This is a genomic window from Rubricella aquisinus, from assembly GCF_014199445.1.
In the GTDB taxonomy this organism is placed as follows: Bacteria; Pseudomonadota; Alphaproteobacteria; order Rhodobacterales; family Rhodobacteraceae; genus Rubricella; species Rubricella aquisinus.
The window spans coordinates 110,227-223,087 of the sequence record NZ_JACIJS010000007.1 but is presented as its reverse complement, the minus strand read 5'-3'; the positions used below and the strand labels follow the sequence as shown (position 1 = coordinate 223,087).

Genomic DNA, 112,861 nt, shown 5'->3' with positions numbered 1-112,861 from the left:
AGCAGCCACCCGGATGGACGATGGGCCAGCGGTCTCTCATGCGCGCGAGATACGGCGCGCGGGCTGGCCCGCGCCGCTTTGGCTGCGGCGTAAGCACAGATGACTTGCTCTCCGGGTATGCTCGCCACTACAAAGCGGCAACTTTCGTGCCCGGAGACACCTCATGATCCAAGAGCCCGCCCTCACCGATGACCTGATCGCCGCCCATGGGCTGAAGCCTGATGAATACGCGCGCATCCTCGAAATCATAGGGCGGGAGCCGACCTTTACGGAGCTTGGGATATTCTCCGCGATGTGGAACGAGCATTGCTCCTACAAATCCTCCAAGAAGTGGCTGCGCACCCTGCCGACCGAAGGCCCGCAAGTGATCTGCGGCCCCGGTGAGAACGCGGGCATCGTCGATATCGGGGACGGTCAGGCCGTGGTGTTCAAGATGGAAAGCCACAACCACCCCTCCTATATCGAGCCCTATCAGGGCGCTGCGACCGGCGTCGGCGGCATCCTGCGCGATGTGTTCACCATGGGCGCGCGCCCGATTGCCACGATGAATGCGCTGAGCTTCGGCGCGCCTGATCACCCCAAGACGAAACGCCTGCTCGCTGGTGTGGTCGAGGGCATTGGCGGCTATGGCAATTGTTTCGGGGTGCCAAATGTGGGCGGCGAGTTGCGCTTTCATTCCGCCTACAATGGCAACTGCCTCGTGAATGCGTTTGCCGCGGGCCTCGCTGACACGGACAAGATTTTCTATTCCGCCGCATCCGGCGTCGGTATGCCGGTTGTCTATCTCGGGGCCAAGACCGGGCGTGACGGTGTGGGCGGGGCCACCATGGCCTCCGCCGAGTTTGACGACACGATTGAGGATAAGCGCCCCACCGTGCAGGTCGGCGATCCCTTCACCGAAAAGCGCCTGATGGAAGCCACGCTTGAATTGATGGCCACGGGGGCGGTGATCTCCATTCAGGATATGGGGGCCGCTGGCCTCACCTGCTCCGCCGTCGAGATGGGCGATAAGGGCGATCTGGGCGTGCGGCTTGACCTTGAAAACGTGCCCGTGCGGGAAGAGGGCATGACCGCCTATGAGATGATGCTCTCCGAATCTCAGGAACGCATGCTCATGGTCTTGCGTCCCGAAAAAGAGGCGGAGGCGAAAGCGGTATTCGACAAATGGGACCTTGATTTCGCGATCGTCGGGGAGACGATTGCCGAGGACCGCTTCCTCATCATGCATCATGGGGAGGTGAAGGCCGATCTGCCGCTCAAGGCACTTTCTGGCACCGCACCTGAATATGACCGCCCATGGGTGGAAACACCCGCAGCCGCGCCGCTGGGCGACGTGGCGGAGGTGGATGCAGGTGCCGCCCTTTTGACCCTCCTTGCCTCCCCCAACTACGGCTCCCGCGCATGGGTGTGGGAGCAGTATGACACCATGGTCATGGCCGATACGGTCGTGCGCCCTGGCTCTGACGCGGGTGTGGTGCGGGTGCATGGCACCGACAAGGCACTCGCTTTCACCGCTGATGTGACCCCGCGCTATTGCTTTGCCAATCCGGTTGAGGGTGGCAAACAGGCCGTGGCCGAAGCGTACCGGAACCTCATTGCCACTGGCGCAAAGCCGCTGGCGACCACGGATAACCTCAATTTCGGCAATCCTGAAAAGCCGGAGATCATGGGCCAGCTTGTCGGCTGTATCAAAGGGATCGGGGCGGCCTGCTCCGCGCTCGACATGCCGATCGTGTCGGGCAATGTCAGCCTTTATAATGAGACCGATGGCAGCGGCATCCTGCCCACCCCGACCATCGGTGCTGTAGGTCTCCTTGAGGACGTGAGCGACCGGATCACGATGCGCGCGCAAGCGGGGCAAACGCTTGTCCTGATCGGCGGGGCGGGCACCCATTTGGGCCAGTCCGCGCTGCTCGCTGAAGTGCTGGGCCGAGCGGAGGGCGACGCGCCTGCCGTGGACCTTGAGACAGAGCGGCGCAATGGCGCCTTCGTGCTGGCCGCGCGCGACGCGGGCCTTGTGGCGGCGTGTCACGATCTGGGCGATGGCGGGTTGGCGCTGGGATTGGCGGAGATGCTGATTGCAGCGGATGCAGGCCTTGCGCTGGACATCACGGGGACAGCGGCGCTGTTTGGGGAGGATCAGGGGCGGTATCTGGTCGCCACGCAAGACGCAGCCCTCCTGTGCGCCCGCGCGGCGGAGCATGGCATTACCGCCGAAGTGCTTGGCGTTGTGGAGGGCGACGCGCTGTCCATTGGCGGCGCATCTCTCCCGGTCTCTGCCATGCGCGAGGCATACCAAACGGCCCTGCCCCGGCTGATGGCCTGATCGCAAAGGGGGCAGCACTGCCCCCTTTCCACCGCTTGCCCTTGCAGCCCGGGCCGCGCCGCTCTATTTCTGAGTCAATGACTTTGGTAAGGAGCGCACCCGATGGCAATGCAGGCAGCCGAGATTGAAACCCTGATCCGCGAATCCTTTCCGGGCGCGGTGGTGGAAATCCGCGACCTTGCCGGGGACGGAAACCATTACGCGGCCACCGTGGTTGCCGAAGAGTTTCGCGGCCTGAGCCGGGTCAAGCAACACCAGATGGTCTATGCCGCCCTCAAGGGCCGGATGGACGGCTCGCACGGCGAACTTCACGCGCTGGCACTGACCACACGGGTGCCGGGATGAGCACCCTTTGGATCGTGCTCCTGACGATTGGCGCGCTTTTTGCTGCTGGCATCACCGTGGAGATGGTCCTCAAACGCAACGCGCCGCGCAAAACACTCGGGCAGCAGTTCGGCGGCGACAATGGCCGCGATGCGACCGATCAGAACCTGTCTGACGAAATGCAGGAAGCAATGGAGCGGCAGATGCGCGCCACCGCACAGGGCGGCGTTCAGGGCATGATGCATGGTGTGGGTGGCCGCTGGCAGGTGATCCCCTCACGCATCACCCGCGACCGTGACGCCTATAACAAGCTGTTCGTACCCAAAAACAGCCAGAAATAACGCCGGGCCATCGCCCGATACGAAAAGGATAGAACCAATGACCAATCCCGCATTTGACGCGATCAAATCCGACATCACCAATAACGACGTCGTGCTGTTCATGAAGGGCACGTCCTCCATGCCGCAATGCGGCTTTTCCTCCCGCGTGGCGGGTGTGCTCAACTATATGGGTGTGGAGTATAAGGACGTGAACGTGCTGGCCGATGAGGCGATCCGCAACGGGATCAAGGAATTCTCCGACTGGCCGACCATCCCGCAGCTTTATGTGAAGGGGGAGTTCGTGGGCGGCTGCGATATCATCACGGAAATGACGCTCTCGGGTGAGCTTGACACGCTGCTTGAAGAAAACGGCGTGGCGTTCAGCAAGGAAGCTGCAGACAAAATCCGTGAGTCGAACAAGTAAGCCGTGACCCCGGTCGGAACCAAAAAGGCAGGGCCATGGCCCTGCCTTTTTACGTCGTGCACGATGTTTGCCTTGAACGCTTAATCCACCGCTTCCAGATCGTCGGCCAGCGCTTCAAGCTCCAGCACCATCTGCTCCAATAGCTCGCGCGCGCTGCGCTCCCCTTCCTCGTCAAACAGGGCAGATTGCGGCTCCGGCTCTGAGGGTGCGGCGGCGGCCGGGGTAATTTTCGCGGCTTCGGCTTCGGCCCGTTCGGCGCGCAATTCGGTGGCGCGGATTTTCTCCTCCAGCGCCTTCATCTCTTTGGCGTGTTCGAGCATCTGATCGGCCAGCATCAGCCCCGACATCAGGAGCATCCGGCTTTCAGGAATTTGCCCGACCGCGGCCAAAAGCGTGCGGGCCTGACCGTCGAGATATCCAGCCGCCGTATCAAGCGCGGCCTCTTGCCCATCGTCAAACGCCACACGATAGCCGCGCCCGCCGATTGTGATTTCCTTCTCAGGCATGTTCGCCCTCCTCGACCAATGGGCGCAATTGCGAAATCAGATCGTCGAGCTGTGCGACATCGGCCTCGCGCTTGCGCTCGGCCTCTTTCAAGCGATTGCGAAGCGCCTCATTGATCCGCTCGGCCCGGCGCAGGGCGGCTGGGTCTTCTTTCGGGGCCGCGCGGGCCTCATCCACGGCGGCCTTGATCCGGCCCATGGCCGCACCGATCCGCTCTTCCAATGCGTCGAGATCACTCATGCCTGTTATCCCCTTCTCATACAGTCGGGTTGCCTCGTTTTGTCGGGTTGTGCGTCTGTGGCACGCGGGATTTTCCCCTCACCCTCTGCTCCGGCGCAGTGTCGCCCGAGAAGAGGTGCTAATCAAGCCACATATGCTTGACGAGCGGTCCTGAGCGGGTATTGAGGGCGCAAATGGCCGCAAACGGGCATCTCACCGCCTCACAAAGGGACGTCTTCATGAATATCGCCGATCTCCGCACCCGTCATCCTGACCATTTCCGCAAAGCGACCGCCCTGCGCGTGCTCGCCCTTGATGCGGTGAAGGCGGCAAATTCCGGGCATTCGGGCATGCCGATGGGCATGGCGGATGTGGCGACGGTGCTGTTTGAAAAGCATCTCAAATTCGATGCAAGCACCCCCGATTGGGCCGATCGCGACCGGTTCATCCTGAGTGCCGGTCACGGCTCCATGCTGATCTATGGCCTTTTGCACCTTACGGGCTATCAGGACATGACGATGGATCAGATCCGCAACTTCCGCCAGCTTGGCGCGAAAACGGCGGGTCACCCTGAATTCGGCCACGCCAAAGGGATCGAGACGACCACCGGCCCGCTTGGTCAGGGCATCGCCAACGCGGTCGGCTTTGCGATGGCGGAGCAGTCCTTGCAGGCGCGGTTCGGCAAGAAGGTCGTGGATCACCACACCTATGTCATCGCGGGCGATGGCTGCCTGATGGAAGGCGTGAGCCAAGAGGCCATCGGACTTGCCGGCAAACAGCAGTTGGGCAAGCTGATCGTCCTGTGGGACAATAACGGCATCACCATCGACGGGAAGGTCAGCATCTCCGACGTGACCGATCAGATGGCGCGGTTCGAGGCATCTGGCTGGTCCGTGTTCTCCTGCGACGGGCATGACCCGGAGGCGGTTGACGCGGCGATCACGGCGGCAAAGAAATCTCCGCTGCCCTCGATGATCGCCTGCTCCACCCATATCGCAATCGGTTCCAGCGCGCAGGACACGTCCAAAGGTCATGGTGCGCTGACGGATGATCAACTGATCGCGGATACCCGCGCGGCCTATGGCTGGGAGAATGGTCCGTTCGACATCCCCGCCGACATCGTGGAGAGCTGGCGCGCCACTGGTGCGCGCGGCGCGGCGGAGCGTGAAGCATGGGAAGCACGCCTTGCCACCCTTTCGGGCGCAAAGCAGGCCGAATTTGCCCGTCAGATCGCCGGAGACGCCCCGAAGAAGCTTTCCGCCACGATCAAGGCGCTGAAGAAATCCATCTCCGAAGCCGCGCCGAGCGTGGCCACGCGCAAAGCGTCCGAGAACACGCTCGCCGTGATCAATCCGATCATGCCAGAAACGCTGGGTGGGTCTGCCGATCTGACCGGGTCCAACAACACGCTGACCAAGGATTTGGGCACGTTTGACGCGGACAATCGCGCGGGCCGCCACGTCTCTTACGGTATTCGTGAGCATGGCATGGCCTCCGCGATGAACGGCATGGCGCTGCATGGCGGTGTGCTGCCCTATGGTGGGACGTTCATGGTGTTCACCGATTACGCGCGCCCGGCGATCCGCCTGTCTGCGCTGATGAACCAGCGGGTTGTGTATGTGATGACCCACGATTCCATCGGGCTTGGCGAAGATGGCCCGACCCACCAGCCCGTCGAGCATCTGGCCGCGCTGCGCGCGATCCCGAACCTGCGCGTCATCCGCCCCGCTGATGCGGTGGAGACGGCAGAAGCCTGGGAAATCGCGGTGACGTCGGAGGGGCCGACGGTATTGGCGCTGACCCGGCAAAACCTCGCCACCGTGCGGACCGAGCATAAGACGAAGAACCTCTGCGAACAGGGGGCTTATGTGCTGGCCGATGCGGATGGCAAGCGCCGCGCGATCCTGATCGCCACTGGCTCCGAAGTTGAAATCGCGATGGCCGCGAAAGCCCTCTTGGAAGCCGAAGGGATCGGCACCCGCGTCGTGTCCATGCCGTCGATGGAGTTGTTTGCCGCCCAAGACGAAGCCTATCGCCGCCGCGTGCTGCCCGCAGGGCCGGTGCGTGTGGGCGTTGAAGCCGCCGTGCAGCAGGGCTGGGATCGCTGGCTTTGCGCGGAGCGGGGCAACTGGAAAAAGGCCGGGTTCGTGGGCATGGACAGCTTCGGCGCGTCCGCCCCCTATCAGGAACTCTACCAGCATTTTGGCATCACGGCAGAAGCCGTCGCGGCCAAGGTCAAGAGCCTGCTCTGACGCCTGATCTATCCCGAACACCAGACCGCGCCCGCCTGATCCGCGGGCGCGTTTTGTTTGAGGCGCCCCATGCGGCTCACGCGGAAATGAGTGAATAAAACCATGCCCTGACCCGTTATTGCCCTACATTCCTTCGAAAGGGGCACGACATGACACGGCTATTCACGGCACTTCTCTTTCTGCTGACCACCCTGCCCACGACGGCAGCCGAATGGCGGCTTGACCCTGCGCGCAGCACGATCACTTTTACCTACACGGAGAACAACGTGCCGTTTGACGGGCATTTCCCGGATATTACTGGCCGCGCGTTTTTCGATCCCGCAAGCCCCGAGGACGGCTCCGATGTGGAAGTAGCGGTTCGCACCGAAACCGTTGTGTTGCAGGATTTCGTGCGCACGGCCTTTGCCAAGACCGAGGATTGGTTCCACACGCAGGCCCATCCGCAGGCCACCTTCACGCTCAACGCGCTGCGCGTGATCGACGGGCAGACCATGCAGGCCGATGGTATCCTCACGATCAAGGGCAACGCATTTGCCTTCACCCCTGAATTCACGCTGGAGCAGACCGGCACCTGCCTGCGCGCCATTGGGCAGATGGAAATGGCGTTCAAGGAATTCGGCATTGGTCAGGGCGGGGTGTCGCGCCTGATCGCCGTGGGCGACACGGTGACGCTCAGCTATGACCTGATCGGTCACCTTGCCGATCTGCCGCCGGACTGCTGATCCGCGCTACCAAAACCCGGCAAGCCCCGTTATAGACGGGCTGAGTTTTGGATCGCAGGAGCCATCATGAACACCTCAGCCGCGCTTTGGATCGGAGGGATCATCCTCGCCGTTCTCGCGGCGGATCATTTCTATTTCGAATGGGATTTGGTCATCTGGTTCATGAAGCAACTCATCCTTCTGATGAACTGGCTCGCCTTTTGGCGGTAACCGAAAAAGGATAAGCGCATGAGCTGGAAAACCCTGAGCGATATGGATCTGGCGGGAAAGGTCGTATTGACCCGGCTTGATCTGAACGTGCCCACTGATGGCGATCGGATCACCGATGAGACGCGGATCATTCGCGCCGCCCCCACGGTAAAGGCGATCGTCGCGGCAGGCGGGAAGCCCGTGATCCTGTCCCATTTCGGGCGGCCCAAGGGCAAGGTCGTACCGGAGATGTCGCTGCGCTTTCTGGTGCCCGCACTGGAGCGGCACACGGGCCACTCCGTCACCTTCATGGAGCGGCCAAGCCGCGACGCGATTGACGCGACACCCGACGGCACCGTCATCCTCGTTGAAAACACCCGGTTTTCCGCGATGGAAGAGGCGAATGATCCGCAGATGGCGGGCTTTCTCGCCTCTCTTGGGGATGTGTTTTGCAATGATGCATTCTCCGCCGCGCATCGGGCCCACGCCTCCACCGAAGGGGTCGGCCACCACCTGCCCTCTTTCGCCGGTCTCTTGATGGCGGAGGAGTTGGGCGCGCTTGAAGCTGTGCTCGCCAACCCGACCCCGCCCGTTTGCGCCGTGGTCGGCGGGGCCAAGGTTTCGACCAAGCTTGATCTTTTGGGCAATCTCATCACCCGGATGGATCACATCGTGATCGGGGGCGGCATGGCCAACACGTTCCTTGCCGCGCAGGGCATCGGGGTTGGCAAATCGCTTTGTGAATACGACATGCTCGACACCGCGCGGGATGTGATGGCAAAGGCTGAAGGTGCGGGATGCACCCTGCATCTGCCGAAAGACGTGGTCATCGCGGCGGAGTTCAAGGCGGGCGCTGAAAACCGTGTGGTGCCTGCCGATGCCTGCCCCGAGGATATGATGATCCTTGACGCGGGGCCGGAGGCTGTCGCCCATATCGAGGCTCTGTTTGGCACATGCAAGGCGCTGGTCTGGAACGGCCCCCTTGGCGCGTTCGAGATCGAACCCTTTGGCACCGCGACCTTCGCGGCGGCGCGGGCAGCAGGCAAGCTGACCGAAGCGGGCAAGCTCACATCCGTTGCGGGGGGCGGCGATACGGTGTCTGCGCTCAACATGGCCGGGGTGGCGGATCAGTTCAGCTATATCAGTTCCGCCGGGGGCGCGTTCCTTGAATGGCTGGAAGGCAAAACCCTGCCCGGTGTGGCAGTCCTGACCCGGTGATCGAAACCCAGATTTCTGCAACGCGCCGCGCACCCTCGCGGCGCGTTTTGCGTTTTTGCGGCAAATCCTTGCCTGCGACGCTTTTTCCTGCGCTTCCAAACCGGTTGCATTCCGTCAGGTGGGTTGACCGCTCACAAGCCCACACGGTACCCCAACGGCACTTATCCCTTTTTGGCCCAAAGGACATAAAACCATGAAAGCGACCCGTACCGTTCGCAATATCCTTGCGAATTACGAAGGCGAAACACCCGGCGTGAAAGCACAGCTTTGCCGCATGATGATGCAAGGCAAGCTGGCTGGCACTGGCAAGATGATCATCCTCCCCGTCGATCAGGGGTTCGAGCACGGACCCGCGCGCAGCTTTGCCCCCAATCCGGCAGCGTATGATCCGCATTACCACTACCAGATGGCGATTGATGCGGGACTGAATGCCTATGCCGCACCGCTTGGGCCGCTTGAAGCGGGCGCTGACACCTTCGCCGGGCAGATCCCGACGATCCTGAAGGTCAACTCCGCCAACTCGCTGATGTCCGGCACGGCTGGAAAGAACCAGGCCGTGACCGCATCGGTGGACGATGCGCTGCGCCTTGGCTGCTCGGCCATCGGCTTCACGATCTATCCCGGCTCCGACATGGCCGTCGATATGATGGAAGAGATTGTCGAGATGCGCAAAGAAGCCGCATCGAAGGGTGTGGCCACCGTAATGTGGTCCTATCCGCGCGGTGAAGGCGTGACGAAAGATGGCGAAACCGCCATCGACGTGGCCGCCTATGCCGCTCACATGGCCGCGCTTCTCGGTGCGCATATCATCAAGATCAAGCTTGGCACCGATCACCTGATGCTGCCCGAGGCGAAGAAGGTCTATGAGGAGCAGGAGATCGACATCGCAACGCAAGCTGCGCGCGTGAAGCATTGCGTGCAATCCGCGTTCGACGGCAAGCGCCTGATCGTGTTCTCCGGCGGGGCGAAGAAAGGGGCCGACAGCGTCTATGACGATGCGCGCGCGATCCGTGACGGAGGCGGCAACGGCTCCATCATCGGGCGCAACACCTTCCAGCGGTCGCGTGAGGATGCGCTCGATATGCTGGGCAAGCTCGTGGATATCTACAAAGGTAAAGCCTGATCCATAACTCAGGTTAAGCTGTTGAAACGCCTCGAAGTTCAGCTTCGGGGCGTTTTTCATATCGAAGGGGGATTCCCATGGCGAATCACTTATGGCACACTGCCCGCGCACGGCACCCCGCGAGAGGGTCCGGCTTTTGAGGCAAAAGAGATGAGTGTGCGCAGCCGTTTTTCCGGCCATGTGGTGATTCAAACGCTCTTCGCGCTTGGCGCGTTGGCGTTAATCCTGTCCTTTGCCTATGCCGCGCTGCGTGGCCCGTTCGGCGTGACCCGGATGCTGGCCGCTGAGGAGCGGGAAATCGTCCTGAAACAAGACCTTGCACTGCTTGTGACGGAGCGGGAGCGGCTTGAAAACCTGACCATGCGGCTTTCGGATCAATACCTTGATCTGGACCTTTTGGATGAGCAGGCGCGCGAAACGCTTGGCCTGATCCGCCCCGATGAGATCATCATCCGCTAACCCTGCGACCATTGCGGCATATGGCAGGGGCTAGCATTGCGTCTGACGTTACGTTAAACTCACATTGTTTGATGTCAAACTATTGTGAGGAAACACCATGGCAACCGCGAAGCGGGCCGCAAAGCCCAACGCCTCGAAAGAGGAGCTTTTGCATTATTACCGCGAAATGCTCCTGATCCGCCGATTTGAAGAGAAAGCCGGCCAGTTGTACGGCATGGGCCTGATCAACGGCTTCTGTCACTTGTATATCGGTCAGGAAGCGGTTGTCGTCGGGCTGGAAGCCTCCGCGAAAGAGGGCGATCAGCGCGTCACCTCCTATCGCGACCACGGACACATGCTCGCCTGCGGGATGGACCCGAAAGGCGTGATGGCAGAACTGACCGGTCGCGAGGGCGGATATTCCCGCGGCAAGGGCGGCTCCATGCACATGTTCTCCAAGGAAAAGGAATTCTACGGCGGCCACGGGATCGTCGGTGCGCAGGTGCCCATCGGCGCGGGCCTTGCTTTCGCGAACAAGTATCGCGGCAATGACAACGTGTCCTTCGCCTATTTCGGGGACGGTGCGGCAAACCAGGGCCAGGTCTATGAGACCTACAACATGGCGGAGATCTGGAACCTGCCCGTCGTGTTTGTGATTGAGAACAACCAATACGCCATGGGCACCAGCGTGAAACGCTCCACCCATTCCAAATCCTTCTGGGAGCGTGGTGCTGCCTACGGGATCAAGGGCGAAGCGGTGGACGGGATGGACGTGCTCGCCGTCAAGGCTGCTGGTCAGAAAGCGGTCGAAATCTGCCGCGCGGGCGATGGCCCCTATATCCTCGAAGTGAACACCTACCGCTATCGCGGCCACTCCATGTCGGACCCGGCGAAATACCGGACCCGTGAGGAAGTGCAGAAAATGCGCGAAGAGCGTGATCCGATTGAGGCCGTCAAGGCGATCCTGACCACAGGCAAGCACGCCTCTGACGAGGAACTCAAAGAGATCGACAAGGAAATCAAGGCGATCATCAACGACGCCGCGAAATTCGCGCAAGAGAGCCCCGAGCCATCGGTGGACGAACTCTTCACCGATATCTACGCGTGAATTGGAGATATAAATCATGACAATTCAACTGCTTATGCCCGCTCTTTCCCCGACGATGGAGGAAGGCACTCTCGCGAAATGGAACGTGAAAGAGGGTGACGAGATCAAATCCGGTGACGTGATCGCTGAGATCGAAACCGACAAAGCCACGATGGAATTCGAGGCCGTCGATGAAGGCGTGATGGGCAAGATCCTCATTCCCGAAGGCACCGAAAACGTGAAGGTGAACGAGCCAATCGCGATCCTTCTGGAGGAGGGAGAAGATGCCTCCGCCGCCGATGCCGCGCCAGAAGCCGCCGCGCCCGCAGAGGACAACGATGCGGAAGAAAAGCCGGATCACTCTGCAGCGCCGGTGGTGGCTAAGCCCGCCGCGCCAGTGGCGGACGAACCGGAAGAGCCTGAATACCCCGAAGGCACCACCTTCAAAACCCAAACCATCCGCGAAGCCCTGCGCGACGCAATGGCCGAGGAAATGCGCCGCGATGGCGACGTGTTCCTGATGGGGGAGGAAGTGGGCGAATATCAGGGCGCTTATAAAATCTCTCAAGGGCTTCTGGATGAATTCGGCGACAAGCGCGTCGTGGACACCCCGATCACCGAGCACGGCTTTGCCGGGCTGGCAACGGGTGCGGCCTTCGCTGGCTTGCGCCCGATTGTGGAATTCATGACCTTCAACTTCTCCATGCAGGCGATTGACCACATCATCAACTCTGCGGCCAAGACGCTCTATATGTCTGGCGGTCAGATGGGCTGTCCGATCGTGTTCCGTGGCCCGAACGGGGCTGCGTCCCGCGTCGGCGCGCAGCATTCGCAATGTTACGCCGCGTGGTACAGCCATGTGCCGGGCCTCAAGGTCGTGATGCCCTACTCTGCCGCAGACGCGAAGGGCCTTTTGAAAACCGCCGTGCGCGATCCGAACCCGGTCGTGTTCCTTGAGAACGAAATGATGTACGGCAAATCCTTCGACGTGCCGGAGATCGACGATTTCACCGTGCCATTTGGCAAGGCGCGCACATGGCGCAAGGGCGAGGATGTCACCATCGTGTCCTTCGGCATCGGTATGACCTATGCCCTTGAAGCGGCGGAGAAACTGGCGGCGGACGGCATCTCGGCAGAGGTGATCGACCTGCGCACGATCCGCCCGATGGACACGGATGCGATCCTGCGTTCTGTGATGAAGACCAACCGTCTGATCACCGTCGAGGAAGGCTTCCCGCAATCCTCCGTCGGCAACTACATCACCTCCGTCGTGATGGAGCGCGCGTTCGATTACCTTGATGCACCGGTGATCAACCTGTGCGGTAAGGACGTGCCCATGCCCTATGCCGCAAATCTCGAAAAGCTCGCACTTGTCACGACGGATGAGGTGGTCGAGGCCGCCAAATCCGTGTGCTACCGTTAAGGAGGGAATAAAATGCCCATCAACATTCTGATGCCAGCGCTCTCCCCCACGATGGAGGAAGGCACGCTCGCCAAGTGGAACGTCAAAGAGGGCGACACCGTTGCCTCCGGCGACGTGATCGCAGAGATCGAGACGGACAAGGCCACGATGGAATTCGAGGCCGTGGACGAAGGCACCATCGGTAAGATCGTGATCCCCGAAGGCACCGAAGGGGTGAAGGTCAACGACCTGATCGCCGTGCTTCTTGAAGATGGCGAAACTGCCGATGATATGGACGCGGCCCCGGCGGCAGACACGCCTGCCCCGTCCGCTGATGCTCCGAAAGCTGAGGAAACCGCAGCGCCTGCGCAGGCCGAAGCCTCCTCCGCCCCCGCAGCCCCGAAAGCCGCCGATGGCAACCGCATTTTCGCCTCCCCGCTCGCGCGGCGGATCGCAAAGGACAAGGGGCTTGATCTGTCCGGGATCAAAGGCTCCGGCCCCCATGGCCGGATCGTCAAGGCCGACGTGGAGAATGCGACCGCAGCACCGAAAGCCGCCGCCGCGCCCGCAGCAGAAGCACCCAAGGCCGCGGCCCCTGCCGCTGCCGCTCCGGCACAGGGCATGTCCGCCGATCAGGTCGCCAAGATGTATGCAGACCGCGAGTATGAAGAGATTAAACTCGACGGAATGCGCAAAACCATCGCGGCCCGCCTCACGGAAGCCAAGCAGACCATTCCGCATTTCTACCTGCGGCGTGAAATCCGCCTTGATGCGCTGCTGAAATTCCGCGGCACGTTGAACAAGAGCTTGGCTGCCAGCGGCAAAAAGCTCTCGGTCAATGATTTCATCATCAAGGCCTGCGCCAACGCTCTGCAAGAGGTGCCCGATTGCAACGCGGTTTGGGCCGGGGATCGTGTGCTGAAGCTGAAACCGTCCGACGTGGCTGTCGCCGTGGCGATCGAGGGTGGCCTGTTTACCCCCGTGATCCGCGACGCGCATCACAAGACGCTCAGCACCCTGTCGGCAGAGATGAAAGACCTCGCGGGCCGCGCCCGTGATCGCAAACTCGCCCCCCATGAGTATCAGGGCGGCAGCTTTGCCATCTCCAACCTCGGCATGTTCGGGATTGAGAATTTTGACGCGGTAATCAACCCGCCCCATGCCTCGATCCTCGCCGTCGGCGCCGGGATCAAAAAGCCCATCGTGAACGATGAAGGGGAAATGGAAGTCGCGACAATGATGTCTGTCACCCTCTCTGTCGATCACCGGGTGATTGATGGCGCGCTTGGCGCGCAATTCCTCGCCGCGATGGCCGCGCAATTGGAAGACCCGATTGCAATGCTGGCCTAACGGGCTGATCAGAAACGAAAAAAATGGGCGCCCGATTGGGCGCCCGTTTGCGTTTCAGCGGGTCGGATCGTGTCACCGGGTGACGGTCACGCCCTCGACCTCAATATCTTCTTCCAGCCCCGCCTCGATAAGGATCAGCGCACCCGCGCCGTCATCCTCCTGCACGATCTCAAGGCTGGTATCCCCGTCATCATTGCCAGAGGTGGCACCGCCGCGCATCTCCACCCGCACGTCACCAGCATCCTCTTCCTCGAACACGATACCGACGCCGCCATTGTCCCGCGCGACCGCGTTAATCATCAGGCCCATGACATCGCCCGCATCTTCTTCCGACGATTTAAAGCCGTCATCCGTGTTGCCTCGCGCGATGGTGGACAGCGCCATAAGGTGAATGCCGCCCGGCCCCTCCTCATCGAAATCGAGCCCTTCATCGAGGTTCCGCGCAATCACGCTGCCGGATATCGTTCCACGGATATCGCCCGCGCCTGCCTCATCAATGTCAAAGCCGTCATCCACATCAATGGCGAATTCATATGCCTCAACACTGCCATCGTCATAAAGATCGACTTCGCGCTCAAAGCACCGATCATCCGGCGATCCGGTAATTGCCCCCGGAATGGCGTTCGCCGCCATGACCCCTTCGGCAAATTCGCCCTCGGGTTCCGCAGGCGGGAACGCGCTGAGCATCACCGGGTCACAATAGCCGCCATTGTTGTTGAACACGGATGAGGACACGCGCAGCACGACCGATCCGTCCTGCCCTTCGTCAAGTTCGACACCATCCGCACCCACGCGCGAAAAGATGGAGCCATTGGCGGTGAAGTGGATATCCCCAGCCCCGCGCTCGTCCACGCGCAGGCCATCCGCATCGAAACGGCCATAGCCGACCCGATCCACAATCACATCCGACAGCCTGACAGAGATGGACGCGGACGAGCCTTCGCCAGCCCCGCCGCCACCGCCGCCGCACTCATCGGCAAGCGTACAATCGGAGATGTGAATTCCATGCCCAGCCACGTCCCGCACGCTGACATTCGTCAGATCCAGCGCGACCACCCCGGTTTGATCGTCCCGCACATCGACAAAAAGACCTTTGCCCGCCGGGCCGTCCACATCCCCACGCGCAGTGATGTCAAATCCACCCGGCCCCACAAGCGATAGGTCGGACATGGTGAGGTCCGCACCGTTGCGCATCGCCAAAACGGTCTCGTTCACGCCCATCCGGATCGTTTGGCCCGCGCCGATGATCGTCAAGGGTGCTGTGCCTTCATAGACAAAGCCGGCGCCCGCGATGATATCGCCCTCCGTGGCAATTACGACCGTGCCGCCGGTCGCGGCCAGATCGGCAAGGGCGGCGCGCAGGCTGCCATCGCCCGCGTCCGCAGGGTTTGTCACGATCCGTGTTTCCTGCGCGGACGCTTGGGCGGCTGCAATCAGCGCAATCGCGCTTACCATCATCTTGTACTGCATGGATGTCCTCCTGATGAAATATCAGGAAGAGCGGTACGACGTCACCGTGACGGTTCAGCCAAACTACGGTGACACTTAAGTGTCAGTTGCAAGGCCAAAAAGCTGATCCATGCTTTGCGAAGGCTGATCGCACCCAGCCTCCCCCACGATCCGCGCGGGCACACCTGCCACGGTCTTGCAGGGAGGGACGTCCTCCAACACGACCGATCCAGCGGCGATCCGGCTGCAATGGCCGACCCGGATATCCCCCAGCACTTTCGCGCCAGCCCCGATCAACACACCGTTTTCAATCTTTGGGTGCCGGTCGCCATGCTCTTTTCCGGTGCCACCCAGAGTGACGGAATGGAGCATCGACACATTGTCCCCCACCACGGCCGTCTCACCGATGACAATGGAATGGGCGTGATCCATCATGATGCCTTTGCCGATCCGCGCGCCGGGGTGGATATCCACGCCAAACACCTCGGATGTGCGCATCTGAAGGAAATAGGCCATGTTGTGCCGCCCCGTTGCCCAATAATGATGGGCAACACGGTAGCTTTGAATGGCCTGATATCCTTTGAAGAACATCAGCGGCTGAATGATCCGGTGGCAGGCAGGGTCGCGCTCCAGCGTGGCCACAGCATCCGCACGGGCCGCCGCGCCAATGCTCGGGTCTGCCTCATGGGCCGATTGGATGACTTCGCGCAGCAGGCCATCGGTCATTTCCCCCGAAGCCAGCTTGTGCGCCAGCCGGTAGCCCAGCGCATCCTCGAAACTCTTGCGGTTGATGACAGAGGCATAGATCAGCCCGGCAAGCATCGGCTCTTCGCGCACGATATCGTCGGCTTCCGTCTGGATCCGCGTCCAGACCGGATCAACCGGCGCGACATAGGGGGATTTTTGCTGGGCCATGGGGCACCTCCGCGTGTCAGTCTCCCCTTACATCGGAATAAGCCGCACGAGTTTCAAGCAAAATCTGACCCGACCCGGTGATCAAGAAACGCAGACACCGCTCCATAAGCCACGGCGAGCGCATGGGCATACTCCACATCATCGCAGCTTGGCTCCTGCCCCAATGCCTGCGCACGCGCGGCATGCCCGAGCGTTCCGTCGCCCTGAAATGATGCCTCGCCGCCCTGCATCCGCGCTTGATCCGCCGCGTCAGCCGTTCGGATTAACACTGCCATCTGCCCCCGGCGCTCAGCGCGCGGGTAGCGCAACAGCCACCGCGCGGCGGCTGTCACGTCTTGATGGATCAAGGGTTGCATCCCGCGTCACACTGCACGCGGCGGGGTGAATTCGGTCAGGTGGATTGCGATGCGCACCGATCCGGCGGTGAAATCGCCTCCTTCTGCCGTCAAAAGCAAGGGCGTGTCCGACCAATAGGTCACCGGCTGCCCCGTGACGCCCGCCGCATAGGAATTCAGCGCCAGCCCCAACCCGGTTCCATGCCGATCCGGCGATCCACTGACGCCAAGCTGCCATCCGGTCGTGCCGGTCCCGGTGATCGCTCCGATCACCCGCGCCGTGACCGCGTGAACCACACCACGCGCCGGGATCACGCCCAGAGTGGCATTGCTCGCACCCGCTGTGATGACGTGATCAAACTCGATCACACGGGCCACGGTCGCGGCGCCGCCTGCGCTTGGCGCGGCCATGGTATCGGCCCAATCCGTGCCGTCAAAAACAAGCCCCCGGTCCAAGGCGACGTCCCACGCCGCCCATCCCCGCTTCGGGACGACAAACCGCCAACCACCATTGACGGCGATGGCCAGCATCCCGTCCTCGCCCGCCCATGCTCCGGTCGCACCACTGCCCACGGCATAGACCGTGCCCTCCTCTGGCGTGACGGGCGGCGTCGTCAGGCCCCGCGCTTCGATCACCAGTCGGGACACCGCATCAAGCCGGGCAAAGGCTTCGTTCACCGTTACATGCTTTTGCGCCTATGCCCCACCGGGCGGAGATTTGGCCGACTTCCACGTCAAACGGGAAACCGGGCGAGCTGGCTGTATCGAAACTGGCCGACGGGGCGGTTGTCTCGACCTCGGCATGCACCGCACCGTCCTTGCGCAGACGCGCGATGTAGCGTTCCTGCTCTTCAGCGAGCGGCACATCGCCCAAATCCCACAAATCGCCCTCAACCCGCGTGCGCCGCACCCACGCCAGATCAAGCGTGGCGCCGCTATTACGGGCGGTCAGATGGACCGGCGCGTAGGGCCGCAGCCCAACCCCGAGAGAGGCTTCGACGACAGTGGAAAAGACATCCTCGTCATAGGTCCGCGTCGCGGGGCCAACTCGGTAATACCGCTCCAGCCCGCGTGCCGATTGCGGAATATCAATCTGCACGGCGGCCGCATCCAGAAACACGAATTGCGCCCCCTCCGGGACCGCCGCGTCATGCACGAATTCCGTGCCAAGCTGGCCCCGCAACAACCCGTCGAGCCGCCATGTGTTCTTGCCGATCAGCTCAGCGGTCTGGAACTGGAACACTTCCCAATCCGTGCCACCCGCCGCCCGGATCGCGGCCACGTTCGCACCGTCCAGCACATCGCGCGGCGTCCGGCTTTCAAGCGCGCCACGCACGACCTCCACCTCCAGCCCGGATGCCCATTGCCATAGCCCGGCTTTGGCAGGCTTGAGCGGCGTCTTTGTGTGTCCCATCACCGCCGCGCGGAAAACATCGGTATTCGGCGCGTACCCGCTATTATCGGTGGAGGAATAGACCCGCACCGGCCCCGGCCACGGATCGGAGGTCGCAACCACATGCGGCGCATGGGGCACCTCATCGCCCCGCAACAATGGCAGGTCCAGAAAGCGAGACACGACCGGCCCCGCAATCGGCGGCACCGATTGTGCCCCCAGATCTTCGGGGAAATAGCGGCTGACATAGACACTGGGATCAACCCGCGCCCCCTCGATCCGGCGCGCATCGGCATCCTCGATCCGGTCCACACGATACCGCTGCCCATCGAATTCCAGAATGTCACCGGCTTCGATCTGCAAAAAGGTTGGCGGCACGGTAACGCTGATCCGGTCGCCCGACACCTGCGCCTCCGCGAGGAACCGCGCGGCGACGCTGCGCGCGGCGGCGGCGGTCATGGCCATGGGCATGGTGGAGCGGTCGCCATCCTGCCGATCCGCATCGGGCAAAGCGGCCTCCACCGCCCCCCGCTGATAGTCGCGATCCGCATCGTAATGCTCGATCTGGACCCGGTGGATCGCCTCACCATCCGCCGCGCGACTGCGCTCCAGCGCGGCCAAGGGGCCATTCGCGACAATCTCTTGCCTGTCGAGCACAAAATTGCGCGCACCATCCCGCATCCGGAACCGAAGCGCCCCCTCCTGCTCCATCACGTCAAAGCCGAAGCCGAGCATCAGGGGTTGAAGGGCTGCACGCGCACTCGTCCGATCACGCAACTCAAACCCCGGCACGCCCCCATGCAGCCCAGTGGCCTCCAGCGCACCGATCCCCGCCACGCCGCACAATTCCGCCACCACTTCGCCCAGCACGGCCATTTGCAACCGGCCAGAGATCCAATGCCCCCGCGCGTAATTCGGCCCGTCTGACCATTCCCCGATCCGGTTCGGAAAGTCCGGCCAGGGCCGCGCATCCCATGCCCAGACATGCGCACGGCTCATCTCGATCATCGGCGCGTCATAGACCTTGGAGCGCGGATTGTTCTCCTCTGCCGACCAATGGCTGATCATCGCCTCCAGATAGCGATACTGGATGAAATCATCCCGCGCGCCGGTGCTGAAATAGGGCATCGCGCTTTCGCTTGAGATCGCATCGACAAACACATTCGGCTGGTTCGTGCCCTTGTCGATCGCCGGGCAGCCATATTCGGTGAACCAGATCGGCTTTCCTTCGGCCTCCCATTCGGTTGGTTGCGCGGACCGCACGCCACCGGGGCGATCATAATGCGGTCTGCCCCACCAGTTCCGCAGGTCTTTGGGCCGGAAGATGTGATCTTCCCCATGGGCCGCATCGGTGATCGGCGTACGCTCTTGTGCTGCTCGGTCCTCTGGGGTTGCGTAATACCAGTCAAACCCCTCGCCGCCTTCGACATTCGCGCGCAGATAATCGGGGTTATAGAGCGATCCCCACGCGGCATCCGCATGATCCTCCCCATCCCGCCAATCCGACAACGGCATGTAATTGTCGATGCCGACGAAATCGATATTCGCGTCCGCCCATAACGGATCAAGATGATAGAGCACATCGCCCGACCCATCCTTCGGATGATGCCCGAAATATTCGGACCAATCCGCCGCATAGCCGATCTTCACCTCTGGGCCGAGGATCGCACGCACATCCGCTGCCAGCGCCCGCAGCGCGGTCACAAATGGATAGCTCGACGCCCCATCGCGGATCTGCGTCAGACCGCGCAGCTCCGATCCGATGCAAAACGCATCGACCCCGCCCGCCGCGACGCACAGATGCGCATAATGCAGGATCATGCGCCGAAACCCCCAATCGCCGGATGGCCCGGCATAGGTGACGCTGCCATCTGCCACGATGGTGAAATCCGTGATCTGCGCGGCCCCCATGAAGGACGCGACCTCAGCCGCTGCTGCCGGGGTCTTGTCCGCCGTGCCTGCGCGCCCCGGCGCATCATTCGTGGTGATCCGGCCCCGCCACGGAAAGGCGGCTTGCGTGCCGTCGCTCCACGGATCGGGCAAGGAAGTGTCGCCGGGAATATCCATCAACAAGAACGGATAGAAGGTGACGGCGATGCCCTCGTCCCGCATCCGGTTGATCGCCTGAACGACCGCGCCATCGGCACTTGTGCCCCCAAAATTCACGCGACCTTCCGTTTGGGAAACGGTCTCTGCCATCGCCCGTGTGATCCCGCCCGCGCGCCATGGCATCGGCGCGCCGTCAAATTCGGTTTGCTCCACCTTGGGTTTGACCGTGCAATGCCCCGCGCGCAGGTCGTCACCAAACCATGATACGACAAGCACACTGGATTGCACCGCGGGCAATTCGGATTTCAACGCCCCGAGGGAGGCCACGAAATCCGGCTCCCCCAACTCGTTATTGACATTCATCATCCGGTAAGAGCCGGGACCAAAGATCAGCCGTTGAGCTGCATCGGAGAGCGTATATTCCCCGGTGCCGGGGATCATGCACACCCCCGCGATCTGCTCGACCGGGGAGGTGCTGAAGAACCGATCCGTCTCCGGCAGGCGCGATTGCGGGCGGCGCACGACCTCTGCCGTGATCTGCGGGATGCGATTGCCGTAAGGGCCAAGCTCCAGATCCTCGAACACCAGATAGGCCGTACCGCGATAGCTCGGCGCGTCCTCCAGCCCTTCGACCGCCGCGATCAATGGGTCTGCGTCCTGCTTTTCACTGCCAGGATGCATCCGCCAGGTGATGCGGCTCAGGTCCACGCGCTTGCCATCCGCCCAGACCCGCCCGATCCGGGTGATCTCCCCGGAACAAAGCGCCACGGCAAAGCTCAGCGAATAGGAATAGGTCGTGGTGGTCGTTGTGGCGGAACTGCCCCCGCCACCGCCTTTACCCCCTTGGGTGGAGGTTGTGGTGGAACTGCTGGTTGTCGCGGTTTCCTTGAACCGGGTGGACCAGATCAACTGCCCCGGCAGGCGCATCCGACCGGCCACATAGGGCAATGCCGTGCCCTCCGACGCCCCTTGCATCCGGAAGGTTTCAACCCGCCCACGCTCCGTCGCATAAGAGCCGCCTGCCCCGCCCGTCAGCCGCTGATCAATACCTGCCCCAATAGTGGCACCGATGGCTTGCCCGATCGCGGCACTGCTCAGGCCGAGGAAGGCACCACCCACCGCGCTGCCCGCCGCAGCACCTGCCGCCGCCAGAATTACTGTCGCCATTACGAAATCCTTTCAGGAAACCGGAACACACCGGCGATCCGCCGCCGCCATGCAGCACCAAGGGGGACTTCCACGACGCCATGCCCCGAATAGGCATGGATCAGCCGCTCCGACCCGCCCTCTTGCACAAAAAGGCCCATATGCTTGGCCACGCCCTTGTCGCGCATACGAAACACCAGAACATCGGCATTGTGTGGCTGGCCGTCGATGGGTTGGAAATGCGCCATGGCCGCCCGCAACAACCGCTCCTTGCGGTCCACTTCGGACCAGTCGGCGGTATAGGCGGGTAAGGGTTCTGGCTCCGCGCCGATCACCTCCCGCCAGATACCCCGGATCAGGCCCAGGCAATCGGCCCCGGCACCGCGACAACTGGCCTGATGCACATAGGGCGTGCCGATCCAGCGACGCGCGCTGCGGATTATGTCATGCTCATCCATTGCGCAGGCTCCCTCCATCCATCACATCCCCCGAAACGGGATAACTGATCGCGAAATCTTCTCCCGGCACATGCGGGAAGCCCCGGAAATTGGCGAAATTCTGGAATTTCGCCTTGCAGGTCGACGCGCGGCGATCACAGCCCACGGTCACCTCCGCGGTGTCTCCCGCCGAAATCGCCGTTGAGGGAGCAGCCCAAAGACCAATCAGGTGGAGCCCGTCCACGATCTCATGCCGTTTGACCATGTGGCGCTGCCCGTCATTGGCCCCGCCCGTCCAACGATAGCTGCCATGCTCGAACCAGCCTGCGTCGAACGCACCGAGGCCAGAGACGACCATCAACCCATCCCCCCGGACCGAAACGACTGTCGCCACTGCCCGCTTGTCTGATGTATCGAGGGTCACGCCACAGCGCGCATCCCCCAACACCGCATCGCATTGGCGCAGGATCGCGCGCCCCATCGGCCGGTTCAGCCTTTCGGAGAGGCCGCGCAATTCCGCTTCAAATCCGACGGTGCCGCGCCGGATTTCCCCAATGCTGCCGGTAAACAGGGTTACGACCTGCGAGGGATTGGCCCAATTCACGATCCAATGGGTGACATCCGCCCCGTCAAACCGGCCTGCGGCGATATCTGCCTCGTTCAGCGCCGCATCATCCAGCGCGCCCAGCGCCACCGCGTTGTCAACGGAAAGCCCGGTGGAATGGTCAATCGCCCCTGCCGACAATCCGGTCGCCGCGCGACAGAGTTGGCCGTCCACCACCAGATCCCGGTCATGATCGGTAAAACCGAACCGCACACCATCCCTGCGCACGATCCGCCAGCAGCGGGCAAGCGTCGTCACACCACTGTCGAGCATCGCCTGAAAAGCTTCGTCAAATGCGCGCATCAGATCCGCACCTCCACCACGGGGATGGACGGCACTTCACCCGCTTCAAATCCGGTCACGCTGGTGGTGATCGCATCCGTGTCAAACCGGACTGGCACATCAAACGCGTAGCCCGCTGTGACCTCTGCGCCTTCCTGCGGCGCGGAGGCGAGCGTCAGCAGCCCTGTTGCCGGGTCGACGCTGAAATCCGGCGCGAAAAGCTCTGTGCCATCCACTGCCACACGGACACTGCCCGCCACGGGCTTCACAATCGGGCGGATATAGGTCTGCTCGCCCGAGCGGTAATTCTTGACCAGCGGGAAGGACGTTGCCGCCCCATCACCCGTCGCAATCACCTGATCCATCGGATCGATGACCTGCGATGCGGGGCAGGATTTGAAATCCGTCCAATCCTTCCACCGAAACCCATGGAGCTGCCCCGCGCGCGCCTCGAAAAACGCGATCACGACCTCCAGATCATCGAGGGAGCGCATGCCCATTCCCGCGTCATAGCGCCGCCGCGCATGCGCCCATGGGGCGTTGCGCACCTCATGGCCATTCGCCAGCGTGACGATCTCGGTGCGGCGCTCCGGTCCGCCACTTGCCCCAAAGGAGAGGTCGGTCGGGAATCGTACTTCGTGAAAGCTCATCGCGGTTGCTCCGATCCTTAGAGGTTGCGTTGGCCAGCGCGCATCGCCCGGCTCATTTCAGCGGCAATCTGGCTGCGCGAGCGGCGAAACCCCTCCACATCCGGTGTCGTGATGTTGATGTTCACGACCGTGGTGGCGTTGCCCTGTGCCTTGACCCCAAGGCTGCCATCTGGCCCGCGCGACAGGGGCATGATCGCCTCTGGTCCGGCCTCTCCCATCAGGCCGGTCTGTCCGCCCCGCATCGGAAATGTGGTTGGCCCCGCGACGATGCCGCCATCGGCAAAAGCCCGCACGCGGCCCCCCGCAAATCCCGCGCCATCGGCAAACGGCACCACGCCCCCGGTGATCGCCCCTAGGCCTGATCGCACCAGCCCGCCAATGCCCGCGCCCAGCGCGTTCTGAACTGGCGTCAGCGCCTGATTGAGCACGGAGGAGGACATGCTGCGTGCCATCGCCTTCAGCGCGTCCGACGCGCGCCCTCCCTCGAACACGATCTCATCAAAGGCCCCCCGCAGGCCCTTCCCGATCGACCGGTCAAAGCCGCTGACCCGGCGGGATGCGTCCTCGGTGCTGCGCGACGTGCGCTCCATCTCCCGGCGAAAAGCGCCTATGACGGCCTCTGTCGAGGCAATGGAACTGTCCACTTCGGCAAACAACTCCTCGATTTCATCTGATCGTCTGTCAGTCATCGGTTTGCTCTCCTTTCGGGGCATCGGGGTAAAGCGCGCTGAGCCGCTCCAGCGCGGAGCGGCTCATGCGCAGGGCCTCTGGAGCATCAAGCCCGGCCATCAGCAGGAATTCGGCAGGGGTGAGCGCCCAGAACACATCCGGGACAAGGCCCATCCGGCCCAGCCCGAGCCGCATCAGCGGCCCCCAGGCGATGCGGTTCATGTCTGCGCGGTCTGGGGCAGGCTGAACGCGAGATGCAAAAGCCGCGCTGCGGCCCGTGCGGCCTCCAACGGGCCACCCGCGATGTCGGCGTGGGCAAGCTCCGCCGGGCTGATCTCGACGCCGCCACCCCACAGCCCTGCACGCAACAGCGCAAGGATATCGCCTGCCCCCACGCTTTCGCTCTCGTAGCGGCTGACGATCTCCGTGAGGGAGGACGCACCGACCTCCCCCTCCAGCATGGCGAGCGCCCCCAGCGAGAGCCGCATCACATGCCGCTCACCATTCACGGTCAGCGCAACCTCGCCGCGCATCTCATTCACGCTCATGCAGGTGCAAAGGACAACGCCCCGGCGGAGGCCATGGACATTTCATAGGTCGCCTCGCCGTCGAACTCCCCGGCATATTCAATCGCCGTGATCTGGAACGGTCCGGTCACGGTCCCGAAATCGGGAATGACCACCTGAAAATCGGGCACGTCTCCCGCAAAAAAGAGCGCGCGTGCCTTCTCATCCGTCTCGGCGTCCTTGAACACACCCGATCCGCTCAGTTGAGCGGATCGCACACCCGCGCCCCCCAACAATTCCCGCCAGCCGCCTGCACTTTCCAGTGTGGTCACATCGACCGTTTGCGCGTTGAATGCGATGCGCGTCGCGCGCAGCCCTGCGACCGTCTCAAACCCGCCGGAGCCGGTCATATCCAGTTTGATCAGCAGATCTTTTCCGCTTTGTACCGCCATGGTGTCATTCCTTATGTGAGGTTAGCCATCTGCCGCGATCAACGCGTGATAGGTCAGAGTGATGCGACGGCGCTCCATGCCGCGTCCGCGTGCGGCCCGCGCCCGCTCAAACCGCAAATTCAGGAGCCGCGCACCCGCAATAACCAAGGGCGCGGCATCAAGCGCGCTGGTCACTGCCGCCGCGATCGCTTTCGCCCGTGCAAATCCGGGCGCGGGCGAATGGACGACGATGTCAAACCGAACGGAGCAAATCTCTCCCTCCGGGCGCATCTTCGCGTCCTCGGTGCCCAAGGTGATGTAATCGACATCAACCGCGACGGAGGATGGCACGGCGTCAAAGACCTGCGCCTGCGTGGTCACTGCGCTCTCCGTGCTCAGTCGGTCAAAAACCGCCTGTTGCAACGGCCATGAATAGGCAAGCCCCGTCATGGTCGGCCCTCCTGTGCTGTGATCTCCAGATACCAGCCCGCTGCGTCCCATTCGGTGACAGCCAGAACGGCGTAGTTGCGCAGACCATCCCGCAGCCGCTGCCCCGGTTCTGGGCGCCGGGGCGAGCCGATCGGGGCGCCGCGTGTGATCAGCCGCACGGCCTGCACCGGGATATCCCGCCCCGCTTGTGTTTGTGTGCGCCCCCGGGCGGTTTCCACAGCGACCCAGAGCGTGCCAAGCGCCGTCCATCCACCGGACAGGCCACCGCCTGCATCCGTGCTCTCGTCCAGGGCTTCCAACACCATGGGCCGGTTCAGCTTTGGAATCTGACGGCGGCTCATAGGCGCACCCGCCGATAGGGTTGCAACAGGTTCAGCACGTCATAGCCAATCGGAACCGACTTGTAGTCGTTGAGCGCCCGGTTTTCGTAATATGTCGCCGCAAGCAGCGTGACCGCGTGCCTCAGGTCCATGGGCACATTGTCCGGCTCTGGGCCAAAACCAGCGGTAAAGATCACCTCAACCCGATCAGTCTCCACGATGGATGGAAGCGGGCTATTGCGCTGACCGCTCAGCCATGCCTCGGTGGTGGTGGATGTCAGTTCCCAATCATGCCAAAGCCAGCCTGACCGGACGAAATTGACATCAATTTTCGTGACGGAGGCGACATAAGATACGGGTGCCAAAGGCAGCTTGTGGCGGTCTTCATTGGTCCAACCATCGGTCACCAACATCATGGACCGACTGATCAACGCCAGACCGGTCCGCCCTTCGATGACAGAGGCGGCGGTTTGCAACAAACGGTTGAGCAGGTCGGTCTGGGCCGCATCATCCGCGAACCCTGAGCCCAGCCGCAGATGATCGGCGAAATCCGCCACACGCACCGGTGGCTGCGCTGGCGGCGAAAGCACTGTAATGCGCTCGGTCATGTCAATTATCCCCCGAAACAGTGATCGCGAATGACTGACGCACGCGCCGTCCGGTGCTGGTTCCTGCATGGGCCGTGACGACATACACCTGTCCCGGTGCGCCACCTTCCAGCGTGACATGCGATGTGGAGCCAGTGATGCCCTGCACGGCGACGGTCAGGTCGCGCGTGGCATCGCTTGTCGGATAGATGCACCATCCCAGATCGGCTTCGATCCCTTCGCCCTCTTCCAGATGATTGCGTGACCAGTCGATCACATGATCCATCTGAGACCCGGCGGCCTTGACGAATACGTCACTCATGTTTTGCTGTTCCTCATGCCGTCGGGGCGCTGCCCCTTGTCGTTCTGCTGCACCGATCCACGACCGGTGCAGCACGCTCATGACACTGCCAACCAGCGTTAGCTGACGGAGAATTTCAGCAGCTTGAGTGCGGCAAAATCCGTCACGTCCCCGCCCACACGCTTGGTGGCAAAGAACAGCACATGCGGCTTGGCGGAGAACGGATCGCGCAGGATGCGCAGCTCGGGCCGTTCTGCGATGGTGTAGGCGGCATGGAAGTCGCCAAAGGCAATCGCGGTCGAGTCTGCCGCGATATCCTCCATGTCCTCCGCGATCAGCACCGGATAGCCCATCAGGCGCGCAGGCTCGCCCGCGTTCATGCTGTCAGACCACAGGAAGCGCCCATCGGCGTCCTTCATCTTGCGCACCGCACCGGCGGTTTTGGAATTCATCACGAAGGACGCGTTGTGGCGGTATCGTGCGCCCAGCGCGAAAACCAGATCCACAATCGCATCCGCCGGGTTGGAGGACGCGAAGTCACCCGACGCACCTGTCGCGACATAGCCGATATTGCCCCAACTCCAGGCGGCATTGTCCACTTCGGTATAGGTCAGGATACCGCGCGGCTTGTTCACACCATCACCAGAGATGAAAGAGACGGCCTCGGCGCGCGAAAACTTGTCCGCGATCCGCTCCGCGAGCCATGCTTCCACGTCGAAGGCCGCGTCATCCAAAAGCCGCTGGGACGCTTTCGGCAGCGCCGACAACTCATGCAACGGGATGCTGATCCGGTCGAGCTGCGGCGTGCTTGTCTCGCTGCTGGCGGTGGTCTCATCCGCCCAGCCCGCACCCATGTCCGCATGGTCAATGAGCACGTCATAGGCGCTCGCATCCACCGTCACGACATTGGCGATGGACCGCAAGGAGGAGGTGGAGCGCAGCACGCTCTGCACAGATTCCGCCGTGGCCGGGTCCACCAGATAGCCGCCATCGGCTGCCACAGCGGTGCTCATCCCTTTGTATTCGATCTCAAGGCCACGCAGCCCGTCATCGTCGCCCGACCGCAGATAGGCGGAGAACGCCTTTGCATGGGGTACTTCGATCTCCGCCGCATGGGAAAGCGCGGGGCGGTGAGCCGTCATGGATTTCTTGTCCAGCATGGTGAGGCGATGCTCCTGTTCGTTGAGTTTGGATTTCAGTTCCGCTTGGCGCTCGGCCACGTCTTTCAGGAAACCTGTCAGCGCGGATTTCAACTCCGTCACAGGCGCCTGACCGCGTTCGGGCGCGCCCGACACGGATTTGCGTTCGCAATGTCCCATCAAATGGTCCTTCAAGTTTTGGGTTCACAATGGTCAGGCGTGGTCACGCCAACAGCGCCCGCGCATCGGCCAATGCCTCTGCGAGGCTTTCCACAACATCGCGTGTGTCCTCTCCGGTCTCCGGAGTGGCCGTTTCAACACGCGCATCGGGAAGCATCGGGAAGGTCACGAGCGACACTTCCCACAAATCAATCTCTTTCAGCAGGCGACCCTGACCGGATTTCTCCGACTGAATGGTGCGATAGCCGATGGACAATCCGTCAATCGCCCCCGCATCCAACAGCGCCAGCGCCTCGCGACCGACCTGCACGTCGCGCAGCACGCGGCCTTTCACGAACAGGCCGCGCGCGTCCTCGCGCACCTCGTCCCACACCCCGATAGGGCGCAACGGATCATGCTGCCAGAGCATCTTGACCTGACGGCCCTGCGCTTTCAGCCGATCAAGCGAGCGGGCATAGGCGCCCCGCTCCACAATATCGCCGCCCCGATCCGCCAGCCCGAAAACGGACGCATAGCCGGAAATCTCGTACCCGTCCTTTAGCCCCGGACGTTCGTTGAGGCCGCAAAACTTCGTTTCCAGCCCAGAGGCCGGTCCCTGATGGGTCATACCATCCATCCTTTCTGGTTAATTCGTCTGCTGCAAAATCAGGAACACGCCTTCGACGATGAGGAAGGTCGCAATCCCGTACAGCGCCGTCCACATCCGCCGCTCCATGCGGTCGAGGATCTGTTCCAACCCGGCCAGCCGCCGTTCAAGCGCGACCCAGCGTTCCTCCACAATTGCCTCAAGCGTATCTACACGCGCGCTTGCGGCACTGAATGGCTCATAGAGGTATCGTGAGCCTCCCGACGCCCGCCGCTGCCCCAGATCGCTCATGGATCAACCCGTGGCGGCAGGCCCAGAAGGCTGCGCTTCTCGTCCTCGCTCAGGAAGTCGGCACTCGCCACCCGCCGCCATTGTGCTTCCCGCTCGGTGGCCAACGCCGGGATCGCGTCAAGGTCGGTTTTCAGCACCGCCTCCGTGCCACTCATGGCATGAAACCAGCAACTCATCGCGTCGCTGACCTTACTCAGCAGCGGCAACACGGTCAGCCGGTAAAAGGCGCGGTTTGCCTCCTGATAATTGGCATAGGAATTGTCCCCCGGCAGACCCAGCAGCATGGGCGGCACACCAAAGGCCAGCGCGATTTCGCGCGCGGCACTTTCCTTGGTTTTCTGAAATTCCATGTCCGACGGGGAGAAGCCCATCGGCTTCCAATCCAGCCCCCCTTCAAGGAGCATCGGCCGCCCGGCATTCACTGCACCCGAATGATACCCCTCCAACTCTCCGCGCAGACGGTCAAACTGATCATCCGTCAGCCCGCCCAGCCCATCCGTGCCGCGATAGACCAGCGCGCCGGAGGGGCGCGCGGCGTTGTCGAGCAGCGATTTCGACCAGCGCGATGCGGCATTGTGCACGTCCACCGCACTTGCTGCCGATTGCATGGCCGACAGACCGTAATGGTCATCTTGGGGGTGGAATGCCTTGATGTGACAGATCGAATCCACCTTCAGCCGATGCTTTTTCGCACCGACCGAGTATTCAAACGCGATCGGCCAGCCCGTGGCTCCCGGAACCACCCGCACCCGATCCGAGCGCAGCACATGCAACTCCGCTGGCAGGCCGTCCTGCCCCTCGCCCACGGCCTCCAGAAAGGCGTCGCCTGACAACAGGAATTGCCCGATCAGGTTTTCCATCAGGTCGGTCGTGCCCTGCGCCCCGTTCGGACGCGCAAGAAGGGAGAGGATCGGATGGTCCGCATAGCGCCGCGCGCCGTCCTGCAAGGCAAAGGGAACCGCAGAGGCGGCCTCTGCAATCAGCTTCACACAGCGAAACCCAACCGGGTTGCCCGCGAACCCGGCCCGAACGAGGCTTGGCGTGTCGCGCGCCGTCCACGCGGCGCGCCCGCTGCCATGAAACGCGATCACCGGTCGATTGGCATGCGCCTTCGCTTCGGGCGCCCGCACCGGGGCCCGTTTGAACAGTTCCAAAACCATGGATTTCTCCCTTAGCGGGTTAAGATCGCGATATCCCTCAGAGGATTCGCATTTGCGGCGCGCGGAAACCGTGCGCCGGAACAATCATCAATTCAGTGAGCGCCCAAACCAGCGCATCCAGCCGGTCCGGGCTGCCTTTGCCGGTGTATCCGTGGCGGGCCATCGCGCACATCTGGTCTTCGAGATGCAGCATCGGTGCGGCATGAAATGCCCGCCCCTGTTCATAAAGTGCGGCAACCGGTTCCGCCCGGGTCGCTTTGCCCCGGCTGGCGTTGACGGCGCGATAGGGCATCAACGGATCGACCTGCCGCAACAGGGTTTCGATCAATTCGCCGCCCTGGTTGACCTCCGCAATGATCCGGTCCGCTCCCCAATGCCGCGCCCGCGCCACGGCATGTTTGATCCATGCGGTCGGCGTCGCCCCTGTGAGGCTGGCATCCTCCAGAACATAGACCTTCCAGTCCTGTGGCGGCCCATCACAGACGACGCCCGCCACGACGATCCCGCAAGCATCCGCGTCCGATCCGCTTGTGACAGGCGGGTCAATCGCGACGACGATCCGCTCAAGGGGGGGCACGTCATCGACCCGCGCCGCCTCAATCGCGGCCCGGCTCCACATCGCACCCGGCAAATCACGGACAAGCTCGCCCTCAAGCTCCTGCCGCCCCAGGGCGGTACCATCATAGCGCGCCATCACCTGCTCCAGAAAAACCGGGCTGAGATTGCGTGCGTTGGCCCGCGTCGGCGCGGAGGTTACTGCCGTGCGCGGGGCTTCGAGGATGCTCTCCAGCAACGCATTCGCGCGTGGCGTGGTGGTGACCACCTGCCGTGGCGTCTCCCCCAGCCGGAGGGCGAATTGCAGCATGTCCCATGCCTCCTGTCCTTTCTTCCACTTCGCAAGTTCATCGCACCACGCACAATCAAATTGAGGCCCGCGAAGGGCCTCTGGATCGGATGCTGAAAAGATTTGCGCCTGCGCCCCGTTGGGCCAGACGAGCCGCCGTCGGCTGGCCTGCCAGTCCGGGCGTCGGTCCGGCGGGGAGCAGGCAAGAATACCCGACGCCCCAAACACCATCACGTCACGCGCCTGATCGAGCGTCTCTCCAATAAGTGCGACCCGTGTGCACCGCCCGGGATCCGTAGGCCGCGCGCCTTCCACCTGTTCGCGCACCCATTCCGCCCCGGCACGCGTCTTGCCCGCGCCGCGCCCGCCAAGGATCACCCATGTCAGCCAGTCAGTCTGCGGCTCCAGCTGATGCCCCTCCAGCCCCCACAACTCAAAAAGGTATGGCATCGCGACCAGCGCATTCGGGCTGAGCGTATTCAGGAGCGCGTCAATCTCATCGTTCGTCGCGGAGGAGAGCACATCGCGCACGGAGTTCGGCGCGTGCAGCGTCAAAATCGATTTCGTTTCCGATGAGTTCGGCGTCGGAGGAAGCTTTTTTCGCAAGGTTGGCCTCACATTCAATCAGTTGAGACAGAGTTTTCTGATGCGCCCGAAGTTCTGCCTGCACGGCGTTTGCCTTTTCCTTATCCCCTTTAGGAACGATATCGGATTCAAGCGAAGCATCGACAGCTTCAATATATCGGGCGATTGATTTTGACAGGCTTCTATACAGTATTTGAGCCTGTTTTATGTAGTGTTCGGCGGCATACTCCTGAGACTTCGTATGATCATTCATGTTTTGTTAACCCATGGATAGATTTCCGAAACGAAAAACGCCGCAGCGAATGCTACGGCGTCGGTTCAGTTCTTCCAGCTTGCAACAAGGTATACTTTGGAGCGCGCGTTTAGTCAAGACATTTACGTCAGACCACCGCGCGCTACTGCCGACTGCGCTCGATCTCCCGCCAGCGCGCCACGTTGCGCTGATGCTCCGCATAGGTGACGGAGAAGGCATGCCCCCCCGTGCCATCCGCCACGAAAAAGATGTAGGGCGCTTCACTCGGATTGGCGGTTGCCTCAATCGCCGCACGCCCCGGATTGGCAATGGGCGTTGGAGGAAGACCGTCGATCTGGTAGGTGTTATAGGGTGTCGCGCGGTCAAGTTCCGACCGGCGCAACCCGCGCCCGAGCGGCCCCTGACCCAAGGTGATCCCGTAGATGACCGTCGGATCGGTCTGCAATCTCATCCCCTGATTCAGCCGGTTGACGAACACGGCCGCCACGTCAAACCGCTCCTCAGGGACGCTGGTTTCTTTCTCGATGATCGACGCCAGAATCAGCAATTCTTCCGGCGAATCGAGGGGCAATCCGTCCTGACGATTCGCCCAAGCCTCCGCCAGAATCGTCTCCTGAGCGGCCTGCATCCGATCAATGATGCTCGCCCGCGTCGCATTCCGCTCGAACGAGTATGTATCTGGCGCAAGGGAACCTTCGGGCGGAATTTCCGTAATCTCACCCGTCAACAGCGCCGTGTCGTTGATGATTTGCACCGCCTCCCATGAGGTCAAACCCTCTGGAATCGTGACGAAATACTGGATGCTGCGGCCTGAGGCGAACAATGCGAGGATCTCACGCATGGACGCGCCAGCTGGTACTTCATACTCGCCAAACCGCAACCGCCGGTCATATCCGTCATAGCGCGCGCCAAGCCGAAAGATCGTGTCATTCCCGATCGCGCCCGCCTCCAGCAGCGTTTCGGTCACGTCATCCAGCCGCGCGCCCCGCTCCACCGTGATCACTGTCGGCTCCGCCAACGGACCGGGCGCTGTGTATTGAGACTGCCCCCAATAAATCACCCCACTGATCGCCACCATCGCGACGATCAGCACAGTGAGGACATTCGCCGCCAGATGGCGCAGCATCCGCGCTACTCCACCTTGCCAAACACGACTGAGGCGTTAGTGCCGCCAAAGCCAAAGGAATTGGAGATTGCCACGTCAACTTTACGCTTCTGCGCCACGTTCGCCACCAGATCCAACTCGGACTCGACCGCCGGATTGTCCAGATTGATCGTTGGCGGCACGATCTGATCGCGGATCGCCAGAACGCTGAAAATCGCCTCAATAGCACCCGCCGCACCCAACAGATGCCCCGTGGCCGACTTCGTTGAGGACATGCAGGCGGTTTTCGCTGCATCGCCCAAAAGCCGCGTCACCGCGCCCAACTCAATCGTATCGGCCATGGTCGACGTGCCATGCGCGTTCACATAATCCACCGCCGATGGCTCCAGACCCGCCCGTTTCAGCGCAGCCGCCATGGCGCGATAGCCGCCATCGCCATCCTCTGCCGGGGCAGTGATGTGATAGGCATCGCCCGACAGGCCATAGCCCAGCACCTCGGCATAGATCTTCGCACCACGCGCCTTCGCGTGCTCATATTCCTCCAGCACAACGATCCCCGCGCCCTCGCCCATGACGAACCCATCGCGGTCCTTGTCATAAGGCCGCGATGCTTTCTCTGGCGTGTCGTTATAGGCGGTGGACAGCGCCTTGCAGGCGTTAAAGCCCGCGATGCCCAGTTCACAGATCGAGCTTTCAGCCCCGCCCGCAACCATCACATCCGCATCATCGAGCGCGATCAGACGCGCCGCATCGCCAATCGCGTGCGCCCCGGTCGAGCACGCCGTGACAACCGCGTGGTTCGGCCCTTTAAAGCCATATTTGATCGACACCTGACCGGAACACAGGTTGATCAACGAGCCGGGGATAAAGAATGGCGACACCCGCCGCGGCCCCTTCTCCGCCAGTAAAAGCGTGGTCTCCGCGATTGATTCCAACCCGCCAATGCCTGAGCCGATCATCACGCCGGTGCGCAGGCGCGCTTCTTCATCCTCTGGGGTCCAGCCCGCATCATTCACGGCCATCTGAGAGGCCGCCATGGCATACAGGATGAACGTATCCACCTTCCGCGCGTCTTTCGGCGCCATCCAGTCATCGGGGTTGAACGTCCCGTTGGTCCCATCCCCGCGCGGCACTTCGCAGGCGATCTTCGTCGCCACACGCTCAGGATCGAACCGGGTGATTGGCCCCGCTCCGGACTGCCCGTCCAACAGCCGCGACCATGTTTCCTCAACCCCGCTCGCAAGCGGCGTTACCATTCCAAGACCAGTCACAACGACGCGGCGCATCGGCATCTCCCAGGGTGGTGCAATTCGTGTTCTGTTCTACCTGAGCCTGTCACGGATCGGCAAGGTCAGGCGGGCGGGAAATTCGCGCCCCTCGAAAACCAAAACGGCGCCCCGAAGGACGCCGCATGGATAAGTCATTGGCTGCGTCTTACGACTGCGCGCCAGAGATGAAGGTCACAGCGTCGCCGACCGTCTGAATGGTCTCTGCCGCGTCATCTGGAATCTCGATGCCGAACTCTTCTTCAAACGCCATAACCAGTTCAACGGTATCAAGGCTGTCTGCGCCCAGATCATCAATGAAAGAAGCGGTCTTGGTGACCTTCTCTTCGTCCACGCTCAGGTGCTCAACAACGATCTTCTTTACGCGCTCTTCGACGTCGCTCATATTCCGGTCCTCATATCAATGGCGCGCTTGAGGGGCGCTCCGTTTCGGTTTCAGTCTTCGGGTTTTCCCGAAATCGCGCCTCCCCTAACGTCAATCTCACGAAAGGGCAAGCAGCGCATGGCGCGCGCTTTACCACAGAAATGGCTCAGGGCAAGCGATTTTGTTTTGAAACCGCCCGCGCGCCCGTCTCTTAAATCATGGCCATTCCGCCATTCACGTGCAAGGTCTGCCCGGTGATATAACTTGCCTCCTTGGACGCGAGGAACATCACGGCAGCCGCGATTTCGTCCGCATCGCCCATCCGCCCGGCAGGAATGGCACCCAGAATGCCCTCTTTCTGCTTATCGTTGAGCTTGTCGGTCATCGCCGTCGCGATAAAGCCAGGTGCGACGCAGTTTGCGGTGACACCCCGGCTCGCCACTTCCTGCGCCACCGATTTCGTCATCCCGATCATCCCGGCCTTTGATGCTGCATAATTGGCCTGCCCCGGATTGCCCGTCACACCGACCACCGAGGTGACAGAGATGATCCGCCCCCAGCGCGCCTTCATCATGCCGCGCATCACACCCCGCATCAGCCGCATGGAGGCTGTGAGGTTCACATCCAGAACTGTCTGCCAATCCTCATCCGACATGCGCATAAAGAGGTTGTCACGGGTGATCCCCGCATTGTTAACGAGGATATCCACCGCGCCCATCGCCTCTGCCGCCTGTTTTGGCAGCGCATCGACCGCATCTGCGTCCGACAGGTTGCAGGGCAGCACATGCGCCCGCTCGCCCAACGTGGCGGCCAATTCCTCAAGCGGCCCCGTGCGAGTGCCGCTCAGGCCCACTGTCGCACCGGCGTTGTGGAGTGCGGTGGCAACTGCCCCGCCAATGCCACCAGACGCGCCCGTCACCAGGGCGGCTTTTCCGCTCAGATCAAACATGCTCATGCTCCCTCTGCCGTGGCCGCTGTCACGTCCTCCGGCCCGTTGATTGCTTTTGTCGCGATGTTCCGGTCGATCCGCCGGATCATGCCGGACAGCGCCTTGCCCGCGCCGATCTCCCAAGTCTCGGTCACACCTTGCGCGCCCATCCACGCAACACTCTCCCGCCAGCGGACAGAGCCTGTGACCTGCTCCACCAGAAGGGAGCGGATCACGGCCGGATTGTTCACGGCCTCCGCCCGCACATTGGCCACAAGCGGCACCGCAGGCGCGCTGATATCCACATGGCTCAGCGCTTCCGCCATGGCATCGGCTGCGGGCTGCATCAATGCGCAATGAAACGGCGCGCTGACGGGCAGCATCACTGCCCGTTTGGCACCCTTGGCCTTCGCGATCTCTACCGCGCGTTCCACTGCGTGCAAGTGACCGGACACCACGACCTGCCCCGGATCATTGTCATTCGCCGCCTGACAGACAGCCCCTTGCCCGGCCTCCTTCGCGACGGCCTTGGCCGTCTCGAAATCGAGGCCCAGAAGCGCAGCCATGGCCCCGTCACCCACGGGCACCGCTTCTTGCATCGCCTTGCCACGGATGCGCAGCAACCGTGCGGTATCGGCCACACTGATCGCGCCCGCTGCCGCCAGCGCCGAATACTCGCCCAGCGAATGCCCCGCCACAAAGGCCGCATCGGTGATGCTTACCCCTTCCGCCTCCAACGCGCGCATCGCGGCGAGCGACGTTGCCATCAGCGCGGGCTGCGCGTTGGCGGTGAGTTGCAACTCCTCTGCCGATCCCTCCCAGATCAGCGCCGACAGATGCTCCCCCAACGCTTCATCAACCTCCGCAAAAATGGCCGCCGCCGCCGGATAAGCGTCAGCGAGCGCCTTGCCCATCCCGATGGTCTGCGCCCCTTGTCCGGGGAATACGAATGCCTTGCTCATGGCTGCCCTCACGTCATTTATGGTTGCCCTAGCAATAGACGCCCCAATTCCGCCTGTGAAGCCTTAAGGGCGGCACGCGCAGAAATGCGCCTCGACCAAACGGGATCATCTGCCTCTGCGCGGTGTTTCTCGCTCTGCCCTCTTGCCATCGCGGTCAAATTCAGTACAACGCGCCATCCCTTCACCCGTTTTGACCGGCGAAGCCTCTCGTACATGCCCGAAGGGACCTTGGCATGTTTTGAAGTTCGCCCGACATAAAGGATACGCGCATGCCGCTCTATGAGCATGTTTTCATCGCGCGCCAGGATCTGTCGAACGCACAGGCAGAAGGGCTTATCGAGCACTTCTCCGGTGTTCTGACCGAAAATGGCGGTAGCGTTGTTGATACCGAATACTGGGGCCTCAAGACGATGGCCTACAAGATCAACAAAAACCGCAAGGGGCACTACGCCTTCGTCAAATCCGATGCACCGTCCGATGCCGTGCAGGAAATGGAGCGTCTTATGCGCCTTCATGAGGATGTGATGCGCGTTCTGACCATCAAGGTTGACGAGCATGAAGAGGGCCCTTCCGCTGTTGTTCAGGCAAAGAACGCACGCGACGAGCGCCCCCGCCGCACTGACCGTGGTGACCGCCCCGAGCGTGGTGACCGTCCTGACCGTGGCGACCGCCCCGATCGCGGCCCCCGGCGCTAAGCGGATAGAGGAGACACATAATGCGTAAACCATTCTTCCGCCGTCGTAAGACCTGCCCGTTCTCTGGTGAGAACGCGCCGAAGATCGACTATAAAGATGTGAAGCTCTTGCAGCGCTACATCTCCGAGCGTGGCAAGATCGTGCCGTCCCGCATCACTGCCGTTTCTGCAAAGAAACAGCGTGAGCTGGCCAAGGCGATCAAGCGTGCGCGTTTCGTGGCCCTGCTGCCCTATGTTGTGAAATAAGGAGAACGACCCATGGAAGTTATCCTTCTTGAGCGTGTGGCAAAGCTTGGCCAAATGGGCGAAGTCGTGAATGTGAAGCCGGGTTATGCCCGCAACTTCCTTCTGCCGTCCGGCAAAGCACTGCGCGCCAACAAAGCAAACCTTGCCCGTTTTGAAGCGGAAAAGGCACAGCTTGAAGCCCGCAACCTTGAGACGAAGAAAGAAGCCGAAGCACTGGGCGAAAAGCTCGACGGCCAGACCTTCGTCATCATCCGTTCCGCATCCGACAGCGGCGCGCTCTACGGTTCTGTCACCACACGTGACGCTGCCGATGCCGCGACCGAGGCTGGCTTCACCGTCGCGCGGTCCCAGATCACCCTTGATAAACCGATCAAGGAACTGGGCCTGCACGACATGGAAGTCGTTCTTCACCCGGAAGTGTCCATCACCATCACGGTGAACGTGGCACGCTCCGCTGAGGAAGCCGAAATTCAGGCATCCGGCAAATCCATCGCCGACATGCGCGCCGAGGCAGACGCCGAAGCAGATTTCGACATCGCAGAGCTGTTTGACGATGTGGGTTCGGCTGCACTCGATCTTGATGACGAGGACGCACCGGCACCTGCCGCATCCGACGATGAGGATGCGGATGAGGACGACAAGGCGTAAGCCTGTCGCCTGAGACCCTTAGAAAACCCGCATGGTGCGCCATGCGGGTTTTTTCGTGCCCTCTCCCCCGCTACGCTTGTCTCATGATCATTTCGCCCAGTCGGAAATTTGCTTTTGTGCATATCCCCAAAACCGGGGGCACTGCGTTCACCCTCGCCTATGAGGCAAAGGCCCGCGCGGATGATCTGTTGTTTGGCGACACGCCAAAGGCCAAGCGCAGGCAGGCGAAATTCAACCGCACCGCCCCGCGAAGACTGCGCAAACACGCAGCCCTTTCCGACGCGCAAGCAGCCCTACCCACACTTGCCTGGTCAGAATTTACCGTCGCCACGATCGTCCGCAATCCGTGGGATCGGCTTGTGTCGCTCTACGCCTGGTCGCGTGCACAGACTTTCGACCACCCGATGATCGCAGCGGCCCGAACACAGGATTTTGCGGCCTATCTTGCCGATCCAAGGGTCGAAGCCCCCCTGCGCCACAACACGCCAGAGACATATCTGGCTGGCGCCGCGCACCGCCATATCCTGCGCTATGAGACCCTTGCCGACGATGTGGCCACCTTGGCACGCACGCTCGACATACGTTTGCCGCCGCTTGAACGGGTCAACGCGTCGGACCGGCCAGCCGATTACCGCGCGGCCTATGACACGGCGACCATCGCCCGCGTCGCTGACCTTTGCTCCTATGAGGTTGCCGTTCTGGGCTACAGATTTTCTGACGAGTAGAAGTTATCCCCATCCTTCACAGCATGGGGGTGAGCCATTTTTCTGCTATGGTCCCCGCAAGCAACCGAAAGCGAGTCGCAATGGCAGACGGATCAGGCATCAAACAGGACGATCACAGCCCCCTTCCCCATAACGTGGAGGCGGAACAGGCCCTGCTTGGCGCGATCCTTGTGAACAATGACGTGTTCGACAAGGTCAACGCGCTCGTTCAGGCCGAACACTTCTTCGATCCCGTGCATCGCCGGATTTTTGAGGTCGCCGCCACCCGCATCCAGAAAAACACGCTGGCAAGCCCTGTGACGCTCAAAGCGTTCCTTGATGATGACGAAGGGCTCAAGGCCTTAGGCGGGCCATCCTACCTCGTCCGGCTCGCGGATGCCGCGATCTCCATCTTTGCCGCGCGCGATTACGCGCAGATGATTTACGACCTCGCCATCCGCCGCCAGTTGATCGGCATCGGGGAGGAGATCACGGATAACGCCCAGCGCGTCGATGTGGCCGACGATCCGAAAGACCAGATCGTGCAGGCCGAACAGCGCCTTTACCAACTGGCAGAGCAGGGCCGCGTCGAGGGCGGGTTTCAGACCTTCTTGCGCGCGCTGACCAATGCCGTGCAGGTCGCCAGCGCTGCCTATCACCGTGATGGCGGGCTTGCCGGGATTTCGACGGGCATTCACGACCTTGATAAGACCCTCGGCGGTCTGCACAATTCCGACCTTCTGATCCTCGCCGGGCGCCCGTCCATGGGCAAGACTGCACTCGCAACCAATGTCGCCTTCAACATCGCGCGCGCGTGGAAACAGGGCAAAAAGCCCGATGGCACCACCGGCACCATCAATGGCGGCGCGGTCGGCTTTTTCTCGCTTGAGATGTCAGCAGAACAGCTTGCCACCCGTATCCTCGCGCAGGAGGCGCAGGTGTCCAGCCACAAACTCCGCGAAGGCTCCCTGACGGAGGACGAATTCCGCCGCTTTGTCGAAGCGTCCAAGGCACTGCAATCCGTGCCGCTCTATATCGACGACACGCCCGCCGTGCCGATCAGCCAGCTTGCCGCGCGCGCCCGTCGTCTGAAACGCCAGCACGGGTTGGACGTGCTGTTCATCGACTACCTGCAGCTTGTCCGCCCCGCATCCGCCAAGGACAGCCGGGTCAATGAGGTGTCCGAAATCACCCAAGGGCTAAAGGCCATCGCGAAGGAGTTGGACATCCCCGTGATCGCCCTCTCACAGCTGTCCCGTCAGGTCGAAAGCCGAGAGGACAAACGCCCGCAACTCTCTGACTTGCGCGAATCCGGCTCGATTGAGCAGGACGCGGATGCCGTGATGTTCGTCTATCGCGAAGAATACTACGCCGAGCGTGAAAAACCCTCCGAAGACAAGCTTGAGGCGATGGACGCATGGCAACAGCGCATGGATCGCTGCGCGGGCAAGGCCGAAGTCATCATCGGCAAACAGCGTCACGGCCCCGTCGGCTCCGTCGAACTTGGGTTTGAGGGACAATTCACCAAGTTCTCCGACCTCGTAAAACCCTATCAAAGCGGCGCGGAAGACCGGTTTTAAACCGGCGTGACACCGGCTCAAATCCGGTGCAGATTGCGCCCATGGGAACCGGAATACTCACAATCGACCTTGACGCGATCGCTGCCAATTGGCGCGCGCTTGACGCAATGAGCAGCGCCAGGGTTGAGACCGCCGCCGTGGTCAAGGCCGATGCCTATGGCCTCGGCATCGCCCCCGTGGCCCGCGCGCTGCAAAAAGCCGGGGCGCGCAGCTTTTTCGTCGCCACCGCCGAAGAGACCCCCGCCCTGCGACAGGCCGTCGGAAATGGCGCGGACCTCTACGTCTTTTCCGGCTTCATGCCCACAGATGCAGAGATTTATCGCGCAACCGGCGCCATTCCATGCCTGAACTCCGCCGCGCAAGTCTCTCATTTCTCTCAACAAACGGGTATGGGTCGGTGTGCGATCCAGATCGACAGCGGCATGAACCGTCTTGGGATGGAGCCTGAGGAATACGCGGCCCTGTCAGAGCGGATTGCGGGCCTCAATCCGGTGCTCACCCTCTCTCACCTTGCCTGCGCGGATGAGCCGGAGCATCCGCAAAACACCGCGCAGCTTGAGGTTTTCTCCGCCACGGCTGAGGGGCGCAGATCCCTTGCCGCGACCGGTGGCACGCTGTTGGGTGCGCCTTACCATTTCGATATGACCCGCCCTGGCATCGGCCTTTACGGTGGCCTGCCTTTTGCGGATGCGCGGCCCGTCGTGCGGCTGTCCCTGCCCGTAATCCAGACGCGCGAGGTCATGCCGGGCGAGGCCGTCGGCTATGGCGCGGCGTGGACCGCGAAAACGCCCTGCCGCATCGCGACCGTCTCTGCCGGATATGCCGATGGGTTGATCCGGGCGATGGGCAACCGCGCGCGGCTTTGGGCAGGGGATACGCCCTGCCCTCTGGCTGGGCGCGTGTCCATGGATTTGCTGACCGTCGATGTGTCCCATCTGGAGCATGATCCCGATACGCTTGATATCCTTGGGCCCCATCAGAGCGTCGATGATCTGGCAGACGCGGCGGGCACAATCGGATATGAAATCCTGACAAGCCTTGGCGCGCGCTATCATCGCCGCTACATAGGCGGCTAACCAGAACCAAAGAAGGCTCCCCATGCTCCTTGCTGTTCAAGGTTTTCTTGCCTCCATCGGGGCTGCCGTGCTTGGCCTGTGCCGCGCGACGGGCAGTGTCGTGCTGTTTGCCGTGTCGGGCGTCAGCCACATTTTCCGCCCGCCCTTCTATTTTGGCGAGCTTGGGCGGCAATTGCTGCGCATCGGGTTTTTCTCCCTGCCTGTGGTGGGTCTCACGGCGCTGTTCACGGGCGGAGCGCTTGCCTTGCAAATCTTTGCGGGCGGCAGCCGGTTCAATGCCGAGTCTGTCGTGCCGTCCATCGTTGCCATCGGCATGGTGCGCGAATTGGGGCCTGTCCTTGGCGGATTGATGGTGGCGGGCCGGGTGTCTGCCTCCATCGCTGCAGAGCTTGGCACGATGCGCGTGACCGAGCAGATTGACGCGCTGACGACCCTGTCCACCAATCCGATGAAATTCCTTGTCGCCCCGCGCCTGCTGGCGGCGACCATCGCGCTGCCCCTGTTGGTGTTGGTGGGTGATATTATCGGGATCATGGGTGGATTTTTGGTTGGCGTCGGGCGACTCGAATTCAACCCGGCGACCTATATCAACACCACCGTTGATTTTCTGGAGGTTGGAGACGTCACCTCTGGCCTCGTGAAAGCCGCCGTGTTCGGCTTCATCGTGGCGCTCATGGGCTGCTATCAGGGCTATAATTCGGGCCGGGGCGCACAGGGCGTGGGCCGTGCGACGACAAACGCGGTCGTGTCCGCGTCCGTCCTGATCCTTGCCGCGAACTATATGCTGACGGAGGTGTTTTTCACCGCATGACACCTCGTATCGAAATGAAGGATGTTCAGAAATCCTTTGGCGCAAAGCATGTGCTGCGCGGCGTGAACCTGTCCATCGCACCGGGCGAAAGCATGGTCATCATTGGCGGCTCCGGCACTGGAAAATCGGTCGCCCTGAAATGCGTTCTGGGGCTGATCCAACCGGATGCCGGGCAAATCCTCGTGGATGGAAAGCCGAACACATCCGGGAACCGCGATGAGTTTCTTGCTCGCTTCGGAATGCTGTTTCAGGGCGCGGCCCTGTTCGATTCCGTGTCCGTCTGGGAAAACGTCGCCTTCCGCCTGCGGCGCGGCAAACAGAAACTGCCCAAGGCAGATGCCCGCGAAATCGCGATTGAAAAGCTGCGGCGCGTCGGGCTGACCCCCGATGTCGCGGACCTGTTCCCGGCAGAGCTTTCGGGCGGGATGCAGAAACGGGTGGGCCTTGCCCGCGCCATCGCGTCAGAGCCGGAGATCATCTTTTTCGATGAGCCAACGACTGGCCTTGATCCCATCATGTCCGGTGTGATCAACGAGTTGGTCCGCGAACTGGTGACGGAGATTGGGGCGACCGCCATGACAATCACCCATGACATGACCAGCGTGCGCGCCATCGCGGATACGGTTGCGATGATCCATGACGGCAAAATCCGCTGGACCGGGCCGATTGGCGATCTCGATACCTCACCCGATCCTTATGTCGATCAATTCATCCATGGCCGCGCGACAGGCCCCATTGAGGCAGTCCGATGACCCCAGCGCTTTTCTTTGGCATCCTCGGATTTGCCACGCTCCCCATCCCGCTTTTGGCCGTCGGCGTGTTTCGGATGCTCAAGCGCGAAGGCCCGGTAAAGCTCTTGGGTCAGGTGCAAATCGCCGCTGGTGTCATAGCACTGATCGGCGCGTTCCTCTATTTCACTGGCATTTTGCCCAACGCATTCCTTTTGATGTCCTTCGCGATCAGCTTTGGCCTCGGGGCCTATACGCTCTCCGCGATCATGGACAAATCACCCGACCGCCGGATTGATTGGGTGATGTGGATCTGGCTTGCGATGGTCATCACTGCGGTTGCCGTGCGCAGCGTATGATCCTGATCCAAGCAGCCATCGGGATCATCATCGGGGCGGCGGTGTTTGGAGCCGCAATCTGGTCGGCCGCGCAAAGCTATCTCAAAACAGGGCGGCTCAGATATGCCCATATGGTGCTCTTGGTCCTCACGCTCGCGGGCATGGCCAGTGTGAGCCTGATGTGGCCCGTCATCGCGACCGTGATCGGCATCGCGCTGATCATCGCGGGGCTTTACGGCGTGCTGATTGAGGAGCGCTGGAACAAGCTTCTGCCTTTGGCGCAAGCCATCCTTGGCCTTGCGCTTGTCGCGGGCCTGCCGTTTAGCTGAGGGGATCATGGCAAAACAAAGCGCATCCTTTTCCTGCAATGCCTGCGGCGCCGTTCACCGCAAATGGGCTGGGCAATGCGATGCCTGTGGCGCGTGGAATTCGATCCATGAGGACACGCCGCTCTCCACCGGTCCCGCCTCCAAAAGCCTCGGAAAGGCCAAGGGCCGCACGGTGGCGCTCTCCTCCCTCACGGAGACGGACAAGCCCCTGACGCGCAGCCTCTCGGGGATCGCGGAATTTGACCGCGTGTTGGGCGGCGGACTGGTGCCTGCCTCGGCCACGCTGGTCGGCGGCGATCCCGGCATCGGGAAATCGACGCTTCTGTTACAAGCCGCCGCCGCCTTTGCCCGGCGCGGGCAATCGGCGCTCTATATCTCCGGAGAGGAAGCGGCGAGCCAGATCAGGATGCGCGCGCAGCGCCTTGGCCTTTCGGATGCCGCCGTGCAACTCGGGGCGGAGACGAACCTGCGCGATATCCTCACCACGCTGGAGGCGGAACGCCCCGCACTTGCCATCATCGACTCGATCCAGACCATGTGGGCGGATCATGTGGACAGCGCGCCCGGCTCCGTTTCTCAGGTGCGGGCGGCGGCGCATGAGTTGACGGCCTTTGCCAAGAAACGCGGGATCGCGATCATCCTTGTCGGCCATGTTACAAAAGACGGGCAGATCGCGGGCCCCCGCGTGGTGGAGCATATGGTCGATACCGTCCTCTATTTCGAAGGCGAACGCGGGCATCAATTCCGCATCCTGCGCGCAGTGAAAAACCGCTTCGGCCCCGCAGATGAGATCGGCGTGTTCGAGATGACGGGCATGGGCCTGTCTGAGGTCTCGAACCCCTCCGCCCTATTTTTGGGGGAGCGGGACCGGCCCGCCTCCGGCTCTGTCGTGTTTGCGGGGATCGAAGGAACGCGCCCCCTGCTCGTTGAAATTCAAGCGCTGGTCGCGCCCTCCCCGCTCGCCACCCCCCGGCGTACTGTCGTGGGCTGGGACAGCAGCCGCCTTGCGATGATCCTTGCCGTGCTTGAGGCGCGCGCGGGCATCACCTTCACCGGCAATGACGTCTATCTCAACATCGCGGGTGGGATGCGGATCAGCGAGCCTGCGGCTGATCTTGCCGTGGCGGCAGCACTCCTGTCCGCGCGCGAAGATATCGCGCTGCCCGCCGATGCTGTTCTTTTTGGGGAAATCAGCCTGTCCGGGGCGCTGCGACCCGTCGCGCAACCCGATGCACGGCTCAAGGAATCGGCCAAGCTCGGCTTTACCCGCGCATGGGCGCCCCGCCTGCCCGGTTCACGCGATACGGGCGGAATTTCCGTGGAAAACCTTGACGATCTGCCCTCCTTCGTGGAAAGCGTCTTTGGAAGCCCATCGCTGAATAAAGACTAAACAGGACGGAAGGATCACCCATGGACGGGTTTACACTGATCGACGCAGGTGTGGTCCTCATTATCCTCGTGTCGGGGCTGTTGGCCTATTCCCGTGGCTTGGTGCGCGAAGTCTTGGCGATTGCGGGGTGGGTGATTGCGGGCATTGCTGCCTTTACCTTTGCCCCCACGGTCGATCCGATCATCCGCGAATTGCCCGTGCTGCGCGATATCATCGGCACGTCCTGTCAGTTGTCGATCCTCGCGGCATTCTCCGCAGTGTTCGCGGTGGCGCTGATCCTGATGTCCTTTTTCACGCCCCTGTTTGCGCAGGCGGTGCAAAGCTCGGCCATCGGGCCAATCGACAGCGGCTTTGGCTTTCTCTTTGGGATTGTCCGCGGTGTTTTGATCGTGGCGGTTGGGTTCATCATCTACGATCAGGTCACGGGCGGCGAAGGTGTCATCATGGTGGATGACGCGGCCTCCCGCGTGTTCCTTGCCGATGCGACGCAGGCGATCCGCGACATGATCCCGACGGAGATCCCCAGCGGCATCACCGACCGGTATGAGCAACTCACCGGCCGTTGCGCTCAGTGAGCTGCACGGTGGCAATTTCGCCGCACTCACGCGCTTGCGACATGACAAGCTAATGACAGACCGGGCTGCCCTGCGTATAAGGCAGCGCATCACCGCATATATCGCCCATGGGAGATTCTGATGGACCGTGAGCCGACTTTTCTGAGCCACCCATTCGACGACGATAAACTGCGGGAGGAATGCGGCATTTTTGGTGCCATTGGCATGCCGGATGCAGCCAATTTCGTGGCCCTTGGGCTTCACGCACTCCAGCATCGCGGGCAGGAAGCGGGCGGGATCGTGTCCTACCAGCCGGAGCCGGGCTTCAGCTCTGTCCGCCGTTTTGGCTATGTCCGCGATAATTTCACCAACCCGTCGGTGATGGCGCAGTTACCCGGTAAGATCGCCTGCGGCCATGTCCGCTATTCCACCTCGGGCAGCAAAGGTGCCGCGATCCGCGACGTGCAGCCCCTGTTTGCGGAGTTTGCCATGGGCGGCTGCGCGATTGCGCATAACGGCAACTTGACCAACGCTGATGCGCTCAAGGAGAGCCTGATCGAGCGTGGGTCGATCTTTCAGTCCTCCTCCGACACCGAATGCATCATCCATCTGATGGCCCGCTCCATGGCCCGCTCCATCCCCGAGCGGATGAAGGACGCGCTGCGCCTTGTTGAAGGCGCGTTCTCCGTCATCGCGATGACCCGGACCAAGCTGATCGGCGTGCGTGATCCGCGCGGCGTGCGCCCGCTGATGCTGGGCAAGGTCGGGGAAAAAGGCTGGGTGCTCGCCTCGGAAACCTGTGCGCTCGACATTATCGGCGCGGAATACGTGCGGGAGATTGAGCCGGGCGAAATGGTCATCTGTACCGAAGGCGGCATCGAATCCTCCCATCCCTTCGACAAGGCAAAGCCGAAATTCTGCGTGTTCGAGCATGTGTATTTCTCTCGCCCCGACAGCATGATCGGTGGCCGCTCCGTCTATGAAACCCGCCGCCAGATCGGTGTGGAACTGGCGCGGGAAGCGCCCGTTGACGCGGATCTTGTCTGCCCCGTGCCCGACAGCGGCACTCCGGCGGCCATTGGCTACAGCCAGGAAAGCGGCATTCCCTACGCCATGGGCATCATCCGCAACCAATATATGGGCCGCACCTTCATCGAGCCGACGACAGAAATCCGCAACATGGGTGTCCGGCTCAAGCTCAACGTGAACCGCGCCCTGATCCGGGGCAAGCGGGTGATCCTTGTGGACGATTCGGTCGTGCGCGGCACCACCTCCCGCAAGATCAAGGAAATGATCCTTGATGCCGGGGCGGCGGAGGTGCATTTCCGCATCGCCTCTCCGCCGACGCAATGGCCCTGTTTTTACGGTGTCGATACGCCCGACCGCGAAAACCTGCTCGCCGCCACCATGACCGAGGATCAGATGTGCGCGCATCTGGGCGTTGATAGCCTCAAATTCATCTCGTTGGATGGGCTTTACCGTGCCACGGGCGAGAAGGGTCGCGCGAAAGAGCCGCAATATTGCGACGCCTGCTTCTCTGGCGATTATCCCGTCAAACCCTCCGATATGGTCGCCAAGGGCCGCATCAAACTGCGCGAGAATGCCTGACCCGATCCGATACCGACCGCATCATTTCCTTTGCTCTCTCGGCTTTGAGGGGAAGGGATATTCCGATGCCTTCACCGCCAATATGTCCGCCATCGTCATGGGGCGGCTGCGCGCTGAGGGTGGCGCGGATCAGGTGATCGAGGTCGTCGCCGCAACGGACGATATCTGCACCCCCTGCCCCAAACGGATCGGCAGTCTGTGCGTGTCACAGCCCAAGATAACCGCGCTCGACACGGCGCATGCAGCGGCTCTGTCATTGCATGCTGGGGATCGATTGACATGGGGGGAGGCGCAGGACCGCATCCGCGCCAATGTGCCGCCCGGAAGCCTCAAAACACTCTGCCAGGGCTGCCAATGGGAGCCTTTTGGCATGTGCGAGGACGCGCTCGCCCGTCTGCACGCCCAATAGAAAACGCCGCCCCCTTCTCAGGCGGCGGCGCTCTCATTTCAGTCGTTGGTCCGATCAGGTACGACGCGCCTTGATCGCTGCCCATGCACCGGACACGAGAAGTGCTGCGAGCACCGCCTTGATCGCATCGCCCATCAGGAAGGGTGCCACGAACCCGGCCCAGACAGAGCTTGCCGACAGGCCGACCCAGCCCGCTTCAATCCCTGCCGCACCGGCCACGGCCATCGGCCATGCAACACCGGGGATATAGAGCAGGGCAGAGATCACGAGCGCGGAAATCGCCGTGCCGATCATGCCCTTCGCTAGCCCACGCTCAGCCGCAAGGCCCGCAAGCCACGCCATGCCAACGAAGCCAACGAGGAAACCCGCCGTCGGGCCAAAGAAGGCAATGCCGTTCATCCCGTTCGCGAACACCGGCAGGCCCATCGCCCCCTGTGCGAGATACGCGATCAGCGCTGCAGCACCGAGGCGGCTGCCAAGCGTGAAACCAACCATCAGGATCGCCAATGTCTGAAGAGACAGCGGCACCGGCTGAAGCGGAATGCTGACTTGCGCCGCAATCGCAACGACCCACGATCCCGCCAGCACCAGCGCAACCTTGCGCAGCACGCTTTCAGACCGCCAAACCGCCTGAGAAACTGTCATTTCATGTGTCATAGGGCATTCCTCGCCTTCGTTTTGAAACTCGCTCCGTTGTGCCGTGCCGCAGTGCAATATGTCAAGCGGGACAGACATTCCCCTTGCGTGGCGCGCGCTCTATTGTCAAAAGACGGCCCATGGAAAATACGTTCAAAGATCAGATTGCCATCGTGACCGGCGCATCGCGCGGGTTCGGTCATGCCGTCGCTGTCGAATTGGCCTCACGCGGGGCGCATGTGGTCGCCGTGGCGCGCACGGTGGGTGGGCTTGAGGAGCTGGCCGATAAGGTGGACAGCCTTCCGGGATCCTGCACGTTGGTGCCGCTCGACATCACCGACGATGAGGGGCTGGCGCGGATGGGCCGCGCGATCTTTGACCGCTGGGGCAAGGCTGACCTTTGGGTCCATACGGCTGTGCACACGCCACCGCTGACCCCCGCCGCCCATGTCCAGAAGAAAGACCTGACCAAGGGCACCGCGATCAATTACGTCGCCCTTCAGCGCGCGATCACGATGATCGAGCCTTTGCTGCGCGCGGCCCCCAATGGCCGCGCTGTGTTCATCGACGAGGATGTCGCGGGCAAGCCGCTTCAGGCGGGCTTTGGCGCGATGAAAGCGGCCCAGCGCGCGATGATGCAATCCTGGCAGGCTGAGAGCATCAATACCGGGCCGGAGGTTATCCTCCACACCCCGCCGCCGTTGCCCACCGCGCACCGCGCCCGTTTCTTCCCCGGTGAGGATCGTGAAACCCTGACGCCCCTGCCCGTTGCGGCAAAGGCGCTGGTGGATCGCCTCTCCTAAATCCGGCGCGCCCCGTCGCGGAATACCTGCACCCATTCCAGCACCCGAACCGATTTGCGCAGGCCCGTCGGCCAGAACGGGTCGGATTCGACAAGCTGTTGCACGGCAGCGGCTGTCTTCGCCTCCACCAGCCACAGGCCGCCGGCCCCCGCACCCTGCGCCTTGAGCGGGCCTGCGGCCTCAATCCGGTCCGCATTCGCCTCCAGAAACGCCAGATGCGCCTGCATATGCTGCGCGCGCTGATTGGCATGGGCCTCGTTATCCTCAAATAGCACCGCGAATTTCATCACTCTCTCCCGATTTGGTTCGACCTGAGCCAGTTTACCCTGCAAAATCACCTAACCGATCCGGCAATAACGCAGGAGGTTCTGGTGGAAATGCGGGACATGAATTGGAGCGATCTTCCAGCCCTCCTCGCTGTGGAGCGCGCGGGCAGTTTTTCGGGCGCGGCGGCGCAGTTGGGCGTCAACGAAACAACCGTCGCGCGCCGGATCGCGCGCCTGTCCGATCACCTTGGCGCGCCAGTATTCGCGCGCATCGACGGACGGTTGCGTCTGTGCGACGCCGCAGCACCGCTTTTGACATGCGCGATGGAGGCGGAGGCGGCGATCACACGCGCGTCCTCGTCGGTTGCGGCCACGCGGCATGGGCCCGTTTCGCTCACAGCCGTTTCGGCGCTGATCACTGGCCTGATCCTGCCAGCCTTGCCAGAGTTTCTGGCCGCGCATCCCGGCCTTGAGATCAGCCTGCTGCCCGGCGCGCGGGATTTCGCGTTGATGCGGGGAGAGGCTGATATCGCGCTGCGCCTTGCCCGCCCCCGGGTCGAACCGGATGTGAAGGCGCGGCGCATCGGCGTGCTGCGCTATTCGGTCTATGGCCCGAAGGCCGCGCCATGGATCAGATATGGCCCGGCGCAATCCGCACTCCCGCAGGCGCGATGGCTGGCAGATCAGGCCGGGCCGTCCGCACCCGTGCGGGTGACAGACGCAGCATCGCTGTCGGCGGCGATCTCCGCCGGGCTGGGCCGGAGCATTTTGCCCGACATCCTGGCACCCAACGGGATGCAGCCAAGCGCCCCGTGCCCTGTGACGCGGGATGTTTGGCTTCTGATGCATCCTGACCTTGCGCAACTTGAGCGGATGCGCGCGGTTGCCGATTGGCTGGCCGCCTTGATGCTAAAATGATCAGTCGCGCGGCGGGCCGGGCCGCTTGCGCAGCTTGGTCGCGCGATGGGTCTTGCGATCCGCGAAGGGGTTTTCCCGCTTGCGCAGTTCCAGCCGGATCGGCACGCCGGGCATGTCGAAATCACGCCGCAAACCATTGACCAAAAAGCGGGAATAGCTTGTCGGCATATCCTCTGGCTTGGAACAGAACACGATGAAGGTCGGCGGCCGCGCCTTGGCCTGCGTCATATAGCGGAGCCGGATACGCCGCCCTCCCGGTGCGGGCGGTGGGTGCTGCTGGACCTGTTCAATCAGCCAGTCATTGAGACGGGAGGTCGACACCCGCTTGTTCCAGATCTCATAGGTGGTGACGATCGCCTCGCGCAGCCGCTCCAGCCCCCGGCCCGTCAGTGCGGACACGGTCACAAGCGGCGCGCCCGCCAGTTGCGGCAGCAGACGGTCCCGCATTTCCTTGAGCGCGGCGAGCGTCTGGTTCTTGTCCTCCGCCAGATCCCATTTGTTCACGGCAAAAATCACGGCGCGGCCTTCCCGCTCCGCCAGATCGGCCAGCCGTAAATCCTGCGTCTCAAACGGGATCGTCACATCCAAGAGGATGATAACCACTTCGGCAAATCGTACCGCGCGCAAACCGTCGGACACAGACAGCTTTTCGAGCTTTTCCTGCACTTTCGCCTTTTTGCGGATACCAGCAGTGTCAAAGAGCTTAAATGGCCTGTCGCCCCATGTGACATTCAGCCCGATGGAATCGCGGGTAATGCCCGCCTCCGGCCCGGTGAGGAGGCGATCCTCCCCCAAAATGGCGTTGATCAGCGTGGATTTCCCGGCATTCGGGCGGCCCATCACGGCGATCTGCATCGGCTTGGTCGGGTCGTGCTCTTCCGGCGCGCCTTCGGCATCGAGCGCCACTTGCCGCTCCGCCGCCCGCCGCTCTGCCGCGAAACGGTCATGCCACGGCATCAGCGCGTGGCGCAACTCGTCCAACCCTTCGCCATGCTCGGCAGAGAGCGCAATCGGCTCCCCCAGGCCAAGGCTGAACGCCTCATAATAGCCCGCATCGCCCGCGTTTCCTTCGGCCTTGTTGGCGGCCAAAAGCACACGACCATCGGCCTTACGCCGCAAAATCTCCGCGAAAACAAGGTCATCCGCCGTGACGCCGACACGCGCGTCAATGATGAACAGGCACAGATCGGCCATCTGGACCGCGCGCTCCGTCAGGGCGCGCATCCGGCCCTGGAGGCTCTCATCGGTGGCTTGCTCCAGACCCGCCGTGTCGATCACCGTAAAGCGCAGATCGGCGAGCCGTGCATCGCCTTCGCGCAGGTCACGGGTCACACCCGGCTGGTCATCGACCAGCGCGAGCTTTTTGCCCACGAGGCGGTTGAACAGCGTCGATTTACCCACATTGGGGCGTCCGACAATGGCAAGCGTGAACGACATCAGACCGATCCCTCACGGGGCATGCGGCCCCGATGTGTTACTCAAAGGCGTGCAATACGCCCGCATTCGACAGAATGTAAAGCCTGCCATTCGCAATCGCGGGGGATGACGCAGCGCCGTCTGGAATCGTGAGTGCAGTGCTCAGCGTTCCATCCTCGGCGGAGACAGACAGGACAGGCCCGTGTTCAGTCGCCACCAGCAGGCGCCCACCGGCAATAACCGGCCCATGATACACCACCCGCGTCTCCCCATCAGGGAGCAATTCGTCCAGCGGGCGCGACCAGATGATGCGCCCGGTCTGCGCATCCATCCGCAGCAACACCGCGCGATCCGTGATCACATAGACCGAGCCGCCGAGCACCGCCGCACGGTCCATCGCGCCATCGGCCTGACGCCAGCTTTCGCGGCCCCCTGCCCCTTCGATGGCGACGATGCTGCCGGTCTGGTTGCCCAGATACACGCGTGCATCCTGTACCACGGGCGCTCCCGTGATCTCCCCGATGCTGCCGCGCGCCAATCCCCGCCGCCCATCGCTGACCGCAAAGGACCACAACCGCCGCCCATTGCGCGCCACGATCGCCAGAACTTCCCCAGCGGAGAAGGGCACAAGCGCAATCCCATCGCTCAGCACGGGTGCCGCACTTGATGCGATACCTTCGGCGCCTTTGGAGCCTTGGAATTGCCACACCGTCCGGCCAGTGCCCGCATCAAGGGCCACGGCAAGGTCGGTGCGCGTTACCACAACCACCCGGTTGCGATCCGCAACCGGTGCTGCGCGGAAGGGAGAATCGAACTGCTCCTGCCACAAGATGCCGCCATTGGCGGGATCAAGTGCAGTCACCTGTCCAAATCCGGTCGTCACGAATACCCGGTTGTCGGAATAGGCAAGGCCACCGCCAAAACCGGCCTCGGCCTCTTCGCCCTCCGGCACGAGGGAGATTGACCAAAGCAGGCCGCCAGTCTCTGCGGTCGCGGCGACGGTGCCATTGGCATCCAGCGTAAATACGCGGCCCCCCGCGACGATCGGTTCTGCGGTGATCGACAGGTCTTCCACCGGGCGGCTTCCCACCTGCACGGCCCAAACTTGCGTAAGCACCGCGTCAAGTGCCGGATGCCCGCCCATACCATCAGCCGCGCCGCCGGAATGGGTCCATTGGGTGTTTTGCGTGCTAGGACCAAACCCGGACGGAGCGGCGCCATTGACGGCTGCGGTTTGTGCGGCGCTGATGCGGATCGGTTCGCGCTCTCCCGGCAGGCGCTCTTCCTCATCGGAACAGGCGGTAAGCACCGCCGTGGCGATCAGGGCGATTGCGGCAATGCGCGCGACGGTCATTCCGTCGCTCCGGTCACAAGGCGGGGCTGGCCGGGCGCGTCCGCACCCAGCGCCTGCAACAGCATCTGCGCCCGCTCGCGCAGGGTTTCGGTGGCCTCACTGCTGGCGTCGATCTGCGACAGATCGGCGATCGCGCCGTCCCGGTCGCCCTGCTCCACCCGTGCGATGGCGCGCTGCTCAAGCGCCAGAAGGGTAAAGGCGCTCTGGTTCGCGATCAGCGCCTCTGCAATCGGCAGACGCTCCGTGGCGGGCGCGTCCCGCTCTGCCATTAGGCCCAACAGCTTGAGCCGCGCCAGATCGGCAAGCACCGGGTCCGAATGGGTCAGCGCAGGCTCCAAAAGCGCCTCGGCCTCCACCACATTTCCCGCCTCTGCCGTCGCATCGACTTGCAGGAACAGCGCAACGATGGCCGCATCGGCCTCCTGCTGCGTCAAGGGGGCAAGTGCGTCTGCCCGCGCTTCGGGCGTATCGAGTTGCAATGCGGCCTCAATCGCTCCACCGCGCGCCTGCGCTTCTGCCTTGGTCTGTGCCTTGAGGTATTCGTTGACGGCAGCGCCGCCCACGGCCAACAGGATCACCACCCCCACGATCCAGCCATACCGACGTGCCAGCGCATAAAGTTGATCCTTACGGACCTCCTCTGCGACCTCATCAAGAAAGGAATCGGGATTGCTCACCGGGGGGCCTCATTCGTTTGACTGAATTTCGCGCGAAACTACCTCGCACGTCAGGGAAATGCCAACCCGATTTCACTTTTTGCGTCGGGGGGTGACTTTGCCTCGCAATAAGTGAACTAAACTGTACATTATTTTTGAGATGTGGCATGAATGTTATGGCGCTTAACATTGAAACCGCCTAGCGTCCCGCCCAAATGACGTTTCACGCCTGTGTGATGTAGAACCTCTGAAGTGAGCCATTCCGATGAAGATCGTACCGATCCTGTCCGCCCTCCTCGTCCTTGCCGGGATCTATGTCTTTATTTTTGAGAGGGACCGGTTCATGCCCGCCGCGCCTCCCACCGAAATGGCGGAGGCTGACATCGCCCCCGCCGCCGCGCCGGATGCCACCCCGATGGAGCGGGCCGTTCCCGTCGTTATACAGCCTTCCACCGCGCAAACGGTGGCAAGCGGCGTGATCCTGCGTGGCCGGACGGAAGCGACGCGCCGTGTCGATGTGCGGGCAGAGACGACCGGCACCGTGATATCGGAGCCATTGGCCAGCGGCACGATGGTCAGCGCAGGCCAGCTTTTGTGCGAACTTGACCCCGGCACGCGCAATGCCCAATTGGCGCAGGCCCGCGCGGCCCTTGAGGAAGCGCGGCTGAACGATCAGGCCTCCTCCACGCTGGCCGAGCGGGGATTTGGCTCCGAAACCACTGCAGCGGCCCGGCGCGCGCAACTGGGTGCAGCCCTTGCCGCCGTGGAGCAGGCGGAGAAAGAGATTGAGCGGTTGCGCATCACCGCCCCCTTCGCTGGCACGCTGGAGACGGAAACGGCAGAGCTTGGCGCGCTTCTTCAACCCGGCAGCGCCTGTGCGACCGTCATGTCCCTCGACCGGATCCGCTTTGTCGGCTTCGTGCCGGAACTCGAGGTGGCGCGTATCGCAATCGGCAGCCCCGTCGAGGTGCGCATGATCGACGGCACGACGGTCAGCGGCGACGTGACCTTTGTGGCGAATTCCGCCGATCCGGCGACCCGCACCTTCCGCATCGAGGCCGAAGTGGACAATACCGACCGCCGCATCCGCGATGGGGCCACGGCAGAAATTTCAATCGCGATCTCCGCTGGCGAGGCGCATTTCCTGCCGCAGGCCGCCCTGACGCTGGACGATGCGGGCCAGATTGGCGTGCGCATCGTCCGCGATGGTGCGGCTTATTTCGTGCCGACCACGGTGATCCGGGACGAGATGAATGGTGTCTGGCTTGGCGGACTGCCCGATCAGGCCGATGTCATCATCGTCGGACAGGAATTCGTCAACGATGGGCGCAGCGTGCGCCCGGTGCGCGCGGATGAGGTGCTGCAATGACCGGCATGATTGATTGGGCAACGACCCGGGCGCGGATGATCTTCGCCTTTGTGCTGTTGTCACTGACCGCGGGCGCGCTGGCCTATACCAACCTTCCGAAAGAGGGCGAGCCGGATATCGACGTGCCCGTGCTCGTCGTGCGCGCCCCCCTGCCCGGTGTCGCAGCCGAGGACGCGGAAAAGCTCCTTGTCCGCCCGCTAGAGCAGCAATTGCGCGAATTGGAGGGGCTAAAGAACCTCAACGCCACAGCCGCCGAAGGCATGGCGATTGTCGTGCTGGAATTTGAATTCGGCTGGGACAAGGCCGCCACCATCGCGGAAACCCGCGACAAGGTCGACCGCGCCAAGGCCGATTTTCCCAGTGCCGCCCAAGAGCCCGTGATTTCTGAGATCAACTTCTCCGAATTTCCGATCCTCGTCGTTTCCCTGTCAGGCAATGTGCCGGAACGCACCCTGTTCCGCATCGCGGACGCGTTGCAGGCGGAGGTCGAAGGGCTGCCGCAAGTGCTTGAAGCCGGGCTTGCCGGTTACCGCGAAGAGATGCTGGAAGTGCTGATCGACCCGCTGATGCTGGAGGCGTATAACGTCACCGCACAGGAGCTTTTGGCGGTTGTGACCAACAACAACCAGCTTGTGGCCGCAGGCGAGGTCACCAATGGCTCCGGCGCCTATTCGGTCAAAATCCCGTCCTCCTTTGACGACCCGCAGGATGTCTACAATCTGCCGGTGAAGGTGAATGGCGACCGGGTCATCACCTTGGGCGATCTGGCTGAGATCCGCCTGACCTTCGAGGATGCCGCTGGCACGGCCCGCTATAACGGGGAGCCGACAGTGGCGCTTCAGGTCGTCAAGCGAAAGGGCGTGAACCTCATCGACACGGTGGCGCTGGTCCGCGATACGGTGAACGCGCAGGTCGCGACATGGCCCGCTGAGATGCAGGAGGCCGTCGAGGTCAACTTCTCCATGGACGAGTCGACCAATGTGGCAGACATGGTTAGCCAGTTGGAAGCCTCCGTCCTGACGGCGATTGCGCTCGTGATGATCGTCGTTCTTGCCACGCTCGGGATGCGCTCTGCGCTGCTCGTCGGCTTCGCGATCCCAACCTCATTCCTTTTGACCTTCGCGGTGTTTGGCGCGCTGAATTTCCCGGTGTCCAATATCGTGATGTTCGGTCTGATCCTTGCCGTGGGGATGCTCGTGGATGGCGCGATCGTGGTGGTGGAATATGCGGACAAACGCATCAGCGAAGGCGTCGGCCCGATGCAGGCTTATGGTGCTGCGGCCAAGCGGATGTTCTGGCCCATCGTCAGTTCCACCGCGACGACGCTCTGCGCGTTTCTGCCGATGCTGTTCTGGCCCGGCATTCCTGGTGAATTCATGGGAATGCTGCCGGTCACGCTGATTTTCGTGCTGTCTGCCTCGCTCGTTGTGGCGCTCCTCTACCTGCCGGTCGTGGGCGGCGTCGCGGGCCGCTTGTCCCGGTTCTTTGAGGCGACTGGCGCGCAGTTGCGCAACGCCGTGCCGAAATGGGTGCGTCTCCTCGCGCTCGTGCTGCTTGGGGTGGTCCTGTTTGTCGGCTTCAGCCTGTTGATGGGCGGGCAATCTGTCCCCGGCCTGATGCTGATGGTCGTGGCGATGATGGCCCTGTCTGTCATCGGGGCATCGCTAAAACAGGCGCGGGTAGCAGAGGTTGAAACCGCAGGCTATCACCGCAGGCCAGCAGGCCGGGTCATCCAGTTCATCGTGGGCAATCCGGTCATGCCGCTGGTCACGATCCTTGGCGTGGTAGGCTTTGCGTTTATGGTGACATTCGTCATCTTCCCCCAAAATTCCAACGGCGTGGAATTCTTCGTCGAAACGGAGCCAGAGCGCGCCGTCGCCCAAATCCGCGCGCGCGGCAATCTCAGCCTTGAGGAGAAAGACCGCCTCGTCCGGCAGGCCGAGCAGGCCATGCAGGGTGTGGAAGGGGTCGAGTCGATATTTGCCTTTGCAGGCGATGGTGGCCTTAACCAAAACGGCGGTGGTGCGGCCGTGCCGCAAGACACGATCGGCCAGATCCAAATCGAATTGGAAAGCTGGCGCGTGCGCGGCGATGGCAACGATATCCTTGACGCGTTGCAGGCCCGGTTCGATCAGATCCCCGGCATCATCGTGGAACTCAACGAACAGGCCCAAGGCCCCGCTGATGGCAAACCGGTCCATCTGCGGATCAAGGGCGACAATTGGGAGGAGTTGCTGGTCGCCGCCGGGCAGGCGCGCGCGAAATTCGATGCGACCCCCGGTCTGACCAGCATTGAGGACAGCCGCCCCCTGCCCGGCATCGACTGGCAGATCAATGTGGATGTGGAGGCCGCGGGCCGCTACGGAGCGGATGTGGCAACGGTGGGCGCGATGGTCCAGCTTGTCACGCGCGGCATCCTTTTGGACACGATGCGCACCGAAACATCGGATGAGGAGGTCGAAATCCGCGTCCGCTTCCCCGAGGAGGCGCGGCTTCTCTCCACGCTCGACACGCTGCGCGTGCGCACGCCCGACGGGCTCGTGCCATTGTCGAATTTCATTACCCGTGAGCCGGTCCCCAAACTGGCGGAGATCAACCGCATCAACACCGAGCGCTATTTCGACGTGCTGGCCGATGTGGAGCCGGGCAAGACCCTGATCGAGCTTGTTTATCCGCTCCCCGATGACGCGGACCCTGACGCATCGCCCGAAACACGTGCGCTTGCCTTTGGCGATGTGGCAGACGACGAGGCGCGGTCTGACCTGACGATTGCCGCAGACGTCCCCCGCTTTTTCGGTCTTTTTACGTCGGAAGTAGTGACCAGCTACCGTGTTGATACATGGCTGGACGGGATGACCCAATCGGCCATCCAATCGGCGGTGGATGATGGAGCAAAAGTGCATGTTACCCCCCTCAACGCGAATGTGCTGATTGACCAGCTCACCACTTGGCTGGAGGAGGAGGCAAACCTGCCCCCAACCCTCACCACCGAGTGGACGGGTGATCGGGAGGAGCAGGAGGAATCCGGTGCGTTCCTCATGCAGGCCATGCTCGGCGCGTTGGGGCTGATGTTCGTGATCCTGCTGGCGCAGTTCAACTCGCTCTATAATTCCATCGCCGTGTTGCTCGCCGTGATTTTTTCGGTGGTGGGTGTGCTCATCGGGATGATGGTCATGGGGCAGCCGTTCTCCATCATCATGACAGGGACCGGGATCGTGGCGCTTGCGGGGATCGTGGTGAACAACAACATCGTGCTGATCGACACCTATCAGGAATACAGCCGGTTCATGCCCAAGCTTGAAGCCATCGTCCGCACGGTGGAGGCCCGCTTGCGGCCTGTGTTCCTGACCACGGTGACGACCATGGCCGGGCTTGCGCCGATGATGTTTGCCGTGTCGATTGATTTCGCGAATGGCGGCTATTCCATCGGCGCGCCCACTGCCCTGTGGTGGACACAGCTTGCCACGGCGGTGGTGTTTGGTCTGGGCACCGCGACCGTGCTGACGCTGGTGTTCACCCCGGCGGTACTGGCGCTGCGGGTCTGGATCGGCTTCTTGGTGTTTGGACGGACCACGTTTGACAAGGCATCCGACACAAAAACCCGCCGAAACGACCGTGATCTCGTGAGAGCCGCGCGCAAACGGCGCAACAAGGGCGATATCGTCTGGACCGATATTGACCTGCGGCCCGATCTTGAGATCCCACATCAGCCCGCTGGCCCACATCTGAGCGCGGCGGAGTAACCCAAAGCCCCGGAGCATCGCTCCGGGGCTTCTTCATTGTGGCGGGGTTACCTCCAGTCGGGTCGCAAAAGCCCCGGCTCAGTATGCCGCCACATCAACAGCTGGGATCACACTTGCTGACATACAGAAGCGATCTGCGTCCGACCCATCGGCTACGCCGGTGCGCGGGTCAGATGATCGCGTGCAGGATCAGGCCGGCTGAACTCGCGCCCAGCACCACGAGGGAGGCCAAGGCCCCGAAACTGCGCTGCCAACCCGGTGCATCCGCCTGCATGAAATGCCATCCATGCACCAGCCGCCCGACAAACAGCGTGCCGCCCAACAGATGCATGGCCAGAACCGGCGCGCCCAAGAGCGCGATCAGCACCAAAAGCCCAAGCGTCAGCGGCACGAATTCCACGAAATTGGCCATGCCCCGCATCGCGCGGATCATCGCCTTGTTGCCGCCATCGCCCATGAGGACACCCTCACGGACGCGCACCCGCACCACATTAACCGCCAGCGCGATGAGCACCAGCCCAAGCCCCCCGGCATATAGCGCAAGCGCGTTCATGGCCTCGTTCATCTCAGTCTCTCCCCGGTATCGGTGCCGCGATCAGGCATCCTGTTCTTCGTCTTCTTCTTCGGCGGCCTGACGGGCCCACATGCGGGAATAGCGACCATGAAGCTGCAATAGCTCCTCATGCGTCCCACTCTCCGTCACGACGCCCGCCTCCAGCACCACGATCCGGTCGGCATGGACGATGGTGGACAGGCGGTGCGCGATGGTGATCACGGTGCGGCCCTGCCCCATCTCTGTCAGGCTGTCCTGAATGCTTTTTTCAGTTTCGGTATCCAGCGCCGAGGTCGCCTCATCAAGCAACAGGATCGGCGGGTTTTTCAGGATCGTGCGGGCGATACCAACGCGTTGCTTCTCCCCACCAGAAAGTTTCAGCCCCCGCTCCCCAACCATGGTGTCATAGCCCTGCGGCAGGTTCATGATGAAGTCATGGCATTGTGCCGCTTTCGCCGCTTCGATCACCTCATTCATCGTGGCCTCGGGCCGCCCATAAGCGATGTTATAGCCGATGCTGTCATTGAAAAGGACCGTATCCTGCGGCACCACGCCAATGGCGCCGCGCAGGCTCTCTTGTGTCACATCGCGCAAATCTTGCCCATCAATCCGAATGGCCCCGGCGGTCACATCGTAGAAGCGGAACAACAGCCGCCCGATGGTCGATTTGCCGGAGCCAGACGGGCCAACCACGGCCACCGTTTGGCCTGCGCCAATCTCCAGATCAATGCCTTTGAGGATTTCCCGGTCCGGGTCATAGGAAAACGCGACCCCCTCAAAACTGATCGCGCCATGGGGCACGTTCAGCTTTGGCGCGCCGGGTTTGTCGGTCACTTCGGCGGGTTGCTCAAGCAGGCCGAACATTTCGCGCATATCCGTCAGCGCCTGCCGGATTTCACGATAGACCGTGCCGAGGAAATTGAGCGGCATGGTGATCTGCATCATATACATGTTCACCACCGTGAATTCGCCCACGGTCAGCTTGCCCGCCTGCACATCAAGTGCGGCCATGATCAGCACGCCCATCAGACCCGCAGTAATGATCACCGATTGCCCGAAATTGAGGGCGGCGAGGGAATAATTCGTCGCCAGCGCTTCTTTCTCATAGCCCGCCATCGACTCGTCATATCGCTCAGCCTCGCGCCGTTCGGAGCCGAAATACTTAACCGTTTCAAAATTCAGCAGACTGTCGATAGCCTTTTGATTGGCGTCGGTGTCGCGCTCATTCATCCGCTTGCGGATCGCGACCCGCATCTCTGTCACACGAAAGGTAAAAACGATGTAGATGCCAATCGTGACAATCACGATCACCATATAAAGGAACCCGAACAGCACCCAGAACACCACGGCCATCATCAACAATTCAATGATCAGCGGCCCCACGGAAAACAGCATGAAGCGCAACAGAAAATCGACGCCCTTCACTCCACGCTCGATGATCCGGCTCAACCCGCCTGTTTTGCGTGTCAGGTGATAGCGCAGCGACAGCGCATGGATATGCTGAAACGTCTCAAGCGCCAGCTTGCGCAGCGCGCGCTGACCCACCTTGGAAAACACCGCGTCGCGCAATTGTGCAAAGCCGACCTGCGCCAGCCGCGTGAAGCCAAACCCAAGCACCAGCGCCACTGGCCCCGCGAGCATCAGAAAGGTGACGGCCTCTCCGTTTTCGGGCGCGAGCGAGTCCACCGTTTTACCAAAAAACAGCGGTGTCAGCAGGGTAACGACCTTGGCCAGCACCAGCGCCAACAGAGCCAGTACCACCCGCGCCTTTAGCGCAGGCTCTCCCTTGGGCCACAGATACGGGATGACCTTGACGATCACACTGCGTTCAGAGCCGTCCTCAAGGGGCGAAGGGGTGTCAGTCATTGGGTGGCTCCGTCATCGTCATGAAGGGCTTACATAAACCCTCCCGACCCGGCATTCCACCCGTGATCACTGCTCCCGCGGGATCGCGAAAATCTGACCGGGGAAAATCAGGTCCGGATCGCGGATCTGATCGGAATTCGCCTCAAATATCTGGGTGTAGCGAATGCCCTCACCATATTCGACCCGCGCGATGGTCCAAAGGTTGTTGCCGGGCTGCACGACGATCTGGGTTGGGCGCGTCGCGGGCACGTCGGCAACCACGGCAGCAGCAACTGCGGGGGTGGGTGCAGGCGCGGTGTTGCTGTCAGGTGCGGCGGGAGCGGTGCCGGTGGCTTCCGCAGGCGCGGTGGCCACATCCTCGACGGTCGCGGCGGCAGCGGCCTCGGTTTGGGTGGCCAGCATCGCCGCCGCATCGGCGAGCGACATGGACGCAGCGCCCTCTTCACTCGTCTCGGCAGGTGCGGCTTCGGCCACGGGCACTTCGGGGAAAACGCGCTGGAATGGTGTCTCCGCCCGACTGGTCACGTCACCGATATCGTTGATCTGGTCGATCCGCAGCAGATAAAGCCCTTCTTCAACATCCCCAAGGATCACGCGCCAGCGGCCATCGGGCCGCACGCGGCCCCGGCCCACGGCATCGCCATCGGCATAGATGACCAATTGCTGCTCGCCCGCGCCACGCCCGGTCAAAACCACATCGCCCGTGATGGAATAGCTGATCGTGTCGATCGTGACCTGCTCCTCTGGCAGGGTCTCGGCACTTTGCACCACTTCGACGCCATCGTCCGTGGCGCGCACGATGACGGGCCGTGTGTCTGTCTCGGTCGGAGTGTCCGCGGCAGGCGCGTCCGTTGGTGCATCGGTTGTGTCTGCGGCGGCAGCGGGTGTTTCCTCCGGCTCCTCCACAAGCACGATGATGGTTTCGGTCGATGTCACCTCTTGCGCGTTTTCATCGACGCTGGAGAGCCGCATCTCCTGATTTTGGCCCGTGGCGGGTGTGTCCATCAGCGCCACGAAATCGCCCCGCGCATCAGCGGTCGCGGTCGCGGCTGTTTGCCCGTCAAGCGTGACGTTGACCTCTGCCCCCGGTGCCGCGCGTCCGGCAACGATGGTGGCCCCGTCGGTTTCGACGCGCACGATCTCAAAGCTGGGAGTGGTGGTGGCCTCGTCTGCGGCCGCGTCCGCTGTCGGTTCCGCCGGGGTCGCATCCAGCACAGGAAGGGCGGCGACGGGATCGGCGGCAGGTGCTTCTGTTGCCACAGATGCGTCGGCAGCGGGCGCGGCTTCCGCGACCACCTCCGCCTCAGGTTCGGCGACCGGGCTTGTCTCTTGCGCGACCTCTTCGGTCGGCAGCGCCTCCGCCGGGGCGGCCTCAGTTGTTTCCGTCACGGGTGCCGGGTCGGCCTGCGGGGGCGTGACCACCGGTTCAGCGACGGGCTGGCTTTGCTCCGCCGGGGTGGGGGCGGGGTCTTCGGCGGGGGCGGTCGGCTCAGGCGTGGGAATGGCGGCTGGCTCAGGCTCAGCCACCGGTGCTGCCGTCGCAACCTCTTCGGTCGCGGGTGCAGGTGCAGGCGCAGGAGCCTGCGTCACCTCCGTGACCTCTTCGGCGGCGGGGGCGGTGTCCTCACCCCCTCCCATACCGGTGAACCAGACAGCCCCAAGGATCACGAGGATGGCGGCAATCGCGCCCGACAGATAAGTTTTTTGCATGTGTTTCTTGCTGCCCCAGCGCGTGTGTTGCGGTGCATTGTCCGCCTCTTCTCCTTTTTACCTATACTGGTATAAGGCTTGCAGTTCCAAGCCCTTCCTGCATCCGTCACGCGGGGCGAACCTGGTTAAGAGAGTATTTCATGCCCCAACTCATCCCCAAAAGCGTCTGTGTGTTCTGTGGATCGCGGCTTGGCACCTCGCCTGCCTTTCTGTCCGATGCGCAAGAGGTTGGCCGCGCCTTGGCCCAAGCGGGGCTGCGGCTGGTCTATGGCGCGGGCGATATTGGCATTATGGGAGCGGTCGCATCGGCGGCCAAAGAGGCGGGCGGCGACGTGTTTGGCGTCATCCCGCAACACCTTGTTGACCGTGAGGTCGGCAAAACGGATATCCAAACCTATGTCATCACCGAAAACATGCATGAGCGCAAAAAGGTGATGTTCGCCAATTCCGACGCGATCCTTGCGCTGCCCGGTGGCCCCGGAACGCTTGATGAGTTGTTCGAAGTGCTGACATGGCGGCAATTGGGGCTGCATGACAAACCGGTGCTACTGCTGAACACCGACGGGTATTGGGACGGATTGCTCGCCCTTCTGGATCAGATCATCGCAGCGAAATTCGCGGATGCGAGCTTTCGCGACTTTCTAGAGGTCTATGACAGCCCTGCCGCGGTGATGGAGCGTTTGCGCGCGGCCCTGACCTGACGCCGTGCCGCGATCACATAAAGCAGCACCGCGACCCAGATCATCGGCAGGGCAATGCCGTGCCAAACCGTGATCACCTCAAGGAAGATGAAGGCACCAACGCAGAATTGCAGCGTCGGGTTCCAGAATTGGAGCACGCCAACGGTGGCATAATCAAGCCGCTGGGTCGCGTAGGCAAACAGGATCAAGGGCCCGCCAGTCATCGGCCCTGAGAGCATCAGCACGACCATATCCCGCGTACCCTGCCCCAGCGGCGCTCCGCCCTGAAGGGCAACCCATGACAACCAGCCAAGCGCGAGCGGCGACAGGATCAACACCTCCACAGTGACCGAGGTGATCGGCCCCGTCGCCAGCCGCTTTTTGATCAACCCGTATAGCCCGAATGTGCTGGCCAGTGTCAGCGCGATCCACGGCGCGGCACCAAGTCCGACGGTCAGCGTGACCACGGCCATCATGGCCAGCGCAATCGCAGCCCATTGCAGCTTTCCCGGTCGCTCGCCCAGGAAAATCACGCCAAGCAGGATCGCGACAAACGGAAAGATGTAATAGCCAAGGCTCGCCTCCACCGCGAACCCCGCCCCGATGGAGAAGATGAATACGCCCCAATTGCAGGACACAAGCACGGCGGCCAGCCCCAGCCGCAGCCGTGTCGGCGTATCGCCCAGCGCCGCTTTCAACCGCGCCAGTCGTCCGGTCACCACCACGACGCCAAGGAAAAAGACCAATGACCAAAGCGTGCGATGGGCAAGCACATCAACCACCGGGACATGCGCCACCAGCTTATAAAACAGCCCCGACAATCCCCAGATGGTGCAACATGCAAGCATCGCAATGATGCCTTTGGTCGTGTCGGTCATGCGCGATATTCCAAACAAAAACAGCCCCGTAGCAGTGCCACGGGGCCGTCCGATTGTCTATCGCAAATGGGATCAGAGGCGCGATGCCACGTTTTCCCAGTTCACCAGCTTGTCGAGGAAGTTCGACAGGTAGGCCGGGCGTTTGTTGCGGAAATCAATGTAGTAGGAATGCTCCCACACGTCGCAGCCGAGCAGCGCCGTCTGGCCAAAGCAGACCGGGTTCACGCCGTTCTCCGTCTTGGTCACTTTCAGCGTGCCGTCCTGATCAACGACGAGCCATGCCCAGCCAGAGCCGAACTGGCCCGCGCCCGCGGCGGCAAAGTCATCCTTGAACTTCTGCACAGAGCCGAACGCATCGACGATGCGGCTTTCCAGCTCGGACGGCATGGTGTCGCCACCCGGCCCCATCATCTCCCAGAACTGCATGTGGTTCCAATGCTGGGACGCGTTGTTGAAGATGCCGTTTTGCGCGACCGCGCCCGCCTGATAGGTGCCCTTGATGATCTCTTCGAGGGACTTGTCCGCCCACTCGGTGCCTTCAATGAGCTTGTTGCCGTTGTCGACATATGCCTTGTGGTGGATGTCGTGGTGATACTCGAACGTTTCAGCGGACATGCCCCGATCGGCAAGCGCGTCATGTGCATAGGGAAGGTCGGGAAGTGTAAATGCCATTGGTAAACCCCTTTGTTACGTCTCACTCATGCAACGCGCGAAAGCGCCCTGCGTTCCGTTCTGGATATATCCCGCCTTCCGCTGGATGAAAGGGTGTTCCGCGAAAAAGACGGGAAATCTCAGTCCACCGGGATCAGCGCCGCGCCGATCCGGCGGCCTTCTCCCAACAGCACGTTATAGGTCCGGCAGGCAGAGGGGGAGGACATAACCTCAACCCCGACGCCCGCAGCCTCGATCGTTTCGATAAAGCCATCGGGCGCAGCCGCGATATCGGCCCCCATGCCCAAAAGCAGCACGTCGATATCCTTCGCAGCCGCCACCACCTGCGCGGTTTCGCCCGCCATCCAGTCCGCAGGGCCGGTGGGCAACAGCAGAACAGCACCTTTGCGCACCTCGCCCCCCAATCGGAAAAAGCCGGGGCCGTAGCCGTCTATCGGCACGGATTTGTCATAGGTAACTTCGTTCAGGCGCATGATGTTTCCCCTCTCAGTCGAACAGCGGCAGGCCGATCAGCGCCGCCGCTCCCATCACGATATATGCAAGCGGGCGGAAAAGCCCACCACCCCAGCGGCGAAAGGCAAGGCTTCCAAGCCAATTCGTCAGCAAATAGGGCGCGATCAGCGCCGCCCCGGTGACAAGGCTCCATATCTCCAAAGCGCCCCGGAGGTGAAGCGCGATCAGCACCACCAGCACCTCCGCCGCGAGGAATAGCGTGATGCCCGCGCGGATCTGATCGGGCGGTTGCGGGCCACCGAGATACATCAGGATCACCGGCGGCCCCGGCAGACCCATAAAACCGCCCATGACACCGCCAGTGCCACCGATCCCGGCGGTCAATGCGGCCCCCGGCTTGCGCGAATACCGCCACCCGCTCGCAATCGCGATCAGCGCGGCAAGCACCGATGCGGACACGATCCAGCGGAATGTCTCAGGTTCCACGCTTGTCAGCAGCCATACGCCCAGCGGCGTGCCGATCAACATACCCCCGATCAGGAACGCAAGGCTGCGGCGGTCCAGGACCTTCCACGCCTCGGGGATCATGCGCATCCCGCCAAAGCCGTCCATCACGCTGAGGATCACCAGCGCCGCGACAGGCGGCAGCAGCATCGCCGCAATCGGCATGAACACCAGCCCCGTGCCAAACCCGGCAAAGCCGCGCACGGCCCCCGCAAGGGCCGCGAGCATCAGTAAAGGAACCAGAACCGTCAGGTCAGGCAGCAGGCTCACGCGTCGATATTCGCGAACTGCGTGCCGCCCTTGCTGTCATCCTTGGACCAATCGCGCTTCACATCCAGACGCAGCAGAACGGCACTTGCCACAAAGATGGACGAATAAGTGCCGACGATCACGCCCCAGATCATCGCGAAGGTAAATCCGCGGATCACCTCCCCGCCCAAGACGTACAGGGAGATCAGCGCGATCAGCGTCGTGACGGATGTCATCAGGGTCCGGCTGAGCGTCTCGTTGATCGACAGGTTCAACACGTCCTTGAGCGGTTTCGTCTTATACCGGCGCAGGTTTTCGCGCACCCGGTCAAACACCACGACCGTATCGTTGAGCGAATAACCCACGATGGTCAGGATGGCCGCCACAATCGCCAGATTGAATTCCAGTCCCACCAGCGCAAACACCCCGATGGTCAGGATCACATCATGGATCAGGGCGGCGACAGCACCGACGGAGAACTGCCACTCGAACCGCAGCCAGATGTAGAACAGCACGGCCCCAATCGCCAAAACCACGGCCAAAATCCCGGCCTGCACCAATTCGCCGGAGACTTTCGCACCGACACTCTCGGTCGATAGGAACAGGATGCCGGGGAACGCTTCGCTGAGGGTCTGTTGCACCTCCACGATCACGACGTTCTGGCTTGCCGGGTCATCGCCCTGCTGCTCAATCCGGATCAGGGCTGAGAATTGCTCATCCCCGGTCAATTGCGCCGCCGGGTCGGAGATTTCGGTAACCGCGATATCGCCTAGATCAAGCGTGCCGAGGATGTCGCGATACTCACCAATCGGCACTTCTTCCTCGGTTTCGGTCATGATGACCGTCCCGCCCCGGAAATCGATGCCGTAATTCAGACCAACGAGGAAAAACAGCACGATGGAGGCAACCGCCGCCACGGCGGAGATGCCAAAAGTGATCGGCACAAAGCGGAAAAAATCGATATTCGTTGTCTCAGGAACCAGTTTCAAACGCATGTCATGTTCCTCAGATGGTCACGGTTTTGGGGCGACGGATATTGTACCACGTCGCCACGATCAGGCGGGTCACGAACACAGCCGTAAACACCGAGGTGATGATCCCGATCCCCAGCGTGACGGAGAAGCCGCGCACCGGGCCGGACCCGATGGCAAACAGGATCACTGCCGCGATAAAGGTGGTGATGTTGGCATCAATGATGGCGGAGAACGCCTTTTCATAGCCAAGCTCAATGGCGCGCGCTGGCCCTTTGGCGCGTTTAAGTTCCTCGCGGATGCGCTCGAACACCAGCACGTTGGCATCAACCGCCATGCCGACGGTCAGAACAATCCCCGCGATCCCCGGCAGCGTCAGCGTCGCACCAATGGCCGACAACAGGCCCATGATCAGCGCCACGTTCAGGATCAGCGCGACATTCGCGAACAGGCCAAACGTGCCATAGGCAAGGAACATGAACACAAGCACGGCGGCAAAGGCGATCATCGTCGCCAGACGCCCCGCCTCGATACTGTCAGCGCCAAGCTCTGGCCCGATGGTGCGCTGTTCGAGCACCACGAGTTCAGCAGGCAACGCGCCCGCGCGCAACAGGATGGCAAGCCGCGTCGTCTCCGCCGGATCGAAGCGGCCCGTGATGATACCTGCACCACCCGAAATATGGCTCTGGATCACGGGGGCGGAGATTACCTCTTCATCCAACACGATCGCGAAGGGGGAGCCGATATTCTGCGCGGTGTATTCGCTGAACGCGCGGCCCCCTGCCCCATTGAAGCGGAACGACACGACGGGGCGGTTTTCCTGAAAGGTCGGCTGCGCATCGACAAGCTGCTCACCGCTGACCACCGGGCGCCGTTCGAGCACATAGAACACGCCCGGCTCGTCCACAGAGGGATAGATCACATTGCCCACCCCGGCCCGCTCTGTCGCGTCCGTGGTGCGGCGTACGACCGGGTTGAAGGTCAGCTTTGCGGTGGTGCCGATGAGGTCGATCACCTCCTGCGCGCTGCTGGCACCCGGCACCTGGATCAGGATGCGTTCCTGCCCCTGCCGCTGGATCGTCGGCTCCCGTGTGCCGCTTTCATCCACGCGGCGGCGGACGATTTCCAGCGATTGCTGCATCGTGCGGTCATCGGTGGCCTGCTTTTCAACATCAGACAGGGTGATCACGATATCCGTATCACCCGCCTGGCTCACCACATAATCCGTGGTGCCGACACCCGTGAGGCTCGCCACCGGCCGCGTCAGGTCGCGCAATGCAGTGAGCGCCGTGTCCATCGCCGCCGGATTGCCGATCCGCACCACCAATTCATCCGGGTTTGAGGCCTGCCGCCGGATCGTGCCGATCTCCTCCCGCAACGGGCGCAGGGTGCTGAGCACTTCGGGCCAGAACCCTTCGAGCCGCTCGGCATACACATCCTCTAGCTGCACCTCGACCAACAGATGCGCCCCACCCCGCAGATCAAGCCCGAGATTCATCAACCGCGATGGCATGAACTCGGGCCAGAGGGCCGCATCGGCGCCCGGCTCCGCCCCGGTCTCTTCTGCCAGAACGCGTGCGTCATTTGCCCGCTCCACCTGCGCATACCACATATTCGGCATGGCCATCACCACGCCCAGCGCGCAGACAAGCCAGATGAGCGTTTTCTTCCAGAGCGGGAAATGCAGCATGGGTCAGATCAGTCCTTGGCCGGCTCGGTTTTGGAGATCACCTGAGCGATGGTGGATTTGATCACACGGACCTTCACACCTTCGGCAATCTCAACCTCGGCTTCGCCGTCTTCCTTGACCTTGATGACCTTACCGACAAGCCCACCTTGGGTGATCACCTGATCGCCACGGCGCAGCGCATCGACCATCGCCTTATGCTCTTTCACCCGTTTTTGCTGCGGGCGGATCAGGAAGAAATACATGATCACGAAAATCAGGATCAGCGGCACAAAGCTCGCCAACCCACCCGCAGCACCACCTGCGGCTTGTGCATAGGCCGGAGTTACTAACATCAGACGTCCCCTGTATTGGATATGTTCAAGTCGCGCGGACCCTAGCCAAGCGCCACGATGGGCGCAAGCGACGAGCCATGGCTTTCCATGCGAAATGGGCGCTCTTGCGCGCGATACAAGCGCACATGCCGGATTTCCCGACATCGCAGGTCAGAGCGTATCGGTTTCCTTTTGCAAAAACGCGGGCCGGTCGGGGTTGATCCCGCGCCGCCGCGCCTCCTGCTCCACCACCTTGTAGAACGCGGGCAGATGGGCAATCGGGTCAAGAAGCGGATGCAAGGCGGGCAATTGCGGCGGCATCGCGAGCACATCCGCGCCCTGAGCCGTAAGCCGCGCGCCAGTGTCCACGATGGAGGCCGCGCCCGTTTTCTCTGTCGCATAAAGCATCACACGCGCCCCGTCCCGCAACAGGGCCGATGGGCCATGCAGCACCTCCGCCGCCGAAAAGGCCTGCGCCGCAATTCCGCATGTTTCCATAAGCTTGAGCGCCATTTCCTGCGCCACGGACAGGCCCGCGCCACGCGACAGGAGGGTCATCCGCTCTGCCCCCTCCAGATGCGCGGCCATCGCGGACCAATCAAGGCGCAGCGCCCCGTCCAACGCATCCGGCAGCCGCTGAAGGGCCGCTTGCAATGCCCCGTCCTGCGCCCAATGGGCCACCAGCATCAGCCCCGCCACGACGGAGCAGACGTAGCTTTTGGTCGCGGCAACCGCCTGCTCCGGCCCGGCGGCAATGTCGATCATATGATCAACGCCATGGGCCAGTGGGCTGTCGGCGCGGTTGGTCAGGGCGACCGTCAGCCCCCCGGTATCGCCCAGCATCTCCGTCAGGTGGCGGATGTCGCGGCTTTGCCCTGATTGGGACACCGCAAGAACCAGCGCCCCCTCCGCCGCGATTCGCGCGCCATAGACCGAAGAGATCGACGGCCCGACCGACGCTACCGCCAGCCCAAGCCGTTGGCTGATCGCCTGCCCCACATAATGCGCCGCATGATCCGACGAGCCGCGCGCGACCGTGATCACATGGCCCGGCGCATCGCGGCGCAGCATCTCGCCCAGCGCGGCCATCGCCCCCTCATTCCGGGTCAGACAGTGCTGCACGGCGGGGGCGATCTCCGCGATTTCAGCGGCCATCAGGCTTGTGTCGGTCATCCGCCCTGAACCGCGACCGCCTGTTGATGTGTCACGATACCTCGCAGATCAGGAACCCCCGCAGCCCCGCCGGGCAGGGTCACAGCCACCGCGCCCGCGGCTGCACCTGCCTGCATCGCCGCCTTGATCGGCGCGCCCGCGAGCCATGCGGCAAGGAAACCGGCATTGAACGCGTCCCCCGCGCCAGTCGTGTCCACGGGCGTGACCGCGCGCGCAGGCACCCGCAACGCGCCGCAATAGGCCCCCGCAGCCCCGTCTTTGACCACGATGATGGTGTTCGGCAGTTTCGCGGGATCAAGGGTCAGCGCCCGCCGCTCCTCCGCATTGGGAAGGAACAGGTCCACCCGCGCGATCAGGTCGGTCAGGTCGGTGCGCGCGAGCGTGTCCTTGTCCCACGCGCAATCAAGCGAAATGGTCAGCCCCCGCGCCCGCGCCATGTCGATCAGTTCCGGGTGTTCCAGAAGGGTGGTCAATTCCCCGATATGAAGATGCGATAGCCCCGGTCGTGACAATGCCGCACTCAGATCATGCGGGATCGCGGCGCCCGTCCGTTTGGTCAGAAAGGCGCGGTCGCCATCGGCCACCATGGCGACAGTGATTTGCGGCGCGTCTTGCGGTCGGGCGCGGGCACATGCCTCAAGGCTGACACCGCTGCGCGACATCTCCGCCATGACCGCATCCCCGAATGGCTGCGCCGGGATGATCGCGCCCAAGGCCGCGCCGCATCCCATCCGGGCCAGATAGGCCGCCGTGATATAGGCACCCCCCCCCGGGCCGATCTGTACCGCCTCCGCGAAGCTTTCCTGCCCAAGGACAGGCAGGCCCTCCATGCCGGAGAACACCATGTCACAATAGAGCCGCCCGACACACAGCACCTCATGCCCCGGTTGCATGCTCACCGCAGCGCCTCCCCCGTATTGGTGTCGAAGAAATGGATTTCCTCGGGATTGGCGACAAGCGTGACCCGGTCGCCCAGCGCCGGTGGCGTCCGCCCCGATGCGCGCGCGATGACCTCATGCCCGCCGATATCGGCATAAACCAAGGTCTCTGATCCAAGCGGTTCCAGCACCGAAACCGTCGCCTCGAAAAGCGGCGTGCCCTCACCACCGATGCGCAGATCATCGGGGCGGATGCCCATTGTGATGTCATAACCATCCACCGCCGTGAACGGAAAAGCGATGTCGGTCATCGAGGCGATGTTGAGCCGCCCGTCCCGCACCGTACCGGGCAGCATGTTCATCGACGGCGCACCGATAAACTGGGCCACAAACATATTCGCGGGCGTCTGATACACGTCCTGGGGGGTGCCGACCTGCTGGATATGACCGTCCTTCATGATGACGATCCGATCGGCCATGGTCATCGCCTCAACCTGATCATGGGTCACGAAAACGATCGTGCTTCCAACACGTTGGTGCAGCTTTTTGATCTCCAGCCGCATTTGGGTGCGCAGTTGCGCGTCAAGGTTGGAGAGCGGCTCGTCAAACAGGAACACCGCCGGGTCGCGCACCATCGCGCGGCCAATCGCGACCCGCTGCCGCTGCCCGCCAGAAAGCTGCGCGGGGCGCCGGTTCAGAAGGTCGGTCATGCCAAGGATCGCGGCAACCTCGTCGATCCGCGCCTCTTTGTCCGGTTTCGGCATCTTGGACGTGCGCAGCCCGAACCCGATATTCTTGCGCACCGACATATGCGGATAAATCGCGTAATTCTGGAACACCATCGCGATATCGCGGTCCTTGGGCTCCAGATTGTTGACGATCCGGCCCGCGATCTCGATCTCCCCGGAGGTGACCTCCTCCAGCCCCGCGACCATGCGCAAGGTTGTGGATTTACCGCAGCCCGAGGGGCCGACAAGCACGATAAACTCGCCCTCCGCCACATCGAGATTGATCGAATGGAGCACTTCTGTCGTGCCGTAAGCTTTCACGAGATTTCGCAAGGAGAGGGTCGCCATCAGTTACTCCTGAGCGAGGGATTGAAAGGCCGCGTCGCGCGCCGTTTCGGCTTCGGCGATGCGGGTCGTGCGGTCAGCGTGACGCGCACGGATATCGGAAAGGGTCGTGGTGTAGCCCTCAAGGGCCGCGTCCATCGGTGCGGGGGCCGGGCCACCAAACCGGTCGCGCACCCGGACAAAGGTTTCGGGTGCAACGGCGGCAGCAAAGGCCGGGGCATCAAGCACTGTCTGCCGCCCCGTCTCTGCCACGAAAGCCGCCCGAAACGCCTCATATCCCTGCCCCAGCGACTGACCGGCGGCGATCACCGCGCGGGAGGTGTGGGCTGCAATCTCATGCGCCTGCCGGAACGACACGCCTTCGGTCCGCACCAGCGTATCGGCAAGCTCCGTCACCGTGACGCAAGCCGCATCCATGGTCGCGGCGACCCGGTCATTGCGGATTTTGCAGGCGGGGATCAGCGCGGTCAGAAGGCGCAACACGCGGCTCGCACTCTCGAATGCCTGATAGCCCGCGACCTGCACCTCTCCCTCGCTGTCATTCATGTCCGTGAAGGGCGTGTTGTGCATCGTGTTCACCACCGCATCGCAGCGGCCCACGGTCATGCTTGCCAAATGGCGCAGATGCTCAATCGGCACCGGGTTGCGTTTTTGCGGCATGATGGAGCTGATCTGCACCAGCGCATTCGGGACATATAGCTGGCCCACCTCAAAAGCCGTCCAGAACTGCAAATCCTGCACCACCCGGCCCAGATGCAGCATCGCAAGCTTCATCGCGGAATAAAGCCCCGTGACGTAATCGACCGCCGCAATGCAGGAATAGCTGTTTTGCAGCGGCTCCCTGAAGCCAAGCAAATCCGCCATCCGATGCCGATCAATCGGGAAGCCGGACGTGGTGATCGCCGCGGCCCCCATCGGGCAATGATCCAGCAGATCGCGCGCCGCCTCGATCCGCGCGATATCGCGCAGCAACACCTCCACCATCGCGGCGAGGTAATGACCGAATGTGCTGGGTTGTGCGGGCTGGCCATGGGTGTAGGCCACGATCAGCGTGTCCCGCTCCCGCGTGGCCGTGTCAATGAGGGCAGCGGCCAGTATTGTCATCTCGTCCAACAGCGTATCGGCGCGGGTCCGCAGCGCCATCTTGAACACCGTGTGGTCCATATCGTTGCGCGACCGCGCGGTGTGGAGCGCCCCTGCCACATCCGCGCCCAGCCGCTTGCGCAACTCCGCCTCCACGAGGAAGAAGTAATCCTCCACCTCCCCCGTATAGGTGAGTGCGGCGACATCTACCTCCGCATCAATCGCATTGAGCGCGCGGGCGATTGCGGTGCCGGTGTCACCGGGCAAAATGCCCGTCTCACAGAGCATCACCAGATGCGCGCGGTTGATCGCCCGGATCGGGCCGACATAATGCGCCTTTGTCCCCTCAAACAAGGGCGCAAGCACGGTGTCCTTATAGGTCGGATCGGGGAACACGCTGTGATCGCTCATCCCTTCAACCCCGCCATGACGACACCGCGAATGATGTAGCGCTGGAAGATGAGGAACACGATCAGCGTCGGGATCGTGGCCAATGCCGCCCCGGTCATGATCAATTCCCATTCGACCTGCTGCTCCACGCTAAAGGTCGTGAGCCCCACAGGCAGCGTGTAAAGCTCCTGAGAGTTCGTGACGATCAGCGGCCAGATAAACGCGGTCCAGTTTCCAAGGAACACAAAGATGGCAAGGGCTGACAGCGCGGGCTTCACCAACGGCATCGCCACGGTCCACCAGATCTGCAACTCATTGAGGCCGTCAATGCGGGCGGCTTCGATGAAATCATCGGGCACCGTCTCAAAAAACTGCTTCATCAGGAAGGTGCCGAAGGCGGTCATCAGACCGGGGAACATGATGCCCCAATAACTGTCCAACCAGCCGAAGCTCTGGCTCATCAGATACCACGGGATCACCAACATTTCCGTGGGGATCATCAGCGTGGACAGGATCGCGATAAAGATGATGTAGCGGCCCCGGAATTTGAATTTGCACAGGGTATAGCCGACAAGGCTGTCAAACAGCACGTTTGAGATCGTGGTGATCACCGCAATGATCAGCGAATTGATGAACCAGCGGAAAAACCGTCCGTCCTCAAGCACATGGATATAGTTATCGAGCGTCGGCTCTTCCGGGATCAGGTTGAGGTTATAGACCTCATGCGGCCATTTGAACGACGTGGACAGCATATAGGTGATCGGCATGATCATCAGCAGCCCCCCGCCGAACAGCAGCAGCCAGCGGATATATTGGGTGTAGTCGCGCTTTACCGGGGCGCGGGTGTCAAGCAGGGTTTCGGAGCTTGCGCGGATATCCGTCATGTCACCGGTCCCTCATGATACGCAGCTGCACCAGCGATACGGTCAGCAGCACCAGAAACAGCACCACCGTCTGGGCCGCCGCATAGCCCATGTCGAAACTGTTGAACGCGGTGTCATAGATCATCAGCACCAGCGGTTTCGTGGAATTGAGCGGCCCACCGGGATTGTTCGTCGTCATGTTGAACACATGATCGAAAATCCGCAGAAACCCGATGGACGAGAATACGACCAGAAATACCAGCGTCGGCTTCAAAAGCGGCAAGGTGATTTCCCACAGGATCGTCCAGTTCGACACACCGTCAATCCGCGCGGCCTCATAATAGCTTTGCGGGATCGCGCGCAGCCCAGCCATGAAGATGATGATCTGAAAGCCAAGACCCGCCCAGACCGCAGGCGCCAGAATGCTCGGCAGCGCCCATGTCGTTGAATTGAGGAACGGGAATTGCGGGATGCCTGCACTGGCCAGAAAATTGTTGAAAAGCCCGATTGGCACCGGCTGATAAAACCAGCGCCAGACCCACGCCATCGCCACCGCACTCGTCAGGAATGGCAGGAAATAGAGCGCCCGCAAAAAACCGTGCATGAACCGCACCTTATCAAGGTGATAGGCGATGAAGAACGAGATCACGAGGCTGACCGGCGTGCCGATCCCCAGATAGAGGAAGGTGTTGCCAAACACTTTCCAAAACACCGGATCCGCAAACAGCTTGGCGTAATTGTCAAAGCCGGTCCATGACTTGTCCCCCAGAAGGTTCCAGTCCTGAAACGACAGCACCATCGCGCCGAAGGTCGGATAAAACCGGATCACCACATAAAACAGGATCGGAAGGGCAAGAAACCCCCACGCCCAGACCACCTGTTTCTGGGCCACTGTCAGATTGCTGTATCGGAACATGCGCGGTCTTTCGCTGGATCAGGAATACGGGTTCGGCATGGATCGGCATGGGAAGCGGCGCGCGGCAAGGAGGCCCCGCGCGCCGCTCCGTCCTTTACCGGTTGTAGTACGCGTCGAGGATCGCCTGATCCGCCGCCGCCGCAGTGGCAAGGCTCTCTGCCGGGTCTTGCCCTTCAAGCTCGATCCGCTGCACCATATCGACAAGCGCACCACGCTGCGCGCTCTCATCGGCGAAAATGGTGGTGTGCGCATATTCAAGCCCACGGATGAACGGGCCAAACACCGGATCATTGGCGTTTGCTTCCGTCATGCCGACAGAAGGCTTGGCGGGCAATTCCCCGACCGTATCAAGCCAGATCTGCATCGCCTCATCGGAGGTGATGTAGTCCATGAATTTCACGGCCGCTTCATACCGCTCGCCCTCTGCCTTCGTGGTAATCGCGTTCACCCAGTAAGAGGAATAGTTCGACCGGATGCCGGTCGGACCTGCGGGCAGTTCTGCTACGCCCCATTTCAGGCCGCGCGTGTTGTTGAGCGCCCCAATACGGAACGAGCCGTCGATATGCATCCCGGCGCGGCCCGCCTTGAACGCCGCCTGTGCTTCATCCATGAAGCCGGTGACGGTCACGCCATGTTCGGACTGCAACCCGGTATAGAAATTGAGCGCGGCCAACCCGCCCTCATCATTATAGGTCACGGTCTGGTAGTCATCGGTATAGGGGGTGGAGCCGTGCTGACGGGTCAGCACCTCGCGGAACCAATGGTGATCCTGCCCGGTCATGCCGGTGGTCAGGCCCACTTGGGTCACGTTGCCCGCGCCATCCCGCTTGGTCAGTGCCTTGGCCGTTTCAACCAACTCGTCAAGCGTCTCGGGCGGGCCATCAATGCCAGCTTCCTCAAACAGACGCTCATTGTAGAACAGCGCCAGCGAGCGCACGGCGGTCGGCAGCGCCATATAGGCGCCGTCCCGCTCCATCGCGCCTACCATGGGGAAGAATTCCGCCTCAATCCGCGCGGGCGGGAAAACATCGGTGGGCAGCGGCTGGATCAGCTCTGCATCCATGTAGTCGTTCAACCAACCATAAAAGAGCTGGACCACATCCGGCCCCTCGCCCGCAGGCACGGCCGCGGCCACCTTGGTGCGATAATCGGCATAGGGGAAATGGGTCATCTTGACGGTGATGTCAGGATTGGCGGCCTCGAAATTCTCGATCAGCTGCTCCATCGCGGTCACCCGCGCTTCAAAGAAATACTGCCAGTATTCGATTTCCACGGCAGAGGCGGACCCCGCCGCCATCAGGGCCGTCGCGCTCACTGTCGCGCTTAGGGCCAGGTTCTTGAGGTTGGACATGAAGGTACTCCCGGTTGTGGTTGCGCATGCGCCGCGCTGGTGTCGGACTGAATGGGGGCGGGTTGGTCCTGCCCTCCGGCTGTCTGTGATTAGATGTTGACGACCGGGCCCGTGGTGAGTCAATCATTAATTCAACTTATTTGAGTTTATTTTTGTGAAAGCCAGAGCCACCTTGTCTTCGTCAAGCCCCTCTCCCCCGGCCCCGGCCAAAGCGACCGCCGGGTCCAATGCGGAACGCTCCCGCCACCATAATCGCAAGGTTGTGCTGGGATATATCAGCGCCAACGCGCCCGCCGGGCGGGCCGAGATCGCGCGGGCAAGCGGGCTGTCCACGCAGGCCGTATCCAACATCATCGCCGATCTTGAGGCGGATGGGTTTTTGGCGTCACAGGGGCGGCGCAAGGGCGCGCGCGGCCAGCCGCCCGTGCAATATGCGATCAACCCGGACGGGGCAGCGGCGCTTGGGTTTGAACTGCGCCCCGATGCCCTTTTCGTGACATTGGTCGATATCGGCGGCGCGGTGCGGCACAGCGCGCGGATACCGCTCGCGGCCTCCGGCCCGGCTGAGGCCGCGTTCGAGATCATGAAGGCCGCGAACACGGCCATCGCGCAATCCGGGTTGGAGCGGAGCCGCATCCTTGGCGCGGGCGTGGTGATGCCCGGCCCGTTCGGAATCGAGCTTGACCGCGGGTCGGAGGCGGAATTGCACGGCTGGGCCGATACCGACCCGGCGGTTTTCCTGTCCAACGCCCTGGAAATGCCTGTAATCGTTGAGAATGACGCGACCGCCGCGGCCATCGCGGAGCGGGTGCGCGGCGTGGGTGCGGGGCTTGATACCTTCTGCTTTGTGTATTTCGGCACCGGGCTTGGGCTTGGCATCGTGGCGCGCGGGCAAGTGATGCGCGGCGCGTTCGGCAATGCGGGTGAGATCGGGCATATCGTGGTCGAGCCCGGCGGGCGGCCCTGCGAATGCGGCCAGTCGGGTTGCCTTGAGGCCTATACCAGCCGCTTGGCGCTGCGCCGGATGCTGGCGGAGGCCGGCGTGAAGGCCGACAGCGCCGCAGAGATCGAGGCGCTGCATGAGGCCGGTGCCCCTGCCCTCACCGCATGGCTCGACAGCGCCGCCCCGCCCCTGAGCCGCGCCATCGCGATGCTGGAGAACCTCCTTGATCCCCAAGCCGTCGTTCTGGGCGGCGCGTTGCCCGATCGGGTGCTGGACGATCTGATCGCCCGGCTTGATCTGCCCGCCGCGTCCGTTTCGAACCGCCCCGACCGCAAGCGCCCGCGTGTGTTGCGCGGCGTGTCGGGCCGCACGACCGCTGCACTTGGTGCCGCCGCTCTCGTGATCCACGACACGATCACTCCCAGCCTTGAGCCCAGTTGACCCAACTTGAGGACACATCATGCCCCTGACTGACCTTGACCGGATCGCCGCACAACGGCTCAAGCCCCGCGCGGTGACGCTCTGGCAGGCGCTGACCGCGCTGCGCTCGTGTGTGTCCTTCATGAATTCGGGCGCGCATCCCGATGATGAAACGACCGCCATGCTTGCCGCGATGCGGTTTCGCGACGGGATCGACATCTCCTTTGCCTGTGCCAATCGCGGAGAAGGCGGGCAAAACGCGCTGGGGCCGGAAATCACCCGCGATCTTGGCACCATCCGCACCGCAGAGATGGAGCGCGCCGCCGATATCATCGACTTGCGCCACTATTGGCTTTCTGAGACGCCAGAGGACACGATCTTTGATTTCGGGTTTTCCAAGCTCGGCACAGAAACGCTTGAGAAATGGGGGCATGCGCGCACGCTGGCGCGGTTTGTCCATATCGTGCGGCGGGAACGCCCCGATATGCTGTGCCCCACCTTCCTCGATATTCCGGGCCAGCACGGCCATCACCGGGCGATGACGGCGCTCGCGCATGAGGTTGTCCGCGCGGCGGCGGACCCGGCCTTTCCGTCCGACCTGCCACCATGGCGGATCGCAAAGCTCTACCTGCCCGCATGGTCCGGCGCGGGGGATGCGTATGATGACGACCTGCCGCCACCGCCCGCGACGGTCACGGTGGCGGGCGCGGATAGCGATCCGGTGACGGGATGGAGCTTTGCGCAGATCGGCCAGCAGTCGCGCGCCTTTCACCAGACCCAAGGCATGGGACACTGGATCGACGGCGCGGGGCAGGACTGGCCCTTGCACCTTGTGGATGGCGGGAAAGAGGCCAGCCTGTTCGACGGATTGCCACGCACCCTCAGCGATCTGCCCGCCACCGGCCCGCTGGCCGAGCATCTGGGGCGCGCGCATGCCTCCTGTGAGGCAGCCATCGCCGCATGGCCCTCAGCCGAGGCGGTGTTGAAGGCCGCGTCCGAGGCGCTTGACCACATCTGGGCGGCACAGTCCGAGATGGGAGAGGCCTTTGCCCGCGATCACGGGCACCGGCTGTCGCGCAAGGAGGAGCAACTCGCGCGCATCCGTGCCATTGCAGCAGGGGCCAATCCGCGCCTGACATTGGCACAGGACGTTGTCCGCCCGGGCGGCAGCGTTGGTTATGTTGCCCATGGGGGTGAGCTTGTGCTGCCCGATGGCTGGACCCCGACCGATGACACAATCACCCTGCCGCGCACCGCAAAGCCCAGCGACCCTTACCCTGACACCTATCTGCCCGGCATCACCGCGCATGGCCCCGCGCTTTGCGTCGCCGTGACGGCCCACGGGGTGACCAGCGAAACGCTGCATCCGGCGGAGCAACCGCTGGTCGTGCTGCCCTCCCACAGCGCGCGCCTTGACCCGGAGGCCGCGATCCTGAACCTTGCCAATAACGCGCGTGATATCCCGCTTCAGATCACCGACATCGTGCCGGGCGACGCTGCGGCTGAGCTGACCCTGCCAAAGGGCTGGCGGCATGAGGACGGGCGCGTCATCGCGCCCGATGACCTGCGCGCGGGCAAATACACCCTGCCGCTGACCCTCGACGGGACAGACGCGCAGGCGGTGCGGATCATGCACTACCCTCATACCGGCCCCCGGATGCGCGCCGAAGACGCGACCCTGACCGTGCGCGCGATGACCATCGCCCTGCCCGAAGGGCGGATCGCCTATGTGGGGGGCGGCAGCGACCGGGTCGATGTGTGGCTGCGCCGTGCGGGTGTCACGCTGGACACGTTGGAGGGCGCGGACCTGACGGCAGAGCGGCTCGCGGGCTATGACACGCTGCTCATTGGCATCTTCGCGCTGCGCACGCGCCCCAAATTGGCGGCTCTGATGCCGCGCGTGCATGACTGGGTGCAGGCGGGCGGCAACCTTGTCACGCTCTACCATCGGCCATGGGATGCTTGGGATCCGGCCCATACCCCGCCCCGCCCACTGGAGATCGGCAAACCCTCGCTGCGCTGGCGCGTGACGGACGAGCGGGCGGAGGTCACGCATCTTTTGCCTGACCATCCCCTGCTCACAACGCCAAACCAGATCGGCCCGCAGGACTGGGCCGAATGGGACAAGGAAAGAGGGCTTTATTTCGCCAAGTCGTGGGACGCGGCCTATGCCCCGCTTCTGTCCATGGCGGACCGGGACGAGGCCCCGCATCAAGGCGCCCTTTTGTCAGCCGAAATCGGCAAGGGGCGGCATACCCATTGCGCGCTGATCCTGCATCATCAGTTGGACAAGCTGGTGCCGGGGGCCTATCGGCTCTTGGCCAATATGTTGCACCGCTAAATGCCCGTGCGCAGCAATGGATGGGGGGCGGTCTGGATCATTGCGGACATGTCGCTCAACATCTGGGCGCTGTCACTGGTCAAATTTCTTGGTCCCGACTACCCGCCATGGCAGGTGGTGTTCTTGCGTGCGAGCGTCGGCCTGATCCTGTTGCTGCCGCTCGTCTGGCGGCACGGCATCGGTCGGGTGGAGGCCCCCGGTTGGCAGGCCGCGCGAGTTGCCTTTTCCGCTGTGGCCCTGACGGCGGGATTTGCCGCCGTCGCCCGGCTGCCGCTGGCGCTGCATATGGTGATCAATTTCACCCGGCCATTGATGCTGATGGCGCTTGCCGCGTGGTTTCTGGGAGAGGTCATCGCACGGCGGCAGTGGCTCGCGGGTGGGATTGGCCTCATCGGGGCGGCGGTTGCAGTTGGCCCGTCCCTTGGCGGCGATGCGCTGGGGCTGCTCGCGGCAACGATCGCGGTGATTGCGGGCACGGGTGCCGTGATCGTCACGCGCAAACTGCGCGACACGTCCCCGCTTGTGATGATGCTGTGCTACACGGGCGGGCTTGCCACGCTGACGGCCCTGCCCGCCGGTCTCGCTTGGGTGCCTGTCCCGGCGGAGCATTGGCCATTGTTCATCGGCGTGGGCCTGTTCGCGCAAGCAGCGCAGATGTGTTTTCTGCGCGGGCACCGGTTGGGCGATGCTGGGGTGTTGGCGCCGCTTGGCTATCTGTCGCTGATCCTGTCGGGCGCGGTGGGGTTTGTGGTATTTGGGGAGGTACCGGGGCTGCGCCTGATCCTTGGCGGGGCCGTGATCGTCGCGGCAACGCTGCTGATCCGCCGCCGCCGCAATGGCGTGGGTCTGCGCTGACCCCTTGCATGGCGCGCGCGATCCGCTCACTCTCTTGCCTTGGGGAGGCAGGAATATGCGCACACAGGTCGCCATAATCGGCGGGGGTCCGGCGGGGCTGCTCTTGGGGCAATTGCTGGGCCTTCATGGCATCGACACCATCATCATTGAGCGACAAAGCAAGGCGCATGTCCTATCCCGCATCCGCGCAGGGGTATTGGAGCAAGGGCTTGTGCAGCTTTTGGAGCGCGCGGGCGTGGCCGACCGAATGCATGCCGAAGGGCTGCCTCATGAGGGCACCATCGTTGCCCATGGCGCGACCGAATTTCGCGTCGATTTCCGGGCACTGACCGGAACATCCGTCATGGTCTATGGCCAGACGGAGGTGACGCGCGACCTTTATGCCGCCCGCGAACAGCTTGGCGCACCCACCCTGTTTGAAGCGCAGAACGTGGCGCTCCATGACATCGACAGTGACACGCCGCGCGTCACCCTCACCGCAGCAGGTCAGGAGATCACCATCACCTGCGATTACATCGCGGGCTGCGACGGCTTTCATGGGCCAAGCCGACAGGCCATCCCACAGGACAAGCGGCGCGAGTTCGAAAAAGTCTATCCGTTTGGCTGGCTCGGCATCCTGTCAGAAACACCGCCCGTGCATCACGAATTGATTTATTCAGGGTCGGATCAGGGATTTGCGCTTTGTTCCATGCGCTCCCACCGGCTGAGCCGCTATTATGTGCAATGCGATGTAACCGATCATGTGGACAATTGGAGCGATGATCGGTTCTGGGACCGCTTGCGCGCGTCGATCCCCGATGCGTTTGCCCAATCGCTCGTTACTGGCCCGTCGATCGAGAAAAGCATCGCGCCCTTGCGCTCCTTCGTGTGTGAGCCGATGCGCTGGGGGCGGCTGTTTCTGTGTGGGGACGCTGCGCATATCGTGCCACCGACGGGGGCGAAGGGGCTGAACCTTGCCGCGTCGGATGTGCACTACCTCTCCACCGCGCTGATCGCGCGCTATTCCGATGGCGACGATCATGCGCTGGAGCAATATTCGCACAACGCGCTGGCCCGTGTGTGGAAAGCCGAACGGTTTAGCTGGTGGTTCACCACGCTCTTGCACAGGTTTCCCGACCAAACGCCGTTTGACCTGCGGATGCAGCAAGCCGAAGTCGCGTTTTTGAGCGAAAACGCGGCAGCCCAGCGCAGCATGGCCGAAAACTATGTGGGCCTGCCCTATTGAGGGAACGACCTGCCGCCTGCAGGGTTAACAAAACGATATCAGTTGACTGAATAACGGAGCCTTCATGCCCCTTTCCGCCCTTTTGACCGCCAACATGGACAAAGCGACTGCCCTGACCACATGGTCGGAGCATGTGATGAACACGGCTGCCACCCGGTTCGACGGGGAGATGCAGATTGCCCGCAAACTCGGCGGGCAGGTTTCAGATGGGGTGGCGACCTTCGGGTTCTGGACCCCGGAATTGCTCGATCATGGGGTGTCGGATGGTGACATCTTCCTTGAGGTGCTGCGCGCGCCCGACACGCTTGATCTGTGTCGGGCGCATCAGGACGTGACCTTTGAGCGGGCCTATCTGCCCGTCGCGCGCCATGAGGCGCATTGCTTTGCCGTGGTTGAAGGGATGCGCGCGGGCACCCGCGATCAGGTGGGCGACTTTTATGCGCTGGTCTGGCGCGATGCCGAAGGCACATGGCGCCGTATCCTTGATCCCCTCGCGATGTCCCTGCCCTATGGCGCCTTTGCGCCTGCCGAATTGTACGACGTGGCCGCGATGCAGGCCGGGCGCAAGGACGCCGCCTATTTCGACGCGTTAAAGGGGGATGCGCCCCACAAATTCGGCCCGCCGACGAATATCCTTCAGGTCCATGTGCCCAGTGCGACCGCGGGCGGCACGCTGGCCAGTCTCACCCGCCAATTCAAACGCCTTGCCGAGCGGGTCACGGCGGGCCTGCCGCTTGATCCGTCGGACCAGTTGTTTTTGGGCTATGACAGCGTGCAGCTTTTGCCGGTGGAGCCAACGACCGTCTATGAGGCAGGGCCGGATTTCTGGACCGAAACGCCCGATGGCGACAGTGTGACCGTGTCCCTGATGCGGCCCGACACGACGAATTGGGGCTATGACGTGGTGATCTCCGGCATGGCGACGGTCAATCCGGTGTTGTTGGAGACCGGCCGCCCGGATGAATTGATCGACCTGATCGAAGTGCTTCATACCTTCCCCGAAAAGCCGAAAACCGTGGTGTTTGACGTGGTCTATGGCCATTCGGACAATCAGGGCCTGCGCGCGCTCAACAGCCATTTCTTTGCCGGGCCGAATATGTACGGCCAGAACCTTGACTACCGCAACCCGGCTGTGCGCGCGATCCTGCTGGAGATGCAGCGGCGCAAGGTCAATTTCGGCGCGGATGGCGTGCGGATTGATGGGGCGCAGGATTTCAAATGGTGGGATGCCGCAGCCCAAACCCTGCGCCATGACGATGAGTACCTGCAATCCATGGCCGATCTGGAACAGGAGGTCGCGGGCCTGACATACCGCCCATGGATGGTGTTCGAGGATGGCCGCCCATGGCCGCAGGAGGATTGGGAGCTATCCTCCACCTACCGCTCCGTCATCGAGATGCAGAAAGACGATGACGTGTTCCAGTGGGGGCCGCTGACCTTCGCCCACAACACGCCGTTCCTTTATACGTTCTGGCTGTCGAAATACTGGCGTATCCGCGAAATTCTGTCCCATGGGTCGAACTGGATTTCAGGCACCTCGAACCACGACACCCTGCGCCGGGGCACGCAGGTCGACACAAAGCTCAACATCAACACGCGGCTGGGCGACACGCGGATGGAAATCCTCGACAAAGCCTATGACAACCCCGCCGTGTCGATGCTCACCTATGCCGCCCTGCCCGGTGTGCCGATGGACTTCCTGAACGCGACCGCGCGGGCAAGCTGGGGCTTTATCCGCAATCAGGACGACAAATACGGCGTCAAGGTCGTCGCGGAGGAGGCGATCAGCCTCAAATGGCAGGTCGATGAATACAGCTATTCCGTGCCTGCCAATTTCGCCCGGCTCAAGGAATTGGGCTACGAGACCCGCGAAGATCTGGCGCGGTTCTTCGAATTTCTGCCAGCCTTGGTCGAGGTCACCGATTACAATCTGGAGGAAATCGCGACGCTGTTGAACGCGGTGGAGCCGCCTTTGGCCGGGCCGCATCCCTTTACGGTGGACGGGCTGAAACGGATCGCGCGGGCGTGGATGGATGACATGCATTCCTATTGCAACGTGTCCAATTCCTTCACCACACTGGACCCGAACCAGACGGATTACATGCTGCGCTTGCGCGAGTTTCGCCGGGCGCGGCCATGGCTGCGCGACAATTTCGGATCACGGGATCAGTTCGACTATATGCAGCCGCTTGATGGTCGGGTGGTGTTCACGTCCTTGCGCCACGCGCCGGATGGCGGCCAAGTCTATTCCATCATGCATCTTGAAGGTGGCCCGACCGGGGAGTTTGACCCCTTGCGCATAGGCCTGCCGGGGCTGGACGGGTTCGGCTGGGAGGTCGCCCTACGCACGCCCAATATCGGCAGCGACTATGTCGGCGGGCCGATTACGCTGCATGACAGTATAGGGCTGGTGTTCACCCGCACAGCGGACAAGGTGCCGGGCTAAACGAAGGGTGAATGGCGGGTAATGCCACGGGGGCCATTCACCGCTTCTTTTTCTTCTTGCGCGCGGGGCGCTGGCCCGCGGCTTTCTGCTTTTGCCGGGCGGAGAAACCGGTGGCGGTGTTAAGCTGGTCTTCTGCGCGCAATTTCAGCCACCGCGCCACGCGCGCGGCATCCGCCTGCCCGGCGTCAACTGCCGCAAGGATCGCGCATCCCGGCTCATGCTGGTGCGTACAATCGGAAAAATGACAGTCAGGTTCCAGCGCCACCAGATCGGCAAACACTTGTTCGATCCCGTCACCCGTGTCGCGCAGTGCGAGCGACCGCATCCCCGGCGTGTCGATGAGCCAGCCGCCATGGGTCGTCTGGCGCAGGGCGCGCGCGGTCGTGGTGTGCCGCCCCCGGCTGTCATCCTCGCGGATGCCTTGCGTGATCGCCCCGGCCCCAGTCAACCCGTTCAAGATCGTGGATTTGCCCACCCCCGATGACCCAACAAGAGCGGCTGTCATGCCCGGCTGCACCCATGGCGCAAGCCGCGCCAGATCATCGGCGTCATGGGCATTGAGCGCCAAGGCATCCGCCAAGGGGGACAGCCCCTGCGCCTCGCCCAGATAATTGCGCGGCTCCGCCGGGTCATCCGCCTTTGTCAGCAGGATCAGCGGGGTTGTCCCGACACTTTGCGCAAGGGCGAGATACCGCTCCAACCGGGCAAGGTTAAAGTCGTGATTACAGGAGGTTACGATAAAGAGCGTGTCCACGTTCGCCGCGATCAGTTGCGCGCGCGCGGCGTTCCCCGCCGCTCCACGCTTCAGCACCGTGCGCCGGTCGAGCACCCGCGCGATCAGGCCGCTTTCGGGATCGAACGTCACCCAATCCCCGACGGTGATCTGCCGCAGCTTCAGCCCATTGGGCAACAGAAGCGACACCTGATCGGAGCCCGTCAGCCCGCGCACCTCATCCCGGTGCACATCGCTGATCCGGGCGACGGATGCGCCCTCCGCCTGTTCCGCGAAATCGGGGCCAAATCCGAGTGCCGCGAGCGTCATGGCCGGATCGTGCCGTCCCCTTCGACGAGGTATTTGAAGCTGGTCAACTGCTCCGCCCCCACCGGGCCACGGGCGTGCATTTTACCGGTGGCGATGCCGATCTCGGCCCCCATGCCGAACTCCCCGCCATCGGCAAATTGGGTAGAGGCGTTGCGCATCAGGATCGCACTGTCGAGCCGGGCAAAGAACAGCGCGGCGGTCGCGTCATCCTCCGTCAGGATAGCGTCGGTGTGGTTGGAGCCATAGGTGCGGATATGCGCGATCGCATCCTCCACCCCATCGACGACCCGCGCCGCGATGATCATATCCAGAAACTCCGTGCCCCAATCCGCATCCGTGGCAGGCGTGACGCCGGCGATGGATTGCAGTGTCGCATCGCCCCGCACGTCAACACCCGCATCCAGCAAATCCTGCACCATCGGCGCACCATGGGCGTCATAGAACGCGCGATCAATCAGCAGACATTCGGCAGAGCCGCAAATGCCCGTGCGCCGCGTCTTGGCGTTCAGCACGACAGCGCAGGCCTTTTCCAGATCGGCTGCGGCATCGACATAGACGTGGCAGATCCCTTCGAGATGGGCGAATACCGGCACGCGCGCCTCCGATTGCACGCGGCCCACCAGCCCCTTGCCCCCACGCGGCACGATGACGTCGATATGGTCGGTCATGGTCAGCATCTCCCCCACCGCGGCGCGATCGCGGGTCGGTACGATCTGAACCGCGTCCTCGGGCAGGCCGACGCTTTGCAACCCTTCGACAAGGCAGGCGTGGAGCGCACGAGAGGAATGGAAACTCTCCGACCCGCCGCGCAGGATCACCGCATTCCCGGCTTTGAGGCACAGAGCACCCGCATCCGCCGTCACGTTAGGGCGGCTTTCATAGATCACGCCGATTACGCCCAAGGGCGTGCGCACCCGGCGGATGCGAAGGCCCGAAGGCACGGTCCATTCCGCGATCACATCGCCCACCGGGTCCGTCTGATCCGCGACCGCGCGCAGGCCCGCCGCGATCCCCTCGATCCGCGCTTTATCGAGCATCAGGCGATCCATCATCGCCGCACTCAGCCCCTTTTCCGCACCGAACGCCATATCCTTTGCGTTGGCCGCGATGATGTCATCGCAGCGCGCGATCACTGCATCAGCGGCGGCATGGAGCGCGCGGGTTTTCGCATCCGCTGGGGCCGTGGCAAGGGCAGCGGTGGCCGCGCGGGCCTTTTTGCCGATCTCTTCCATCACGGCGGGGATGTTCATCATGTCCATCGCGGCTCTCCCTTACAGCGCCATATCGTCCCGGTGCACCACATGGGCGCGGCCCGGATGACCGAGGATGCCCTCGATCTCATTGCTTTGTCGTCCGGCAATTGCCGACAGTTCCGTTACATCGTAGCCCGCAATCGCGCGCGCGACCAGATCGCCCTTGGGGTTCACGATCTCGATGACATCGCCCCGGTCGAATTGCCCGGTCACGCCGCGCACCCCGGCAGGCAGCAGCGAGCGGCCCCGGCGGAGCGCACTTGCCGCCCCCTCATCAATCGTCAGCGTCCCGCGCGGCACCATCGACCCGATCCAGAGCTTTCGCGCCGTCGCCGGATCGCCTTGCGGCAGGAACCATGTGCAGGGCGCACCCTGCTCCAATGCCGTCAGCGGGCGGTCCACATCACCAAGGCAGATCGCCATCGCGGCCCCGGCGCGCATCGCGGTTTCCGCCGCAAGGATTTTCGTCGCCATCCCGCCTTTGGCCCCTTCGGTCCCCGGCCCCTCCCCCATGGCGCGGATATCGGCAGTGATCTCCGTCACGGTAGCAAGGCGTTTGGCGGCGGGGTCTTTACGCGGGTTCGCGGTATATAGCCCGTCCACATCCGACAGCAGCACCAGCACATCCGCGCCGCACATGGCCGCCACTTGCGCGGCCAGCCGGTCATTGTCGCCAAAGCGGATTTCATCGGTGGCAATCGTATCGTTCTCATTCACGATAGGCACCACGCCAAGCGACAACAGCGTGTCAAAGGTGCGGCGCGAATTGAGGTAGCGTTTGCGGTTGATGCTGTCATCGAGCGTCAGCAACACCTGAGCCGTGGTCACGCCATGGGGGGCGAGCCCCTCCTCATAGGCGCGCGCGAGCCGGATTTGACCAACGGCAGCAGCCGCCTGACTGTCCTCCAGCCGCAGGGAGCCGGACTTGAGCCCCAGCACCCGCCGCCCCAGCGCGATGGAGCCGGACGAGACGATCACCACATCCACGCCCTGCCCGCGCAGCCACGCCACATCGCGCACCACGCCATCTAGCCATTCGGTGCGCAACCTGCCGCTTTTCTGATCCACCAGGAGGGCTGAGCCGATCTTGACCACCACCCGCTTGGCGCTGGACAGGGTCAGGGGCGCCACGGGTCTGCCTCCTCTGCGGGGGCCTCCGCTTTCCGGCCTGTATCGACCAGAGCACGCAGTGCGCGCAGCACATCCGTCAGCCCCTCCTGCGAGGCACCCGACAGCATCATCACCTTGGACTGCGCCACATCCTGCAATTCCGCGTACCGTTCGGCGCGGGTGTCCTCATCAAGCGCGTCAATCTTGTTCAGCGCCACGATGCGCGGTTTGGTATCAAGGCCCGCGCCATATTCCTCCAACTCACCCAACACCGTGCGGTAATCCTCCGCCACGGTGTCTGACGTGCCATCAACCAGATGCAATAGGGCCGCGCAGCGCTCCACATGGCCAAGGAACCGATCCCCGATCCCGCGCCCCTCATGCGCGCCCTCAATCAGGCCGGGAATATCGGCGACAACGAATTCCGCCCCGTCCACACCGACAACGCCGAGATTGGGCACAAGCGTGGTGAAGGGATAATCCGCGATTTTGGGCCGCGCATTCGACGTGGCCGCCAAAAAGGTGGATTTCCCCGCATTGGGCAGGCCCACAAGCCCCGCATCCGCGATCAGCTTCAGGCGCAGCCAAAGCGTGCGTTCGACCCCTTCCATACCGGGATTGGCCCGGCGCGGCGCCTGATTGGTGGAGGTTTTGAAATGCAGGTTGCCAAAGCCGCCATTGCCGCCCCGCGCAAGGCAGACGCGCTGCCCCTCTACACTGAGGTCGGCCACGACGGTTTCCTGATCTTCTTCAAGGATTTCGGTGCCGACCGGCACCTTGAGCACGATATCATCGCCCCCGCGCCCGGTGCGCTGGCGTCCCGCGCCGCCGACACCGTTTTGCGCAAAGAAATGCTGCTGGTAGCGATAATCAATCAGGGTGTTGAGGCCAGACACGGCCTCTGCCCAGACATCCCCGCCATTACCGCCATCGCCGCCATCGGGGCCGCCATATTCGACGTATTTCTCCCGCCGGAAGGAGATCGCGCCATTCCCGCCCTTACCGGAGCGGATATAGACTTTGGTGAGGTCGAGGAATTTCATGACAGTTCTTTCCGGGCCGTCCACGCATCGCGTGTCAGCGCATAATCCCATTGCGGCAGCGTCGCATTGCGCGCGACACAGAAACCTTCGCTATCGCCCAGGTACTCAAACCCGCAATGGGTCAGCACCTTGGCCGATTGCGGATTGTCCTGAAACACACGGGCGGTGATCGTGGTGATGCCAGCGTCGAACCGCTGGGAGAGTACGGCCTCCAGCGCTTCGGTCGCGTAGCCTGTGTTCCAGAAAGGCGGCCCGACCCAATAGCCCACGGCCTCCACACCCGCGCCCTGCGGCACGGCACCGATCACGCCGATGAATTCCGGCCCGTCGGTCAGCGTGGCGTCCATCGCCCACGAGATTTCGGCAGAGGTCGCGCGCGAGGTCACAAACCCTTCCGCCGCACCCGGCGGATAGGGATGCGGAATGCTTCCCGTCATCTTCGCGACCCGCGCATCCCCCAGATAGAGCGAGATCAGCCCCGCATCAGAGCCGCGCAAGGGCCGCAAGGCGAGCCGCGCCGTTTCGAGTATCGGTCCGTTGACCATGTTGTGCCTCATCGCCCCTGCCAAAGGGGGCCGAAAAATGAAAAGGGGACCGGTTTGCACCGATCCCCCTAATTTCTTGTCCGGGTGGCCGGTGGTTACTCTGCCGCCTCTGCCACTGGGAGCACGGAAATGAACGTGCGGCCCTTGAGGCCCTTGTGGAACTTCACTGCGCCCTCTTCCACGGCGAAGATGGTGTGATCCTTGCCCATGCCGACGCCCGCGCCGGGCCACCACTTGGTGCCACGCTGGCGTGCGATGATGTTGCCGGGGATCACGGCTTCGCCGCCGAACTTCTTGATGCCAAGACGACGGCCCGCGCTGTCGCGACCGTTACGGGACGAACCGCCTGCTTTTTTATGTGCCATGCTATCCGCTCCTTACTTTGCGACGATGTCGGTGACTTTGACCACCGTCAGATGCTGCCGATGACCGCGACGACGCTGGGAGGAGTGCTTCCGGCGACGCTTCTTGAAGGAGATCACTTTCTCCCCGCGCGTCTGCTCAAGCACTTCTGCCTTCACGACAGCGCCTGCAACGGTCGGTGCGCCGATGGTGACGGTTTCGCCGCCGATCATCAGAACTTCACCAAATTCCACTGTGTCGCCCGCTTCTGCAACGAGCTTCTCGATCGTGACGATACTATCTTTGGCGACTTTATACTGTTTGCCACCAGTTTTGATTACCGCGAACATCCGCGTGATCCTTTCTTATCTGCCGCGTCCTGTGGCCCCGCCTATGAGCGGTGTTGTGCGGGATTGTCCCCGCGCCTCGGACAGCATTTATGCCAGCAAACCCGAAAGCCTGCCGACTAGGCCGCTCATATCGCCCGAAACGCACCGGTTTGCAAGCCCCACGCTGGGCATAAAACAGCGAAAAGACGCAGGAAATCGCGGCATTCAGTGACATGGCGGGCCTTAGCCCCTCGCTCGCGCGCGAATCCCCTTGCGCCCCCAGCAGCGGATCGGTAATCACCACCCCCGTGGAGAGGTGCCGGAGTGGTCGAACGGGGCGGTCTCGAAAACCGTTGTGGGGGCGACCCCACCCAGGGTTCGAATCCCTGTCTCTCCGCCATATCCCTGTCTCTACTTCGCTCAGAACCCTTCGCGTATCGCACGCGTTGCGCTTGTTCGGGTGCCCCCCAATCACTTTTGCTCCCCATTCGCTACGCTGGCGTACGGGCTGCATCGGCAAGTGTGAGCGCCAAATGGTCGAATACGATCCGTATCCTTTGGCTGGTTTGCAATTCACGGTGCGACACGAGCCAGAGGGGGAATTGGGGGGTCGGAATGTCGATCAGAACCCGCTCAAGCCCGGGCACTTCCGCGCCTAGGATCGTGGGCATCAGCGACACGCCAAACCCCGCTCTCACATAATTGGCGACGACCACGCCATGATCGCTCGCGGCCACGAAATTGTCTTGTGTCACCGGCAATCCCAGCCCACGAAATGTGGCGATCAGCGGGTCCGGTTGGGTGGTGCCGACAAAGCTATGATCGGCCATGTCCCGCGCGGTCTTGGGTCGTCCGTGACGGTCCAGATAGGCTTTGGACGCATAGAAATGGGATGTCAGGTCCGCCACATGCCGGGCGAACAGTTCGGGCTGCTCGGGCCGTACATGGCGCAGCGCGATATCCGCGTCGCGCCGCAACAGATCGTCGATCGTGTTGGAGGCAAGGATTTCCAGCCGCAGATTGGGCGCCTTGTCCCGCAGCGGCGCCAGCAGTTTCGGCAAGAGAGGCACCGCGATGAAATCGGAGGCCGTGATCCGCACGGAGCCTGAGATATCCCCCGACTGCCCCACTGCCGCCATGGAGATCATCGCCGCCGCATCGCTCATCGCGCGGACATGATGCAACAGGATGGTCCCCGCCTCGGTCAGTTTCGGACCTTTGACGCTGCGCTCCAGAAGCGTGACGCCAAGCCGGTCTTCCAACTCGGAAATCTGGCGGCCAATGGTGGGTTGGGTCGTTTTGAGCGCGCGCGCCGCCGCGCTGAACGTGCCCTCCTCTGCCGTGGCGAGAAAGGCGCGTACCTGATTCCAATCAAATGAAATAGCATCCCAGTTCATGCGTAGATTTATAATAGATACACGGATTTAGGCAAATGACTATTCGTGTGTGAACAGCAATACCGGGATCAAGCCTAGCGCCGCTGGCATTCTTTCACATCGGATCCCTTTGTCATGACCCAGATTGTTGCCCCTATCGCCCCCTGCATTTCCATGCATGGAGGGGCGCGGCCATGACCCTCTTTACCCGCAAAGAAACCACGTTTTTGACGCTGATCCTGATCTTCTCCTTTATCCCGACCTTTGGGGGGCTGTTCCGGGTTGTTGAACTGGTTGGCGGGCCGATGATCGCGCCGATCAATCCGCGGGCCGTGATTGATCCCATGCCGATAGTGCTGCATGTGCTGGGCAGCTTTGTCTTTTGCCTGCTCGGCGCGCTGCAATTCCTGCACCGGTTTCGCGGCAGGGGGCGCAAGTGGCATCGCATCGCGGGTCGGGTCGTGGCGGTGGCCGGATTGGTGAGCGCGGTCACCGGGCTGTGGATGACGGTGGCGTTTGTCTTTCCCTTGGCGTTGCAGGGGCCATTGCTTTACCTCGTGCGGGTAATCGTCAGCATCGCAATGATTGGCCTGATCCTTCATGCGATCGGGGCTGTCCGGGCGGGCCGGATCGAGGCCCACCGCGCTGCGATGATCCGCGCCTATGCCATTGCACAAGGGGCCTCCACACAGACAGTGATGGGCCTGACGGTGATGCTTGTCACAGGCCAGGACCTTATCGGATTTGAGCGGGATGTGATGATGGTGTCAGCTTGGGCCATCAACCTTATTCTGGCCGAAATGATCATACCCGGCACGCTGCGCCGTGGAGGGCGGGCGTCGCATCGCCCCGTATGATCGGTGTCCCTTCTTGGGACGATGCACGCCGCCCCGCGGCTCCGGCGGGGCGGCGATGGGATGTCAAAGACACTCCGCGAGCGTTTTGGCCATGTTGCGGATCAGATCAGGATAAAGCGCCGGACCCGGCTCCAGCGCGACACCAAGCGGATCAATCACACCCGTCGCCGCGTCCGTGCCGTCCAGCACGGTCGCGACCAGCCCAATGTTGAACTGCGGCTCCGCGAGCACGCAGGCAATGGCGTCGTCCTGCACGCGGGCCTTGATCTCTGCCACGCGCGCGGGGCTGGGATCGGTGGCATCGCTCAGGGAAATCGCGCCGGAGGCCGGAATGTCGAAATCCGCCTCGAAATATTGATAGGCATCATGAAACACCACGAAGCTGCCGCCGCGCACCGGGGCAAGGATACCGTTCACTTCGGCGGCAAGCGCGTCAAGCTCAGCGCGCCCTGCGGCGGCATTAGCGGCATAGCTGCCCGCATTTTCAGGATCGGCGGCGGAGAGTTTCGCGGCGATCAGGTCAAGCCAAACCTTCGCGTTTGAGGGCGACAGCCATGCGTGCGGATCAGCGCCCTCATGGGCATGGCCATGATCGTCGTGGCCGTGGTTGTCGTGGGCATGGTCATCGTGGGCATGGTCATCATGGCCGCGGTTATCGTGGGCATGTTCATCATGGCCATGGTCATGTTTGTCGTGATCATGCCCATGGTCATCATGTTTATGATCGTCATGCCCATGATCATCATGCGCGTGATCATCATGTCCATGATCATCGTGCCCATGATCGTCATGCCCGTGATCGTGATCATGCCCCTCGAACAGCGCGCCCTCCCGGAACGCAAGGAGCGTCGTCTCCTCCGCCGCCAACAGGCTCAGCACCGATGCTCCGGAGGCGAGCGTGTCAATCGCGCCGTCCAGCCACGGGGTCAGTCCTTCGCCCATCCAGACCACGATATCCGCCGATTGCAGCGCTGACGCTTCGGAGGGGCGCAGGCTGTATTCATGCGGCGTGGCCCCAGGTGGCAGGATCAGGCTGGGCGTGCCGACGCCATCCATCACCCGCGCGACAAGGGAATGCACGGGCGCGATATCAACAGCGACATTCGGCACATCAGCGACGGCGGGTGTGGCCATCACAAAACAGGCAACGGTCAGGGCGGCGCGGTTTCTGGACATCATGTTCCTCATGTGATTTTATAACATTTCAGACGGCATAGATGATATGGAATAACATGACAAGTGAGTCTCTCAGCAGCGCAACAGGCACGATCGGCTTTGAAAAGCACGATCACCGCGCCTGCGTGTCACAGGCCCTCGCGGCAGCAGATGCCCGGTGCAGCGCCGAGGGGCTGCGCCTGACGCCGGTGCGGCGCAAAGTGCTCGAATTGCTGCTGAACGAGCATCGCGCGCTTGGCGCCTATGCGATCCTCGATCTGTTGCGCGATGCGGGGTTTGGATCGCAACCGCCGGTCGCCTACCGCGCCCTGGATTTCCTGGCCGAGCATGGCTTTGTCCATAAGATCGAGCGGCTCAACGCATTCGTGGCCTGCGCCCACCCCGACAAACATCATTCGCCTGCCTTCATGATCTGCCGCAAATGCGACGCGGTGGCCGAGACAGACACCGCCCCCGCCACTGGCGCGTTGGGGGAGGCTGCGCGTGCGGCGGGCTTTCACATCGAAAAAACAGTGATGGAGGCAGAGGGTATCTGCCCCGCCTGCACGGACAAGACCGCCCCATGAGCCTTATCTCCATCCAGAACCTCAACATCGCCTATGGCGGCAATGAGGTGTTGCGCAATGTCAGCCTGCATCTTGATCCCGGTGAGATCGTCACGATTGTCGGGCCGAATGGATCGGGCAAGACGAGCCTTCTGCGCGCGATCATCGGCGCGACCCGTCCCGTCAGCGGCAGTGTCACGCTCAAACCGCGCTTGTGCATCGGCTATGTCCCGCAGCGGCTGCATATCGACCCGACGCTGCCGATCACGGTGGAGCGGTTCATGCGGCTCACCCAAGGGGTCACGCGCGCGCAGTGCCGCACAGCGCTAGAGACCGCAGGCGTGCCGGACCTCTTGAAACGGCAAATGTCGAACCTGTCGGGCGGGCAATTCCAACGGGTGATGCTGGCCCATGCGCTGATCAACCGGCCCGAAGTGCTGCTGCTGGACGAGGCGACCCAAGGGCTGGATCAGCCCGGCTCTGCCGCGTTCTACCAACAGATTGAGCAAGTGAGGCAGGATACGGGCTGCGCAATTCTGATGATCAGCCATGAGCTTCATGTGGTGATGAGTGCCTCTGACCGGGTGATTTGCCTCAATGGGCATGTCTGTTGCGAAGGGACACCAGCGGTGGTTGCCTCAGCCCCGGAATACCGGGCGTTGTTTGGGACGGGCACGGGGGGCGCGTTGGCCCTTTACCGGCATGACCATGACCACCATCACGATCATGACCACCATCACGGGCATGGCCACACCTCGCCCAACTCCAATGACAAGACGACAGAGGCCGCCGAATAATGTTGGATGATTTCATGACCCGCGCCACACTTGCCGGTGTCGGTGTGGCGTTCGCGGCGGCCCCGCTGGGCTGTTTCGTGGTGTGGCGGCGCATGGCCTATTTCGGGGACGCGACGGCCCATGCCGCGATACTGGGCGTGGCACTGTCACTGGCGCTTGAGATGTCGATCTTTGCCGGGGCGATGGGGGTCGCGTTGGTCATGGCGATGACGGTGACGCTGCTGGCCGGGCGCGGCTATGCGATGGACACGCTTTTGGGTGTTCTGGCGCATTCGGCGTTGGCCTTCGGACTGGTGGCAGTGTCTTTCCTGTCGGGCATCCGCATTGACCTGATGGCCTATCTCTTCGGGGACATTCTGGCGGTATCGCGCAGCGATCTTTTGGTGATCTGGGGGGGGGCCATTTGTGTTGTGACCCTGATCGGGTGGCGCTGGTCCGCGCTGTTGACCGCCACGCTGAACGAAGAATTGGCCTATGCCAGCGGTCTCAACCCCAAACGGGAGCAATTGTTTCTTACCGTCGCATTGGCGATCACCGTGGCCGTCGCGATCAAGGTTGTGGGCGTGTTGCTGATCGCGGCGATGCTGATCATTCCGGCCGCCGCTGCGCGCGGGCTTGCCCGAACGCCAGAGGCCATGGCGGGCATCGCGGCGGCTATCGGGGCCATTTCGGCAGTGGCGGGGCTTCAGGGGGCGTATCTGTTCGACACGCCCGCTGGTCCGTCGATTGTCTGTGTCGCAGCGATCCTGTTTGCCGCGCTCAACATCCTGCACCTGCCCAATCGGGGGATGCGCTGAGCCACGTCAGGCGGCGGCGGCCTCGCGGGGCCAATTCCACGCGCGCCACAGGATAACCGCCATGGCGAGCAGCGTCACCGTCAGGTGCAGCACATCATCCATATCAGTCGGCGGCGACGTCGCAAACGTGCCTGCCGTGATCAGAACACCGGCAAAATTCAGCGGTCGGGCAAAAGCCCGCGTCAGGACCAACGAAAACAGCATCATCGAGATGGGAACGAGCGCCAAAAAACCACCCAGCAGCATCAGCTCTTCTGTGATGAGAATACCGTCATAGTAGCCCGTGAGCAGCATCTCCAGATGGGATTTGAGCACAAATTGGTGGATATCGCGAAAGATGATGTTGAGCAGAACAAACATCCAAAGGGCAGAAATCAATTGCCCTGTCTCAAGTTTCTTGAACATGCGGTGACCTTGTCTGATGAGGATTGGAAAAAGGGCCACGGGGGGCCACGCCCCTGCTATGCCGCCTTAGGAGCAGGGGCGCGATTGCCCAAATCCAATCATCAGCCATACGAAAAAGCATGACGCCACAGGGGGCAAATTCGAGCGCCGGTCAGGACGGGTGCTGGCGCTTTATCAGTTCATCAAGCAGCGTCAGCAGTGCCGCCTCCTCCGTCACCAGATGGTCGCAGATATCCAAAAGTCCCCGCGCCGGAGCATGGACAAGCCCTGCCGCGATCCCGACATCCGCCACCCGCATCGCCGCCACGTCATTCGCGCCATCCCCGATAAAGATGACCGAATGACCCGCCGCTTGCAGGTGCTGTACAATGGCCTGCTTGTCCACCAAGCGGCGGATCCCGATCACTCGATCCTTGGCCAATTCAGCCTCTGACATGTGCATCTTACAGCCGAACACATCGCGCAGTCCGGCCACCCAACATTCCAGATTTCCGGTGGCGATCACGCAAGACCGGGCGTGGCCGCGGATGAACGCCGCCAGCCCCTCAAACACGGGCACGTCGCGCAAAAGCGTCGCAACCTCCCGCACGCTGAGGTGACCCAGAGCCGCGACGCGCGCCGCAAACCCATCCTCAAACGCCACTTCCCCCGCGACCGTCGCACGGGTCAGATCGTCGATCTGCGCTTGCAGCCCGAAATGCGCGGCGATGAACGGCAGCGTTTCCGCCCGCGTCAGCGTGCCATCAAGGTCAAAGACAAATCTGAGAGATCTTGTGCCCTGCTGCGTCATGCCCTCTCCATATCCAAGGAGCGCAACGCGCGCCACTGGCAACAGCGGTCAAAGGATGCATGAGGTGGCGGAGGAGGTGGGATTCGAACCCACGGTGGAGTTGCCCCCACGCCGGTTTTCAAGACCGGTGCATTCGACCACTCTGCCACTCCTCCGATGGGGTGCGGTATAGGGCGGAATTTCGGGCGCGTAAAGCGGCAGCGCGCCCTGATCTGCCCACAGAATGGAGCCTTTCCATCGACCGCCCGCTCGCCTATTCTATCTGCAATGAAATCCTCGCAAAATGACGGGGAACAGCCGAGCAGTGAGGCAAACATGCGACACGCATCCATTGGACCGACCCTTGCGATTGGGGCGGCGTTGGCCACTTTGGCAGCCTGTACGGAAACACCGGGGGAGGCTACTGGTGCCGCGCCGGCGGCGGCTTCCGTCGCCGCGCCGGCCCCTGCCACCCGCCTGACAGAGGCTGAAGTGCCGCGCCCTGACCTTTATTCCGAAAGCGGTATCGCGGTGTGGGACGGCAGGCCGTCCATCGGTGCGGTCTGGGTCGCGCATCCCATCGTCGATCAGGCCCGCCGCGTGCGCATCACTGTCACGGAAACCGGCGTCAGCGCGCCCGGTGCGTTGTTGAAACGCGATCCGTCGATCCCCGGCCCGCCCTTCCTGTTGTCGGGCGACGCGGCCGCGCGCCTTGGGCTTGAACCCGGCGTGCCTGCCCGGATCGAGGTTGTGGCACTGGAACGCGACGTGATCGAGACACCCGTTGTGGTGACCCCGGCAGAGACCCCGCCTGCCGAGCCTGCATCCGAAGAGCCGACCATTGCCGCAGAGCCCGCGCCTGAAACCGAAGAGACCACCACGAACGACGCAGAGGTGGCTACCGCGCCCGACCCTGCCCCGGCGGACCCGATCCCCGAACCGGTCGTCAACATCCCGCAACAAACCATCATCCCCGGCACGGCGACGGCGACGGCGACCGCGACGGCGTCCGAGGACACCACCCCGGTGCGCCGCCAATATGTGCAGGTTGGCACGTTTGGTGTGCGGTCAAACGCGGAAACGCTTGCCGAGACGCTGCGCAATCAGGGCTATTCGGTGCGGTTGAGCACTGTGGACGGTGCCACCCGCCCGCTGACCCGCGTTCTGATCGGCCCGGCCACGACGCGCGGTGAGCGAAATGTGATCCTTGAGCGGTTGCGCGCGGACGGGATCACCGACACGCTGCTGACAAATCTTTGAACCTTATTTAGGGGAGTCGGACCGTATGAAACCCAAATCCCTCTTGGCCCTCACGACCGCGCTGTTTCTGGGGCTGACCGTGCCCGCAAAAGCGCTCGATACAGCCGCGACCTCGGCCATGGTAGTCGATTTTGAAACCGGCGCCGTGTTGCTGGAAAAAGACGCGCACCGCCCGATCCCGCCTGCGAGCATGTCGAAGCTGATGACGCTCAACATGCTGTTTGAGGCGTTGCAGGACGGGCGTTTCGCGCTGGACGACACCTTCACCGTGTCGGAGAAAGCCTGGCAAAAAGGCGGCTCCAAGATGTTTCTGGAGCCACGCCACCGCCCCACGATCGAGGATCTGATCCGGGGCATCATCATCCATTCCGGCAATGATGCCTGCATCGTCGTGGCAGAAAACCTCGCCGGATCGGAGGACGCTTTTGCGGCGCTGATGACCCAGCGCGCCCTTGAATTGGGAATGGAGGACGCGCATTTCGCGAACTCCACCGGCTGGCCCCATCCCGATCACCGCATGTCGGCATTCGATCTGGTGCAGCTTGGCAAGCGGATGATCCGCGATTTCCCCGAATACTACCCCTATTTCGCGGAGAGCGAATTTACCTGGGACGGGATCACGCAAAGCAACCGCAATCCGCTGCTCTATACCTCCACAGTCGGCGATGGCCTCAAAACCGGACATACCGAAGAGGCGGGGTACGGGCTTGTCGGCAGTGCCGCGCAGGGGGACCGGCGGGTGGTGATGATGGTCACCGGCTTGGAAAGCTCCCGCGCGCGGGCTATCGAGTCAGAGCGGCTCACGGCTTGGGCCTTCCGCGAGTTTGAGAACATCACCGTGATGGAGGCAGGCACAATCGCGGCGGAGGCTCCGGTCTGGATCGGGACCGCGGACACCGTGCCGCTTATGGTCATGGAGGATATCCGGGCCACTATCCCGCGCGGCGCAGAGGACAGCGTCACCGCCATGGCCGTATTTGATGGCCCCCTGCCCGCGCCGATTGCGGAAGGGCAGATCGTGGGGGAATTGATCATCTCCATCCCCGATATGGCCGATATCTCCCGCCCGCTTTACGCGGCCAATGCTGTGGCCGAGGGCGGGTTCATGACCCGCGTGTCGGCAGCGGCGGGGTTGCTCGCGCGAGACGCGATGACCACCGTGTTCGGCAGCGAATAGGCCCGGCTCCGTGTTCATCACCTTCGAGGGGATCGACGGGTCCGGCAAATCGACCCAATCGCGGATGCTGGCGGATCACCTGATCCGCGCGGGCCGCGACGTGATCCTCACGCGGGAGCCGGGCGGCTCCCCCGGTGCGGAGGAAATCCGGCGATTGCTGGTTGAGGGCGATCCGGACCGCTGGTCGGCGGAGACAGAACTTTTGCTGTTCACCGCCGCCCGCCGCGATCATGTGGAGCGCAAAATCCAGCCCGCCCTTGCCGCCGGGCAAACCGTGATTTCCGACCGTTTTGCGGATTCGACACGCGTGTATCAGGGCGCCGCGCGCGGCGATCTGCGCGCCAAGGTGGACCTGCTGCACCGGGAGATGATCGGGCTGGAGCCGGACCTCACCTATATCATTGATATGGATGCAAAAGCGGCCCTTGGACGGGGGAAGGCGCGCCTGTCGGGCGAGGACCGGTTCGAGGATATGGGACTGTCGTTTCAGGAACAGTTGCGCGCGGGGTTTCATGCGCTGGCCTCATCTGCACCCCGCTGCACCCTGATCGACGGGACCGGGAGTGCGGAGGATGTGCATGCCCGCGTCATCGCCCATTTCGAGGCGCATCATGGCGGATGACGCCCCCCTCCCCCAGCCCGATCAGGTCGAAGGTGCGCCGCATCCGCGCGAAACCACCGTCCTCTTTGGGCAGGACGCGGCGGAGCGGGCTTTTTTGGAGGCATGGGGATCAGGCCGGATGCATCACGCGTGGATGCTGACCGGGCCGCAGGGTGTGGGCAAAGCGACGCTCGCATGGCGGATCGCACGGTTTTTGCTGGCAGATGACGGACATGCGGGGATGTTCGGCCCGCCCGATACGCTCGACATGGCCCCAGACACACCGACCTTTCGCCGCGCGCTGGCCCTGTCTGACCCAAGGCTCGTGCTGCTGCGCCGCCCGTGGAACGACAAAACCAAAAAGCTGCGCACCGAGATCACGGTTGAGGAAGTGCGCAAGCTCAAGGGCTTTTTCGGGATGAGTGCGGCGGATGGCGGCTGGCGCGTGGCCATTGTGGACGCGATGGATGAAATGAATGGCGCTGCTGCAAACGCGTTCCTCAAACTGCTGGAGGAACCGCCGGAGAAGGTCGCCCTTCTTCTGGTCACCCATCAGCCGGGGCGGCTGTTGCCGACGATCCGATCCCGCTGTCGCGAATTGCGGCTACCCCCCCTCGGCGCGGAGCCACTGGCCGCTGCGATGACCGAGGCCGGGTTTGAGGCGCGCGATCAGGCGCAGGCACTGGCCGAATTGTCGGGCGGCTCAGCCGGGGAGGCCATCGGAATGCTAACCCATGGCGGCGTGGACCTTTACCGCGATATCATCGCGATGCTGTCAAGCATGCCGGGCGCCGATCGGCGGCGTGTCGTGCAATTTGCCGAAAGCATGGGCGCGCGCGGGGCGGAGGATCGCACCGACCTTGCCCATCGCCTGATCCGGCTGGCGCTGCACCGATTGGCGCGCGCGGGGGCGACCGGCCGCACCCCGCCCGAGGCCGTGGAGGGGGAGCGCGACGTGCTGATGCGCCTGTCACCCAACGCCACCGCCGCCCGCCATTGGGCCACCGTCATGGACCAGATCACCGCCCGCGTCGCACATGCGCGCGGGGTGAACCTTGACCCTGCTCAGGTCATGCTGGATACCTGCCTTCAGATTGACGCCACCGCCCAGACCGCCGCGCCGAGGACCTGATGACACCTGAGATCGTCGACAGCCACTGCCATCTCGATTTCCCGGATTTCGAGGGGGAGCATGACGCGTTGGTCGCCCGCGCGGTGGAAGCAGGTGTCACGCGCATGATCACGATCTGCACCAAGCTGCGCAATGAACCCAGTGTTCGCGCGATAGCGGAGACCTATCCGCAGGTCTACTTTGCCGCGGGGCTCCATCCTATGAGCGTGGGCAAGGAGCCGACCCCGACGGTTGATGATCTGATCAGCATCGCCGCACATCCCAAGATGGTCGGGATCGGGGAGACGGGGCTTGACTACCACTACACCGCCGAGACGGCACAGGCACAACAGGAAAGCCTGCGCCTGCATATCGAGGCTGCCCGCGAAACCGCACTGCCCCTGATCATCCACAGCCGTGACGCGGATGAGGACATGGCCGCGATCCTGCGCGATGAGCATGGCCGGGGGGCGTTCACTTGCGTCATGCACTGCTTTTCATCAAGTGCGGAACTGGCCAAAGCCGCCCTTGATCTGGGCTTTTATCTGTCGATGTCGGGCATCGCGACCTTCAAGAAATCGCAAGAGTTGCGGGACATTTTCGCCGCCGCCCCGGTGGACCGTATCTTGGTCGAGACGGATGCACCCTACCTCGCCCCAACGCCCCATCGGGGCAAGCGGAACGAGCCTGCGTTCACCGCGCACACCGCGCGCGTGGGGGCGGAGGTGTTTGGGATGGACTACGCCGCTTTTGCCGCCCAGACGACCGCGAATTTCGACCGGCTGTTCACCAAGGCTGTGCGCTGATGGCGCGGCTGGTGTTCACCATACTGGGCTGCGGCTCCTCCGGCGGGGTGCCGCGACTGGGCGGGATCTGGGGCGATTGCGACCCGAACAACCCGCGCAACACGCGCCGCCGCTGTTCCATGCTGGTGGAGCGGTTCGATGGCGGTGCGGTGACGCGGGTGCTCATCGACGCCTCCCCCGATTTGCGGGCGCAATTGCTGGATGCGGGTGTTGGCTGGCTTGATGGGGTGGTATTCACCCATGAACATGCGGACCATGTGCATGGTTTGGATGACCTGCGGATGGTGGTGTTCAACCGTCGCGCGCGATTGCCGGTCTGGGCGGATGCGGACACCTCCGCGTCGCTGATCAATCGGTTCGGTTATGCTTTCGTGCAGCCACCGGGCAGCGACTATCCCCCTATTCTGGAGCTGAACGGCATCTATGGCCCGTTTGAGGTCAATGGTCCCGGCGGGCCGATCCTGTTTGAACCCTTCGAGGTGGAGCATGGCCGGATTGACGCGCTGGGCTTTCGCATTGGCGAGCTGGCCTATCTGCCGGATGTGTCCGCGATGCGGGATGAGGCATGGGCGATGGTCAACGGTGTGGACACTTGGGTCGTTGACGCGCTGCGCCGCACGCCGCACCCGTCCCATTCGCATCTGGAGCAGACGCTTGAGTGGATCGCTCGCGCCCAGCCCCGGCGGGCAGTGCTGACCAATATGCATATCGACCTTGATTATGAGACCGTCCGCGATGAGACGCCCGATCACATCACGCCCGCCTATGACATGATGCAACTCACCTTCGATCTGCCCTGATGGCGGGATTGCTGCAAATCGTTCTGCCGGTTTTCCTGCTGATCGGGGCCGGGTATCTGGCGGTGCGCGCCAAGCTGTTCAGGGACAGCGCCGTGGACGGGCTGATGGTGTTTACCCAAGGGTTCGCCATTCCCTGCCTGTTATTTGCCGGTATTGCGCGGCTGGATCTGGCGGCACAGTTCGACTGGCGGCTTTTGGTCAGTTTCTACACGGGCGCGAGCGTCTGTTTCGCGCTTGGTATCATCGGCGCGCGGGTGCTGTTCAAGCGCCGCCCGGGGGAGGCCGTGGCCGTCGGCTTTGGCGCGCTGTTCTCCAATTCCGTCTTGCTGGGTCTGCCGATCATGGAGCGCGCCTATGGGGCCGAGGCGCTGGCCTATAATTTCGCGATCATCGCGATCCATGCGCCATTTTGCTACCTCTTGGGCATCACGGCGATGGAGGTGTCCCGCGCCGACGGGCGAGGTGCAGTGGACACGGCCCGCGCGGTCGCCCGTGCAATGTTCCGCAATGCGCTGATGATCGGGCTGGCCTGTGGTTTTGTGGTCAACCTGTCAGGTGTTACCCTGCCCGAATGGGTGTGGGCCGCCGTCGATATGATGGTGCGCGCGGCCCTGCCCGCCGCCCTGTTCGGATTGGGCGGCATCCTCACGCGCTATTCCATTCGCGCGCAGGTGCCGCAGGTCGCGATGGTGAGTGTACTGTCGCTGTTGGTGCACCCTGCGATTGCCTATGCGCTGACCGTCTATGTATTTGCCCTGCCGGTGGAATTCGTGCGCGCCGCGGTCGTGACCGCTGCCATGGCACCGGGGGTCAACACCTATGTCTTTGCCAATATGTATGACCGGGCAAAGGACGTCGCGGCCTCAACCGTGCTGTTGTCCACCGCCGTATCAGTGTTGAGCGTGTCGATGTGGCTGTGGATCCTCGGAACTTAATCCGCGATCAGCGCCTCAATCGCCAACAGATAGCCCTGCGCGCCGAACCCCATGATCACGCCATCGGCCACCAATGACACATAGGACTGATGGCGGAACGCCTCCCGCCGATGGGTGTTGGAGAGGTGCAATTCGATGACCCGACCCGACACCATCTTGAGCGCGTCCATCACCGCGACGGAGGTATGGGTATAGGCCCCCGCGTTGATGATCACATCCGCGCCCGCGTCCTCTGCCTCATGGATGAAGGTCACCAGATCACCCTCGCTGTTGGTCTGGCGAAACACCAACTCCCCGCGCCGCCCGAGTTTCGCGGCACAGCGCGCCTCGATATCATCAAGCGTGTCCTGCCCGTAGATATCCGGCTCCCGCAGGCCAAGACGGTTGAGGTTCGGGCCGTTCAGTATGTGGATCGGTCGCATCAGTCCTCCCCCAACAGCGCGTCGAGCATCGCGGATTTCGGATCGGCGAGGCTGTCGATCACATCAAAATGATGTTTGCCCGGCTCGATCGTCAATGCCGTGTCGGCCCCACAGCCCGACCAGATATTCGCGATCAACTCGGACTGGCGGATGAATTCTGGCCGTTCTTCTGCCCCGACCCAAGCATGATGCCGCACACCGTCCCGCGGGTAATGCAAAACCGGGCTTTCGCGGGTCGCCTCATCGAAATCAAGCCGCAGATCGCGGTTCATCGCGGTGCGCATCAAGGGGCGCAGATCATGCACGCCGCTGATGCTCAAAACCTGCTCCACCCGGTCGGCCACGCCGCGCGACAGGGCGCTCGTCGCACAGATCATGCGGCTGACAAGGTGACCACCGGCAGAATGCCCGGCAAGATAAACCGGGCCAGAAAGCATCCCGGCGGCCTGATTGATCGCCCGCGCGACTTGGCCCGTGATCTCCGTGATCTGCGCCTGTGGGCACAGCGTGTAGGACGGCATGACCACCGCAAGCCCCCGCGCATTCGCACCTGCGGCGAGATGGGACCAGGAGGATTTGTCAAAAGCCCGCCAATAGCCCCCATGCACGAACACCACGATCCCGCGCATATCACCATCGGGAAGAAAGAGGTCAAACACCTCCCGCGCGCTGGATCCGTAGCTCACATCCAGCCGCGCGCGTTCGGACGCCACCCGCGCGTCCCGATAGGCAGCGGCAGCGGCTTCCCATTTCGGTGCAAAACTGTCTGCATCCTTGATATGGGCGCCATTCGCGTAGGCGTCGTCCCAGTCGGTGATCCTGCTGGAGGTCATAAGCGTCTATCCCTCTGGCCGGGCGTTCGCGCGCACCAGCATCCTTAACACTGGGTTACACGCTTTGAATTTTTCGGGCAATTGTTCTGCGCGCGATCCGTTGCCGGATCACGCCATAGCGTGGCTTTCGCGCATCAATCCCTGTGGGGTGACGTTACGTCACCCTCGCATCCGGGCACCGGTCGGATCAAAGGGCGGCTCGACAGCGATGGTCGCATCATGCCGATGACCGAGGATTTCGACCTGCATCTCCGTCCCGCCAGCGGCGAGGTCTGTGGGGACATAGCCCTGCGCCAGTGACGCTTGCACCCGGTGGCCATAGCCCCCGGATGTGACCCAGCCCACAACCCGCCAGTCCCCATCGACCTGCGGATGTTGCGCGGCAACCGGCTGGCCTGCCGCATCATAGCGGGTCGCCCCAAAGTCATGCGGGGTCTCGCAGGTGCCGTAATCCTTGGCCCCGACCTTTGCCCAGATCGGCTCATCGCCCATCACATCCGCAGTTGCCCCGTCGATCATCAGCGACACGCGGGACAGTTTCGGCCCCTCCGCCCGCTCACGACTGGCGGCATCCCGCCCGATGAAATCGCCTTTGTCGAGCTTGACGAACCGCTCCATCCCGCCCTCGAACGGGCCGTAAATCGGGCGCAATTCGGCGAACCATGTTGGGAAGTTTTTCTCGAGCCGCATCGACAACAGCGCCCGCATCCCGAAATCGACGATGCCGTGCGCGGCACCCGCCTCTTTCAGCTTGAGATAGACGGTGCGCAGATAGGTCGGCTCCATCCAGATCTCATAGCCCAGATCACCGGTATAGCTGATCCGGTTGACCATCGCGGGGCAACCCGCCACGTCCATCCGCCGGAAATCCATGAAGCGAAACGCATCGCCGCTCACATCCATATCCGTCAGCGCATCCAGCACCGCGCGCGATTTCGGCCCGGCAAGGCCGAGACCGACCAGACGCTGCCCCAGCCGGTTGATCCGCACGGAGCCGTCTTTGGGCAGATGCTGCTCAAACCAGCGCATGTGATAAATCTGCGCCCCGGACGAACCCCAAACCATGAAATGCCCGTCCGCGACCTTGGCGATGGTGAAATCCCCGATCAGCTTGCCCCGCTCATTGAGCATTGGTGTGAGGCAAAGCCGCCCGGTTTTCGGCATCTTGTTCGGCATCAGGTGGTCAAGGAACGCCTCCGCCCCCGGCCCCGTGATCTCATATTTCGCGAAATTCGCGATCTCCGTGACGCCGCAATGCTCCGTCACGGCAGCGACTTCGGCGGCGATATGCGCGAAATCATTGGAGCGGTGGAAGGACAGCACGTCATGCGCCTCCTCCGCTGAGGGCGCGAACCAAAGCGGCACCTCCAGCCCCCATGTGTCCCCCATCACCGCATGATTGTCGCGGGTCATGATGTCATAAAGCGGGGTTGTCTGCTGCGGGCGGGCGGCGGGCAATTCCTCATTCGGGAACCGGATGGAGAAGCGGCGGGAGTAATTCTCACGCACCTTGGCGTTGGTGTAGCGCAGGGATGTGAAATCACCGTAGCGCGCCACATCCATGCCGAACACGTCAAACCCCGGATCGCCTTCTGTCATCCAATTGGCCAGCACAAGCCCCACACCGCCGCCCTGACTGAAGCCCGCCATCACGCCACAGGCCGACCAGAAATTCGTTAGCCCCTGCACCGGGCCGACCAGCGGATTGCCATCTGGGGCAAAGGTGAACGGGCCATTGATCATCTGCTTGATCCCGGCATTTTCCAGCGCCGGAAAATGCTTGAACCCGATCTCAAGCGAAGGGGCTAGCCGGTCAAGGTCAGGCTCCAGCAATTCATGGCCAAAGGACCACGGCGTTTCATTCGGCTGCCATGGCACGCAGGCCTTTTCATAGGTGCCAAGGAGCATGCCGTTGCGTTCCTGACGGGTATAAATCTCCCCTTTGAAATCAATCACATGACAAAGCTCACGGCCGGAGGATTGGTTATATTCAATAACCTCCGGCATATCGTCGGTCAGCAGGTAGTGATGCTCCATCGCCAGCACGGGCAACTCAAGCCCGACCATCCGGCCCACTTCCCGCGCCCAGAGGCCGCCTGCATTGACCACATGCTCACAGCGCACGGTGCCTTTTTCGGTGATGACATTCCACATGCCGTCCGGGTCTTGGGTGATCTCGACCACGCGGTTGCGCAATTCGATCGTGGCACCCAGCTTTTTCGCAGCCCCGGCATAGGCATAGGTCGTCCCGGACGGATCGAGATGCCCTTCCACCGGATCCCAAAGACCACCGACGAAATTGGTCTCGTCCATGATGGGGAACATCGCCTTTGCCTCGGACGGGGTGACAAGCTCTGTCTGCATGCCCAGCGCACGGCACACGGCGTGCTGGTAGCGCAGGAAATCCATCCGCTCCGGGCTGTCGGCCATCATGAACCCACCGACAAGGTGCAGCGAACAGGATTGGCCGGACAGCTTTTCGATCTCGTCATAAAGGCCCACGGTATAGGCCTGAAGCTTGGCCACATTCGGATCGCCGTTCAGCGTGTGAAACCCGCCCGCCGCGTGCCAGCTTGACCCAGAAGTCAGTTCGGAGCGTTCGATCAGCATCACATCCGACCATCCGGCCCGCGCCAAATGATAGAGGACAGAACAGCCCACAACCCCGCCACCGATGACCACCACTCGTGTTTCCGTTTTCATGGGTCGCTCCCTGCCTGCCCGTTCATTTCGTCTAGTGGTCGCAAGAAAGCGTGGGGGCGGGATTGTCTGTTTTCGGCACGAGATGTCGTTTTTGGGTTCCGATGCTTCGGTCCCGTCATCTGAGCGCATGGCCCATGGGCAAAAGAGACCGAGCCACCTTGCCCTGCACCGCGGGGGTGAGTCGGCGTCTGCTCACCCGCAGGATGAATATGCCACAGAGCCATTCAACTTTGGGCATTTGCACGCCCTTCCAGTGAGAAATTTTTATCAATTTAAAATCAATCGGTTACGACAAATCTACAGATTTGCCCAGTTGAATGTTTGAAAAAATAAGCAAACAAAATACCTAATTAACAGTTTCGAATTGGAATTTAGCGTTTTAGGGACACTGCGCTTTGTGACATCGGAACTCTGATGAAAATGTGCCGCTTGGTTCTTGGGGGAGGAACGCGGCGCACCACACCCACCCCATCGAGTGACAGGTTTCCGTGGCGGGAATTGCGACATTAGAGGATGAGAGCCGCGCCTTCGCGCGCCAGCAGCCCGCCTTCCGGCGGTTTGCCCGGTTGCATCATATCATCACCGAACAGGCGCGGATCATCGGGGAGGCCGCCGATGGCGCGCGCCCCCAACAGGACGGCAAGGAGGCGGCCGTTCTGACGGTCATCGGACAGGTGAAAGCGGGAAAGACCGCGCTCACCACGGCACTGTCGGGTCAACCCGGTCTGCTGCCCATCGACGTGAACCCATGGACCTCTGTCGTGACGTCGCTCAATTTCAATCAGCGTAGTGATGACGGGAACCGGGCGATCTTTCAATTCTTTGACCGGGACGAATGGCGGCGCATCGTCGAAGATGGCGGACGTTTGGGAGAGATGGCCCAGCGCGCGGGCCGTGAGGACGAGTTGGAAAAACTCCGTGCACAGGTTGAGCGGATGTATGACCGCTCGAAAAAGCGGCTTGGCCGGAATTTCGAGTTGCTTTTGGGTCAACGCCACGCGTTTGACGATTTCGACCATGCGTTGCTGGAGCGGTATATCTGCATGGGCGACGATGACGCTGTTGCCCCCGGACGCTATGCCGATATCACCCGCTCTGCCGATCTTTATCTCGACGCCCCGCAGTATCAGGTGCCGCTCACCTTGCGCGACACGCCGGGGGTGAATGACCCGTTCTTGGTGCGTGAGCAGATCACGTTGCGCGCGCTGTCGGATGCGGATGTGTATCTCGTGGTGCTGAGCGCGCATCAGGCATTGTCCACGACCGATCTAGGGCTGATGCGAATACTCGCCTCCCTCAAACAGGAGCGGATCATCCTGTTTGTGAACCGGATTGATGAGTTGCCCAACCCCGAAGCCCAAATGGCGGAGATCAAGGAGCGGATGCTCATCGCGCTTGACCAGCAACACCTGCCTCCGACGGCCACGATCCTCTTTGGCAGCGCGCTTTGGGCGCAGCACGCGCTTGATCCTGAGGGCATAGAACTGCCCGATCATTCGCTTGCCACGCTGGGCGCACTGGGCGTCACAGCCGGGGACCGCGATGCGGTCTGGGAGGTGTCGGGCCTGCCCACGCTGCAAGAGGCGATTGGAACCGTGATGCTCGACGGTGGCGGGGCGCGGATGCTCGACACGGCCTGTCGCAGCCTCCTCAACCACGCGCAGCGCCGCCGGACCCTGCTTGAGGCGCAGACCCGTGCGATGAATGGCGCTGTCGGCAGCGGTGACCGGCTGGCCGATCAGCTTGACCCGTTGATCAAGCAGGCCAGCGACCGGCTGGAAACCGAAATCAACGCCGCCGTCCCGCGCGTTCTGCGCCGCGTGCAGGAAACCGTCACTGCCTATTCAGAGCGGGAATGTGACAGGCTCCGGCAGGCGCGCACGGGCGACGAGCGGGCGGAATGGCGGGCGGATGTGCATGAATTGCGCCGGGATCTGGCGCTACAGGTCGCCGCCTTTACCTCCGGCACCCTACAGGCGCTCGAAGAGGTGCTGGAGACCACCGCACAGCGGCTGAGCGAAATTCAGGCAGAACTTCTGGGACAGGACATCGCGGAGGCCCGCATCACGCCGCCCAACGGGCCGGATATCCCTGCGCCTGTGATGCTGAGCCAGACGATCACGCTCGATATGGAATTCAAGGGTTGGAAGGCGCTTTTCAGTCGGTTTACCGGGGTGGAGGGCGAGGTCAGCGAGTTGCGCAAAATGATCAACCGCGAAGTGTTGCCCATGACCCAATCCCTGCGGGAGGACTACATCCTGCGCCTCGCGACCGAATTGCGCGACACGCTGCGAGAGTTTCTGAGCGATCAGAGCGAGCGGCTCCTGACGCTTGCGGAGCAGACCGGCACGCAAACCGCTGTCAGCGCGGAGGAGCGGATCGCGATCCTGCGCCGCGCGGAGGCGGACCTTGCCGCGACCCTGTCCGAGCTTGACCCGGATCGGACCATCGCCGCATGACACCCCGCCCCGTGACCCAAGCCCAGTATGACCGCCTCGCGCGGGCCGCAACGCGCCGCACGCGCGTGGCATTGATGGGGGAATTCAGCGTCGGGAAATCGACGCTTCTCAACCTCATTATGGCCCGCGAAGTGGCCACCACCCAAGTCACCGCGACCCATGTTCCCGCAATCTGGCTGCGGCGCGGCCCGTCCGAGGATGCTGTTTTGTTCGGCTATGACCGCAGCCGCCGGGTGCAGCCGCTCGATCCCAATGTGCCGATGACGATGGACAGTTGCGCCATTGCCCGCATCGAGGTGGATGACGAGGCGCTTGATCGGTTCGATCTGATCGACACACCCGGCATTTCGGACCCGATGATGCGGCAAAGCCCGCTGGGCATCATCGCGGGACATACCGATTTCGTCATCTGGTGCACCACCGCCGTACAGGCGTGGCGCCAATCCGAGGTTGCCACATGGGAGCGCCTGCCTGAACGGCTGCGCGCGCAGAGCATCCTTGTCGTCACCGGCGTTGACCGCCTCTCCAAGAAGGATCGAAAACGCGTGCTGACCCGAGTGAAAGAAGAGGCGGGAAAGCTGTTCCGCACGATCCTGCCGATCTCCTCCCCCGATGCTGCGAAAGCGCTTGAAATGGAGGATCCCGCCGCCGCCGCGCAAACTTGGCAAGAGAGCGGCGGTGCCGCCCTGATTGAAGAGATCGAGACCTCCGTCGCAGCCATGGATGCTGCGCGCGACGCGCAGCTTGCGCGGTATCAGGTGCGCGATCCTGCCCCCGTTGTCTCCCCCGACAGTCCGGCGCCCGACGCCATATCCATCCCAGATCCGGCACAAGACAGCCCGGAACCAAATGGGCTCACAGACGAAAACCAGCATTCCGCTGACACAGAAACGGAAGAAAACATGTCTACAGATATCTCCGGCCTCAAGGACGTTACCGCATTCATCGGCGGCTGCCTCGTTGACAGTGAAACCGGCCTGATGCTCGCCTCCGAAGGCGGCAACGGCCTGATTGACCTTGAAGTGGCTAGTGCCGCGAACACCGAAGTGGTCAAGGCAAAGCTCGCTGCAATGAATGCGCTGGCCATTGATGACCATATCGAGGACATCCTCATCACCCTTGGCACGCAATATCACCTGATCCGCCCCTTGGCGCAGTCTCCGACTGTGTTCCTCTATGTCGCGCTCGACAAAAAGGCCGCCAATCTCGGCATGGCGCGCCTTCAGGTGAAAAAGGTCGAGCAGACGCTCTCCATCTAAGGATCAGGCGGCGTCGGGACGCGACGATGCGTTCCGGCGCGCTGGCCTTATCCAGACTGACAGGTTCTTTTATGGACACGCCCAAAATCCCGGCTCCTGTGCTCGATTTCATGCACAATTCTCAGGTCGCGCTCAGCGTGAGTTGCCCGCGCCTGCCGGACAATCCGATCATCGCGGTTAATGATAGCTTTTCTCGCCTGACGGGCTATTCCGCGTCTGAGGTGGAAGGGCGCAATTGCCGTTTTTTGCAGGGCGACACAGAGCAGCCGAAAATGCGCGCGCATCTGCGCGATCAGATGGCGCATGGCCATGACGCGCAAGTCATCCTGCGCAATTTTCGCAAATCGGGCGAGCCGTTCGACAACTATCTGTTCATCTTTCCGATCCTCGGCGGGGATGGAGACCCGAGTTTCTTTGTCGGCTCCCAATTCGAGATCCCGCAGGTGGAACGCGCCGTCGCCCTGCGCAGCCATGCCGAACGGCTGCATGAAAGCCTCGATCAGATGAACGCCGCCCATTCCGAAAGCCGCGACGCCCTGATCCGCTGCGGTCACCTTTTGGGGCTTGAGGCACGGGCCCTGATCAAAGCAAGAATTGCCGCCCTACCCTAAAGCGTTCGGGTCGCTAAAAAACTGCGCCCAAGACTGACCATGACCAATGGCAATCTGGCCAAACGTCTCCCGACGGCCTTTAATCCCGCTGTCACCATCTGCCCATGCGGGAAAAGGCGAGCGAAATTGCCTGCTCTTTACGCATACGTCATTCAAAATCTTGTCCGTCACGCATTTTATGTAGGTTGCTAGGCCGTATGGCAGTAGTATCTGCGAAGAACACGGACGTGAAATGCCTTTGGGCATCAGACGGAGAGCATCATGGCCCAAATTCTTCAGATCGCAGCTATTGCGCTGGCCACGGTCGGCACGGGTGCTGCGACCATGTCCGTGATGAACGAGGACATCCCTGACCTGCAAGTGCCCGAAGGCCAATGGGAAGCCACCGGCGCGCTGGATGGCCGCTCCTTTGATGTGCTTGGCGTTGACACCGCGAGCGGTGCGGTTCTTGAAGACCTTTTGGTGTTTCGCGATGACACGTTCCAGTCTGTCGATTGTCAGAATTACTGTGATTTCGGTTGGTCGGACTACAAAACGAAAGAGGTTGACGGCGTGATCCACTTTACGGTCACGACCATCTGTCCTGATGCGCCGCACACTGTGGTGTTCTATGGGCAGGTGAA

116 protein-coding genes, 2 tRNA genes and 1 pseudogene (1 of these 119 cut by a window edge) are annotated in these 112,861 nt (G+C 62.4%); 53 read left to right on the top strand and 66 right to left on the bottom strand.

Going from position 1 to position 112,861, the window contains the following annotated elements; all coding sequences use genetic code 11:
- The first annotated feature begins 166 nt into the window (after positions 1-166).
- The 4 genes from purL (at position 167) to grxD (ending at position 3,394) form a co-directional block, all read left to right on the top strand.
- Positions 167-2,326 (top strand): phosphoribosylformylglycinamidine synthase subunit PurL, encoded by a 2,160-nt coding sequence (purL, locus tag FHS89_RS12885; RefSeq protein ID WP_184012423.1) that lies wholly within the window; start codon positions 167-169, stop codon positions 2,324-2,326.
- A 102-nt stretch (positions 2,327-2,428) separates the two neighbouring features.
- The gene (locus FHS89_RS12880; RefSeq protein ID WP_184012280.1) at positions 2,429-2,671 is read left to right on the top strand and encodes a BolA family protein; all 243 of its coding nucleotides are present in this window, start codon (positions 2,429-2,431) and stop codon (positions 2,669-2,671) included.
- Positions 2,668-2,991, top strand: a complete 324-nt coding sequence (locus FHS89_RS12875) for a hypothetical protein (RefSeq protein WP_184012279.1) — start codon at positions 2,668-2,670, stop codon at positions 2,989-2,991. Before FHS89_RS12880 ends, FHS89_RS12875 begins: the two co-directional genes overlap by 4 nt.
- A gap of 37 nt (positions 2,992-3,028) precedes the next feature.
- The gene (grxD, locus tag FHS89_RS12870; RefSeq protein WP_184012278.1) at positions 3,029-3,394 is read left to right on the top strand and encodes a Grx4 family monothiol glutaredoxin; all 366 of its coding nucleotides are present in this window, start codon (positions 3,029-3,031) and stop codon (positions 3,392-3,394) included.
- Positions 3,395-3,474: 80 nt separating this feature from the next.
- Here the strand turns inward: grxD and FHS89_RS12865 are convergent, their stop codons facing one another.
- Both FHS89_RS12865 and FHS89_RS12860 read right to left on the bottom strand, forming a co-directional pair.
- A complete protein-coding gene (locus tag FHS89_RS12865) occupies positions 3,475-3,900 on the bottom strand; it encodes a cell division protein ZapA (RefSeq protein WP_184012277.1) in 426 nt (141 codons plus the stop codon).
- A complete protein-coding gene (locus FHS89_RS12860) occupies positions 3,893-4,138 on the bottom strand; it encodes a hypothetical protein (protein ID WP_184012276.1) in 246 nt (81 codons plus the stop codon). The genes FHS89_RS12865 and FHS89_RS12860 overlap by 8 nt, the downstream gene beginning before the upstream one ends.
- Positions 4,139-4,356: 218 nt before the next feature.
- On the opposite strand from FHS89_RS12860, the gene tkt reads away from it, so the two are divergent.
- From tkt to FHS89_RS12815, 9 genes are all read left to right on the top strand, one after another.
- Entirely contained in the window at positions 4,357-6,369 is a 2,013-nt protein-coding gene (tkt, locus tag FHS89_RS12855) for a transketolase (RefSeq protein ID WP_184012275.1), read from the top strand.
- 149 nt (positions 6,370-6,518) lie between these two features.
- Positions 6,519-7,091, top strand: a complete 573-nt coding sequence (locus tag FHS89_RS12850) for a YceI family protein (RefSeq protein ID WP_184012274.1) — start codon at positions 6,519-6,521, stop codon at positions 7,089-7,091.
- 66 nt (positions 7,092-7,157) lie between these two features.
- Entirely contained in the window at positions 7,158-7,301 is a 144-nt protein-coding gene (locus tag FHS89_RS12845; protein WP_184012273.1) for a hypothetical protein, read from the top strand.
- A gap of 18 nt (positions 7,302-7,319) precedes the next feature.
- A complete protein-coding gene (locus FHS89_RS12840) occupies positions 7,320-8,498 on the top strand; it encodes a phosphoglycerate kinase (RefSeq protein WP_184012272.1) in 1,179 nt (392 codons plus the stop codon).
- 193 nt (positions 8,499-8,691) lie between these two features.
- On the top strand, positions 8,692-9,621 hold the full coding sequence (locus FHS89_RS12835; protein ID WP_184012270.1) for a class I fructose-bisphosphate aldolase: 930 nt from the start codon (positions 8,692-8,694) through the stop codon (positions 9,619-9,621).
- A gap of 150 nt (positions 9,622-9,771) precedes the next feature.
- A complete protein-coding gene (locus FHS89_RS12830; protein WP_184012268.1) occupies positions 9,772-10,080 on the top strand; it encodes an FtsB family cell division protein in 309 nt (102 codons plus the stop codon).
- A 97-nt stretch (positions 10,081-10,177) separates the two neighbouring features.
- A complete protein-coding gene (gene pdhA, locus FHS89_RS12825) occupies positions 10,178-11,167 on the top strand; it encodes a pyruvate dehydrogenase (acetyl-transferring) E1 component subunit alpha (protein WP_184012266.1) in 990 nt (329 codons plus the stop codon).
- A 16-nt stretch (positions 11,168-11,183) separates the two neighbouring features.
- Entirely contained in the window at positions 11,184-12,569 is a 1,386-nt protein-coding gene (locus tag FHS89_RS12820; RefSeq protein ID WP_184012264.1) for a pyruvate dehydrogenase complex E1 component subunit beta, read from the top strand.
- Between the two features lie 12 nt (positions 12,570-12,581).
- Positions 12,582-13,898 carry a pyruvate dehydrogenase complex dihydrolipoamide acetyltransferase gene (locus FHS89_RS12815; protein WP_184012261.1) on the top strand — a complete coding sequence of 439 codons (1,317 nt, stop codon included), beginning with the start codon at positions 12,582-12,584 and terminating at the stop codon, positions 13,896-13,898.
- Between the two features lie 72 nt (positions 13,899-13,970).
- Here FHS89_RS12815 and FHS89_RS12810 read toward each other — a convergent pair whose 3' ends face one another.
- The 27 genes from FHS89_RS12810 to fabD form a co-directional block, all read right to left on the bottom strand.
- The gene (locus FHS89_RS12810; RefSeq protein WP_184012259.1) at positions 13,971-15,368 is read right to left on the bottom strand and encodes a hypothetical protein; all 1,398 of its coding nucleotides are present in this window, start codon (positions 15,366-15,368) and stop codon (positions 13,971-13,973) included.
- Positions 15,369-15,443: 75 nt separating this feature from the next.
- Positions 15,444-16,262: a serine O-acetyltransferase gene (gene cysE / locus FHS89_RS12805; protein ID WP_184012257.1), complete on the bottom strand. Its 819-nt coding sequence runs from the start codon at positions 16,260-16,262 to the stop codon at positions 15,444-15,446.
- A 53-nt stretch (positions 16,263-16,315) separates the two neighbouring features.
- Positions 16,316-16,609 (bottom strand): DUF7742 family protein, encoded by a 294-nt coding sequence (locus FHS89_RS12800; protein ID WP_184012255.1) that lies wholly within the window; start codon positions 16,607-16,609, stop codon positions 16,316-16,318.
- Positions 16,610-16,624: 15 nt separating this feature from the next.
- Positions 16,625-17,275, bottom strand: a complete 651-nt coding sequence (locus tag FHS89_RS12795) for a DUF2793 domain-containing protein (RefSeq protein ID WP_184012253.1) — start codon at positions 17,273-17,275, stop codon at positions 16,625-16,627.
- Positions 17,250-21,206, bottom strand: a complete 3,957-nt coding sequence (locus FHS89_RS12790) for a baseplate multidomain protein megatron (protein WP_184012251.1) — start codon at positions 21,204-21,206, stop codon at positions 17,250-17,252. The genes FHS89_RS12795 and FHS89_RS12790 overlap by 26 nt, the downstream gene beginning before the upstream one ends.
- Positions 21,206-21,643: an NlpC/P60 family protein gene (locus FHS89_RS12785; protein ID WP_184012249.1), complete on the bottom strand. Its 438-nt coding sequence runs from the start codon at positions 21,641-21,643 to the stop codon at positions 21,206-21,208. Before FHS89_RS12785 ends, FHS89_RS12790 begins: the two co-directional genes overlap by 1 nt.
- Positions 21,636-22,529 carry a DUF2163 domain-containing protein gene (locus FHS89_RS12780; protein WP_184012247.1) on the bottom strand — a complete coding sequence of 298 codons (894 nt, stop codon included), beginning with the start codon at positions 22,527-22,529 and terminating at the stop codon, positions 21,636-21,638. Before FHS89_RS12780 ends, FHS89_RS12785 begins: the two co-directional genes overlap by 8 nt.
- Positions 22,529-23,158 carry a DUF2460 domain-containing protein gene (locus FHS89_RS12775; protein WP_184012245.1) on the bottom strand — a complete coding sequence of 210 codons (630 nt, stop codon included), beginning with the start codon at positions 23,156-23,158 and terminating at the stop codon, positions 22,529-22,531. Before FHS89_RS12775 ends, FHS89_RS12780 begins: the two co-directional genes overlap by 1 nt.
- A gap of 17 nt (positions 23,159-23,175) precedes the next feature.
- The gene (locus tag FHS89_RS12770) at positions 23,176-23,847 is read right to left on the bottom strand and encodes a phage tail tape measure protein (RefSeq protein WP_184012243.1); all 672 of its coding nucleotides are present in this window, start codon (positions 23,845-23,847) and stop codon (positions 23,176-23,178) included.
- Positions 23,840-24,049 carry a phage tail assembly chaperone gene (locus FHS89_RS12765; RefSeq protein WP_184012241.1) on the bottom strand — a complete coding sequence of 70 codons (210 nt, stop codon included), beginning with the start codon at positions 24,047-24,049 and terminating at the stop codon, positions 23,840-23,842. The genes FHS89_RS12770 and FHS89_RS12765 overlap by 8 nt, the downstream gene beginning before the upstream one ends.
- Positions 24,046-24,375 (bottom strand): gene transfer agent family protein, encoded by a 330-nt coding sequence (locus tag FHS89_RS12760; RefSeq protein ID WP_184012239.1) that lies wholly within the window; start codon positions 24,373-24,375, stop codon positions 24,046-24,048. The genes FHS89_RS12765 and FHS89_RS12760 overlap by 4 nt, the downstream gene beginning before the upstream one ends.
- Positions 24,372-24,785, bottom strand: a complete 414-nt coding sequence (locus FHS89_RS12755) for a phage major tail protein, TP901-1 family (protein WP_184012237.1) — start codon at positions 24,783-24,785, stop codon at positions 24,372-24,374. The genes FHS89_RS12760 and FHS89_RS12755 overlap by 4 nt, the downstream gene beginning before the upstream one ends.
- Positions 24,786-24,806: 21 nt before the next feature.
- A complete protein-coding gene (locus tag FHS89_RS12750) occupies positions 24,807-25,214 on the bottom strand; it encodes a DUF3168 domain-containing protein (protein WP_184012235.1) in 408 nt (135 codons plus the stop codon).
- Positions 25,211-25,555, bottom strand: coding sequence for a head-tail adaptor protein (locus tag FHS89_RS12745; protein WP_184012233.1), 345 nt, complete (start codon positions 25,553-25,555; stop codon positions 25,211-25,213). Before FHS89_RS12745 ends, FHS89_RS12750 begins: the two co-directional genes overlap by 4 nt.
- The gene (locus FHS89_RS12740) at positions 25,552-26,142 is read right to left on the bottom strand and encodes a head-tail connector protein (RefSeq protein WP_184012231.1); all 591 of its coding nucleotides are present in this window, start codon (positions 26,140-26,142) and stop codon (positions 25,552-25,554) included. Before FHS89_RS12740 ends, FHS89_RS12745 begins: the two co-directional genes overlap by 4 nt.
- A 1-nt stretch (position 26,143) precedes the next feature.
- Positions 26,144-26,443 (bottom strand): phage fiber-tail adaptor protein, encoded by a 300-nt coding sequence (locus tag FHS89_RS12735; RefSeq protein WP_184012229.1) that lies wholly within the window; start codon positions 26,441-26,443, stop codon positions 26,144-26,146.
- 98 nt (positions 26,444-26,541) lie between these two features.
- Positions 26,542-27,741 carry a phage major capsid protein gene (locus tag FHS89_RS12730; RefSeq protein WP_184012227.1) on the bottom strand — a complete coding sequence of 400 codons (1,200 nt, stop codon included), beginning with the start codon at positions 27,739-27,741 and terminating at the stop codon, positions 26,542-26,544.
- A 43-nt stretch (positions 27,742-27,784) separates the two neighbouring features.
- On the bottom strand, positions 27,785-28,348 hold the full coding sequence (locus FHS89_RS12725) for an HK97 family phage prohead protease (RefSeq protein ID WP_184012225.1): 564 nt from the start codon (positions 28,346-28,348) through the stop codon (positions 27,785-27,787).
- Positions 28,349-28,366: 18 nt separating this feature from the next.
- Positions 28,367-28,618, bottom strand: coding sequence for a GTA head formation protein, RCAP_rcc01685 family (locus FHS89_RS12720; RefSeq protein ID WP_184012223.1), 252 nt, complete (start codon positions 28,616-28,618; stop codon positions 28,367-28,369).
- A complete protein-coding gene (locus FHS89_RS12715; protein WP_184012221.1) occupies positions 28,615-29,778 on the bottom strand; it encodes a phage portal protein in 1,164 nt (387 codons plus the stop codon). The genes FHS89_RS12720 and FHS89_RS12715 overlap by 4 nt, the downstream gene beginning before the upstream one ends.
- 37 nt (positions 29,779-29,815) lie before the next feature.
- Positions 29,816-31,117 carry a DNA-packaging protein gene (locus tag FHS89_RS12710; protein ID WP_425502799.1) on the bottom strand — a complete coding sequence of 434 codons (1,302 nt, stop codon included), beginning with the start codon at positions 31,115-31,117 and terminating at the stop codon, positions 29,816-29,818.
- A gap of 1 nt (position 31,118) precedes the next feature.
- A complete protein-coding gene (locus tag FHS89_RS12705; RefSeq protein WP_184012218.1) occupies positions 31,119-31,460 on the bottom strand; it encodes a hypothetical protein in 342 nt (113 codons plus the stop codon).
- Between the two features lie 142 nt (positions 31,461-31,602).
- Positions 31,603-32,586: an endolytic transglycosylase MltG gene (mltG, locus tag FHS89_RS12700; RefSeq protein ID WP_184012216.1), complete on the bottom strand. Its 984-nt coding sequence runs from the start codon at positions 32,584-32,586 to the stop codon at positions 31,603-31,605.
- 5 nt (positions 32,587-32,591) lie between these two features.
- Positions 32,592-33,851: a beta-ketoacyl-ACP synthase II gene (fabF, locus tag FHS89_RS12695; RefSeq protein ID WP_184012214.1), complete on the bottom strand. Its 1,260-nt coding sequence runs from the start codon at positions 33,849-33,851 to the stop codon at positions 32,592-32,594.
- A gap of 148 nt (positions 33,852-33,999) precedes the next feature.
- Positions 34,000-34,236, bottom strand: a complete 237-nt coding sequence (locus tag FHS89_RS12690; protein ID WP_184012213.1) for an acyl carrier protein — start codon at positions 34,234-34,236, stop codon at positions 34,000-34,002.
- Positions 34,237-34,426: 190 nt separating this feature from the next.
- Entirely contained in the window at positions 34,427-35,164 is a 738-nt protein-coding gene (fabG, locus tag FHS89_RS12685; protein ID WP_184012211.1) for a 3-oxoacyl-[acyl-carrier-protein] reductase, read from the bottom strand.
- A 2-nt stretch (positions 35,165-35,166) separates the two neighbouring features.
- Entirely contained in the window at positions 35,167-36,105 is a 939-nt protein-coding gene (fabD, locus tag FHS89_RS12680) for an ACP S-malonyltransferase (RefSeq protein WP_184012209.1), read from the bottom strand.
- A gap of 269 nt (positions 36,106-36,374) precedes the next feature.
- On the opposite strand from fabD, the gene rpsF reads away from it, so the two are divergent.
- The 14 genes from rpsF to FHS89_RS12610 all read left to right on the top strand — a co-directional run bounded on the left by rpsF (position 36,375) and on the right by FHS89_RS12610 (position 47,220).
- On the top strand, positions 36,375-36,800 hold the full coding sequence (gene rpsF / locus FHS89_RS12675) for a 30S ribosomal protein S6 (RefSeq protein WP_184012207.1): 426 nt from the start codon (positions 36,375-36,377) through the stop codon (positions 36,798-36,800).
- A gap of 17 nt (positions 36,801-36,817) precedes the next feature.
- Complete coding sequence (gene rpsR, locus FHS89_RS12670) at positions 36,818-37,045, top strand: 30S ribosomal protein S18 (protein ID WP_425502798.1); 228 nt, start codon at positions 36,818-36,820, stop codon at positions 37,043-37,045.
- 12 nt (positions 37,046-37,057) lie between these two features.
- Positions 37,058-37,693 carry a 50S ribosomal protein L9 gene (gene rplI / locus FHS89_RS12665; protein WP_184012203.1) on the top strand — a complete coding sequence of 212 codons (636 nt, stop codon included), beginning with the start codon at positions 37,058-37,060 and terminating at the stop codon, positions 37,691-37,693.
- Positions 37,694-37,734: 41 nt separating this feature from the next.
- Complete coding sequence (locus tag FHS89_RS12660) at positions 37,735-38,418, top strand: sulfotransferase family 2 domain-containing protein (RefSeq protein WP_343051469.1); 684 nt, start codon at positions 37,735-37,737, stop codon at positions 38,416-38,418.
- Between the two features lie 80 nt (positions 38,419-38,498).
- Entirely contained in the window at positions 38,499-39,977 is a 1,479-nt protein-coding gene (locus tag FHS89_RS12655) for a replicative DNA helicase (protein WP_184012199.1), read from the top strand.
- 41 nt (positions 39,978-40,018) lie between these two features.
- Positions 40,019-41,053 (top strand): alanine racemase, encoded by a 1,035-nt coding sequence (gene alr, locus FHS89_RS12650; protein ID WP_184012197.1) that lies wholly within the window; start codon positions 40,019-40,021, stop codon positions 41,051-41,053.
- Positions 41,054-41,075: 22 nt separating this feature from the next.
- Positions 41,076-41,864 (top strand): MlaE family ABC transporter permease, encoded by a 789-nt coding sequence (locus tag FHS89_RS12645; protein WP_184012195.1) that lies wholly within the window; start codon positions 41,076-41,078, stop codon positions 41,862-41,864.
- Complete coding sequence (locus FHS89_RS12640; RefSeq protein ID WP_184012193.1) at positions 41,861-42,616, top strand: ABC transporter ATP-binding protein; 756 nt, start codon at positions 41,861-41,863, stop codon at positions 42,614-42,616. Before FHS89_RS12645 ends, FHS89_RS12640 begins: the two co-directional genes overlap by 4 nt.
- Positions 42,613-42,951: a hypothetical protein gene (locus tag FHS89_RS12635; protein ID WP_184012191.1), complete on the top strand. Its 339-nt coding sequence runs from the start codon at positions 42,613-42,615 to the stop codon at positions 42,949-42,951. The genes FHS89_RS12640 and FHS89_RS12635 overlap by 4 nt, the downstream gene beginning before the upstream one ends.
- Positions 42,948-43,259: a hypothetical protein gene (locus FHS89_RS12630; protein ID WP_184012189.1), complete on the top strand. Its 312-nt coding sequence runs from the start codon at positions 42,948-42,950 to the stop codon at positions 43,257-43,259. Before FHS89_RS12635 ends, FHS89_RS12630 begins: the two co-directional genes overlap by 4 nt.
- 7 nt (positions 43,260-43,266) lie before the next feature.
- Positions 43,267-44,649 (top strand): DNA repair protein RadA, encoded by a 1,383-nt coding sequence (radA, locus tag FHS89_RS12625; protein WP_184012187.1) that lies wholly within the window; start codon positions 43,267-43,269, stop codon positions 44,647-44,649.
- Positions 44,650-44,669: 20 nt separating this feature from the next.
- On the top strand, positions 44,670-45,224 hold the full coding sequence (locus tag FHS89_RS12620; protein WP_184012185.1) for a CvpA family protein: 555 nt from the start codon (positions 44,670-44,672) through the stop codon (positions 45,222-45,224).
- A 120-nt stretch (positions 45,225-45,344) separates the two neighbouring features.
- On the top strand, positions 45,345-46,811 hold the full coding sequence (gene purF / locus FHS89_RS12615; RefSeq protein WP_184012183.1) for an amidophosphoribosyltransferase: 1,467 nt from the start codon (positions 45,345-45,347) through the stop codon (positions 46,809-46,811).
- Positions 46,804-47,220: a DUF1284 domain-containing protein gene (locus tag FHS89_RS12610; protein WP_184012181.1), complete on the top strand. Its 417-nt coding sequence runs from the start codon at positions 46,804-46,806 to the stop codon at positions 47,218-47,220. The genes purF and FHS89_RS12610 overlap by 8 nt, the downstream gene beginning before the upstream one ends.
- A 54-nt stretch (positions 47,221-47,274) precedes the next feature.
- On the opposite strand, the gene FHS89_RS12605 is transcribed toward FHS89_RS12610, so the two are convergent.
- The gene (locus FHS89_RS12605) at positions 47,275-47,865 is read right to left on the bottom strand and encodes a biotin transporter BioY (protein ID WP_221229434.1); all 591 of its coding nucleotides are present in this window, start codon (positions 47,863-47,865) and stop codon (positions 47,275-47,277) included.
- A gap of 131 nt (positions 47,866-47,996) precedes the next feature.
- On the opposite strand from FHS89_RS12605, the gene FHS89_RS12600 reads away from it, so the two are divergent.
- Positions 47,997-48,659, top strand: coding sequence for an SDR family NAD(P)-dependent oxidoreductase (locus FHS89_RS12600; protein ID WP_184012177.1), 663 nt, complete (start codon positions 47,997-47,999; stop codon positions 48,657-48,659).
- Here the strand turns inward: FHS89_RS12600 and FHS89_RS12595 are convergent.
- On the bottom strand, positions 48,656-48,946 hold the full coding sequence (locus tag FHS89_RS12595; protein ID WP_221229432.1) for a YciI family protein: 291 nt from the start codon (positions 48,944-48,946) through the stop codon (positions 48,656-48,658). The two genes, FHS89_RS12600 and FHS89_RS12595, sit on opposite strands and share 4 nt — an antisense overlap.
- Positions 48,947-49,036: 90 nt before the next feature.
- Here FHS89_RS12595 and FHS89_RS12590 point away from each other — a divergent pair, with 90 nt between their 5' ends.
- Positions 49,037-49,843 (top strand): LysR family transcriptional regulator, encoded by an 807-nt coding sequence (locus FHS89_RS12590; RefSeq protein ID WP_246413879.1) that lies wholly within the window; start codon positions 49,037-49,039, stop codon positions 49,841-49,843.
- Here FHS89_RS12590 and der read toward each other — a convergent pair whose 3' ends face one another.
- From der to FHS89_RS12575, 3 genes are read right to left on the bottom strand one after another with little or no spacing between them, the layout of a single operon-like run.
- Positions 49,844-51,280, bottom strand: a complete 1,437-nt coding sequence (gene der, locus FHS89_RS12585) for a ribosome biogenesis GTPase Der (RefSeq protein WP_184012171.1) — start codon at positions 51,278-51,280, stop codon at positions 49,844-49,846.
- 37 nt (positions 51,281-51,317) lie between these two features.
- On the bottom strand, positions 51,318-52,613 hold the full coding sequence (locus FHS89_RS12580; protein WP_184012169.1) for a PQQ-like beta-propeller repeat protein: 1,296 nt from the start codon (positions 52,611-52,613) through the stop codon (positions 51,318-51,320).
- Entirely contained in the window at positions 52,610-53,290 is a 681-nt protein-coding gene (locus FHS89_RS12575) for a hypothetical protein (RefSeq protein WP_184012167.1), read from the bottom strand. The genes FHS89_RS12580 and FHS89_RS12575 overlap by 4 nt, the downstream gene beginning before the upstream one ends.
- 244 nt (positions 53,291-53,534) lie before the next feature.
- On the opposite strand from FHS89_RS12575, the gene FHS89_RS12570 reads away from it, so the two are divergent.
- Entirely contained in the window at positions 53,535-54,638 is a 1,104-nt protein-coding gene (locus FHS89_RS12570; protein WP_184012165.1) for an efflux RND transporter periplasmic adaptor subunit, read from the top strand.
- Positions 54,635-58,381, top strand: a complete 3,747-nt coding sequence (locus FHS89_RS12565) for an efflux RND transporter permease subunit (RefSeq protein ID WP_184012163.1) — start codon at positions 54,635-54,637, stop codon at positions 58,379-58,381. The genes FHS89_RS12570 and FHS89_RS12565 overlap by 4 nt, the downstream gene beginning before the upstream one ends.
- A gap of 169 nt (positions 58,382-58,550) precedes the next feature.
- Here the strand turns inward: FHS89_RS12565 and FHS89_RS12560 are convergent, their stop codons facing one another.
- The 3 genes from FHS89_RS12560 to FHS89_RS16315 form a co-directional block, all read right to left on the bottom strand.
- Complete coding sequence (locus tag FHS89_RS12560; protein ID WP_184012161.1) at positions 58,551-58,946, bottom strand: MAPEG family protein; 396 nt, start codon at positions 58,944-58,946, stop codon at positions 58,551-58,553.
- A gap of 30 nt (positions 58,947-58,976) precedes the next feature.
- Entirely contained in the window at positions 58,977-60,800 is a 1,824-nt protein-coding gene (locus FHS89_RS12555; protein ID WP_184012159.1) for an ABCB family ABC transporter ATP-binding protein/permease, read from the bottom strand.
- Between the two features lie 66 nt (positions 60,801-60,866).
- Positions 60,867-62,510, bottom strand: a complete 1,644-nt coding sequence (locus FHS89_RS16315; RefSeq protein WP_246413845.1) for a LysM peptidoglycan-binding domain-containing protein — start codon at positions 62,508-62,510, stop codon at positions 60,867-60,869.
- Positions 62,511-62,650: 140 nt separating this feature from the next.
- Between FHS89_RS16315 and FHS89_RS12545 the strand changes: the two genes are divergently transcribed.
- A complete protein-coding gene (locus FHS89_RS12545) occupies positions 62,651-63,211 on the top strand; it encodes an LOG family protein (protein WP_184012157.1) in 561 nt (186 codons plus the stop codon).
- Here the strand turns inward: FHS89_RS12545 and rarD are convergent.
- The 14 genes from rarD to FHS89_RS12475 form a co-directional block, all read right to left on the bottom strand.
- Positions 63,160-64,068, bottom strand: coding sequence for an EamA family transporter RarD (rarD, locus tag FHS89_RS12540; RefSeq protein WP_184012155.1), 909 nt, complete (start codon positions 64,066-64,068; stop codon positions 63,160-63,162). The two genes, FHS89_RS12545 and rarD, sit on opposite strands and share 52 nt — an antisense overlap.
- A 72-nt stretch (positions 64,069-64,140) precedes the next feature.
- Complete coding sequence (locus FHS89_RS12535) at positions 64,141-64,740, bottom strand: superoxide dismutase (protein WP_184012154.1); 600 nt, start codon at positions 64,738-64,740, stop codon at positions 64,141-64,143.
- A gap of 119 nt (positions 64,741-64,859) precedes the next feature.
- Positions 64,860-65,213 (bottom strand): Mth938-like domain-containing protein, encoded by a 354-nt coding sequence (locus FHS89_RS12530; protein ID WP_184012152.1) that lies wholly within the window; start codon positions 65,211-65,213, stop codon positions 64,860-64,862.
- Positions 65,214-65,226: 13 nt separating this feature from the next.
- On the bottom strand, positions 65,227-65,967 hold the full coding sequence (locus FHS89_RS12525; RefSeq protein WP_184012150.1) for a TSUP family transporter: 741 nt from the start codon (positions 65,965-65,967) through the stop codon (positions 65,227-65,229).
- On the bottom strand, positions 65,964-66,941 hold the full coding sequence (gene secF, locus FHS89_RS12520) for a protein translocase subunit SecF (protein WP_184012148.1): 978 nt from the start codon (positions 66,939-66,941) through the stop codon (positions 65,964-65,966). The genes FHS89_RS12525 and secF overlap by 4 nt, the downstream gene beginning before the upstream one ends.
- 10 nt (positions 66,942-66,951) lie before the next feature.
- On the bottom strand, positions 66,952-68,607 hold the full coding sequence (gene secD, locus FHS89_RS12515; RefSeq protein ID WP_184012146.1) for a protein translocase subunit SecD: 1,656 nt from the start codon (positions 68,605-68,607) through the stop codon (positions 66,952-66,954).
- An 8-nt stretch (positions 68,608-68,615) separates the two neighbouring features.
- Positions 68,616-68,939 carry a preprotein translocase subunit YajC gene (gene yajC, locus FHS89_RS12510; RefSeq protein ID WP_184012144.1) on the bottom strand — a complete coding sequence of 108 codons (324 nt, stop codon included), beginning with the start codon at positions 68,937-68,939 and terminating at the stop codon, positions 68,616-68,618.
- 150 nt (positions 68,940-69,089) lie between these two features.
- On the bottom strand, positions 69,090-70,091 hold the full coding sequence (locus FHS89_RS12505) for an SIS domain-containing protein (RefSeq protein ID WP_184012142.1): 1,002 nt from the start codon (positions 70,089-70,091) through the stop codon (positions 69,090-69,092).
- Positions 70,088-70,984, bottom strand: coding sequence for a carbohydrate kinase family protein (locus FHS89_RS12500; RefSeq protein WP_184012417.1), 897 nt, complete (start codon positions 70,982-70,984; stop codon positions 70,088-70,090). The genes FHS89_RS12505 and FHS89_RS12500 overlap by 4 nt, the downstream gene beginning before the upstream one ends.
- 2 nt (positions 70,985-70,986) lie before the next feature.
- Positions 70,987-72,045, bottom strand: coding sequence for an ABC transporter ATP-binding protein (locus FHS89_RS12495; RefSeq protein WP_184012140.1), 1,059 nt, complete (start codon positions 72,043-72,045; stop codon positions 70,987-70,989).
- 3 nt (positions 72,046-72,048) lie between these two features.
- A complete protein-coding gene (argH, locus tag FHS89_RS12490; RefSeq protein ID WP_184012138.1) occupies positions 72,049-73,536 on the bottom strand; it encodes an argininosuccinate lyase in 1,488 nt (495 codons plus the stop codon).
- Positions 73,533-74,399: a carbohydrate ABC transporter permease gene (locus tag FHS89_RS12485; protein WP_184012136.1), complete on the bottom strand. Its 867-nt coding sequence runs from the start codon at positions 74,397-74,399 to the stop codon at positions 73,533-73,535. The genes argH and FHS89_RS12485 overlap by 4 nt, the downstream gene beginning before the upstream one ends.
- A 1-nt stretch (position 74,400) precedes the next feature.
- Positions 74,401-75,294 (bottom strand): carbohydrate ABC transporter permease, encoded by an 894-nt coding sequence (locus FHS89_RS12480; protein ID WP_184012134.1) that lies wholly within the window; start codon positions 75,292-75,294, stop codon positions 74,401-74,403.
- A 94-nt stretch (positions 75,295-75,388) separates the two neighbouring features.
- On the bottom strand, positions 75,389-76,645 hold the full coding sequence (locus tag FHS89_RS12475; protein ID WP_184012132.1) for a sugar ABC transporter substrate-binding protein: 1,257 nt from the start codon (positions 76,643-76,645) through the stop codon (positions 75,389-75,391).
- 172 nt (positions 76,646-76,817) lie between these two features.
- Here FHS89_RS12475 and FHS89_RS12470 point away from each other — a divergent pair, with 172 nt between their 5' ends.
- The 5 genes from FHS89_RS12470 to gghA all read left to right on the top strand — a co-directional run bounded on the left by FHS89_RS12470 (position 76,818) and on the right by gghA (position 84,875).
- Positions 76,818-78,029 carry an ROK family transcriptional regulator gene (locus FHS89_RS12470; protein ID WP_184012130.1) on the top strand — a complete coding sequence of 404 codons (1,212 nt, stop codon included), beginning with the start codon at positions 76,818-76,820 and terminating at the stop codon, positions 78,027-78,029.
- A 19-nt stretch (positions 78,030-78,048) separates the two neighbouring features.
- Positions 78,049-80,349 (top strand): PIG-L family deacetylase, encoded by a 2,301-nt coding sequence (locus FHS89_RS12465; protein ID WP_184012128.1) that lies wholly within the window; start codon positions 78,049-78,051, stop codon positions 80,347-80,349.
- Positions 80,350-81,204 carry a DMT family transporter gene (locus FHS89_RS12460; protein WP_184012126.1) on the top strand — a complete coding sequence of 285 codons (855 nt, stop codon included), beginning with the start codon at positions 80,350-80,352 and terminating at the stop codon, positions 81,202-81,204. It abuts the gene before it with no gap.
- A 55-nt stretch (positions 81,205-81,259) separates the two neighbouring features.
- A complete protein-coding gene (gene pobA, locus FHS89_RS12455) occupies positions 81,260-82,429 on the top strand; it encodes a 4-hydroxybenzoate 3-monooxygenase (protein WP_184012124.1) in 1,170 nt (389 codons plus the stop codon).
- Positions 82,430-82,493: 64 nt separating this feature from the next.
- Positions 82,494-84,875: a glucosylglycerol hydrolase gene (gene gghA, locus FHS89_RS12450; protein WP_184012122.1), complete on the top strand. Its 2,382-nt coding sequence runs from the start codon at positions 82,494-82,496 to the stop codon at positions 84,873-84,875.
- A 37-nt stretch (positions 84,876-84,912) separates the two neighbouring features.
- Here the strand turns inward: gghA and rsgA are convergent, their stop codons facing one another.
- From rsgA to rplU, 7 genes and pseudogenes are all read right to left on the bottom strand, one after another.
- Positions 84,913-85,917 (bottom strand): ribosome small subunit-dependent GTPase A, encoded by a 1,005-nt coding sequence (gene rsgA / locus FHS89_RS12445; RefSeq protein ID WP_184012120.1) that lies wholly within the window; start codon positions 85,915-85,917, stop codon positions 84,913-84,915.
- Positions 85,914-87,176, bottom strand: coding sequence for a glutamate-5-semialdehyde dehydrogenase (locus tag FHS89_RS12440; protein ID WP_184012118.1), 1,263 nt, complete (start codon positions 87,174-87,176; stop codon positions 85,914-85,916). The genes rsgA and FHS89_RS12440 overlap by 4 nt, the downstream gene beginning before the upstream one ends.
- A 12-nt stretch (positions 87,177-87,188) precedes the next feature.
- On the bottom strand, positions 87,189-88,292 hold the full coding sequence (proB, locus tag FHS89_RS12435; RefSeq protein ID WP_221229441.1) for a glutamate 5-kinase: 1,104 nt from the start codon (positions 88,290-88,292) through the stop codon (positions 87,189-87,191).
- The gene (gene obgE / locus FHS89_RS12430) at positions 88,289-89,323 is read right to left on the bottom strand and encodes a GTPase ObgE (protein ID WP_184012114.1); all 1,035 of its coding nucleotides are present in this window, start codon (positions 89,321-89,323) and stop codon (positions 88,289-88,291) included. Before obgE ends, proB begins: the two co-directional genes overlap by 4 nt.
- Positions 89,320-89,868 (bottom strand): GNAT family N-acetyltransferase, encoded by a 549-nt coding sequence (locus FHS89_RS12425; RefSeq protein ID WP_246413841.1) that lies wholly within the window; start codon positions 89,866-89,868, stop codon positions 89,320-89,322. Before FHS89_RS12425 ends, obgE begins: the two co-directional genes overlap by 4 nt.
- 95 nt (positions 89,869-89,963) lie before the next feature.
- The gene (gene rpmA, locus FHS89_RS12420) at positions 89,964-90,233 is read right to left on the bottom strand and encodes a 50S ribosomal protein L27 (protein ID WP_184012110.1); all 270 of its coding nucleotides are present in this window, start codon (positions 90,231-90,233) and stop codon (positions 89,964-89,966) included.
- Positions 90,234-90,251: 18 nt separating this feature from the next.
- Positions 90,252-90,560 (bottom strand): annotated as a pseudogene (gene rplU, locus FHS89_RS12415) (50S ribosomal protein L21); the annotation flags it as partial.
- Between the two features lie 289 nt (positions 90,561-90,849).
- On the opposite strand from rplU, the gene FHS89_RS12410 reads away from it, so the two are divergent.
- Positions 90,850-90,939: transfer RNA gene (locus tag FHS89_RS12410), tRNA-Ser, on the top strand.
- 91 nt (positions 90,940-91,030) lie between these two features.
- Here FHS89_RS12410 and FHS89_RS12405 read toward each other — a convergent pair.
- Positions 91,031-91,936: a LysR family transcriptional regulator gene (locus tag FHS89_RS12405; RefSeq protein ID WP_184012106.1), complete on the bottom strand. Its 906-nt coding sequence runs from the start codon at positions 91,934-91,936 to the stop codon at positions 91,031-91,033.
- Between the two features lie 173 nt (positions 91,937-92,109).
- Between FHS89_RS12405 and FHS89_RS12400 the strand changes: the two genes are divergently transcribed.
- Positions 92,110-92,772, top strand: a complete 663-nt coding sequence (locus FHS89_RS12400) for a DUF2306 domain-containing protein (protein WP_184012104.1) — start codon at positions 92,110-92,112, stop codon at positions 92,770-92,772.
- Between the two features lie 63 nt (positions 92,773-92,835).
- Here FHS89_RS12400 and FHS89_RS12395 read toward each other — a convergent pair whose 3' ends face one another.
- Entirely contained in the window at positions 92,836-93,948 is a 1,113-nt protein-coding gene (locus tag FHS89_RS12395; RefSeq protein WP_184012102.1) for a zinc ABC transporter substrate-binding protein, read from the bottom strand.
- Between the two features lie 56 nt (positions 93,949-94,004).
- Between FHS89_RS12395 and FHS89_RS12390 the strand changes: the two genes are divergently transcribed.
- Genes FHS89_RS12390 through FHS89_RS12380 form a run of 3 tightly spaced genes read left to right on the top strand, consistent with a single transcriptional unit; the run spans position 94,005 to position 96,087 of the window.
- Positions 94,005-94,514: a transcriptional repressor gene (locus tag FHS89_RS12390; protein ID WP_184012100.1), complete on the top strand. Its 510-nt coding sequence runs from the start codon at positions 94,005-94,007 to the stop codon at positions 94,512-94,514.
- On the top strand, positions 94,511-95,290 hold the full coding sequence (locus FHS89_RS12385; protein ID WP_184012098.1) for a metal ABC transporter ATP-binding protein: 780 nt from the start codon (positions 94,511-94,513) through the stop codon (positions 95,288-95,290). Before FHS89_RS12390 ends, FHS89_RS12385 begins: the two co-directional genes overlap by 4 nt.
- Positions 95,290-96,087 carry a metal ABC transporter permease gene (locus FHS89_RS12380; protein ID WP_184012096.1) on the top strand — a complete coding sequence of 266 codons (798 nt, stop codon included), beginning with the start codon at positions 95,290-95,292 and terminating at the stop codon, positions 96,085-96,087. Before FHS89_RS12385 ends, FHS89_RS12380 begins: the two co-directional genes overlap by 1 nt.
- A 6-nt stretch (positions 96,088-96,093) precedes the next feature.
- Here FHS89_RS12380 and FHS89_RS12375 read toward each other — a convergent pair whose 3' ends face one another.
- The 3 genes from FHS89_RS12375 to FHS89_RS12365 all read right to left on the bottom strand — a co-directional run bounded on the left by FHS89_RS12375 (position 96,094) and on the right by FHS89_RS12365 (position 97,437).
- Positions 96,094-96,492, bottom strand: a complete 399-nt coding sequence (locus FHS89_RS12375; RefSeq protein ID WP_184012094.1) for a DUF6326 family protein — start codon at positions 96,490-96,492, stop codon at positions 96,094-96,096.
- Between the two features lie 151 nt (positions 96,493-96,643).
- The gene (locus FHS89_RS12370; RefSeq protein ID WP_184012092.1) at positions 96,644-97,282 is read right to left on the bottom strand and encodes an HAD-IB family phosphatase; all 639 of its coding nucleotides are present in this window, start codon (positions 97,280-97,282) and stop codon (positions 96,644-96,646) included.
- A 65-nt stretch (positions 97,283-97,347) separates the two neighbouring features.
- Positions 97,348-97,437, bottom strand: a tRNA-Ser gene (locus FHS89_RS12365).
- Positions 97,438-97,597: 160 nt separating this feature from the next.
- On the opposite strand from FHS89_RS12365, the gene FHS89_RS12360 reads away from it, so the two are divergent.
- From FHS89_RS12360 to FHS89_RS12330, 7 genes are read left to right on the top strand one after another with little or no spacing between them, the layout of a single operon-like run.
- The gene (locus tag FHS89_RS12360; RefSeq protein ID WP_184012090.1) at positions 97,598-98,521 is read left to right on the top strand and encodes an SPOR domain-containing protein; all 924 of its coding nucleotides are present in this window, start codon (positions 97,598-97,600) and stop codon (positions 98,519-98,521) included.
- Between the two features lie 25 nt (positions 98,522-98,546).
- Positions 98,547-99,698: a D-alanyl-D-alanine carboxypeptidase family protein gene (locus tag FHS89_RS12355; RefSeq protein WP_184012088.1), complete on the top strand. Its 1,152-nt coding sequence runs from the start codon at positions 98,547-98,549 to the stop codon at positions 99,696-99,698.
- A gap of 10 nt (positions 99,699-99,708) precedes the next feature.
- Positions 99,709-100,320, top strand: coding sequence for a dTMP kinase (gene tmk, locus FHS89_RS12350; protein WP_184012086.1), 612 nt, complete (start codon positions 99,709-99,711; stop codon positions 100,318-100,320).
- Positions 100,310-101,431 carry a DNA polymerase III subunit delta' gene (locus FHS89_RS12345; protein WP_184012084.1) on the top strand — a complete coding sequence of 374 codons (1,122 nt, stop codon included), beginning with the start codon at positions 100,310-100,312 and terminating at the stop codon, positions 101,429-101,431. Before tmk ends, FHS89_RS12345 begins: the two co-directional genes overlap by 11 nt.
- Entirely contained in the window at positions 101,431-102,216 is a 786-nt protein-coding gene (locus FHS89_RS12340) for a TatD family hydrolase (protein ID WP_184012082.1), read from the top strand. The genes FHS89_RS12345 and FHS89_RS12340 overlap by 1 nt, the downstream gene beginning before the upstream one ends.
- Complete coding sequence (locus FHS89_RS12335; RefSeq protein WP_184012080.1) at positions 102,216-103,016, top strand: MBL fold metallo-hydrolase; 801 nt, start codon at positions 102,216-102,218, stop codon at positions 103,014-103,016. Before FHS89_RS12340 ends, FHS89_RS12335 begins: the two co-directional genes overlap by 1 nt.
- Positions 103,016-103,951, top strand: coding sequence for an AEC family transporter (locus FHS89_RS12330; protein WP_184012078.1), 936 nt, complete (start codon positions 103,016-103,018; stop codon positions 103,949-103,951). The genes FHS89_RS12335 and FHS89_RS12330 overlap by 1 nt, the downstream gene beginning before the upstream one ends.
- On the opposite strand, the gene aroQ is transcribed toward FHS89_RS12330, so the two are convergent.
- From aroQ to FHS89_RS12315, 3 genes are all read right to left on the bottom strand, one after another.
- Positions 103,948-104,373: a type II 3-dehydroquinate dehydratase gene (gene aroQ, locus FHS89_RS12325; protein ID WP_184012076.1), complete on the bottom strand. Its 426-nt coding sequence runs from the start codon at positions 104,371-104,373 to the stop codon at positions 103,948-103,950. The genes FHS89_RS12330 and aroQ overlap by 4 nt on opposite strands.
- The gene (locus FHS89_RS12320) at positions 104,373-105,206 is read right to left on the bottom strand and encodes an alpha/beta hydrolase (protein ID WP_184012074.1); all 834 of its coding nucleotides are present in this window, start codon (positions 105,204-105,206) and stop codon (positions 104,373-104,375) included. Before FHS89_RS12320 ends, aroQ begins: the two co-directional genes overlap by 1 nt.
- A 159-nt stretch (positions 105,207-105,365) precedes the next feature.
- Positions 105,366-107,909: a GcvT family protein gene (locus FHS89_RS12315; protein ID WP_184012072.1), complete on the bottom strand. Its 2,544-nt coding sequence runs from the start codon at positions 107,907-107,909 to the stop codon at positions 105,366-105,368.
- A 488-nt stretch (positions 107,910-108,397) separates the two neighbouring features.
- On the opposite strand from FHS89_RS12315, the gene FHS89_RS12310 reads away from it, so the two are divergent.
- The 4 genes from FHS89_RS12310 to FHS89_RS12295 all read left to right on the top strand — a co-directional run.
- Entirely contained in the window at positions 108,398-110,368 is a 1,971-nt protein-coding gene (locus FHS89_RS12310; RefSeq protein ID WP_184012070.1) for a dynamin family protein, read from the top strand.
- On the top strand, positions 110,365-111,627 hold the full coding sequence (locus tag FHS89_RS12305; RefSeq protein ID WP_184012068.1) for a dynamin family protein: 1,263 nt from the start codon (positions 110,365-110,367) through the stop codon (positions 111,625-111,627). The genes FHS89_RS12310 and FHS89_RS12305 overlap by 4 nt, the downstream gene beginning before the upstream one ends.
- 71 nt (positions 111,628-111,698) lie before the next feature.
- Positions 111,699-112,238, top strand: coding sequence for a PAS domain-containing protein (locus FHS89_RS12300; protein ID WP_184012066.1), 540 nt, complete (start codon positions 111,699-111,701; stop codon positions 112,236-112,238).
- 261 nt (positions 112,239-112,499) lie between these two features.
- Positions 112,500-112,861, top strand: partial view of a hypothetical protein gene (locus tag FHS89_RS12295; RefSeq protein WP_184012064.1) — the 5' portion only. It continues 121 nt past the right edge of the window; the window shows 362 of its 483 coding nt (coding positions 1-362); its start codon is at positions 112,500-112,502; its stop codon lies beyond the right edge, outside the window.

Excerpts from the sequence above, each read along its gene's own strand:
- FHS89_RS12880 (WP_184012280.1), top strand. The coding sequence starts at position 2,429 with ATGGCAATGCAGGCAGCCGAGATTGAAACCCTGATCCGCGAATCCTTT.
- FHS89_RS12875 (WP_184012279.1), top strand. The coding sequence starts at position 2,668 with ATGAGCACCCTTTGGATCGTGCTCCTGACGATTGGCGCGCTTTTTGCT.
- grxD (WP_184012278.1), top strand. The coding sequence starts at position 3,029 with ATGACCAATCCCGCATTTGACGCGATCAAATCCGACATCACCAATAAC.
- FHS89_RS12865 (WP_184012277.1), bottom strand. The coding sequence starts at position 3,900 with ATGCCTGAGAAGGAAATCACAATCGGCGGGCGCGGCTATCGTGTGGCG.
- FHS89_RS12860 (WP_184012276.1), bottom strand. The coding sequence starts at position 4,138 with ATGAGTGATCTCGACGCATTGGAAGAGCGGATCGGTGCGGCCATGGGC.
- tkt (WP_184012275.1), top strand. The coding sequence starts at position 4,357 with ATGAATATCGCCGATCTCCGCACCCGTCATCCTGACCATTTCCGCAAA.
- FHS89_RS12850 (WP_184012274.1), top strand. The coding sequence starts at position 6,519 with ATGACACGGCTATTCACGGCACTTCTCTTTCTGCTGACCACCCTGCCC.
- FHS89_RS12845 (WP_184012273.1), top strand. The coding sequence starts at position 7,158 with ATGAACACCTCAGCCGCGCTTTGGATCGGAGGGATCATCCTCGCCGTT.
- FHS89_RS12840 (WP_184012272.1), top strand. The coding sequence starts at position 7,320 with ATGAGCTGGAAAACCCTGAGCGATATGGATCTGGCGGGAAAGGTCGTA.
- FHS89_RS12835 (WP_184012270.1), top strand. The coding sequence starts at position 8,692 with ATGAAAGCGACCCGTACCGTTCGCAATATCCTTGCGAATTACGAAGGC.
- FHS89_RS12830 (WP_184012268.1), top strand. The coding sequence starts at position 9,772 with ATGAGTGTGCGCAGCCGTTTTTCCGGCCATGTGGTGATTCAAACGCTC.
- pdhA (WP_184012266.1), top strand. The coding sequence starts at position 10,178 with ATGGCAACCGCGAAGCGGGCCGCAAAGCCCAACGCCTCGAAAGAGGAG.
- FHS89_RS12820 (WP_184012264.1), top strand. The coding sequence starts at position 11,184 with ATGACAATTCAACTGCTTATGCCCGCTCTTTCCCCGACGATGGAGGAA.
- FHS89_RS12815 (WP_184012261.1), top strand. The coding sequence starts at position 12,582 with ATGCCCATCAACATTCTGATGCCAGCGCTCTCCCCCACGATGGAGGAA.
- FHS89_RS12810 (WP_184012259.1), bottom strand. The coding sequence starts at position 15,368 with ATGCAGTACAAGATGATGGTAAGCGCGATTGCGCTGATTGCAGCCGCC.
- cysE (WP_184012257.1), bottom strand. The coding sequence starts at position 16,262 with ATGGCCCAGCAAAAATCCCCCTATGTCGCGCCGGTTGATCCGGTCTGG.
- FHS89_RS12790 (WP_184012251.1), bottom strand. The coding sequence starts at position 21,206 with ATGGCGACAGTAATTCTGGCGGCGGCAGGTGCTGCGGCGGGCAGCGCG.
- FHS89_RS12785 (WP_184012249.1), bottom strand. The coding sequence starts at position 21,643 with ATGGATGAGCATGACATAATCCGCAGCGCGCGTCGCTGGATCGGCACG.
- FHS89_RS12780 (WP_184012247.1), bottom strand. The coding sequence starts at position 22,529 with ATGCGCGCATTTGACGAAGCTTTTCAGGCGATGCTCGACAGTGGTGTG.
- FHS89_RS12775 (WP_184012245.1), bottom strand. The coding sequence starts at position 23,158 with ATGAGCTTTCACGAAGTACGATTCCCGACCGACCTCTCCTTTGGGGCA.
- FHS89_RS12770 (WP_184012243.1), bottom strand. The coding sequence starts at position 23,847 with ATGACTGACAGACGATCAGATGAAATCGAGGAGTTGTTTGCCGAAGTG.
- FHS89_RS12765 (WP_184012241.1), bottom strand. The coding sequence starts at position 24,049 with ATGAACCGCATCGCCTGGGGGCCGCTGATGCGGCTCGGGCTGGGCCGG.
- FHS89_RS12760 (WP_184012239.1), bottom strand. The coding sequence starts at position 24,375 with ATGAGCGTGAATGAGATGCGCGGCGAGGTTGCGCTGACCGTGAATGGT.
- FHS89_RS12755 (WP_184012237.1), bottom strand. The coding sequence starts at position 24,785 with ATGGCGGTACAAAGCGGAAAAGATCTGCTGATCAAACTGGATATGACC.
- FHS89_RS12750 (WP_184012235.1), bottom strand. The coding sequence starts at position 25,214 with ATGACGGGGCTTGCCTATTCATGGCCGTTGCAACAGGCGGTTTTTGAC.
- FHS89_RS12745 (WP_184012233.1), bottom strand. The coding sequence starts at position 25,555 with ATGAGCCGCCGTCAGATTCCAAAGCTGAACCGGCCCATGGTGTTGGAA.
- FHS89_RS12740 (WP_184012231.1), bottom strand. The coding sequence starts at position 26,142 with ATGACCGAGCGCATTACAGTGCTTTCGCCGCCAGCGCAGCCACCGGTG.
- FHS89_RS12735 (WP_184012229.1), bottom strand. The coding sequence starts at position 26,443 with ATGAGTGACGTATTCGTCAAGGCCGCCGGGTCTCAGATGGATCATGTG.
- FHS89_RS12730 (WP_184012227.1), bottom strand. The coding sequence starts at position 27,741 with ATGGGACATTGCGAACGCAAATCCGTGTCGGGCGCGCCCGAACGCGGT.
- FHS89_RS12725 (WP_184012225.1), bottom strand. The coding sequence starts at position 28,348 with ATGACCCATCAGGGACCGGCCTCTGGGCTGGAAACGAAGTTTTGCGGC.
- FHS89_RS12720 (WP_184012223.1), bottom strand. The coding sequence starts at position 28,618 with ATGAGCGATCTGGGGCAGCGGCGGGCGTCGGGAGGCTCACGATACCTC.
- FHS89_RS12715 (WP_184012221.1), bottom strand. The coding sequence starts at position 29,778 with ATGGTTTTGGAACTGTTCAAACGGGCCCCGGTGCGGGCGCCCGAAGCG.
- FHS89_RS12705 (WP_184012218.1), bottom strand. The coding sequence starts at position 31,460 with ATGAATGATCATACGAAGTCTCAGGAGTATGCCGCCGAACACTACATA.
- mltG (WP_184012216.1), bottom strand. The coding sequence starts at position 32,586 with ATGCTGCGCCATCTGGCGGCGAATGTCCTCACTGTGCTGATCGTCGCG.
- fabF (WP_184012214.1), bottom strand. The coding sequence starts at position 33,851 with ATGCGCCGCGTCGTTGTGACTGGTCTTGGAATGGTAACGCCGCTTGCG.
- FHS89_RS12690 (WP_184012213.1), bottom strand. The coding sequence starts at position 34,236 with ATGAGCGACGTCGAAGAGCGCGTAAAGAAGATCGTTGTTGAGCACCTG.
- fabG (WP_184012211.1), bottom strand. The coding sequence starts at position 35,164 with ATGTTTGATCTGAGCGGAAAAGCCGCCCTGGTGACGGGCGCGTCTGGT.
- fabD (WP_184012209.1), bottom strand. The coding sequence starts at position 36,105 with ATGAGCAAGGCATTCGTATTCCCCGGACAAGGGGCGCAGACCATCGGG.
- rpsF (WP_184012207.1), top strand. The coding sequence starts at position 36,375 with ATGCCGCTCTATGAGCATGTTTTCATCGCGCGCCAGGATCTGTCGAAC.
- rplI (WP_184012203.1), top strand. The coding sequence starts at position 37,058 with ATGGAAGTTATCCTTCTTGAGCGTGTGGCAAAGCTTGGCCAAATGGGC.
- FHS89_RS12660 (WP_343051469.1), top strand. The coding sequence starts at position 37,735 with ATGCGGGTTTTTTCGTGCCCTCTCCCCCGCTACGCTTGTCTCATGATC.
- FHS89_RS12655 (WP_184012199.1), top strand. The coding sequence starts at position 38,499 with ATGGCAGACGGATCAGGCATCAAACAGGACGATCACAGCCCCCTTCCC.
- alr (WP_184012197.1), top strand. The coding sequence starts at position 40,019 with ATGGGAACCGGAATACTCACAATCGACCTTGACGCGATCGCTGCCAAT.
- FHS89_RS12645 (WP_184012195.1), top strand. The coding sequence starts at position 41,076 with ATGCTCCTTGCTGTTCAAGGTTTTCTTGCCTCCATCGGGGCTGCCGTG.
- FHS89_RS12640 (WP_184012193.1), top strand. The coding sequence starts at position 41,861 with ATGACACCTCGTATCGAAATGAAGGATGTTCAGAAATCCTTTGGCGCA.
- FHS89_RS12635 (WP_184012191.1), top strand. The coding sequence starts at position 42,613 with ATGACCCCAGCGCTTTTCTTTGGCATCCTCGGATTTGCCACGCTCCCC.
- FHS89_RS12630 (WP_184012189.1), top strand. The coding sequence starts at position 42,948 with ATGATCCTGATCCAAGCAGCCATCGGGATCATCATCGGGGCGGCGGTG.
- radA (WP_184012187.1), top strand. The coding sequence starts at position 43,267 with ATGGCAAAACAAAGCGCATCCTTTTCCTGCAATGCCTGCGGCGCCGTT.
- FHS89_RS12620 (WP_184012185.1), top strand. The coding sequence starts at position 44,670 with ATGGACGGGTTTACACTGATCGACGCAGGTGTGGTCCTCATTATCCTC.
- purF (WP_184012183.1), top strand. The coding sequence starts at position 45,345 with ATGGACCGTGAGCCGACTTTTCTGAGCCACCCATTCGACGACGATAAA.
- FHS89_RS12610 (WP_184012181.1), top strand. The coding sequence starts at position 46,804 with ATGCCTGACCCGATCCGATACCGACCGCATCATTTCCTTTGCTCTCTC.
- FHS89_RS12605 (WP_221229434.1), bottom strand. The coding sequence starts at position 47,865 with ATGACAGTTTCTCAGGCGGTTTGGCGGTCTGAAAGCGTGCTGCGCAAG.
- FHS89_RS12600 (WP_184012177.1), top strand. The coding sequence starts at position 47,997 with ATGGAAAATACGTTCAAAGATCAGATTGCCATCGTGACCGGCGCATCG.
- FHS89_RS12595 (WP_221229432.1), bottom strand. The coding sequence starts at position 48,946 with ATGAAATTCGCGGTGCTATTTGAGGATAACGAGGCCCATGCCAATCAG.
- FHS89_RS12590 (WP_246413879.1), top strand. The coding sequence starts at position 49,037 with ATGCGGGACATGAATTGGAGCGATCTTCCAGCCCTCCTCGCTGTGGAG.
- der (WP_184012171.1), bottom strand. The coding sequence starts at position 51,280 with ATGTCGTTCACGCTTGCCATTGTCGGACGCCCCAATGTGGGTAAATCG.
- FHS89_RS12580 (WP_184012169.1), bottom strand. The coding sequence starts at position 52,613 with ATGACCGTCGCGCGCATTGCCGCAATCGCCCTGATCGCCACGGCGGTG.
- FHS89_RS12570 (WP_184012165.1), top strand. The coding sequence starts at position 53,535 with ATGAAGATCGTACCGATCCTGTCCGCCCTCCTCGTCCTTGCCGGGATC.
- FHS89_RS12565 (WP_184012163.1), top strand. The coding sequence starts at position 54,635 with ATGACCGGCATGATTGATTGGGCAACGACCCGGGCGCGGATGATCTTC.
- FHS89_RS12560 (WP_184012161.1), bottom strand. The coding sequence starts at position 58,946 with ATGAACGAGGCCATGAACGCGCTTGCGCTATATGCCGGGGGGCTTGGG.
- FHS89_RS12555 (WP_184012159.1), bottom strand. The coding sequence starts at position 60,800 with ATGACTGACACCCCTTCGCCCCTTGAGGACGGCTCTGAACGCAGTGTG.
- FHS89_RS16315 (WP_246413845.1), bottom strand. The coding sequence starts at position 62,510 with ATGCAAAAAACTTATCTGTCGGGCGCGATTGCCGCCATCCTCGTGATC.
- FHS89_RS12545 (WP_184012157.1), top strand. The coding sequence starts at position 62,651 with ATGCCCCAACTCATCCCCAAAAGCGTCTGTGTGTTCTGTGGATCGCGG.
- rarD (WP_184012155.1), bottom strand. The coding sequence starts at position 64,068 with ATGACCGACACGACCAAAGGCATCATTGCGATGCTTGCATGTTGCACC.
- FHS89_RS12535 (WP_184012154.1), bottom strand. The coding sequence starts at position 64,740 with ATGGCATTTACACTTCCCGACCTTCCCTATGCACATGACGCGCTTGCC.
- FHS89_RS12530 (WP_184012152.1), bottom strand. The coding sequence starts at position 65,213 with ATGCGCCTGAACGAAGTTACCTATGACAAATCCGTGCCGATAGACGGC.
- secF (WP_184012148.1), bottom strand. The coding sequence starts at position 66,941 with ATGCGTTTGAAACTGGTTCCTGAGACAACGAATATCGATTTTTTCCGC.
- secD (WP_184012146.1), bottom strand. The coding sequence starts at position 68,607 with ATGCTGCATTTCCCGCTCTGGAAGAAAACGCTCATCTGGCTTGTCTGC.
- yajC (WP_184012144.1), bottom strand. The coding sequence starts at position 68,939 with ATGTTAGTAACTCCGGCCTATGCACAAGCCGCAGGTGGTGCTGCGGGT.
- FHS89_RS12505 (WP_184012142.1), bottom strand. The coding sequence starts at position 70,091 with ATGACCGACACAAGCCTGATGGCCGCTGAAATCGCGGAGATCGCCCCC.
- FHS89_RS12500 (WP_184012417.1), bottom strand. The coding sequence starts at position 70,984 with ATGCAACCGGGGCATGAGGTGCTGTGTGTCGGGCGGCTCTATTGTGAC.
- FHS89_RS12495 (WP_184012140.1), bottom strand. The coding sequence starts at position 72,045 with ATGGCGACCCTCTCCTTGCGAAATCTCGTGAAAGCTTACGGCACGACA.
- argH (WP_184012138.1), bottom strand. The coding sequence starts at position 73,536 with ATGAGCGATCACAGCGTGTTCCCCGATCCGACCTATAAGGACACCGTG.
- FHS89_RS12485 (WP_184012136.1), bottom strand. The coding sequence starts at position 74,399 with ATGACGGATATCCGCGCAAGCTCCGAAACCCTGCTTGACACCCGCGCC.
- FHS89_RS12480 (WP_184012134.1), bottom strand. The coding sequence starts at position 75,294 with ATGTTCCGATACAGCAATCTGACAGTGGCCCAGAAACAGGTGGTCTGG.
- FHS89_RS12475 (WP_184012132.1), bottom strand. The coding sequence starts at position 76,645 with ATGTCCAACCTCAAGAACCTGGCCCTAAGCGCGACAGTGAGCGCGACG.
- FHS89_RS12465 (WP_184012128.1), top strand. The coding sequence starts at position 78,049 with ATGCCCCTGACTGACCTTGACCGGATCGCCGCACAACGGCTCAAGCCC.
- FHS89_RS12460 (WP_184012126.1), top strand. The coding sequence starts at position 80,350 with ATGCCCGTGCGCAGCAATGGATGGGGGGCGGTCTGGATCATTGCGGAC.
- pobA (WP_184012124.1), top strand. The coding sequence starts at position 81,260 with ATGCGCACACAGGTCGCCATAATCGGCGGGGGTCCGGCGGGGCTGCTC.
- gghA (WP_184012122.1), top strand. The coding sequence starts at position 82,494 with ATGCCCCTTTCCGCCCTTTTGACCGCCAACATGGACAAAGCGACTGCC.
- rsgA (WP_184012120.1), bottom strand. The coding sequence starts at position 85,917 with ATGACGCTCGCGGCACTCGGATTTGGCCCCGATTTCGCGGAACAGGCG.
- FHS89_RS12440 (WP_184012118.1), bottom strand. The coding sequence starts at position 87,176 with ATGGACATGATGAACATCCCCGCCGTGATGGAAGAGATCGGCAAAAAG.
- obgE (WP_184012114.1), bottom strand. The coding sequence starts at position 89,323 with ATGAAATTCCTCGACCTCACCAAAGTCTATATCCGCTCCGGTAAGGGC.
- FHS89_RS12425 (WP_246413841.1), bottom strand. The coding sequence starts at position 89,868 with ATGGTCAACGGACCGATACTCGAAACGGCGCGGCTCGCCTTGCGGCCC.
- rpmA (WP_184012110.1), bottom strand. The coding sequence starts at position 90,233 with ATGGCACATAAAAAAGCAGGCGGTTCGTCCCGTAACGGTCGCGACAGC.
- FHS89_RS12405 (WP_184012106.1), bottom strand. The coding sequence starts at position 91,936 with ATGAACTGGGATGCTATTTCATTTGATTGGAATCAGGTACGCGCCTTT.
- FHS89_RS12400 (WP_184012104.1), top strand. The coding sequence starts at position 92,110 with ATGACCCTCTTTACCCGCAAAGAAACCACGTTTTTGACGCTGATCCTG.
- FHS89_RS12395 (WP_184012102.1), bottom strand. The coding sequence starts at position 93,948 with ATGTCCAGAAACCGCGCCGCCCTGACCGTTGCCTGTTTTGTGATGGCC.
- FHS89_RS12390 (WP_184012100.1), top strand. The coding sequence starts at position 94,005 with ATGACAAGTGAGTCTCTCAGCAGCGCAACAGGCACGATCGGCTTTGAA.
- FHS89_RS12385 (WP_184012098.1), top strand. The coding sequence starts at position 94,511 with ATGAGCCTTATCTCCATCCAGAACCTCAACATCGCCTATGGCGGCAAT.
- FHS89_RS12380 (WP_184012096.1), top strand. The coding sequence starts at position 95,290 with ATGTTGGATGATTTCATGACCCGCGCCACACTTGCCGGTGTCGGTGTG.
- FHS89_RS12375 (WP_184012094.1), bottom strand. The coding sequence starts at position 96,492 with ATGTTCAAGAAACTTGAGACAGGGCAATTGATTTCTGCCCTTTGGATG.
- FHS89_RS12370 (WP_184012092.1), bottom strand. The coding sequence starts at position 97,282 with ATGACGCAGCAGGGCACAAGATCTCTCAGATTTGTCTTTGACCTTGAT.
- FHS89_RS12360 (WP_184012090.1), top strand. The coding sequence starts at position 97,598 with ATGCGACACGCATCCATTGGACCGACCCTTGCGATTGGGGCGGCGTTG.
- FHS89_RS12355 (WP_184012088.1), top strand. The coding sequence starts at position 98,547 with ATGAAACCCAAATCCCTCTTGGCCCTCACGACCGCGCTGTTTCTGGGG.
- FHS89_RS12345 (WP_184012084.1), top strand. The coding sequence starts at position 100,310 with ATGGCGGATGACGCCCCCCTCCCCCAGCCCGATCAGGTCGAAGGTGCG.
- FHS89_RS12340 (WP_184012082.1), top strand. The coding sequence starts at position 101,431 with ATGACACCTGAGATCGTCGACAGCCACTGCCATCTCGATTTCCCGGAT.
- FHS89_RS12335 (WP_184012080.1), top strand. The coding sequence starts at position 102,216 with ATGGCGCGGCTGGTGTTCACCATACTGGGCTGCGGCTCCTCCGGCGGG.
- FHS89_RS12330 (WP_184012078.1), top strand. The coding sequence starts at position 103,016 with ATGGCGGGATTGCTGCAAATCGTTCTGCCGGTTTTCCTGCTGATCGGG.
- aroQ (WP_184012076.1), bottom strand. The coding sequence starts at position 104,373 with ATGCGACCGATCCACATACTGAACGGCCCGAACCTCAACCGTCTTGGC.
- FHS89_RS12320 (WP_184012074.1), bottom strand. The coding sequence starts at position 105,206 with ATGACCTCCAGCAGGATCACCGACTGGGACGACGCCTACGCGAATGGC.
- FHS89_RS12315 (WP_184012072.1), bottom strand. The coding sequence starts at position 107,909 with ATGAAAACGGAAACACGAGTGGTGGTCATCGGTGGCGGGGTTGTGGGC.
- FHS89_RS12305 (WP_184012068.1), top strand. The coding sequence starts at position 110,365 with ATGACACCCCGCCCCGTGACCCAAGCCCAGTATGACCGCCTCGCGCGG.
- FHS89_RS12300 (WP_184012066.1), top strand. The coding sequence starts at position 111,699 with ATGGACACGCCCAAAATCCCGGCTCCTGTGCTCGATTTCATGCACAAT.